This is a genomic window from Nocardioides sp. Z30_9 (assembly GCF_058215735.1).
In genome coordinates, this window is the sequence record NZ_JBZAJF010000001.1 from 1,120,736 (window position 1) to 1,232,703 (window position 111,968).

Below are 111,968 nucleotides of genomic sequence, written 5' to 3' on the forward strand. Positions count from 1 at the left end.
GAGTAGCCGGTCCCCTGCTGTCGCGTCCAGCCCGGGATGAGTAGCCTCCCTGTCATGAAGCAGGCACTCATCGTCGTGGACGTGCAGAACGACTTCTGCGAAGGAGGCTCGCTGCCCGTCTCCGGAGGGGCACGGGTCGCGAGCGACATCGCGGAGCTGCTGCACCACTGGACGCGCAAGGACCCCAAGGCGCCGGCGTACGACGTGGTGGTGGCGACCAAGGACCACCACATCGACCCGGGCGCCCACTGGTCGGAGACTCCTGACTTCGTGGATTCGTGGCCGGTGCACTGCGAGGTCGGCACCGACGGCGAGGCGTTCCACCCCAACCTGGACCCCCAGCCGTTCGACGCGGTGTTCCTCAAGGGCGAGCACGAGGCCGCCTACTCCGGCTTCGAGGGCCGCGACGCCGACGGCGCCTCGCTCGCCGAGTGGCTGCGCAGCCGCGGCGTCGAGCACGTCGACGTGTGCGGCCTGGCCACCGACCACTGCGTCCGCGCCACCGCCCTCGACGCCGTGGCCAACGGCTTCAGCACCCGCGTCCTCCTGGACCTCTCCGCCGGCGTAGCCCCCGCCTCCACCGAGAAGGCCCTGATCGAGATGCGCGCAGCCGGCGTCCGTTTGTCCTGAGGTTGGCGGAGGCGCGACTCGCGGCAGCAACGCGAGCACGCGACCCCAAGGTGGTCGAGCAGCGAGCGAAGCCTTGCGTCGAGCAGCGAGCGTCAGCGAGTGGTCAGTCGAGACGAGTGGATAGTCGAGACCACGCTGGGTGAGCCGGGAGCCAGAGGTACGCCCAGCTGGTGGACCGGGCGTACGCCGCTGCACGCGACCACAAGGTGGTCGAGCAGCGAGCGCCAGCGAGCGGATAGTCGAGACCACGCTGGGTGAGCCGGGAGCCAGAGGTACGCCGGGGGCGGGCCCGGGGTACGCCGGCGCACGCGACCCCAAGGTGGTCGAGCAGCGAGCGGAGCGAGCGGACAGTCGAGACCACATGAGTGGGCCGGGAAGCAGACGTACGCCGGGTGGTGGGCCCGGGGTACGACGGTGCACGCGACCACAAGGTGGTCGAGCAGCGAGCGAAGCCTTGCGTCGAGCAGCGAGCGCCAGCGAGTGGTCAGTCGAGACGAGCGGACAGTCGAGACCACGCTCGGTGAGCCGGGAGCCAGAGGTACGCCCAGGTGGTGGACCGGGCGTACGCCGAGGCACGCGACCCCAAGGTGGTCGAGCAGCGAGCGGAACCCTGCGTCGAGCAGCGAGCGCCAGCGAGCGGATAGTCGAGACGAGCGGACAGCCCAGACCACGTGAGGCAAACCCGGGGAGCTGAAGAACGCCCGATCGTGGGCCCGGGGGTACACCGGCGCACGCGACCCCAAGGTGGTCGAGCAGCGAGCGCCAGCCTTGCGTCGAGCAGCGAGCGCCAGCGAGTGAGCAGTCGAGACGAGCGGACAGTCGAGACCACACCGGGCGAGCCGCGAAGCAGACCCGGACCCCGCAAAGAGTTCGCGCCAACCGCAGGACAGCGAGACGAAAAACTCTCCAACTATTTCCCTGATCCCCCGTGAAATAAGGGGATTCTCGCCCGAAACTGTCAGTGCCCGGTGCTTGGATTGATCCATGACAGCAACCGCGACGGCCAGCATCGAGGAGCTCGACAGCGCCTCGGATGTGTTGTCGTTCGCCCGGCAACGTCGCGCCGATGCGGACCGTGCGGAGGCCGATGTCCTGACCGCTGCTGTCCTCTGGGCCGAGCAGCACCCGCCGGAGTCGATCCACGAAGCAGCCACCTGGATCGGCGGCGGCGAGACCGGCCTACTCCTCGCCGGTGAGGGTGCTCCGCTGGTCGCAGAGTTCGCCATCGCCGAGTTCGCTGCCGCGATCGGGAAGACCACCGACGCAGGCAAAGCACTGATCGCGCACGGCCTGGAGCTGAAGTACCGCCTGCCCAGGCTCTGGGCGCGGATCCAGAACGGAGCACTCCCGGTGTGGCGGGCCCGTCGCGTCGCCGAAGCCACAATCGCCCTCTCACCGGGGGCGGTGAGATTCGTGGACGCCCAGGTGGCGCCGTTCGCGCACAAGATCGGCTTCGCCGCGTTGGAGCGGCTGGCCGCAGAAGCGGTGGACCGGTTCATGCCCGACCTCGCGATCGAGCGGGCCGAGAAGTCGGCCGACGGCCGCCACGTGACCTTCCATCACGACCAGGTCTCGTTCAACGGCACCACGAGGATCGAGGGTGAGCTCGACCTCGGCGACGCCCTCGACTTCGACGCCGCACTCGCTCAGGGTGCGGAACAGCTCGCGCTGTGCGGAGCCACCGAGTCCCTCGACGTACGCCGCGCCATGGCCGCCGGTGAGCTCGCCCGGCGGCAGTTGGCTTTTGAGCTACAGACCGACGACAACGCCACCACAAGGTGGTCGAGCAGCGAGCGAAGCCTTGCGTCGAGCAGCGAGCGTCAGCGAGTGGTCAGTCGAGACGAGCGGATAGTCGAGACCACACAACGCAAGCCGGGCGCGTCACCCAAGCCCCGCCAAGTGATCCTCTACGTGCACCTCTCCGACGCCGCCATCCGCGGCGAGGACGGCCTGCACCTGGCCCGGGTGGAGAACACCCGCACCGGCGTCACCGCCGAGCAGGTCCGCACCTGGTGCGCCAACCCGGACACGGCGATCGTCGTGAAGCCGGTGATCGATCTGAACGACCACATCGGTGTGAACGCCTACGAGGTCCCCGACCGGCTCGCTGAGCAGACCCAGCTGCGCGACCACGCCTGCGTGTTCCCCTGGTGCACCCGTCCGGCGCGCAAGTGCGACTCCGAGCACTGCGTGCCGCACGATCGGGGCGGAACCACCTGCAGTTGCAACATCGCGCCGATGTGCCGGAAGCATCACCGGTTGAAGACGCACTCCACGTGGGGCTACGCGACGTTGGAGCCCGGGACCTTCTTGTGGACCAGCCCGCACGGGCTCCAGTTCCTGCGGGACCACCACGGGACGGTTGATGTCACTGCCGAGCGGCCGCCGCCACAGCCCGGTGCACCACCGCACTTCTACTGACTCCGCCCTCTCTGCGTGGCCTGGGTCTGCCTGCGAGCTCACCTGAGTGGTCTCGACTGTCCGCTCACTGCGTTCGCTGCTCGACCACCTAGTGGTCGCGTGCCCCGGCGTACGGATGGATCGGAGTTCGCTATCGGCGTACGTCTGCCTGCGGGCTCACCTGGAGTGGTCTCTACTGTCCGCTCACTGCGTTCGCTGCTCGACCACCTTGGGGTCGCGTGCCCCGTCGTACGTCCGAGTGCGAGAACTCGCTGCCGTCGTACGTCTGGCTCCCGGGTCGCCTGTGTGGTCTCTACTGTCCGCTCGTCTCGACTGACCACTCGCTGGCGCTCGCTGCTCGACGCAAGGCTGGCGCTCGCTGCTCGACCGCCTGGCCGGCTACTCGCCGCGGAAGGTGGGGCGGCGCTTCTCGTTGAAGGCCTTCATGCCTTCGATGACGTCCTGGCTGCGCAGGAGGAGGGACTGGCCGGTGCGTTCGCGGGCGAAGGCGTCCTCGAGGCCGCCGAGGGTGGCGGCGTTGACGGCCTTCTTGGTCGCGGCGAACGCGAGCGGGGCGCCCGTGGCGAGCCGGCGCACGATCTTGTCCAGGGCGGCGGCGTAGTCGTCGTCGGGGAAGACGTGCGAGACCAGGCCGGCCGCGTAGGCCTCCTGGGCCGAGATCACGTCGGAGAGCAGAGCGAGGCGCATCGCGCGGGCCCGGCCCACCGAGGCGGCCACCGTGTACGTCGCGCCGCCGTCCGGCATCAGCCCGATCTTGGAGAACGCCAGCGTCAGGGCGGCGGACTCCGTGGCGACGACCAGGTCGCACGCGAGCGCCACCGACATGCCCACGCCTGCCGCGATCCCGTTCAGCCCGCACACCACGGGCCGGTCGAGCTCGGTGATCGCACGGATCAGGAGGTTCGCGCCGTCGACCGAGTCGGCGTCGTAGTTGTCCTGCGGGGCATCGCCGCTCAGGTCGGCGCCGGCCGAGAACGCACCGCCCGTCCCGGTGAGCACCACCACCCGCACGTCGTCGCGGGTAGTGACCTCACGCAGCCGGGTGATCGTCTCGATCACCATCTCCCCGGTGAACGCGTTGAACTGCTCGGGCCGGTTCAGCCGCAGCCACAAGGCACCGTCCTCGAGGTGGACCTCCACGTCGCTCATGCCGGAGCCGCCTCGGAGTAGCGGTCGCGCAGCTTCTGCTTGACCAGCTTCCCGGTCGGCGTGCGCGGCAGGTCCTCGGTGACGATGAACTCCGCGGGCACCTTGAACCGCGCGATCCGCTCGCGGGCGTACGCCGTCAGTTCGCCGGCCAGATCGTCCGGAGCGCCCTCGGCGGGCTGCACGAACGCGACCACCCGCTCCCCCATCTCGTCGTCGGGCACGCCGATCACCGCGATGTCCAGCACCGACGGGTGCAGGCTGAACAGGTCCTCGATCTCCTGCGGATAGATGTTCACCCCGCCGCTGATGATCATGAAGGCCTGCCGGTCGGTGAGGAACAGGTAGCCCTCGTCGTCGAGGTAGCCGAGGTCGCCGACCGTGGACCAGCCCGGGTGCTCGGGGTGCTGGGTGGACGCCGTCTTCGCGGGATCGCCGTGGTAGCTGAACGGCATCTCGTCGCGCTCGAAGTAGATCGTGCCGACCTGCCCGGCCTGGACCTCGCGGCCCTCCGCGTCGCAGATCCTCGGCGTGCCGAGCAGCGGCCGGCCCACGGTTCCGGGGTGGGCGAGCCAGTCCTCCGGGCCGACGTACGTCGCACCGTTGGCCTCCGTGCTCGCGTAGTACTCGTGCACGATCGGACCCAGCCACTCGATCATCTGCTGCTTGACCTTCACCGGGCACGGCGCCGCCGCGTGCACCACGGTCTTCAGGGTGCTGGTGTCGTAGGAGCTGCGCACGTCCTCGGGCAGCTTCAGCATCCGCACGAACATCGTCGGGACGCACTGGGTGTCGGTCACGCCGTAGCGCTGGACGGCCTCGAGGAAGTTCTCGGCGTCGAAGCGCTGCATCAGTACGACGGTCCCGCCGAGGGCCTGGACCACGCCCGTGTAGCGCAGCGGTGCCGCGTGGTACACCGGCGCCGGCGAGAGGTAGACGGTCTCGGGGCCGTAGGAGAACAGCGCGCCGAAGATCATCACGTAGGGGTAGCCCGGCTCGTCGACCTGGATCGGCAGCAGCGGGATCTTGATCCCCTTGGGCCGCCCGGTGGTGCCCGAGGAGTAGAGGAAGTCGTCGCCGTGCGGCTGGTCGACCAGCGGCTCGGTGCTCGCCCCCGCCAGCGCCTCGTCGTAGGAGGCGTACCCCGCGACCGGTCCACCGAAGGCCAGCCGGACCGGCACGTCGATCTGGTCGGCCATCGCCTCGACCAGCTCGGAGCGGGCAGCGGAGACCACCAGCGCCTTCGCCCCGCAGTCGTTGACGATGTACGCCGCCTCGGCCGGGGCGAGGTGGTGGTTCACCGCGGTGATGTAGAGCCCCGAGCGCAGCGCGGCCCAGTAGACCTCGTAGGCCTGGGGCGCGTTGTCGCTGACCATCGCGATCACGTCCCCGGTCACCAGCCCGGCGTCCGCGAAGACGTGCGCCAGTCGAAGGCTGCGTTCGTCCAGCTCGGCGTACGTCGTGACCTGCCCGGTCTCGGCGATGATCAGTGCTGGCTTCTCAGGCGTCTCGCGCGCCCAGGTTCCCGGAAACATGGACTCATCCAAGAGGTTGACAGTTTTACTGTCAACGACGGGTGCGGCCCATGTCTCCCCCGGCTAGTGTCGAGGCATGGTCCGCGGCCTGGTGATTGCCGACGAGGAGGCTCCACACCTCCGACCCGAGACGCTGCGCGACCTCGCGCCCGATGTCGTCCTCGCGGCCGGCGACCTGTCCTGGGACTACCTCGAGTACGTCGCCTCCGCGACCGACGTGCCGATGGTGTTCGTGCCCGGCAACCACGACCCCGAGCCGGACCGTCCCAGGCGCGGGCTCAACGGCAGCTACACCGTGGCCGGCCTCCACTGCGACGGACCGCGGCCCCAGGGCGCGACCAACGCCGACCAGCTGGTGCTGCAGGTCGCGGGGCTGCGCATCGCCGGGCTGGGCGGCTGCGTGCGCTACCGGCCCGGGCCCAACCAGTACACCCAGGGCGAGTACGACCGGCGTGCCCGCCGCCTGCTGCGCCGGGCGAGGAGGGCCGGGCCGGTCGACGTGCTGCTCACGCACGCGCCGCCCCTGGGCCTGGGTGACGGCGAGGACAAGCCCCACGAGGGCATCCGCGCACTGCACCACGTGCTCGCCCGGATCGAGCCGACCTGGCACCTGCACGGTCACGTCCACCCCTACGGCCAACCGACGCCCGACCGGCAGGTCGGCCCGACGACGATCCGCAACGTGATCCCCTGGAAGCTGATCGAGATCGAGCCCCGGCCCGGCGCCCGATGAGGAGCACCGGGTCGCCGCGCGCCGACGCCGAGAACGACTTCCTGCGCGCCCGCCGGCACCAGGTGCTGTCCTCGCTGGCGGCGTGGATGCGCTCGGACGCCGCCAAGGACAGCGGCCGGACACTGTCGTTCACCGAGGTCGTGGACGCACTCGGGCGACGCGGTGAGCGTTCGCTCGGCCTCCAGGTGATCCCGGTGGACTCGATCGTCGGGTCGGTGGACAAGGTGCGCGACTTCGACCGCCGCTTCCGGCCCACCTCCGACCGGAGCCGGCAGCGGTGGGAGCGGATGGCGCTCAAGACGCGCCAGGGGCACGCGTTCCCGCCGATCGACGTCTACAAGCTCGGCCACCTCTACTTCGTCCGCGACGGCCACCACCGCGTCTCCATCGCGCGCGCCATGGGAACCCGCGAGATCGAGGCCTACGTGACCGAGATCGACACCGTGATCGACACCGAGGGGATCGGTGGCAGCCGCGACCTCGACGCCAAGAGCTGGGGGCTCCGCTTCCTGCAGCGCGTGCCCCTCGACGCCACCCGCCGCACGGAGATCAACTGCTCCGACCCGGCGACCTACCACCAGCTCGCCGAGATGGTCGAGGCCTGGGCCTGCCGGCTGATGCACTCCGAGGGCGCCTACTTCGACAAGGCGACGATGGCGCGGCGGTGGTTCGACGAGGAGTACAAGCCCGTCCTGGCGATGATCGACGAGGCCGGCGTACGCGGTCCCGACGAGTCCGGGGCCGACGCCTACGTGCGCGTGGCCGGTGAGCGCTACCGGCTGATCCGCGAGCACGAGTGGAACCGCGAGGTGATGCAGCGGCTCGCGGAGAAGGGCCGCTCACGGCGTCGGTGAACCGCCCTCCCCCAGATCCCTCAGATGGTCGAGGTCTCAGCTGTGCGCTGCGTGAGCTCCCACGGGCTGGGCGGTCAGGTTCGCGCCGCTCTCGGCGTCGAAGATCGACATCTTCTCCGTGTCGACCCACAGCGTGGCCTCGGTGCCGGCCCGGACCTTCGCGGCGGCGTCCAGCCGGGCGTTCACCTGGGTGCCCTCGCCGTGCATGTCCTGGCCGGCGTCCGCGGCCAGGTCCTGCAGGTCGCGGGAGGCGGCCTCGCCACGCACGGTGAAGTAGGCGTAGACGTCGGAGCCCATGGACTCGACGAGGTCGACCGGCACGGTCACGGTCGCGCCGGGCGCATCCCCCACCAGGGCTGCGTCCTCGAAGTGCTCCGGACGCAGGCCGAGGATCACCTCACGGCCCTTGCTCTGCTCGCTCGCGCGGCGCACGCGGTCCGACATCGGCAGGGTGCCCAGGCCACAGCGCAGGCTGTCCCCCTCGATCGTGGCCGGCAGGAAGTTCATCGCAGGGCTGCCGATGAAGCCGGCGACGAAGAGGTTCGTCGGGTTCTGGTAGAGGTCGGTCGGGGAGCCGACCTGCTGCATCACGCCACCGCGCAGCACCACCACCCGGTCACCCAGCGTCATCGCCTCGGTCTGGTCGTGGGTGACGTAGAGCGTCGTGGTGCCCAGGGTCTTCTGGATCCGCGCGACCTGCGTGCGCATCTGCACCCGCAGCTTGGCATCGAGGTTGGACAGCGGCTCGTCCATCAGGAACGCCTTGGGGTTGCGGACGATCGCGCGCCCCATGGCGACGCGCTGCCGCTGGCCGCCGGAGAGGTTGGCGGGCTTGCGGTCCAGGTGCGCGGTCAGCTCCAGCATCTCCGCGGCCTCGTCGACCTTGGCCTTGATCGTCGCCTTGTCGACCCCTGCCAGGGTGAGCGGGAACGCCATGTTCTCCCCCACCGTCATGTGCGGGTAGAGCGCGTAGGACTGGAAGACCATCGCGATGTCGCGGTCCTTGGGGGCCTTGTCGTTGACCACGACGCCGTCGATGCTCAGCGTCCCCTGGGTGATGTCCTCGAGGCCGGCCACCATGTTGAGCAGCGTCGACTTGCCGCAGCCCGAGGGCCCCACCAGGATGATGAACTCGCCGTCGGCGATGCTCAGGCTGAAGTCATCGACCGCCAGAGCCCCGTCCGGGTAGCGCTTGACGACGTGGTCCAAAACGATTTCTGCCACGAGGTGCTCCTTTGCTCGAGGTCGCGGGCCTCAGCCCTTGACCGCGCCCGACGTGAGGCCAGCGACGATGCGACGCTGGAAGAACAGGACGAAGAGAACGATCGGGATCGTGATGATCACGCCCGCGGCGGCGATCGCCGCGGTGGGCTTCTCGAACGTCGTGGCGCCGGTGAAGTAGGACATCGCCGCCGGCACCGTGCGCGCGTTGTTGGTCGAGGTCAGCGAGATCGCGAACAGGAAGTCGTTCCAGCAGGCGATGAACACCAGGATCGCGGTGGTGAAGACACCCGGCATGGCCAGCGGCGCGATCACCTTGCGGAACGCCTGGTACGGCGTCGCGCCGTCCATCTTCGCTGCCTTCTCCAGCTCCCAGGGGATCTCCCGGAAGAACGCCGAGAGTGTGTAGATGCCCAGCGGCAACGCGAAGGTGATGTAGGGCAGGATCAGGCCGGGCCAGGTGTCGAAGATCCCCACGGCCGTCTCGATCTTGAACAGCGGGGTCACCAGGGCGATCTGCGGGAACATCGAGATCAGCAGCGACATCGCCACGATCGCCTGCTTGCCCGGGAAGTCCAGCCGCGCGATGGCGTACGCCGCCATGGTGCCCAGGATGAGCGCGACGAACGTCGAGATCAGGCAGATGCCGATCGAGTTGATCAGCGCTCGCAGGAACGTGTCGTTGCTGAAGATCTCGGAGTAGGCCTCGGTGGTGGGCTTGGTGGCGATGAAGTTGCCGTCGTTGATGGTGTCGCCGCCCTTGAGGGACAGCGAGATGATCCACACGATCGGGATGAAGGCGTAGAGCAGGACGATGGTGTTGATCGCTGCCCAGCCGTACTTCTTGCCGGTGGTCTCGGTCTGCGCACTCATCGGGTCTCCCCCTGCCCGGGCGCCGCGGCCCCGAAGAGCTTGATGAACAGGAACGCGATGATCGCGATCGTGATGAAGATGAGCACCGACATCGTGGATCCGATGCCGAGGTTGAGACCTCTGATCAGGTTGTTGTAGGCGACGATGGAGACCGACGAGGTGTCATTGGCGCCGTTGGTGAGCACGAAGATGTTGTCGAATATTCGGAACGCGTCCAGGGTGCGGAACAGCAGCGCCACCAGGATGGAGGGCTTGATCAGCGGGATGGTGATCTTCCAGAACCGCTGCCACGGCGTGGCCCCGTCCATCGAGGCTGCCTTGAGGAGGTCCTCGGGCACGAGGGCCAGGCCGGCCATCAGCAGCAGCGCCATGAACGGCACCGTCTTCCAGACCTCGGCGAGCAGGATGATCCACAAGGAGGGCCATCGCTCGGTCAGCGGCGCGGAGTCACCGGCGAGCCAGCCGAGCCCCTGGGTCCACGCGAACCGCCAGGAGAACGCCGCCACCACGGTCACGATCGCGTAGGGCACCAGCGCCGAGGTGCGCACCAGCCCGCGGCCCACGATGGTGCGGTGCATCACCACCGCGAGGGCCATGCCGAGGATGAGCTCGAGGGTGGCACCCAGCACGGTCAGGAACATGGTGACGCCGAAGGCGGTCCACCAGATCGAGCTGCTCAGCACGGTGACGTAGTTGTCGAACCCGATGAACTCGTTGGCGTCCGGGGTGCGCAGGTCGGCGCGGAAGAACGAGAGGTAGATCGCGTAGAGGATCGGGTAGGCGGTCACCAGGAGCATCACGAACACGGCGGGCGCGCACAGCAGCATCCCCAGCCGCTGCTCGGCCCGCTTGCCCTCGCTGGCGCGGGTCCTGGCGATCTCGACGCCCTCGTCGTCCTGGTCGGTGCGGGTGATGGTCGCGCTCACGGCAGGATCCCCTTTCCGTCGATCGCCTGCTGGATCTTGTCCTCGAGCTCCGCGGCCGTCTTCTTGGGATCGATGGCGCTCGGCGGGGACAACGTGGTCGACACGATCGTCGAGACGTTCTGGTAGAGCGGGGTGATCGGCCGCGGGACGGCGGTCTTCAGGGACTCCAGGAGGACGTCGCCCATCGGGTAGGCCTCCTTGAACTCCGGCATCTCGTAGACGCTCGGCGCCACCGGAGGCTCACCCGCGTCAAGAGACGTGCGCAGCTGGTTCTCCGGCGAACGCAGGCACATCGCCGCGTCGAACGCCTCCTTCGGGTGCTTGGAGAACTCGCTGACCGCGAAGTTCATCCCGCCCAGCGTGGCCTTGGCCGGCGTACCGGGCTTGAACTCCGGGAGCGGCGCGAACCCGAGGTCGTCGGCGACCTTCTCGTTGGCGCCCTTCATCGCGGAGAGCACGTAGGGCCAGTTCACGATGAACGCCGCCTCGCCGTTCTGCAGCTGGGCGAACAGCTCGGGCTCCTGGCTGTTGGACAGGGACTTGCTGGCCAGCCCGTCGCGCGCCAGGTCGCGGATGATCTTGAGCGCGTCGACCGTCTCCTCGTTGACGGTCACCTTGGTGCTGTCCTCGTTGACCAGCGTGCCGCCCATCGAGGACAGCACGGTGTTGAACGCCACCACGAAGCCTTCGTACTGCGCTGCGGTGATCCCGATGACGTAGGGCTTGCCCTCCGACTTCAGCTTCTTCGCCGCCGCGATCACGTCGTCCCAGGTCTTGGGGGCCTCGGGCACCAGCGACTTGCGGTACCAGAGCAGCTGGACGTTGGTGTGCTTCGGGATGCCGTAGAGCTTGTCCTTCCACATGGCGGTGTCGATCGTCGCCTCGAGCGTGTCCTTGGTGGCCTCGGCCTTCTGCGCCGCGGTGAGCTCGCGGATCCAGCCGGCCTCGGCGAACTCCGCCGTCCAGGTCACGTCCATGCCCAGCAGGTCGAGGCTGTCGTCCTTGGCGGCGAGCCGCCGGACGAACTGCTCGCGCTGGCCGTCGGCGTCGCTGGGCAGCAGGTTGCCGACGATCTTGTACTTGCCCTCGGCCTTGGTGTTGCAGTCGTCGAGGATCTTCTCGAAGCCCGCGGCGGACGCGCCGCCGTACAGGTTGATCACGGGCACCCCGCTGTCGGAGCTGCCGCACGCCCCCAGCAACGCGCTGGCGGTGACACCCGCGCAGACCGACGCCGCCAACTTCTGGAACCTGGGTCGCGCACTCATCAGCTTGCTCCCTCCGACCCCCGACAGTCGTGTGACCTGGGTCACATACGGCACTGAACCTAGTGCTCGGGGATCGGAGGCGCAAGGACCGCCGGGATTCAGTTACCGATCAGCAACCAGACCGCGGTGTCGGTCGGGACACCCTGCGAGGAGTCGAGGTCATCACTGGCCACGAGCACCTCGGCGCCGTCGGGCAGGGGCACGCTCGCCTCACCCAGGTTGGCGATCACGCGCAGGGTCGCGTCCGCCGTGCTGACGTCGAAGGCGAGGGCGTCGGGCCCTGCATCGACCCAGCTGAGCTCTCCCCGGCCGGGCCGGTGCTCACGACGCAGCCGGAGCAGGGTGCGGTAGAGCTCCAGCGTGGATCCCGCGACCCCGGCCTGCCGGTCGACGGCGAGCTCGCCGTACGCCTTGGGCTGCGGTAGCCACGAGCGGCCCGAGGGACCGAAGCCGTACGCCGGGGCGTCACCCTCCCAGGGGATCGGGACGCGGCACCCGTCGCGACCACGCGAGGTGTGGCCGGACTTCTCCCAGGTCGGGTCCTGGCGGACCTCGTCGGGCAGCTCGGTTGCCTCGGGAAGGCCCAGCTCCTCGCCCTGGTAGAGGTAGGAGCAGCCCGGCAGCGCCAGCATCACCGTGGTGGCGGCCCGGGCGCGACGCAACCCGAGCACGGCGTCCGGCTGCGGGTCGTCGGCGCCGATGCCGGCCATCCGGACTCGGCCCGGCACCGCCTCGTAGCCCAGCCTGCTGGCGTGCCGCACCACGTCGTGGTTGGACAGCACCCAGGTCTGCGGGGAGCCGCTGTCCGCGACGGCCTCCAGCGAGGCCTGGATCTCCTGCTTGAGGGCACCGGCGATCCACGGGCTCATCAGGAAGGCGAAGTTGAAGGACTGGTGCAGCTCTCCGGGGCGGACGTACGCCGCCAGCGCGTCCGCCGGCACCACCCACGCCTCCGCGCACAGGATGCGATCGGAGTCCGCACCCTCGACGGCGTAGGAGTCGGTGACCTTGCGCCAGCGACGGTAGATGTCGTGCACACCGGGCTGGTCCCACATCGGCAGGTCGGAGGTGCGGTCGGTTCCCTCGATCTCGTGACCGGGAGGAGCGTCGGGCAGCCCCTGGGCCTTGACCAGGCCGTGGGCCACGTCGATCCGGAAGCCGTCCGCCCCGCGGTCGAGCCAGAACCGCAGCACCGACTCCATCTCGTCGCCCACCTCGGGGTTGTCCCAGTCGAAGTCGGGCTGGGTGACGTCGAAGAGGTGGAGGTACCACTGCCCCGGGGAGCCGTCGGGCTCGGTCACCCGCTCCCACGCGGGACCACCGAAGTTGCTGACCCAGTTGTTCGGGGCTTCGTCCCCGTCGGTGCCCCTGCCGTCGCGGAACACGTAGCGCGCCCGGGCCGCGCTGCCGGGCGGGGAGGCGAGCGCCTCCTGGAACCACGGGTGCTCGCTGGAGGAGTGGTTCGGGACGATGTCGACCATCACCCGCAGGCCGAGCTCGTGGGCACGCTCGATCAGGGCGTCGGCGTCGGCGAGCGTGCCGAACCGGGGATCGACGTCGCGGTAGTCGGCGACGTCGTAGCCCGCGTCGTGCTGGGGCGAGGTGTAGAACGGCGAGAGCCACACCGCGTCCACACCGAGCTCGACCAGGTAGGGCAGCCGGGCCGTGATACCGGGCAGGTCACCGAGTCCGTCGCCGTCGGAGTCCGCCCACGAGCGCGGGTAGATCTGGTAGATGACGGCGTCACGCCACCACTGCTGCTTGGTCATTGGCCCCACTTCTCGGTCAGCTTGGCTATCACCGTCAGGCTACGGGTGGTGGCGACGCCGAGACGACGCTCCAGCGCGGCGTTGCTGGACGACGCCACCTCGTTGTAGGGCTTGGCGATCAGCAGGTGCACCGCCCGCCGGCCGACCCGCAGCTGCGCGCCCGGGAGCGACTGCGCCTCCACCTCGGCGGCGAGACCCGCGTCCGGTGGAGTCGCGAGCAGGGTCAGGTGGTGCCCGGTGAGATCGCCGTGCGTGTCGTCGTACTCCGCACGGAACGCGAGTGCCTCCGCGTGCGTCTCGGCCAGCTCGGCCGGTGTCATCAGCACCACCGGAACGGCGAACCCGCGGTCCTCGAGCATCGTCTTCTCCACGGCGGCGGTCACCTTGGCCGGGGACCGCATCCCCGTGCGCAGCAGCACGTTGCCCGTCTGGATGTGGGTCTGTACGTCCTCGAAGCCCGCAGCCGTCAGGGCACTGCGCAGCTCGGCCATTCGGTACTGTCGCTTGCCCACGTTGATGGCACGCAGGAACGCGATGAAGGTCGGCACGGCGTCAGTCCCGCGCCCAGGTCCAGGCGTACGCCGGGTCCTCGACCGCCAGCCCGGCCTCACCCAGCTCGAGGGGCCGGAAGGTGTCCACCATGACGGCCAGCTCGTCGAAGTACTCCACCCCGATGGAGGCCTCGATCGCGCTCGGCTGCGGACCGTGCGCAAGACCGCCCGGGTGCAGCGAGACCGAGCCGATCCCGATGCCGGATCCCTTGCGGGCCTCGTAGTCGCCGTCGACGTAGAACATCACCTCGTCCGAGTCGACGTTGGAGTGGTAGTACGGCACCGGGATCGACTGCTCGTGGTAGTCGACCTTGCGGGGACAGAAGTTGCAGATCACGAAGTTGTGGCCCTCGAAGACCTGGTGCACCGGTGGCGGCTGGTGGATCTTGCCGGTGATCGGCATGAAGTCCTCGACGTTGAAGGTCCACGGGTAGAGGCAGCCGTCCCATCCGACCACGTCGAAGGGATGCGTCGCACAGGTGATCCGCGAGCCGACCAGCCCGGCCCCGCCTGCCGACCTGCCACGGTGCTTGACGAGCACCTCGACGTCCGTGCCCTCCACGAGCAGCGGGTCGATGGGGCCGTACAGGTCGCGCTCGCAGTACGGCGCGTGCTCGAGGAGCTGGCCGTACTTGGAGAGGTAGCGCTTCGGCGGCGCGATGTGGCTCTCCGCCTCGATGGCGTAGAGCCGGCTCTGCTCGGCCGGGACCCACCGGTGCGTGGTCGCCCGAGGGATCACGACGTAGTCACCGGTGCGGTAGGCCACCACCCCGAAGACGGTCTCGACGGTGCCGCTCCCGTGCTCCACGAAGACGCACTCGTCACCTACCGCGTTGCGGTAGAGCGGCGAGGGCTCGTCGGTGACGACGTAGCTGATCCGCACGTCGGCGTTGCCCAACACCAGCCTGCGCCCGGTCACGGCGTCCACCCCCGCGGCGTCACCGCCCGCGGCCAGGTCATGCAGCTTCAGGTGCCGCGGCTTGAGTGGATGGTTGGGCGTGGTGGCCTGGTCGGGCAGCTCCCACACCTGGCTGTCCACGATGGCCGACGGGACACCACGGTGGTAGAGCAGCGAGGAGTCCGAGGAGAACCCCTCCTCCCCCATCAGCTCCTCGTGGCGGAGCGCGCCGCGGTCGTCTCGGAAGGCGGTGTGCCGGGTGCGGGGAACCTCGCCCACGGATCGGTAGTAAGCCACACCCGCAGCCTGTCCCCTCGTCCTCTAGCGTGGCAACCGTGAGCACCACCGACGCCACCTTCGCTGCCTTCGTCGACGACGCGAGCGCGCTGCTCCCCGACGAGCCCGTCTCCCTGGCAGAGGCGATGTCCGCCTACGGCACCCGGACCGAGGACTCCCGCCAGGGCAGCTTCGTGGTCCGCGACACCGACCTGCCGCACCTGCGTGGGTTCCAGGGCCCGGTGACGGTCGTGACCACCGGTGGTGCGGGACACCTCGCCGGCCCCGCGGGGCTGTGCAAGCGACTGGGCCTGCGCCTCACCCGGCTGCACGTCACGCTGCGCGACCCCGGCGACCTGCGGGGCAACGCGAGACGGGTGCTCGCCGCGGTCGACGATGCCCTGGCCGCTGGCGACCTCGACGACAGCACCGAGGTCTGCATCGAGGTCCCGCCCTCCGGTTCGGAGTCGGGCTGGCTCGCGGCCGCGGACGAGGTCGCGGCGGCCGAGCACCTGCTCGCGCTGCGCCTCGCCACCGGGGGCACCCCCGTGCCCGCGGACACGCTCGTGTCGTGGATCGACGCGTCCCTGGACCGCGAGACGCCCTTCACCGTCCTCGGGCTGGCCCGCGCCCTTCCCGCCGGCGCGGGCCCGTCGACGCCGGGCTTCCTGAACGTGCTCGTGGCGACCCAGCTCCTCTTCGACGGCGGCAGCGACCCGGTCGGGGCCCTGGTCGAGACCGACGCGACGGCGCTGCTCGCGCGGGCAACGCCGGAGGACCTCGCGCGTGCCCGGCGGTGGTTCACCACGTTCGCCTCCGACGACGTGGAGGCCTCGCTGCACGACCTCACCGGCCTGCCCGACGAGTGGGCCGGCCGGTGACCTCCTGGGTCGCAGGTGCGGCCGGGTCGGCGTACGACGTGGACAACCTGCCGTACGGCGTGTTCTCCACCCCCGGGACCGCGGCCCGGGTCGGGGTCCGCATCGGTGACCACGTCCTCGACGTGGCCGCGGCCGGCGGGGACCCCGTCCTGGCCGAGGGGTCCCTGGACGCGTTCCTGGCCGCCGGGCGGGAGGTCTGGACGGCCACGCGCGAGTGGCTGGTCGGCGTGCTCGGCGACGAGCAGCACCGCGCCCGGGTGGAGCCGGCGCTGGTCCCGCTGGACGAGGCCACGATGCACCCGCCGTTCACCGTCGCGGACTACGTCGACTTCTACTGCTCCGTGCAGCACGCGACCAACGTGGGCCGGATCTTCCGTCCGGACGCGGAGCCGCTGAGCCCGCAGTGGCGGCACCTGCCGATCGGCTACCACGGGCGTGCGGGCACCGTCGTCATCTCCGGCACCGACGTACGCCGCCCCCGGGGCCAGCGTCCCTCCCGCAGCGGCTCACCCGCCTTCGGCCCGACCCGCCGCCTCGACATCGAGGCCGAGCTCGGCTTCGTCGTGGGCACCCCCTCCCGGATGGGAGAGCAGGTGCCCACGGACGCGTTCGCCGACCACGTCTTCGGCGTCACGCTGCTCAACGACTGGTCGGCGCGCGACATCCAGGCCTGGGAGTCGGTGCCGCTGGGGCCGTTCCTCGGCAAGTCGTTCGCCACCTCGATCAGCCCGTGGATCACTCCGCTCGCCGCCCTGGAGTCCGCACGGGTGCCGCTGCCGGGGCAGGACCCCGAGCCGCTGGAGTACCTCCGGGTGCAGGAGCCGGCCGGCTACGACATCGACATCGAGATCGACCTCGGCGGCGAGGTGGTCAGCCGGCCGCCGTACGCCTCGATGTACTGGTCGCCCGCGCAGATGCTCGCCCACCTCACCGTCAACGGGGCGTCGCTGCGCACCGGCGACGTCTACGGCAGCGGCACGGTGTCAGGTGACGAGCCGGGCCAGCGGGGCTCGTTCCTCGAGCTCAGCTGGGGCGGCCGGGAGCCGTTCGCCGGTGGGCACACCTTCCTCGAGGACGGGGAGACCGTGACCCTGCGCGCCACCGCACCCGGTGCCCTCGGTGGCCGGATCGCGCTGGGCGAGGTGACCGGCACCGTCGTCAGCTGAGCCCGCGCCGCAGGGTCTGCTCCGGTGAGTTCACCGTGACGCAGAAGGCCTGCCCGGCCGGGTCCCGCAGCACGTGCCACCCACCGTGCCCCCTACCGAGGTCGGCAGCGCCGAGGGCGACCAGCCGGCGTACCTCCGCCTCGAGGTCGTCGGTGCCGTGGTCGAGGTGCGCGCGCACCTCGCCGCCCGGCTCGTCCAGGCGCTGGAACAGCAGCTGCAGCGGCGATCCGGCGTCGTCGTGCCACTTGCCGGCGAACTCCTCCGCCGAGGACCCGAACCAGTGGCCGCCGAGCAGCGCTCGCCAGAACCCGACCTCGGCGTCGTGCTTCGCGACCGGCGAGTCGATGCACACCTGCACCAGCCGGGAGCGGTGCCCATCGGGCCAGGTCACCGGTTCCGGCGCGGTGCGGCCGGGCTGGCCGAGGACGCAGAACGGCAGGCCCCCGGGCGAGCGCAGCGTCTGCCACTCCCCGTTCGCACCCAGCGCCTCCGCACCCAGCGCGATCGCTGTCGCCACGGTCGCATCGGGGTGCGCGGACTCGACGTCGAGATGGACCCGCGGCGGCCCGTCCACCTGCTGGAGATGGACGTAGGCCTCGCCCTGCGGGGGCTCGAAGCTGCGCAGCTCGGGATGCCCCGGCCACGACTTCCCGGCCGGCCAGCCGAGCACCTCACCCCAGAACCCCGCTGTCGCCGCGTGCGAACCGGCCGGGACGTCGATCACCGTGTGCAGCCACGCCATCGGGCCACCCTAGGACGCGGCAGAGCCCCGGGGAATGCCGTCATCCCGCCCCGGTCACCCCAGGAGCAGCGACCCGCGCCAGACCTTCTCCTGGTGTCCGGGCAGCAGCCGGTTCTGCTTGAGGAACGCCAGCGGCTTCTCCCCCATCCACTGCATCGTCGCGCGGTAGTGCGGGTTGCCCAGGGCTGCCCGGCGGCCGACCCGCGGTTCGATCCCGACGCTGCGGTAGATCTCGGGGTTGACCAGCGAACGGGCCACCATGAAGCAGGTCTGCGCGGTGAGCACCTGCTGGCGCAGCAGCCCGGCTCCGGACTGGCCCGCCATCTGCTTGCGGACCTCGTCGCGGGCGAACGTCATGTGCCGGGCCTCCTCGAGGACGTGGATCCGCGCCACCATCCGCGTCACCGGCTGCACCCGCTCGTCGTTCATCAGGTCGCGCTGCCAGGTGTCGAGGATCTCCTCGGCCACCAGGATCGAGGCGTAGGCGCTCGGCCCGCGCACGACGGCGTTGAAGAGCCGCCCGAGGCGGTGCACCGACGCAGGCGGGCCGTACGCCGGGACGCCGAAGTGCGCGATCGACTTGCCGAACATCGTGGAGTGCCGGCACTCGTCGGCCACCTCGGTCAGGGCGTAGTGCATGTGCGCGGAGGTGGGGTCGTCGTCGTACGCGTCCCGGAGCATCATCTGCATCAGCAGGAGCTCGAACCACAGCCCCACGCTGGCGATGGAGGCGACCTCGTGCCGCGACAGCTCGAGTCGCTGCTCGTGGGTCAGCCTGTCCCACAGCTCGGTGCCGAACAGCGACATCCGCTCCGGCTGCATCCCCCACAGGTCGGGGTCGATGGGCGCCTCCCAGTCGATGTCGACGTCGGGGTCGTAGGAGTGCCGGGCCGAGGACCTCAGCAGCCGCTCGGGGACGGACGTGGCGGACATTGACGCCTCCTGAATCGCAGTAACCGTTACTTCCAGTAACAGATATCGGCTACTGTCGGTCACATGGCCCGCCACGTCAAGGACTCTGCCGACACCGGCCCGGCGCACGACGACCGCCGCAGCACCCGGTGGGACGACCACCGCGAGACCCGGCGCGCCGACCTCGTCGAGGCGGCGGTGGCCGCGATCGACGAGCACGGTCCCGGCGCCAGCATCGCGGAGATCGCCGCGTCGGCCGGGGTGAGCAAGCCGGTGCTCTACCGCTACTTCTCCGACAAGGACGACCTCTACCGCGCCGTCGGGGCGTGGGGCGCCCAGCAGGTGATCGACGGGCTGCTACCCGTGCTGCTCAGCGACACCCCCGTCCGCTCGCGCGTGGAGAAGGCCTGCTCGGCGTACCTCACCCTGATCGCCGCGCACCCGCACGTGTTCTTCCTGCTGGTCGAGCACCCGACCAGCGACGACCCCCTCGCGGACGGCAGGGAGATGGTCGCGGCCACGATCAGCCGCACCCTCGGGGACGCCCTGCGGGACCTCGGCGTCGACGCTGCCGGGGCCGAGCCGTGGGCGCACGGCCTGGTCGGGCTCGGGCTCTCCACCGGCGAGTGGTGGCTGCGACGCAGGACGATGAGCCGGGCGGCGGTCTCGCGGTACCTGAGCTCGTTCGTGTGGCACGCCTTCGAGGGCATCGCCGCCGAGCACGGCGTCAAGGTCGACAGCCGGGGCCGGCTGCGACTCGTGGGCGAGGCGACGCCGTGAGCAGCCACGAGCCCCGCGAGTCCTACGACGGGCCGGCGACCCTCGACGACCTGGAGGTGGAGGTGCGCCTGCGCGGCTGCTTCCAGCCGATCGACGGGCGGTTCCACTGGTGGGGCCGCGTCGACCGGGAGGCAGTCCTGCCGCACGCCTCGGGCGCCACGGTCACGGTCGCCACCCCCCACGGCCGGGCCGAGGGCCGGCTCTCCGACGTCGACCCATGGGGACGCTTCCGGATCACCGGGACCGGCCGACCACCCTTCTGAGGGCGCTCCCGTGGAGCGCCCGTCGCGTCCGCGGCGTACTCCTTCGTGCGGTTCTGCGGCGGCGCCGTCGGCCGTACGTCGCGCTGAAGCTCTTCGGGACCGAGGAGACGACCGAGGACGGCGCCGATGCGGTCCTGGTCGGCGACCTGGACTGACCGGAAGGCGGCCGGACTCAGAGGTTGCCGCGCGCGTCCTGCTCGCGCTCGATCGCCTCGAAGAGCGCCTTGAAGTTGCCCTTGCCGAAGCCGAGCGAGCCGTGTCGCTCGATCAGCTCGAAGAACACCGTGGGCCGGTCCCCCAGCGGCTTGGTGAAGATCTGCAGCAGGTAGCCGTCCTCGTCGCGGTCCACCAGGATCCCGTGGCGCTGCAGCTCCTCGATCGGCACGCGCACGTGGCCGATCCGGGCACGCAGCTCGGGGTCCTCGTAGTAGGAGGCAGGCGTGCTGAGGAACTCCACGCCGTTGGCACGCAGCGCGTCGACCGAGCCGAGGATGTCGTTGGTCGCGAGGGCGAGGTGCTGGGCACCGGCACCGCGGTAGAACTCGAGGTACTCGTCGATCTGCGAGCGCTTCCGGGCGACGGCCGGCTCGTTGAGCGGGAACTTCACCCGGTGGTTGCCGCTCGCGACGACCTTGCTCATCAGCGCGGAGTAGTCGGTGGCGATGTCGTCCCCGATGAACTCGGCCAGGTTGGTGAAGCCCATCACCCGGTTGTAGAACCCCACCCACTCGTCCATCCGCCCCAGCTCGACGTTGCCGACGATGTGGTCCAGCGCCTGGAAGAGTCGCTTCGGCTCGCCGTCGCGCTTCACCCAGGTGGACTCGGCGGCGACGTAGCCGGGGAGGTAGGGCCCGTCGTACCCGGAACGGTCGACGAGGGTGTGCCGCGTCTCGCCGTACGTCGCGATGGCGGCCGTCCGGATGGTGCCGTGCTCGTCGGTGACGTCCTCCGGCTCGCGGACGACCCGGGCGCCGGCCCGGCGCGCCTGGGCGATGCAGCGGTCGACGTCGGGCACCTCGAGGGCGATGTCGACCACGCCGTCCCCGTGGCGGCGGTGGTGGTCGGCCAGCTCGCTGGCGGGGTCCACCGCCCCGTTGAGCACGAACCGGATCGACCCGGAGCGCAGCACGAACGACTTGTGGTCCCGGTTGCCGTGCTCGGGACCGGAGTAGGCGACCAGCTCCATCCCCCACGCGGACTGGTAGTAGTGCGCGGCCTGGGTCGCGTTGCCCACCACGAACACGATCGCGTCCCACCCGGTCACGGGAAACACGTCACGCTCCTCGTCGTACTCCACGAGGCCGACCAGCTGCTTGAGCTGGTCGAGGGTCAGGTCGGCGCGGATCTCTTCGGGCGTCAGCGAGCTCATGCACCCAAGCGTCGCCACGGACGACAACTTGTGCAACGCTCACCCGACACACTGCACAACCTGTACAGCAAGGAGCCCCCTCGTGGACCTTCTCGACCGCACCCTGATCGAGCTGTTCGCCGCTGAGCCCCGGGTCGGGGTCCTGGAGGCCTCCCGGCGCCTCGGGGTCGCGCGGGGCACCGTCCAGGCCCGGCTCGACCGGCTGCAGCGCGACGGGATCGTGTCCGGCTGGGGGCCGCAGCTCGAGCCGGCCGCGCTGGAGCACCCGGTGACGGCGTTCCTGACCCTGGAGCTGCGGCAGGCGGGCGCCGGTGGGCACGACGCGGTCGGGCGACACCTCGCCACCATCCCCGAGCTGCTCGAGGCCTGCACCATCACCGGTCCCGGGGACATGTGGTGCCGGGTGGTGGCGCGGTCCAACACCGACCTGCAGCGGGTGATCGACCAGGTGCTGGCCCACGAGGCGATCGTGCGCTGCTCGACGGTGATCGCACTGGCCACCCAGGTGCCGCACCGGGTGCTGCCGCTGCTGAGCACCGTGGTGGGCGACTGAGGGGCGAGCCTCAGCCCTTGGTCGCCCACTCCCGCAGCAGGTCGATCCTCTTCGTCAGCTCATCGGCGCTCGCGGCAGCAGCAGCCGGTCCCCCGCACGCCTTGCGCAGTGCCGTGTGGGTGACCCCGTGCGGCTGGCCGGTGCGGTGGAACCATGCGGCGACGAGCCCGTTGAGCTCGCGCCGGAGCACGGCGAGGCGCTCGTGGGTGGCCACCTCCCGCGCCGCGGGCCGGTCCGCCTCGACCACCGGCGTACGCCGGCGCGCGCTCTGCCGGGTGCGGAGCAGGTCGCGCACCTGGTCGGCCTCGAGCAGCCCCGGGATGCCGAGGAAGTCCATCTCCTCCTCGGAGCCGACGTGCACCTCGCCCTCGTGGCCGAACTCGGCGCCGTCGTAGAGCACCCGGTCGAACGTGGCCTGGGAGCCAAGCGCTTCGAACGGCACCAGGGCCTCGTCGCCGGACGCGCTCTCGGCCTGCTGTGCCGCCTGCATCAACGCGTCCTCGGCCGCGAAGATGTCACCCTCCTCGGTGATCTTGCGCTGGAGCACGTGGTCGCGCTCGACCTCCATCGCCGAGGCGTGCGAGAGCAGCATCGGCACCGACGGCACGAAGATCGACGCGGTCTCCCCGCGCTTGCGGGCGCGCACGAAGCGCCCGATGGCCTGGGCGAAGAACAGCGGGGTCGAGGTGGTCGTCGCATAGACGCCCACCGCCAGGCGCGGGACGTCCACGCCCTCGGAGACCATCCGGACCGCCACCATCCAGCGCGCCCCGTCCTCGGTGAACTTCGCGATCTTCTTCGACGCGGCCTTCTCGTCGGAGAGCACGACCGTCGGCTTCTCGCCGGTCACCGACGCCAGCACCGCGGCGTAGGCGCGGGCGGAGTCCTGGTCGGTCGCGATCACCAGTCCCCCGGCGTCCGGCACGTGGCGGCGCACCTCGGAGAGGCGCCGGTCCGCGGCCTCGAGCACGGAAGGGATCCAGGAACCCTTGGGATCGAGCGCAGTCCGCAGCGCCTGCGCCGTCAGGTCCTTGGTGAGCGGCTCCCCCAGGCGGGCCGCGATCTCGTCGCCGGCGCGGGTGCGCCACTGCAGCGTGCCGCTGTAGGCCATGAAGAGCACCGGGCGGACCACGTGGTCGGCGAGGGCCTGCGCGTACCCGTAGGTGTAGTCCGAGACCGACCTCGCCACCCCGTCCTCGTCCGGGGCGTAGGTCACGAACGGGATCGGGTTGATGTCGGAGCGGAACGGGGTTCCGGTCAGGGCGAGCCGGCGCCGGGCCGGCTCGAAGGCCTCGCGGATCGCGTCACCCCAGGCCTTGGCGTCACCCGCGTGGTGCACCTCGTCGAGGATCACCAGGGTGTTGAACCGCTCGGTGCGGATCCGGTGGGCCAGCGGGTTGGCCGCCACGCCGGCGTACGTCACCGCGATCCCTACGTAGTCGCTGCTGGCCTTGCCCTTGCGCCCGGCGTACGCCGGATCGAGCGCGATCCCGACCTTGGCAGCCGCCTCGGCCCACTGGGTCTTCAGGTGCTCGGTCGGCGCGACCACCGTGACCCGCTCCACGATGCGTCGCGAGAGCAGCTCGGCAGCGACCGTGAGCGCGAAGGTGGTCTTGCCGGCACCCGGGGTCGCGACCGCGAGGAAGTCGCGCGGGGCCTTCTCGAAGTACGCCGTCAGCGCAGCCGTCTGCCAGGCTCGCAGCCTCGTCGCCGTCCCCCAGGCAGCGCGTGCCGGGTAGGCGGGTGGGAGATCGAGCGGGGCTGGCGGTGCGGGTTCGGTCGGAGGGTGTCCGTCAGTCACAGGGCGTCAGTACCGGTACTTCGCGAACGCAGCGTCCATCCGTAGCACTTGGCCGCGGGTGAACATGTTCATGCAGGAGTCGAGCGAGAAGTCCATGAAGTTGCGGACCGGATCGAGCCCCGGCGCCGGACAGGTGTCCCGGGTGGTCGGGCAGTAGTAGCTGGGCTCGGCCTCGGCCGGGGTGTCGGCCACCGAGTCCCCGCTGCCCTCGCAGCCGCCCTGGAAGGTGTGGAACAGACCGAGCCAGTGACCGGTCTCGTGGATCAGGGTGTCGCCGAGGTTGTAGCCCCTGGCACCTCCACCGGGGATGGCCTTCAGGCTCACGGCGAGGCCGTCCTGCTTGGGGGCGTAGGCGGCCTGCCACGGGAAGCGGGCCCAACCGAGGAGCGGGTTGTTCTTCGCCCCGGTCCCGCCGAAGTAGATGTTCAGGGTGCGGGCGTTGCCGCGGTGCAGCTTGCGGCGCATCTTGCGCTCCACGGCGCTGTTGGGGGCCGCGTGGAACCAGCGGTCGTTGCGGGTGGTGGTGACCTTCTTGAGCACGAACCGGTAGCGGCTCCACGCGCTGTGGGAGCTCTGCTTCCTGGCCATGGCGTTGTTCATGATCTGGAGCATGTTGCGGATGCGCTTGGGGCGCAGCTTCGGGCGCTCACCGCGGTGCTTGCCCTTGATCACGTGGGCGTGGACCGGGATCACCACGTAGTTCGGCAGGCGGGGCTCCACCTGGCGGGCCACGATGCCCGCGCGGGTCTCCCGGGCCGGCAGCGCCTGCACGTCCTGACGGGTCACCTGGCGGGTGTCGGCGCCCTTGCGCCACTGGGGCACTCCGGAACCGCCGGCCTGACGGGTCGCGGAGGCCTCGGTCTCGCACGGGTCCGCGTGCCCCCGGTGTGAGTCGGTGTGTGAGTCGGTGTGTGCCCCCGAGTGTGACCCCGAGTGTGACCCCGGACGCGACTCAGGCTGTGACCCGGCATACGAGCCGGTGTGCGCTCGGGTGGCGGCCGAGGAGGGAGCGCTGACCAGGAGTGGCAGCACGGCCACGGCGGCGGCGACGAACACGGGGACGACGGTCCTGCTGAGGACCCTCACTCCGGCTTGTCCCCGTCCCGCATTCCGTCCCAGATCTCCTTGCAGTCAGGGCAGACCGGGAACTTCTGCGGGTCACGGCTGGGGATCCACACCTTGCCGCACAACGCGACCACCGGCGTCCCGTTGATCATCGCGTCCATCAACTTGTCCTTGGGGACGTAGTGGGACAGCCGCTCGTGGTCGCCGTTGTCGGTCGTCTGGGTGCGTTCGTCGAGACGTGTGTCCTCGAGGACATCGGTCCCGACGCCCGGTGTCTGGGTGCTCACCACAGCATCGTACGCCGGACCGGCGAGACACGGCGAAACCCCAGGCCGGGGGGGACCGGGTGGCGCGGAGGGAGGGCCGCGCACCGGGGGGCCTGGGGTTTCGCCAGTTCAGGGGGCCGGGCAGCTGGGCGGATCAGGCGGCGAGGACCGCCTTGATCCGGTCGACGAGCGAGCTGCCGGGCGCGGTCCCGGCGGCGCCGGAGGCCGTGGGGGGCTCCCCCACGCGGGCGTTCGAGCTCAGCTGGAGGCGGGCCTGGTCCTCGACGCGCCGGCCGACCGGGACCGCCGCGGCGTCGGGCCTGCTGGCGAGTCCGGCGGCGGTCGCCAGCCGGGCCTGCTCACGTTCCCGGGCCCGGTTCATCGCCGTGGCCATCTCGGGGCTCTGGGGGGAATCGGTGTACCGGTCGATGATCATCCGGACACCGGGCAGCTCCTCGGCGGTCGCCTGCCAGGCCGTGGCCACGCCGGACTCGAGGTCCAGCGGCTCCAGCATCAGGGCCCGCTCGATGTTGCCGGAAAGCCGGGCGTGCCACTTGAGCAGCAGCGCGCCGATCAGGTCCAGCTCGTCGCGGAAGTGCTCGGCAACGCCGACCACGTCCATCGGGAGCACTCCGTCGCAACGCTCGTTCGCCGTGCTGACCACGGTGCGCAGGGTGTCCCCGCGGTTGTGGAAGGTGTTCCAACCCATCGTGTCTTCCCTTCATGGAGCATTCACATACCGGAAGTACGTACTCAAGGTATGTGAGTGCTCCTCGCAGCACCAGTCACGACGCGCGTGACCTCACCCACACCGATGCCGTGGCGCGGCCCGCCCACCGACCTAGACTGCCCGGATGACCCGTTCGCCTGCCGAAAGACTTCTCACCGGTCTCCCCAAGGTCACCGGTGGCTCACGGCGCGCCCAGTACTCCGCGTCCACGAAGCGGGCGCTGATCGACGTGGCCACCGTCCAGTTCGGCGAGCACGGGTACGGCGGGACCAGCCTCGACGCCATCGTCGCCGGCGCACGCGTGACCAAGGGCGCGCTCTACCACCACTTCAGCGGCAAGCAGGGCGTCTTCGAGGCGGTCTTCGCCAAGGTCGAGGAGGACGCCACCAAGAGCATCAAGTCCGCCCTGCGCGGCACCAACGACCCGTGGGAGAAGGCCCGCGCCGGACTCCGCGCCTTCCTCGCCGTCGTCCAGGAGCCGGTCTACCAGCGCGTGGTGATCCAGGACGGCCCCGCGATCCTGGGCTACGAGCGCTTCCGCGAGCAGGAGGAGCGGTCCAGCTACGGGATCGTCCAGGACATCGTCAGCTCGGTGCTCGAGGCCTCCACCTACGAGCTCGACGAGCCGATGAAGCAGACCTTCAGCCGGATCTTCTTCGGCGCCATGTCGGCGGCCGGTGAGAGCGTGATCACCGCCGAGGACCCCCGGCAGGCGGTGCTGCGCCTCGAGGCGGCCATCCTGTTCATCCTCGAGGGACTCAGGTCGCTGGCCGACCAGGGCATCGTGCTCACCGACCCGGCGCTCGAGCAGGAGTGACCGGGCAGGAGTGACCGGCAGCAGTGACCGAGCAGCAGTGACCGGGCAGGCTCAGGGGGCGTAGGCCACCCGGCCACCGGCACGGTCGTTCGGCACCAGCTCCACCCACACGTGCCCGGCCGGGACCTTCACCGGGCCGGCCTCGGTGCTGAGCTGGATCGGAGTCTGCCGCGACCTCTTGGTCCAGGTGCCGCGGACGACCTCACCCTTGTGGAACAGCATCATCTCGCCCTTGCCCACATAGATCGTCTCGGGCACAGGGTTCCCGGCGGGGTCCCGGTAGCCGGCGTCGCCCTGACGCACCCGCACCACCAGGACGCTGTCGGGCACGAAGCGCTGGCCCGGCTCGGCGTGGCTGTTCTGGTTGCGGTACTTGCCGCCCTGGTACTTCCACGAGGTGGTGTGCGACTTGCTGAAGACGGCCTGGATGCTCTTGGCGGGCTGGCCGCCTGCGAAGTCGGCCTCCTTGCCCCACGGCAGGTAGCTGGCGGGGACGATGGCCTTCTTCCGCACGGTCTTGGCCAGCTTGGGCAGGTCCACCATCAGGTTGTACGGCGCCCGCCGCCCGCTGTCGCGGAAGTAGCCGGGCCCGCCCTCGCTGAAGAAGGTGATCTTGGCCTTCCTCATCCGCGCGTTCGTGGGCGGGGCTGCCCCGCTGGCCACGAGGACGCCGTGGGCGGGTTGGACGATCCCGATGTCGGAGGCGCGCATCGAGCGCACCGGACCGACCGTCTTGGGGAGTTTCGAGTAGAAGAAGACCGCCAGCCTGGTGCTGCCACCCTCGACCAGCTGCTCGGTGACGAAGTCCGCCTTGTTCAGCCCCACCTGCGGCTGGGAGTTGCCGGTGTTGTCGATCTTGGTGACCAGCACCGGGTGGTCGGGGGTGGCCCCGGTGACCGGCTCGCCGGTGAGGGGCCACAGGGCCGCCAGCTCCGCGCCTCCCTGGATGGGCTGCGAGCTGGGCTTCTTCGCCTCGTCGTCCTGCCCACCGCAGGCCGCCATCGTCAGGCTCAGGGCGACTGCCGTGAACGCGGCGACGAGACGAGCGGGGCCGCGGACCGGTCCGCGGCTGGCGCTGGCACGTGAAGTCATGTCTTCAGCATGACAAAGCGGGCCCTGCTTTGCCGCAGGGCCCGCCCGTGTTGTAGCAGATTTAACTCGGCTCAGATCTTGGCGCCGCCGTCGACGTAGAGGGTCTGGCCGGTGATGTAGGACGCCTCGTCGCTGCACAGGAACGCGGCGGCGGCGGCGATGTCCTCGGGCTGCCCCACCCGCTTGACCGGGTTGGCCTCCGCGTTCAGCTTGCGGAACTCCTCCACGTCGAGCTTGAGCCGGCGAGCCGTGTCGTCGGTCATCTCGGTCGCGATGAAGCCCGGAGCGATCGCGTTGACGTTGACGCCGAAGGGGCCGAGCTCGAGCGCCAGGGTGCGGGTGAAGCCCTGCACGCCGGCCTTGGCCGCCGAGTAGTTGGCCTGGCCACGGTTGCCGTTCGCCGAGACGCTGGAGAGGTTCAGGATCTTGCCGTACTTCTGCGCGACGAAGGTCTTCTGGGCCGCCTTGCTCATCAGGAACGCACCCTTGAGGTGGACGTTCATGACCGCGTCCCAGTCGTCCTCGGTGAGCTTGAAGAGGAGGTTGTCGCGGGTGATCCCGGCGTTGTTCACCAGCACGTGCAGGCCACCGAGCTCGCTCAGCACCTGCTCGACGGCTGCGTCGACCGAGGCGGCGTCGGTGACGTTGCACGCCACGCCGATCGCCTTGGCGGTCCCGCCGAGGCCTTCAGCGGTGGCCTGGGCCTGCTCGAGGTCGAGGTCGAGTACGGCGACCGAGGCACCTTCCTCGGCGAAACGCCTGGCGGTGCCCGCTCCGATGCCCCGTGCGGACCCGGTGACGATTGCTACCCGTCCGTCGTACCTACCCATGTGTCCTCGTCCTCTCGTCGTGACTGCTGGGCCCTCTCTGGGGCCGCGGTCACTCTAGGGCAGCCGAGATCCGGGCCGCCCAGGCGTCCCTGTCCGCGGTGCTCTCGTACTTCGTGCGCGGCCAGAAGAACCCGCGCAGCCCGTCCCCCTTGGTGCGGGGCACCACGTGGCAGTGCAGGTGCGGCACCGACTGCGAGACGACGTTGTTCATCGCCACGAACGACCCCTGCGCCCCCAGGCCGTCGACCATGGCGGCGGCCAGCCGTTGCGCGGCCGCCAGGAACGGGTCCCGCAGGGAGGCGGGCAGGTCGGGCAGGGTCACCACGTGCTCGCGCGGCACGAGCAGGACGTGCCCCTTGAACAGCGGCCGGATGTCGAGGAACGCGGCGAAGTCGTCGTCACCCCACACCAGCGAAGCGTCCGTGTCGCCGGCGGCGATCGAGCAGAACAGGCAGGCGGCGGAAGGCTCGGCAGGACCGGCAGATCGGGACATTCGCACTGCCTACCCCACCGCTGGGGCGCGTTCAAGATGACGATCGGCCCTTTCCAACAGAGAAGGCAGCGGAAACGATGGGGTATGAGCCGAAACGAACCCACGAAGAGCACCGTCCAGGGACGCCCCCTCGGCAAGTCCGAGCTCGGGCGGATCGACGCCTGGTGGCGAGCGGCCAACTACCTCTCCGTCGGGCAGATCTACCTGATGGACAACCCGCTGCTGCGCGAGCCGCTGCGGCCCGAGCACGTGAAGCCGCGCCTGCTGGGGCACTGGGGCACGACCCCGGGGCTGAACTTCATGTACGCCCACCTGAACCGGGCGATCATGGCCCGCGACACGGACATGATCTACATCATCGGGCCCGGTCACGGCGGGCCCGGCCTGGTCGCCTCCGCCTGGCTGGAGGGGACCTACACCGAGGTCTACCCCGGCATCACCCGCGACGCCGAGGGGATGCGGGCGCTGTTCCGGCAGTTCTCGTTCCCGGGCGGGATCCCCAGCCACGTGGCCCCGGAGACCCCCGGGTCGATCCATGAGGGCGGCGAGCTCGGCTACTCCCTCTCGCACGCCTACGGGGCCGCCTTCGACAACCCCGACCTGGTCGTCGCGGCGATCGTCGGCGACGGCGAGGCCGAGACCGGTCCGCTCGCCACCAGCTGGCACTCCAACAAGTTCATCGACCCCGCCAACGACGGGGCCGTGCTGCCGATCCTGCACCTGAACGGCTACAAGATCGCCAACCCCACCCTGCTCGCGCGCATCCCCGAGGAGGAGCTGGTCGCGCTGATGCGGGGCTACGGGCACACGCCGTACATCGTCTCCGGCTCGGACCCCGAGGAGATGCACCAGGCGTTCGCAGCCACGCTGGACCACTGCCTCGACGAGATCGCCGACATCCAGGAGGAGGCCCGCTCCACCCGCAAGCGCAAGCAGCCCGTACGCCGACCCTGGCCGATGATCGTGCTGCGCTCCCCCAAGGGCTGGACCGGCCCCAAGGAGGTCGAGGGCAAGCGGGTCGAGGGGTTCTGGCGCTCGCACCAGGTGCCGTTCGCGGCAGCCCGCGAGGACGACGCGCACCGCGAGGTGCTCGAGGAGTGGATGCGCAGCTACCGCCCCGACCAGCTCTTCGACACCGAGGGAGCACCGGTCCCGGAGATCGCCGACCTGCACCCGGCCGGCACGCGCCGGATGAGCGACAATCCCCACGCCAACGGCGGCATCCTGCTCAAGGACCTGAGGATGCCCGACTTCCGCGACTACGCCGTCGAGGTCGAGGCCCCCGGCACGGGTGCGGTGGAGTCGACCCGCGTCCTCGGCACGTTCCTGCGCGACGTGATGGCCAAGAACATGGAGAACTTCCGGATGTTCTCCCCCGACGAGAACAACTCCAACCGGATGCAGGACGTGCTGGAGGTGACGAACCGGGCCTGGAACGCGGAGACCCTCCCCTACGACGACCACCTGGCCGTCGACGGCCGGGTGATGGAGATCCTCTCCGAGCACACCTGTGAGGGGTGGCTGGAGGGCTACCTGCTCACCGGCCGGCACGGCCTGTTCTCCTGCTACGAGGCCTTCATCCACGTCGTCGACTCGATGTTCAACCAGCACGCCAAGTGGCTCAAGGTCACCGACGAGATCGCGTGGCGACGCCCGATCGCCTCGCTGAACTACCTGCTCACCTCGCACGTGTGGCGCCAGGACCACAACGGGTTCTCCCACCAGGACCCCGGGTTCATCGACCACGCGATGAACAAGAAGGCCTCGGTGGTGCGCGTCTACCTGCCGCCGGACGCCAACACCCTGCTCTCGGTGGGTGACCACTGCCTGCGGAGCAAGCAGTACGTCAACGTCATCGTCGCCGGCAAGCAGCCCGCGCCGCAGTACCTCACGATGGACCAGGCGATCGTCCACTGCACCAAGGGCATCGGCATCTGGGACTGGGCGAGCAGCGACATCGGCACCGAGCCGGACGTGGTGATCGGCTGCGCGGGCGACGTGCCGACGATGGAGGCACTGGGCGCCGTGATGCTGCTGCGGGAGTTCTTCCCCGACCTGCGGATCAGGTTCGTCAACGTGGTCGACCTGATGCGCCTCCAGCACGAGGACGAGCACCCGCACGGGCTCTCCGAGGCCGACTTCGACTCGCTGTTCACCCGCGACAAGCCGGTGATCTTCGCCTACCACGGCTATCCCTGGCTGATCCACCGGTTGACCTACAAGCGCCACAACCACGGCAACTTCCACGTCCGTGGCTACAAGGAGGAAGGGACCACGACCACCCCCTTCGACATGACGGTGATGAACCAGCTCGACCGGTTCAACCTCGCGATGGACGTCATCGACCGGGTCCCGCGGCTCCAGGCGACGTCGGGCTCGGCCCGCGAGACCCTGAAGAACAAGCTGATCGAGCACAAGATCTACGTGCGCACCCACGGCGTGGACCTGCCCGAGATCCGGGACTGGCGGTGGTCCTCCGATCCCGGGCCGGAGTTCACCACCGAGTCCCCCGAGCTGAACACCCCCGAGGCCTGAGGGACGTGCGCGTCCTCGTGGTCAACGCCGGTTCGAGCAGCCTCAAGGTGGCGCTGTTCGAGGGCGACAGCCAGGTCGCTGCCACCACGGTGGAGCGCTGGGAGGGCGAGGCGCACCTCGAGCCGATCAGGGAGTTCATCGAGGCCACGCACGGCATGGACGCCGTGGAGGCCGTCGGGCACCGGGTGGTGCACGGTGGCCCGGAGATGAGCGAGCCGACGCTCGTCGACGACGACGTACTTGCCTACCTGGACTCCATCGAGGACCTCGCCCCGCTGCACAACCCGCGCGCGATCGCCGGCATCCGCGCGGTCCGCGAGCTGCTCCCGCGCGCGCCCGAGGTGGTGTGCTTCGACACCGCCTTCCACGCCCGGATGCCGCTGCCCGCGCAGACCTACGCGCTGCCCCGGGAGTGGAACCAGCGGCTGCGGCTACGGCGCTACGGCTTCCACGGGCTCAGCCACGCCTACGCCGTACGACGGGGCGCCGAGCTGATCGATGCCGACCTGCACGACCTGCGCGTGGTGTCCTGCCACCTCGGCGCGGGCGCATCGCTGGCCGCCGTCCGCGACGGGACCTCGGTCGACACCACGATGGGCTTCACCCCGACCGAGGGCCTGGTGATGGCCACCCGCTCCGGCTCGGTCGACCCCGGCCTGCTGATGTGGCTGCTGGTGCACGGCGAGCAGACCCCCGAGGGCCTGACCGACGTGATCGAGCACGGAGCCGGCCTCAAGGGGCTCTCCGGCACGAGCGGCGACATCCGCGAGGTACTGGCGGCCCGGGAGCGCGGCGACGCGGACGCCACCTTGGCCTTCGAGGTGTTCGTCCACCGGCTGCGCCGCGAGATCGGCGCGATGGCCGCCAGCGCCGGAGGGATGGACCTCCTCGTGATGACCGGCGGGATCGGTGAGCACTCCCCCGAGGTCAGGGCCGCCGCGGCACGTGGCCTCGAGCACCTCGGTGTCGCCCTCAACGAGCAGGCCAACCTGGCCGTCACCGGCGACGGCGAGATCAGCGCGCTCACCGCCACCGCGCGCACCGTCGTGGTCGCCGCGTCAGAGGGCACCGAGATCGCCCGGGAGACCCGTCGCGTCGTGGCCGCCGGGGCCGGTCCCGCGCCCCGGTGATCCTGCTCACAACCAGCTGAGGACCTTGGTCCCACACCTCGGGGCCGAGCGCCACCTGTGCCGTCGGGGGTCGCGTTTCTAGTCTCGGGTGAACCTTCGACCAGGAGCGTCTGTGGACACCGTTGACATTGCCCGATGGCAGTTCGCCATCACCACCGTTTACCACTTCCTGTTCGTACCGATCACGATCGGGCTCTCCGCGATCGTGGCCGGTTACGAGACAGCCTGGCTGCGGACCGGCAACGAGAAGTGGTTACGGCTCACCAAGTTCTTCGGCAAGCTCTTCCTGATCAACTTCGCCATCGGCGTGGTGACCGGAATCGTGCAGGAGTTCCAGTTCGGGATGAACTGGAGCGACTACTCGCGCTTCGTGGGCGACATCTTCGGCGCCCCGCTCGCGATCGAGGGCCTGCTCGCCTTCTTCCTCGAGTCCACGTTCCTGGGCCTGTGGATCTTCGGGTGGGACCGGCTCTCCCCGAGGCTGCACGCCGCCTGCATGTGGATCGTGCACATCGGCACGGTGCTGTCGGCGTACTTCATCCTGGCGGCCAACTCGTTCATGCAGCACCCGGTGGGCTACCGGTTCAACCCGGACACCGGACGTGCCGAGCTCACCGACTTCGTCGCCGTGATGCTGAACAAGGTGCAGCTGGTGACGTTCCCGCACACGATCCTCGCGGCGTACATGACCGGAGCGGCGTTCGTCGTGGGGGTCTCGTTCTGGCAGATGCGCCGCCGGGCCGCGAAGCCCGCCGACGCCCCGATGTACCGCAGCGCGCTGCGCACCTCGGCCGCCATCGTGCTGGTCGCGGGACTGGGCGTGGCGATCTCGGGTGACGTGCAGGGCAAGATCATGACCGACGTGCAGCCGATGAAGATGGCTGCCGCGGAGGCGCTCTACGAGACCGAGCAGCCGGCTTCTTTCTCGATCTTCACCCTCGGCACCCTCGACGGTGAGTCGGAGCTGTTCTCGGTCACGATCCCGAAGGTGCTGTCGTTCCTGGCGACCGGTGACCCGAACGGCAAGGTCGAGGGGATCAACGAGCTGCGCGAGAAGTACGAGAAGAAGTACGGCGAGGACCCCGGCGCGAGCTACTACTCGGCGAACTACGTCCCCAACATCCCGATCGCGTACTGGACCTTCCGGCTGATGATGGGCCTGGGCATCGCTGCCGCGGCGTTCGCCGGATGGATCCTGTGGGCGACCAGGCGCGGGCGCACCCCGACCGGGCGACCGATCCTGTGGGCCGCGATCTCGCTGCCGCTCCTGCCGCTGTTCGCGAACTCGTTCGGCTGGATCTTCACCGAGATGGGCCGCCAGCCGTGGTCCGTGTTCGGTCTGCTCACCACGGCGCAGTCGGCCTCGCCGAGCGTCAGCCCGACCGAGGCGATGATCTCGCTGGTCACCCTGACCCTGCTGTACGGCGTGCTCGCCGTGATCGAGGTCAAGCTGATGCTCACCTACATCGACCGCGGCGCGGACGAGCTGCCCCCGCCCCCGGACCCGGCCGACAAGGACGACGAAGACCGTCCTCTCGCCTTCGCCTACTGAACGCCCCAGGAGACCTCCGATCATGGAACTGACGACCATCTGGTTCGCCCTCATCGCCGTGCTGTGGATGGGCTACTTCGCTCTCGAGGGCTTCGACTTCGGCGTCGGCATGCTGCTCCCCGTGCTGGGCAAGAGCGAGAAGGAACGACGGGTGCTGATCAACACGATCGGCCCCGTGTGGGACGGCAACGAGGTCTGGGTGCTGGTGGCCGGCGGCGCCACGTTCGCCGCCTTCCCGGAGTGGTACGCCACCCTGTTCAGCGGGTTCTACCTGCCGCTGCTGCTGATCCTCGCCGCACTGATCATCCGCGGGCTCGCCTTCGAGTACCGCGCCAAGCGCGACGACGCCGGCTGGCGGCGTCGCTGGGACCTGGCCGCGACGGTGGGCTCCTTCGTGCCGGCGGTGCTGTGGGGCGTGGCGTTCGCCAACATCCTGCGCGGTGTGCCGATCGACGGTGACGGGGAGTACGTCGGCGGCTTCTTCAACCTGCTCAACCCCTACGCGCTGCTCGGTGGCGCGATGACGCTGCTGCTGTTCCTCACCCACGGGGCGATGTTCATCGCGCTCAAGACCGAGGGCCCCATCCGCGTGGCCGCCCGGGCGCTCGCGGTCAAGGTGGGCCTGGCGGCGGCCGTGGTGGCCGTGGCCTTCCTGGGCTGGACCCAGGCGCAGACCGGCTCCGTGGCCTCGGCGGTCGCCTTCGTGGTCGCGGCCGTGGCCCTCCTCGCGGGCCTCGGGGCGATCCGGGCGATGCGCGAGGGCTGGGCCTTCACCGGCACCTTCATCGCGATCACCGCCGGTGTCGCCGGGCTGTTCCTCGCCCTGTTCCCCAACGTGATGCCCACCAGCCTGGCGTCGGGGATCGACCTGACGACGACGAACGCCGCCGCGACGACGTACACACTGAAGATCATGACCGTGGTCGCGGTGATCTTCACCCCGATCGTGCTGCTGTACCAGAGCTGGACCTACTGGGTCTTCCGCAAGCGGATCTCGGTGCACCACATCCCCGAGTCGGTCACCGTGCCCGCCGCGGACCCCGCAGCCTCGCAGTGAAGCCGAACGACCCGAGGATCCGCCGGCAGCTCTCGCCCGCGCGGAGACCGCTGGCGGGGGTGCTCGTCGCCGGAGTCGGGACCAGCGTCCTGGTCATCGCCCAGGCCTGGGTGGTCGCAGGCCTGGTGGTCGCGGCGCTCAGGGGCGGGGACGTCGTCGCCTGGGGCCTCGCCGTGGCGGCGGTCTTCGCCTGCCGCGGCGCGCTGGGATGGGTCAGCGACATCTGGTCGGCACGCTCGGCGGTGCTGGTCGGGACAGCCCTGCGGCAGCGGATCCTGTCCGTGGTGCTGCAGCGGATCGCGGAGGGGAAGCCCTCCCCGGCGTCGGGCGAGACCGCGGCGCTGGCCACCCGCGGAGTCGCCTCGGCCGAGCCCTACCTGACCCGCTACGTCCCGGCCTTCGCGCTGGCCGGTGTGCTCCCGGTGCTGACGGTGGTGGCCATCGCCACCCAGGACCTGCTCAGCGCGGTGATCGTGGTGTGCACCCTCCCCCTCGTCCCCGTCTTCGGGGCCCTGGTCGGGCTGGCCACACGTGACCGCGCCGAGGAGCAGTGGCGGTCGATGGCCTCGCTGTCGAGCCACTTCCTCGACGTCGTCCGCGGCCTGCCCACGCTGGTGGTGCACCGCCGCGCACGCGCGCAGTCACAGACCATCGTCACCATCACCGACCGCTACCGGCAGGCCACCCTGCGGACGCTCCGGCTGGCCTTCGCGTCCTCCGCCGTGCTCGAGCTGGTCGCCACCCTCTCGGTGGCGCTGGTCGCCGTGAGCGTCGGCCTGCGCCTCGCCTCCGGCGGGCTCGAGCTGCAGACCGCGCTCGTCGTACTGCTGCTGGCGCCGGAGGCCTACTGGCCGCTGCGCCGGGTGGGCGCGGAGTTCCACGCCGCCGCCGAGGGCGTCGCCACGTTCGAGGCCGTCGACGAGCTGGACGACTCCGGCGAGGCGACCCCTGAGGAGCAGGCCACGACCGCAGGATCCCCGGAGCGGCCGCTGGTCGTGAGCGGCCTCACCGTGCGCTACCCCGGACGACCCACCCCCGCCGTGGACGACCTCGACCTGAGCATCCCGCCGCGCGGCGTCACGGTGATCACCGGACCCTCCGGTTGCGGCAAGACCACGCTGCTCTCCGCGATCGCCGGCCTGGTGCCCGCCGAGCGCGGCGCCGTCAGCGTCCCCGGCCCGATCGCGTGGCTCCCCCAGCGCCCGGTCTTCGTGGCCGGCAGCGTCGCGGACAACCTCCGCCTGGCCGACCCCGGCGCCGAGGACTCCCGGCTCTGGGCGGCGCTGCGCCGGGTCGCGCTCGAGGAGCGCGTCCGCGACCTCCCCCACGGTCTGGAGACCGGCGTGAGCGAGGACGGCGCCAACTTCTCCGCCGGCGAGCGTGCCCGCCTCGCCCTGGCCCGCGTCGTACTGGCCGAGCGCCCCTGGGTGCTCCTCGACGAGCCCACCGCCCACCTCGACGACCTCACCGAGCAGGTCATCCTCGACACCGTCACCGAGCTCGGCCGGACCAGCGCAGTCGTCGTCGTGGCCCACCGCCCCGCGATCCTCTCGATCACCGACACCCTGGTGGAGCTCTCCGCCCCCGAGCCCGCCCCCAACCCGATAGTCCGAGACGCAACCGTCGCGGATGACCGGTTTGTACGACGGGAACGTCTCGGACTACCCGGAACTCCCGCTCCACCCCGCACGACGAGCATGTGGCCGGGCACGCTGCTCGGTGCGCTCGCCTCGGCGTCGGGGGTGGCGCTGACCGCCACCGCGGGGTGGCTGATCGTGCAGGCGTCGACCCACCCCCCGGTGCTGACGCTGATGGTCGCGATCGTCGGGGTGCGCACGTTCGGGCTCGCGCGTCCGGCGCTGCGCTACGTCGAGCGGCTGAAGTCCCACGACGTGGCACTGCGCCTGCTGGCCAAGCGCCGCGTCGAGGTGTACGACGCCCTGGTGCCGCTCACGCCCGGACGGCTCGGGAACCGTCGCGGGGACGTGCTGGCAGCGATCGTCGACGACGTGGACAGCGTGGTCGACCGCGAGCTGCGGGTGCGGATGCCGGTGCGGGTCTTCCTGCTCGTCGGTGCCCTCGCCGTCGCGGTGGCCTGGGTACTGGCGCCGCCCGCGGCGCTGGTGGTCGGCCTCACCACTGCCATGGCCGGGGCCCTCGCCTACGGCGTTGCCCGGATCGGCGCGGGCCGGGCCGAGGCCGCCGGCATCGAGCGCCGGGCCGCTCTCTCCACCGAGGTGGTGGAGGTCCTCCAGACGTCGACCGAGCTGGTGATGTGGCAGGCCGGTGACCGGGCGCTGGACCGGGTGGCCACCGCCAGCGACCGGACCGGGGCGGCGCTCGTCTCCGCCGCCCGCTGGACCGGTGCCGCGCGAGGGCTGGCGCTGCTCGCCTCCGGCGCGGGAGTCGCGGCGATGGCCCTGCTCACCGAGCCGCTGGTCTCCTCGGGCGAGCTGTCCGGGCCGATGATGGCCCTGCTGGTGCTGCTGCCGCTGGCCCTCGCGGACCTCGCCGTACCGCTGGCGGACGCAGCCGCACTGGCCGCTCGCACCGCCTCCGCCGCCGACCGGCTCTCCGCGCTCGAGCACACCGCTCCACTCGTGGAGGACACCCCGCGACGCCCCCTCCCCGACTCCAGCAACGTCGTCCTCACCGACGTCTCCGCAGGGTGGGGGGACGCCGACACCCTGCAGCACCTCTCGCTCCCGGTGCCGCTCGGCGCACGAGTCGGGGTGGTCGGGCCCTCGGGCAGCGGCAAGACCACCCTGGCCGGGCTGATGCTCCGCTTCCTGGACCCCTCCGCGGGCGAGATCACCCTGGGGGGTACGCCGATCCACCTGCTCGGCCTCGACGACCTGCGCAGCGTGGTGGGGCTCGTCGACGACGACCCGCACGTGTTCGGCACCAACCTGGCGGAGAACGTCCGGCTCGCTCGGCCCGACGCCACCGACGAGGAGGTGGCGCAGGCGCTGCGGCAGGCACGGCTGGGCGACTGGCTGGCCACCCTGCCCGACGGCCTGGACACCTGGCTCGGGGACGGGCACGCCCAGGTCTCCGGGGGTGAGCGGGCACGGCTCGGCATCGCCCGCGCGCTCCTGTCCTCGCAGCGCGTGCTGGTGCTCGACGAGCCGATCGCCCACCTCGACCACGCGACGGCGACGCAGCTGGCCACCGAGGTCCTCACCGGGCCCCGTGATCGCAGCATCGTCTGGATCACGCACGCTCCCGTGGGCCTCGACCTCGTGGACCGCGTGGTCGACCTGGGGCGCGATCAGCCGGGAACGCGCTCGGGCCGGGCCTCGGCCAGCAGCGCCTTCTGATCCTCGGCGAGCACGAACCCGGCCGCCACGGCCTGCTCGACCGCGTCGCGGTAGCGCTCGAGGTAGGTCTCGGGAGACCCGTACACCCGCGCGAGCACGTCCGGCTCCAGCGGCAGCGAGCGCCCGAACAGCTGGCACAGGTGGGAGGCGCCGGGCGCGGCCAGCCCGGAGTGCACCTCCACGGGCACGTCCACGGCAGGAGTCCGTACGCCGCCCCGGACGTTGCCGAGCTCGTCGAGGACGAACGACTCGGGGACCGTCCCCTGGTCCACCTCGAGCCGGTCGGCGCGGGGAGCCGGCGGGCCTCCGCGCGCCCAGGTGTCGAGGTGCCTGAGCGCGGCCCGGACCACGAAGCCCTGCTGTCCCCGGTTGATCGGCTCGGGGCAGCCGAGGAACGGCTCGGCCTCGCCGATCACGAACCGGTCCGCGTGCGCGGCCCCCGCCACCTCCCACAGCCGGAGGTGCTCGGAGTCGGGCTGGCGCGCGGCCAGGTAGCCCAGGGAGCCCAGCACATCGGTCTCGGTCTGCACCATCACGACGGGCACGCCGAGGTCCTCCCTGAGCCGCACCGGCTCGGCCACCAGCCGGCGCACGTCGAGCGGGCGACCGGGCTCGCCGAGCGGGGCGGCGTACCTGGCCCGGCTGTGCACCAGGAACCCGTCGAAGGCACCAGTCACCGGCTGCACCCCGTTGACGTAGGTGGTCAGCGCGAACGCGGACTGGGACTCCCCGACCGCCAGCATGGCGGTGACCTCCAGCCCGTCGAGCGGGTCCTCGGGCCGCGCGGCGACCAGCCCGAGGGCGACCTGGGTGAAGATGTCGTAGCAGTAGGCGTCCCCGGGGTGGTGGAGGTCGCCGTACCTGTCCGGGTCGAGGTGGCGCAGCCCGTTGCGGGGCGTCTCGGACCCCTGCGGCAGGTCCACCGCGGCGCGACCGCCCTCGACCCCGGTGAGCTGCGCCGAGACCCCGGCCCAGGCGTAGCCGCGGCGGAGCAGCTCGGCCGCGAGGTAGGTGTAGTCGGGCGCCGCGTCCTCACCGCTGCTGACGTTGAGCCACTCGACGACGAGCGTGCCGTTGAAAGCGGCGGGGTCCAGGGGCCGCCGTACGAGCACCCGGGTCGCGAACTCCGCACGGTCCCGCTCCCGCAGCACGAACCTTCCCTCGGGCCCCCACTCGAGCGCCTCGAAGGAGGCGGCCTCCCCACGGGCCAGGAGCTCCTGCTCGCCGTACCCGGCCGGAGCCAACGGCGGTCCCGGCACGGCGGCGAGCAGCCGCACCCCCTGACCCGCGTCCAGGAGCTCGAAGCTGGCGGTGGGCCGGTCGGGGGTCGACATGGCCGAACGCTAACCGGGTGCTCCGCCGGGCCGCAGCCGATCACTGCCACCCGGCAGTCCGCGGCGGGGACCTTCGACTCTGGGGCGGACAAACCTCGCGGACCACGCTGGGCACATGGACAGACTCACCCCGCTCGCAGCAAGCTTCCTCGAGGCCGAGGACGTCGACGGGACCGCCTCCCTGGCCATCGGCTCGGTGGCGATCTTCGAGGGTCCCCCGCCCGACATCGACGACTTCGTGGCCACCATCGCCGGTCGGCTGCCGCTGGTCCCCCGCTACCGCCAGAAGGTACGCCGGGTGGCGCTGGGCCTGACCGCCCCCGTCTGGGTGGAGGACCCCGACTTCGACCTGGGCTGGCACATCCGCAGCACCGCGCTGCCGGCCCCGGGGGGTCGACCCGAGCTGGCGCGGCTGCTCAGCCGGGTGATGTCGCGCCGGATGGACCGCAGCCGGCCGCTGTGGGAGTACTGGGTCTGCGAGGGGCTCGAGGGCGGTCGCTGGGCGCTGCTGTCCAAGGTGCACCACTGCATGGTCGACGGGGTCTCCGGCACCGACCTCTACCGGCTGCTGCTGGACCCGACGCCGGTCCCGCGCGAGCCGGAGGCAGACACCTGGCAGCCGCCCCGTCCGGAGAGCGAGTGGGCCTTCACGGGCCGGGCGGTTCTCGACCTGGCCTCCTCCCCCGCCCGCACCGTGAGCGCCGCGGTCGGCGCGCTGTCGGCGCCCCGGCTGCTGCTCGCTCGCACCGTCGCCTCCACTGCCGGCCTACTCAGGCTCGCCGAGGCGGCCCGCCCGGTGCACCCGACCTCGTTGAACGGCTCTCTCGACGGGAGCCGGCGCTACGCCTGGGCGCAGGCCACGCTCAGCGACATCCGCACGGTCCGGGCGGCCCACTCGGTGACCGTCAACGACGTGGCGCTGGCCGCCATCACCGGTGGCTTCCGTCGCCTGCTCCTCTCCCGCGGGGAGACGCCGGACGCCCGTGCACTGCGCTCGCTGGTGCCGGTCTCCATGCGGGCACCGGGCGAGGAGTCGATCCCGGACAACCGGGTCTCGATGATGCTCCCCTACCTGCCGGTGGACCTCGAGGACCCCGTGGAGGTGCTGGCCGCCGTGCACGCACGCGTCGCCGCGCTCAAGACGGGCCACGAACCGGAGGGCGGCGCGAGCGTCACCACCCTGGCGGAGTACGGCCCGTTCGCGGCGGTGAGCTGGGCGATCCGGGCCGGCATGCGGTTCCCGCAACGCCAGGTGTCCACCGTGACCACCAACGTGCCCGGGCCGCGGGACACGCTGTACGCCCTGGGGCGCGAGCTGCAGGAGCTGCTGCCCTACGTCCCGATCGCGGACCGGGTGCGGATCGGGGTGGCGATGTTGTCCTACCGCGACGCCTTGACCTTCGGGATCACCGGCGACTACGGGTCCGCCGGGGACCTGGACGTGCTCGCCGAGGGGATCACTGAGACACTCGGGGAGCTGGTGCGCCGGTCCGGGACCGCCACTGAACTCACCCTCAGCACCTGAACAAAGGAGCCACTGCGTGCCCACCCTCGACGAGAAGCTGCACGACGTCTACGACGAGGTGCTGCGCCGCAACCCCGGCGAGAACGAGTTCCACCAGGCCGTGCACGAGGTCCTGGACAGTCTCGGTCCCGTGGTAACCAAGCACCCGGAGTACCTCGACACCGCCGTCATCCGGCGGATGTGCGAGCCGGAGCGACAGATCATCTTCCGCGTCCCGTGGGTCGACGACCAGGGTTCGGTGCACATCAACCGCGGTTTCAGGGTGGAGTTCAGCTCCGCGCTCGGCCCCTACAAGGGCGGCCTGCGCTTCCACCCCTCGGTCTACCTCGGCATCGTGAAGTTCCTCGGCTTCGAGCAGATCTTCAAGAACTCCCTGACCGGCATGCCGATCGGCGGCGGCAAGGGCGGCTCTGACTTCGACCCCAAGGGACGCTCGGACGCCGAGGTGATGCGGTTCTGCCAGGGCTTCATGACCGAGCTCTACCGCCACATCGGCGAGTACACCGACGTCCCGGCCGGAGACATCGGCGTCGGCGGCCGCGAGATCGGCTTCCTCTTCGGCCAGTACAAGCGGATCACCAACCGCTACGAGTCCGGCGTACTCACCGGCAAGGGACTGACCTGGGGCGGGTCCCAGGTCCGCACCGAGGCCACGGGCTACGGCACCGTCTACTTCGTCGACGAGATCCTCAAGGCGACCGGTGACTCCTTCGAGGGCAAGTCGGTCGTCGTCTCCGGATCCGGCAACGTCGCGATCTACGCGATCGAGAAGGTGCACCAGCTCGGCGGCAAGGTGGTCGCGTGCTCCGACTCCGGCGGCTACGTCGTCGACGAGGACGGCATCGACCTCGACCTCCTCCGCGAGATCAAGGAAGGGCGCCGGGGACGGATCTCGGAGTACGCCGACGCGAAGTCCGGGTCCGTGCGCCACATCACCGACGGCTCGGTGTGGGACGTGCCGTGCGACGTCGCGCTGCCGTGCGCCACCCAGAACGAGCTCGACGAGGACGGCGCGGCAGCCCTGATCAAGGGCGGCTGCACGGTGGTGGCCGAGGGCGCGAACATGCCCTGCACCCCCGACGCCGTACGTGCCTTCGTCGAGGCCGGGGTGAAGTTCGCACCGGCCAAGGCCGCCAACGCGGGCGGGGTGGCGACGAGCGCGCTGGAGATGCAGCAGAACGCCTCACGCGACTCCTGGACCTTCGAGCACACCGAGGAGCGTCTCGCCGAGATCATGCGGGGGATCCACCAGCGGTGCCTGGAGACCGCCGACGAGTACGGCAGCCCCGGGAACTACGTCGCGGGCGCGAACATCGCGGGCTTCATGCGCGTCGCCGACGCGATGCTGGCGCAGGGCATCATCTAGGGACCAGTGCGGTCGGGCGTCCGGACAATTGTCCATTTTGCTCCGCCGGCACCGCGGCGGCCACTACCTTGTGCCGACCGCACCGCCGGGTGTGGATCTCCCCAGCACCTAAGGAACCCCATGACTGTCCTCCGTCGTACCGCAGCGACCGCCGTCGCCAGCTTCGCCATCGTCCTCGCCGTGCCTGCCGTCCACGCGGAGGCCGCCAAGCCGCTGCGCTTCGAGACCCTGGCGAGCATCAACGGCGCCAAGATGCAGGCGTGCCGGATCCCGACCAAGGCCACGCAGCCGGTCAAGATCAAGGTCCGGATCAACGCCACCAAGGCGAAGTCGCGGGTCAACGGCATCGCGCAGCCGACCCGCAAGGACATCTCGGTGGGCAAGAACTGGAAGTCGGGCTGGGTGAAGAAGGGCAAGGTCAGCAAGGTCGGGACGGTCAAGATCCCCCGGGGTGCGGGCTACGCACTGAGCGCCGGTCTCGGCACCGGCGCCATGGGCAACGGCACCACGGCCACGGCGGCCTCCATCCGCACCTGCCGCTGAGTCACGCAGCGACGCCCGGGGCACGAGGTCCGACCTCGTTTCCCGGGCGTCCGCGCGCCCGGGGTGAGCAAGCGCGGCTCAGCCGCGGGTGGCTGCTGCGAGCTCGGCGAGCGAGGCGAAGTGGTGGTCGGGCTCGGTGACCATCCGCTGGTAGATCGGCTCCAGCATCTGGGTGAACGGCAGCTCGGGGGTCAGCTGCTGCTGGTCCCCGGTTGTGCGCTCAAGCGTTGATCTCCGGGTCGGCGGAGTCCGGCATCTGCCCGGGCTGGGCGTCCGGGTCCGGCTCGCTCTCGGGGTCCGTGGCCGGGAACTCGGACGGCTCCGCCGGGGAGGCGGGGTCACCGGAGGGCACGACGGTCGGGTCCTGCTCGGGTTCGTTCGGTGTGGTCGTCATGGCTGGCCCATACCCGTTCAGCCGCCGGCGTACGCCCTCCGGGACGGCGGTCAGGCTCGCCGGCCCGGGACCCGTCCGGACCGGCTCAGCGTGGTTTCCTGCGCGGTGCGGGCAGTGAGTTCACCTACACCACCGAGCTGATGGGCGCCGAGTTCGTCGACGACGAGCACTGGGTCGCCGTCAACCGGCTCGAGGGCGACTTCCCCGGTGGCGACGTCGGGTCAGTCGGTCGCCGACTCGTGTCGCAGCGAGATGTCGTCGACGGTGGGCCAGGTGGTGGGCCAGGCCGGCTCGGCCGCGTCGTCCGGGGCGAGGGCGGCGGCGGGGGTGAGGGAGACGCTGCTGAGCCGTCCTTGCTGGATGTCGAGCTCCACCTCGAAGGTCGCGCCGGCGTGCTGGAACTCCGCACGGACCGGGAAGGCGAACGAGTGCGGCACCGCCCGGGCCACGTCGTGGGCACCGGCGACCGCGAGCCCCACGAAACCGGGCAGCTCGTCGTCCGGGCCTTCCTCGGGGTCCCACACCTCTGCCTGTGTCAGCGTCAGCTGCTCCCGCAGCACCGGGGCGCTGAAGTCGTCGGTCGCGGCGAGGATCGCGGCGACGAGGGCGCGCAGCCGCGGGTCGAGGTCCACCAGCTCGGGAGCGGTGTCCCGGTCCCCTTCCTCGTTCTCCTCCTCGTCCTCCATCGCGGATCCCACGAGGCCCGAGACCAGGGAGGTCACCGCCGTACCGGCCGCGATCACCAGGCGTGGGTGCTTCACCCCGCGGGCGACCAGCCACCGGTGCGCCGCACTGTCACACCGCTCCCACAGGCCCATCGTCCCGAACATCGCACCGGTCATTCCGACGGCGAGCGCGAACCGAGCGGCGGGCTGGTCACCGAAGGTGTCCTCCTTGCGGAGCGTGTCGTAGGTGTAGACGCCGGACAGACCGGCGCTGACCGCCCGGTAGGCCAGCAACGCACGCGGCGGCAGGGCCGCGGGGCTGATCAGTCCCAACGCGCCAGTGGCACCCGCGATCACGAGCTCTCGACGGACATTGGCTGGCAGCAACGACATGCAGCTCCTCGGTAGGGGTGTGGGTGGCCGGGCGGCCGCGTTCGCCCATCATGGTGGGCCGCGCCAAGTCCGTTCGCGGTGGGTGGATGCCCACCGACCGGATCACTACGCTCTCTCTCCATGACTGCTGACCGGATCACGTCGTACTCCCGGGACGGGCTCACCTTCGAGGTCCGTGACGAGGGGCCGCTCGAGGGGGACGTGGTGGTGCTGCTGCACGGCTTCCCCCAGCTGAACACCTGCTGGGACCAGGTGGTGCCGCTGTTGCACGCCCAGGGGCTGCGGACCCTTGCACCCAACCAGCGCGGCTACTCCCCCGGTGCTCGCCCCGACGGGCGCCGGTCCTACCGGACCTCGGAGCTGGTCAAGGACGTGCTCGCACTCGCCGACCTCACCGGCGGGCCGGTGCACCTGGTCGGCCACGACTGGGGTGCCGCGGTCGCCTGGGGGACGGTACTTCTCGCACCGGAGAAGGTGCGCACACTGACAGCAGTCTCGGTCCCGCACCCGGGCGCCTTCATGGCAGCGATGCCGCGCGGCCAGGCGCTGCACTCCTGGTACATGGCGTTCTTCAACCTTCCCTGGCTGCCCGAGCGGGTGCTCTCGGACCGGCGTGCCGCCGCCCGGTTCCTGGGCGGCAGCGGGATGACGGAGGCGATGCTGGCCGCCTACCAACGCGACATCGTGGGGAGCGGGGCGCTGCCCGGCGCCCTGGGCTGGTACCGCGCCCTGGCCCTGTCCAGCCCCGGCACGTTCAACAAGCACGTGCAGGTGCCCACCACCTACGTCTGGAGCGATGGCGACGCGGCCCTGGGCCGCGTGGGCGCCGAGCTGTGCGAGAAGTACGTCGACGGCCCCTACCGGTTCGAGGTGATCGAGGGCGCCTCGCACTGGCTTCCCGACGAGCGGCCCGAGGAGCTTGCCGCGGCGATCCTGGATCGGGTCGGCTCACTCACCTGACACCGGGGCCTTGACTTGATCTCGCCCCATTCATACATTCATACATCTTCTGCATAAACGTATGAATGGGGTCTGCGCGTGAAGGTTGGAACCACTGCCGTCGTGCTGGGTGGAAGCGCTGCTGGACTGTGCGCGGCCGGCGCCGTGGCGCCGTACTTCGAGCGGGTGCTGATCCTGGAGCGCGACGAGCTTCCCGCCGAGGCCGAGCACCGGCGGGGCGTCCCTCAGAGCAAGCACCCCCACTTCCTGCTCAACTCGGGCCGCCGTGCCATCGGCGAGCTGTTCCCGGGCTTCGAGGAGGAGCTGATGGCGGCCGGCGGGTTGCACCTGATGCCCTCCATGGACGCCGGTTACCTCCAGGGCGACGGCTGGTCGGCCAGGAAGCGCAGCTCGATGACCATGGTCTACAGCTCCCGGATCCTGATCGAGCGGGTCCTGCGAGACCAGGTCCGTCGCCTGGAGAACGTCACCATCCGGGAGGGGGTCACCGTCCAGGGACTGGCCACCCGGGCGGGCGGCACCGCGAGCGGCGAGGTCACCGGGGTGCGCTTCGCAACGGCGCAGGGCGATGACGAGGTGCAAGCAGACCTCGTCGTCGACGCGCTCGGTCGGGGTTCCTCCGTGGGCGACTGGCTCGTGGCCGCAGGCTGGCCCGAGGTGCCCGTGCAGACGCTGGACGCCAAGGTGACCTACACCTCGCGCTGGTACGACCTGCCGGATGCCGCGGACCGGCCAGCCTCCTGGTGGTGGCAGCACCTGGTGATCATGCCGACCGACGACAAGGGTGAGCACCCCGCCGAGCACGAGTACCTGGTGAACTTCTTCCCCATCGAAGGCAACCGTGCGATCGCGTGCATGGGTTCCTGGGGACACGACATGCCCCGCACCCCCGAGACCTTCGTGGAGTCGGCACGTCGCGTGCGTGCTCCGTTGTTCGCGGCGGCAATGGAGAAGAGCACCCCGACCTCCGAGGTCCACCTCACCCGGTCCACCGGCAACAAGTGGCGCCGCTACGACCGCTGGGAGCACGCACCGGGTGGCCTCGTCTTCGTGGGCGACTCGATCTGCGCCTTCAACCCCTTCTACGCGCAAGGCATCAGCTCGGCGTCCAGCTCCGCGGTGCTCCTCAAGGAGACGCTCGCCTCGGCAGCACGGGAGAGCAGAGCCCCGGACTCTGCCTTCCATGCCGAGTTCCTGGCGGCCCAGCGCAAGCGTCTCGAGGTGCCGTGGGGACTGGCGATGGCGCGCGACCAGGGCTACGCGTGCGCGGTCGGCACCGAGCGGCTGCCTGAATGGCGACGACGCATCATCGCCGCAGTGAGCGAGCCCGCCTTCCGCTTCATCGTCGGCGCTGCTCGCGAGGACGCCGTGGTCGATGAGCACTTCAGCAAGGTCTTCAACCTCGATGAGCCACTGGGCGAGATGTTGAAGAGCCCTCGGGTCATCGCGGGCCTGGTCCGCTACCGCGTGCGCTCGGCTCTCGGCCTTCACCGAGTCCCCTTCGGCTTCGACTCGCAGGCCGATCCCCCGGCAACGGACTACTCCGAGCTCGATGACGGCGCCGTCCACGAGGCAGCGAGCACACGATGAGCGCGACCTGCGAGGCAGCAGCAGAACAGGTCACCCGCGGGCTCGGGTTCGACTGCCACGACGTGTCGACCGTGGCCTCGGTGCGGGCTCCGTGGGACCTGGCGCACTGGTCGATGCCGTTCCTCGAGCTGCTCATCGTGGGAGGAGCCGTCTTCGCCCTCGTGCACGCCTGGAGGCGCTACCAGCAGGGCGACCCGGTGAACCTCGCGCTGTGGTGCACGTCCCTGGTGTACCTGTTCGTCATCGAGCCACCGTTGTACTTCCCGGAGTGGTTCGGCCTCGACGGGCAGTACGGGTTCATCTTCGCCCACAACCAGTTCACGGTTCAGTTCATGTGGGACCGGCTGCCGCTGTACATCGTCGCGTTCTACCCGGTGATCAGCCAGCTGGCCTACGAGCTGGTCCGCACGCTGGGGATCTTCAGGTCGCGCGGTGCCGCTACCGGAGCGGTCGCGGTGGCCTTCGTGTGCCAGGTGTTCTACGAGGTCTTCGACCAGATCGGCCCCCAGCTGAAGTGGTGGGCGTGGAACCCGGACAACATGCTCGTGAACCATCCGATGATGGCGTCGGTCCCGATGAACAGCGTGCTGCTGTTCGCGTCGGTCTCGATGGGAGCGATGACGTTCCTGGTCGTGAAGCTCACGGGGGGATCCCACGGCGACGGCGGGCCACGACGGGGCGCCTCGCTTGCCCTTCGCATCCTGGTGGCGGGGGTGCTGACGCCGCCCAGCATGGCGATCGCCGGCATTCCGTCGGGCTTCTTCGGCGGCGAGACTCCCAACGTGACGGCTCAGGCGTGGGTCCTCGGCGCGGAGCTGGCCATCGTGTGGATGGCAGGAGCGTTCATCATCGTGCGCGAGTGGCGTGCCGGGATTCCCGCGCTGGAGCCACTGTCGCCTTTCACGCGCTACTACCCGGCTCTGTACCTGGGCGCGATGGCCCTGTTCTGGCTCACCGCGCTCCCGGCGTACGTCGGGGCGACCGACGGGGTCACTGCTGGTGGGACCCCGACCGGGAGCGGCGCCTACGCCCTCGTCTGCTTCGCGGGTGCCGGCCTTCTGCTGGCGGCGATGTACCGGGCACACAGTCGCACCCCGGCCCTGCGCTGAGGCAGCGCGGACCCGATCGGTCACCATTGCGCCATGGGACATCACGGTTGGCAGGGGAACCCTCCCGGCACGGAAGAGGCTGCGCGTCGGCGGATCGTCGAGGCGGCGACCGCCTGCATCGATCGGACCGGCCTGGCCAAGACCACTCTCTCCGACGTCGCCCATGAGCTCGGCGTCACCCGGCAGACGGTGTACCGCTACTACCCGAGCCTGAACGAGATCCTGGGCGCGGTCGCGCAGGCCGGTGTCGAGGACTTCGCCGCGCGCATGCAGGAGCATCTGGCCACGTGCACGACCGCGCAGGAGGTGGCCGTCGAGTCGGTCGTCTTCGCGGTCCGCTCCATCCCGGACGAGAAGTACCTCAGCCTGCTGGTCCAGGCGAGCGAGACGGAGTTCTTCACCGCTGGCGCGACCTCGTCTGCCGCGTTCCTGGTCGGTGCGAACATCCTGCGAAGCGTGCCCGCTGACTGGGACGAGGTGGGCATCCGCAGCGACGCGGACTTCGCGGGTCTCGCAGAGATCCTGATGCGCCTGTTCATCTCGTTGCTCCAGTTCCCGACGGCACCGCCGCGCACCGAGGACGAGCTGCGCGATCTGGTTCGCCGTTGGATCGGGCCTGCACTCGTCAGCAGCTCCCCCGCCTGAAGGTCCACCACCGAGCGGTCGAGGTGGAAACGAGGCCCGGAAACGAGGACGATGGACCAAGACCGTGCCCTCCGCCCACGCGGCCGCCCCGGTCAGCACCCCGGTCAGCCACCCAGCCGGCTCCCGGCCCGGAAGGAGCCCTCGTGACCTCCCTGGACATCGCCCGCCGCACCCGCCGACGCCTCGTCGCTGTGACCGCAGCCGCACTCGTAGCCGGATCCGCCGCAGCGGTGGCTACGGCGATGGCGCCGGACGGGCCGGCCGACCCGCCGCAGGCAGCGTTGGCCGCGGCGAGCGCGGACGACCACATCAACCACGTCGTCGCCATCTCCGTCGACGGGCTGAACCCCGATGCGATTCGCAGGCTGGGCCCATCGCGAGCGCCGTACCTGCACCGGATGATCAACGGTGGCGCGACCACCCTGAACGCGCGAACCGCAGTGGAGTCGACGAGCACGCTGCCGAACCACACCTCGATGCTCACCAGCCGCAAGGTCGCACGCAGCGCTGCGGGGCACGGGGTGCTGTTCAACGACAACCGCAAGAAGGTGACCGTGCACAAGGCCGCGGGTCGTTACGTACCGTCGGTCTTCGACGTCGTCCACGACGCGGGCGGCGCCACCGCGCTCTACACCTCCAAGGACAAGTTCGCACTGTTCAACCGGACCTGGAACCGCAAGAACGGCGCGGTGGACCGGACCGGCGCCAACAACGGTCGCGACAAGATCGGCGCCTTCGTCTACCGCAAGAACGAGAACCGCCTGGTCTCCGCGGTGCGCAAGGACCTGCTCTCCTCCCCCAACGCGTTCACGTTCGTGCACCTCTCCCAGACCGACAAGGTCGGGCACGCGTCCGGCTACATGTCAGCGAAGTACCTGGCTGCGGTCCGTGCGGTGGATGCGCGGATCGGGGTCATCATGAACACGATCTCGCGCAAGGCGCAGCTCAGGGCGCACACGGCGATCGTGCTCACCTCGGACCACGGCGGGTACGGCAGGTCGCACTCGCTGATCACCTCGCGGGTCAACTACCGGGTGCCGTTCATGGTGTGGGGCAAGGGCATCGCGAGGTCGAACCTCTACGCGGTGAACCGCGGCTACCGCAACCCCGGCAAGGCCCGCGTCGGGTACGCCGGCGCCCAACCGATCCGCAACGGCGCACTCGGCAACCTGGTCACCGACCTGCTCGACCTGCGCGCGATCCCCGGCTCCCAGGTGAACGCCAGCCGGAACCTGAACCCGTTCCGCTGACGCGCGGCCCGGTGGCACGCGCCCGGTGGCCCGGTGGTCTCCTCGGACAGACGAAGGGCGCGCACCGATGACTCGGTGCGCGCCCCACGGTCGATCGGCTACTTGGCCCAGACGTACTTCATCCGGAGCACGTCCACCGTCTGCTCTCCGCGACTGCCGGGGAAGCCGGCCACCGCGTCGCCGGCGATCCACCCGCCGACCTGCTGGACCAGTGGCACGCTCGGCATCCAGTCGGCCAGCTCCTGCTGGGCCCGGTCGTAGAGGTCGCCGCGCTCGGCCACCGGCGTCTGCGACATCTCGTCGAGCAACGTGTCCAGCTCTGGGTTGCCGGCGTGAGCGATGGTCCCGGAGGCGCCGGTCTTCAACCTGTTGCGCAGGTCGTTGGCGGCCAGGAGGGTGAACCCGATGTAGCGGTAGATCGCCTGGTAGTTGCCCTGTGCACCGTTCAGGATCGAGGTCGGCTGGTCCAGGGGCGCCACCGTGACCTTGATGCCGACGTCGGAGAGCATCTGCTGGATGATCTCGACCGCCCGGGTGCTCTCCGGGCTGGGAGTCACCTGCACCTCCAGGGTCACCGGGCTGCCCTTCGCCTGGTACTCCTTGACGGCCGACTTGGCCGCGTCGGGATCGAAGGCGGGGTAGTCGACCTCGCTGTAGTCGGGGTGGTTGGGGGTGAACCAGCCCTTCATCGGCGTCGCCCGGTTGGCGAAGACGACCTTGGAGAGGGCCTTGGTGTCGATCGCCTGGATGACGGCCTTGCGCATCGCGGCGTCATCGAACGGCGGCTTGGACAGGTTCAGGGCCAGGTAGTAGTAGGTGAAGAGCGGCTGCTCGAGCACCTTCAGCCCCGCCGCCTCGGCCTTTTCCATGTCAGCCGGCGATGTCGTGGTGGCGAGGTCCAGGCTCCCCGACTCCAGCGCAGCCAGCCCCGCCTGAGGGTCGGAGGCTGTCACCATGGTGACCTTGTCGAGGTAGGGGTACTTCTCGTCGAAGTAGTCCGGGTTGCGCTCCAGCACCAGGTCGCCGCCCGGCTGGAAGGACGCGACCTTGAACGGCCCGGCCCCGACCGGCTTCAGACCGAAGCGCTTGGGGTCCTTCTGCACCGCCGTCGGGGAAGGCACCATGCCGAGGCTTCCGGAGAGCATCAGGGGGAAGTCCAGGTTGGACGCGGCCAGCACGAACTCGACGGTGAGATCGTCCACCTTGTCGGTACTGGTGATCTGCTTGGTGCTCCCGGCGTCGCGGGCGGTGGCGCCGGGCGACTGGTAGCGCTTGACGTGGGCGACGACGGCGTCGGCGTTGTACGGCGTGCCGTCTGTGAACGTGATCCCCTCGCGCAGCTTCAAGGTCCAGCGCTTGCCGTCCTCGGACTCGAGCGACCGGGCGAGCTCAGGCACCACCACTCCGGTGGGCTCCACCCGCATCAGCGGCTCGTAGATGTTGAGCGCCGCCGAGTTGGCCGAGGTCGAGAGGCCCGCCGTCGGGTCGAGGGTGTTGATCGGTGCGACGATCCCGACCTTCAGCTCCCCACCCCGCTTCGGCTTCCCCAGCGCGAGCTGGGCACCGCCGTACTCGTTCCGGGTGACGCCCTCACCCTTGATCTGGACCTCACCGGGCTTGCCGGCCCCGGCCGCATCGGTGTTCGTCTCGGTGCCGCCGCAGGCGCTGGCCAGCGCGAGCACGGCGACCAGGCTGGTCGCCAGTCGCGCGCGTCGGGGGATGGTCGTCACGGTGTCTCCTCTTCGGTGAATCGCGGTGTGAGGTACCTCACCCCCAGAGTGTGGAGAGCAGGTGAGCCCGCGGCGCGACCACCTATCACTTAGTGGAAAACCACGTTCTCACCCGCGGCGAGCATCCACCGAGGGGGTTCAGGCGAGCTCAGCGGCAGCTTTCGACTGGTCGGGCGCACTGAGCGGGTGGTGGCATGCCACGACGTGCTGCGGTGCGAGCTCGGTCAGCGGCGGCATCGTCGAGCGGCACAGGTCCGTCGCGGCCGGGCACCTCGGGGCGAACGGGCATCCCGTCTCGGGAGCACGCCTGGACACCTCGCTCATCACCGTCTGCCGGCGGCGCCCGCCCTTCGGGTTCGGGACCGAGTCGAGCAACAGGTTGGTGTAGTGGTGCAGGGGCCGTTCGTACAGCTCGGTCGCCGGCGCGATCTCGCAGATCTTGCCGAGGTACATCACTGCGATCCGGTCGCTGATGTTCTTCACCACCGCCAAGTCGTGGGAGATGAACACCATGGAGAGCTGGTGCTCGGCCTTCATCTTCTCGAGCAGGTTCAGCACGGCCGCCTGGACGGACACGTCCAGGGCGGAGACCGGCTCGTCACAGATGAGCACCTCCGGCCTCTGCACGATGGCGCGAGCGATCGAGACCCGCTGGCACTGACCACCGGAAAGCTCATGGGGCCGTCGGTCCGCCATCCGCTCGTCGACCCCGACCTCCTCGAGCGCTGCGAGCGCGGTCTCCCGGGGGTCAGGGTGCTTGGCCAGGCGGAGCGGATCAGCCACGATCTCAAGCGCGGTACGACGGGGATTCAGCGAGGAGATCGGGTCCTGGAAGACCAGCTGGATGCGGCGCCGCAGTGGGCGCAGCTGCCGTTGGCTCAGGCCGGTGAGGCGGGTCTCCCCCAGGTGGATCTCACCCGAGGTGGGCGGCGGCAGCTGCACCAGCGAGCGTCCCAGCGATGACTTGCCGCACCCGGACTCCCCCACGAAACCGAGCGTCTCGCCCCGGAGCAGGTCGATGCTGAGTCCGCGAACCGCCTGCAGCGACGGTCGGCCGGGGACGCGGTACTCCACCACGATGTCGCGCGCCGACAGGGCGCTCTGCACACCGGACTCAGGTGGCCCCGTCTGCGTGATGGACTGGATCGGCTGGGTGGTCATGCGCGGGTCCCTTCGACGACAGGAGCCTCGCCGGCCTCGGTGCTGCCGAAGGCCGGCTCCTCGGGGTTGTGACAGGCAGCGGAGACCGGGCCCATCGGTACCAGGCTCGGATGGACGGTGGCGCAGATGTCGAGGGCCCGCGGGCACCGGGCCCGGAACGCGCAGCCGTCCGGTCGGTCGAGCAGGTTGGGCGGCCGGCCGGAGATCGTGTGCAGCCGGGTGTGCGGGGGCTCCTCGAGCCGGGGGCGGGCCATCTCGAGGAGGCGGGTGTAGGGGTGCCGAGGGTTGGCGAACACGTCGGCCGAGGCGCCGTGCTCGATCACCTCGCCGGCGTACATCACCGAGACCTTGTCGCACCGTTCGGTGAGCAGACCGAGATCGTGGGAGACGAGCAGGATCGCCAGCCCCCGCTGCTCGCGCAGCTCGTCGAAGAGATCGAGCACCTGAGCCTGCACCGTGACATCCAGCGCCGTGGTCGGCTCATCCGCGATCAGCAGCTGCGGGTCGCAGGCGAGGGCCATGGCGATCATCACCCGCTGCCTCTGCCCACCGGAGAGCTCGTGGGGGAAGGCGGAGAGCCGATGAGTGGGATCGGGGATCCCCACCTGGCCGAGCAGGTCGGCCGCCTTGGCGCGCGCCTGCTTCTTGCTCAGCCCCTGATGGAGCCGGATGGGCATCGCGAGCTGCTGCCCGATGCGCATGACGGGATTGAGCGCGGTCATGGGGTCCTGGAAGATCATGGCGATCTGCTGACCCCGGATCGAGGTGCGCATCTCCTTCTCCGAGAGCGTTGTGAGCTCTCGGCCGCGGTAGCGGATCGAGCCACCCAGGTGCGCGACGCTGCGGCGCGGCAGGATGCCGAGGATCGAGCGGGCGGTCACCGACTTCCCCGAGCCGCTCTCGCCGACCAGCCCGTGGACCTTCCCGGCCTCGATCCGCAGGTCGACGCCGTTGATGACGTTGGCGATGCCGCGAGCCGTGTGGAAGCGCAGGTGGAGATCCTCGATCTCGAGCAGCGCCGGCTCCCCTGGTCCTCCCGGGCCGGCAGCTCCCTGCTGGATGGCGCTCACAGCGCAGCCTCCTTCACGTCGAACTTGCGGTTGAGCGCCTCGGCCAGGAAGTAGATCGAGAGCAGCGTGACGAACATGGCGGCGGCGGGGAGCAGCGCGATGTGCGGGGTCTCCTCGATCTCCGAGCGCCCAGCGGCGATCATCGTGCCCCAGCTCGAGGTCGGCGGCGGCACGCCGAGCCCGAGGAAGGAGAGCGAGCCCTCGGCGACGATCGCCACGGCGACCATCACGGTCGCGAAGGCGATCACCGGACCTACGACGTTCGGCACGATCTCCCGCCTCAGGATCCGCAGGCTCCCGGCCCCCATGCCCCGGGCTGCGGTGACGAACTCACGCTGGGCGAACCCGAGAGTCGCAGCCCGCGTCACGCGAGCGATGCCGGGCGAGCTGACCAGGCCGATGCCGATGATGAGCGTCCACAGCCCGCTGCCCATGAAGACGCTCAGTGCGATCAGCGCCACCAGGGAGGGGAACGCCAGCAGGATGTCCATCAACGCGTTGATGGGACGTGCCACGAACCCGCCGTAGAACCCGGCGAGCAGACCGAGCACGGAGCCGATCAGCAACGCGATCAAGGTGCCGCCGATGCCGACTGCCAGGCTGACCCGCGCTCCGATGACAAGTCGGCTGAACATGTCGCGGCCCACCATGTCGGTGCCCAGGATGTGGCCAGGGCTCCCTGGCTCCACGGCGATGGCGAGGTAGTCGCTCCTCGTGGGGTCGGGCAGCGGCAGCAGCGGGAAGGCGACAGCGCCGACCACGAGGAGGGTCAGCCACAGGGCGGCGAGCGCCGTGCCCACGCGCATCGTGCGCTTGCCCATCCAGTGACGCTTCCGGCCGCGGGCGGTGGGCGCTCCCGTGGGCGGCGACACCAGAGCGGTGGTCGTGCTGGTCTCGATACTCATGCGCGCACCCTCGGGTCAAGCATCGTGTGGAACATGTCGACGAGGAAGTTGACGACGACGTACGTCGTGGCAACGAGGAGGATGATCCCCTGGACCATCACGTAGTCCCGGGCGTTGATGCTGCTGTAGAGCAGCGTGCCGATCCCCGGCAGACCGGAGATCAGCTCGATCACGATGGAGCCGCCGACGAGGTGGCCGACATTGACGCCCACGACGGTGATCAGCGTCGGCATGGAGGGCTTGAGGGCGTACCGCACCAGGATGTTGGGGCGGCTGATGCCGACCGACCGAGCCAACAGGATGTAGTCCTCCTGGAGGGTGCGGACCATCTCGCTGCGCAGGATGCGCAGGTAGACCGGGATCAACCCCGAGGCGAGCGCCAGCGTCGGGATGGTCAGCGACTTCACGCTCGCCCACACTCCCTCGGACAGAGGGACGTACCCGATGGCCGGCAGCAGCTTGAGCTGGACCGCGAAGAGGAAGACCAAGAGAATCGCGACCATGAAGTTCGGCACCGACTGGCTGCCGAAGGTGAACACGGCGACCGTCTTGTCGAGCACCGAATCGCGGCGGCTGGCCGCGATCGTGGCCAGCGGGATCGCGACGGCGAGAGAGACGATCTCGGCCATCACCAGGAGCTGGAGGGTGACCGGCGTCCGCTCGACGATCGCCGCGAGCACCGTCTGCCCGGTGCGGTAGGACTCTCCGAGGTCGCCTTGGAAAAGTCCACCGAGCCAGGAGAAGTAGCGCTGGATGAGCGGCTGGTCGAGGCCGAGCTGCTGGCGAATCGCCTCCACCGCACCTGCCGAGGGCGAGTCCGTGGCAGCCACGATGACCTCGGCGGTGTCACCGGGCATCAGGTCCATCAGGACGTAGACGAAGAAGGTCACGCCCAGCAGCACACCGATCAGGTGGACCAGCCGAATGGTCAGGATCCGCATCACTTGCCTCCAGGTGTGCGGCAGGGCCCGGCGTACGGGCCGATGGACGCGCGCAGGACACTCAACGGGCTTGCCACTGCGGCTCCCGGCGCTCGAGGAAGGCGCGTGCGCCCTCGATCTGGTCCTCCGAGGCGTACACGTCCGGACCGGCGTCGAGCCGGATCGCGGTGTGCGGCGCCATGCCGGCGGTCTTGCGATAGGTCAGCTTCAGGCGCTGCAGCGACAACGGCGCCGAGGACACGACATCGTCGAGCCACTCCATCGCCTCCGCCACCAGGTCCTCGCCGGGAAGGATGGCGTTGACGAGCCCCCACCGCTCCGCCTCGGTCACCGGGATCCGCCGACCGGTGTAGAGCCACTCCATGGCGATGCCCGGTGGCACGGTCACGGGCAGCATCACCGAGGCGAAGTGCGCGCCGCGGCCGCGCTTGGCCTCCGGGAGACCGAAGAAGGCAGTGGGCGCGACCAGCCGCAGGTCGCAGGAGAGCGCGAGCTCGCAGCCGCCGGCCATCGCAGGTCCGTTGACCACAGCGATGGTCGGCTTGCGCGTCTCGATCATGACCTCCATCAGGCTGCGCCGGCCGTTGTGCAGCGGCCCCCGGAACGGGAGGCCCTTGGCCGCGAGGTCGCGGGCATCCTTGAGGTCGGCGCCGGCGCAGAACGCCGTACCGCTCCCGGTGATCGCCACGGCATAGACGCCCGGGTCGTGGTCGGCCTCGACCAGGGCAGCCATCAGCGCCTCGTTGAGCTCGTGGTTCAACGCATTGCGGACGGTGGGCCGGTTGAGCGTCATCAGCCGCACGTGTCCGTGGTCCACGACGTCGAGCACCGGTTCGGTCATGTTCTCCTCCATCGTCTGCCAGGTGGGCTGGGGTGCCCGGGAATGTGTTCGGGGAATGTGGTTCCGAAGTTCAGCTGGGTGGGTCGGCGCGGACCGTCACCCACTGGGTGTCGGTGAAGGCCGCCAGGTTCGTGCGGTGGCCGCCGTGCCGGGCGCCGTTCCCCGAGTCCCGGACACCACCGAAGGGCACCGTCGGTTCGTCGTTGATCGTCTGGTCGTTGATGTGCACCAATCCGCTCGGCACCCGCTCCGCCAGAGCGAGGCCTTTCATCACGTCACGCGTGAGGATTCCGAGCGACAGCCCGTACGGTGAATCGGCCGCGAGCCTAGCGGCTTCGTCGAGGTCGCCGAACGCGAGCACGGGCGCCACCGGCCCGAAGACCTCCTGGACGTAAGCGGGCGTGGTCGGCGTGACGTCGGTGAGCACCGTGGGCCGGTAGAAGAGCCCCTCGAAGCTCCCGCCGGTCGCGACCGTGGCACCGTCGGCGACGCTCGCGGTCACCAGGGCGTGGATGCGGTCGCGTTGACCTTCGTCGATGATCGGACCGATCATCACGGTGGGATCGGTGGGATCGCCGACGGGCAGTCGGGCGGCGTGCTCGGCCAGCCGTGCGGCGTACTCGTCCGCGATCCGCTCGTGCACCAGATGGCGCCCGGTGGCCATGCAGATCTGGCCCTGGTGACGGAAGGCGCCTCGGGCCGCAGTGGCCACCGCAAGGTCGAGGTCGACGTCGTCGAGGACGACCAGGGCGGAGTTGCCACCGAGCTCGAGGTGCACCCGCTTGAGCTGCTGCGCGGCCAGAGTCGCGATCGCCCGCCCGGCCCCGGTCGAACCGGTGAAGGCGATGACGGGCACGTCGCGGTGACGCACCAGCGCCTCACCGACGTCGGCCCCGCCCGGCAGCACGTGCAGCAGGCCCTCGGGCAGCCCGGCCTCCTCGAAGACACGGGCGAGGACGGCACCGCCGACCACCGAGGTGCGCGGGTCGGGCTTCAGGACCACGGCGTTGCCCAGGGCGAGTGCCGGCGCCACCGAGCGGATCGCCAGCGCGATCGGGGCGTTGTACGGCGCGATCACGCCCACCACACCGACCGGCCGCTGCTGGGTGAAGGAGAGCCGCGGCTGGGTGGAGCGGAGCAGCTCGCCGTAGGGGGCTGCGGACAGGGAGGCAGCCTCGTGGCACTCCTCCGCGGCGCTCGGCCCCTGCATCATCGCGCCGGGACGGTTCCAGCCCGCCTCGCGGACGGCCCACCCGCCGATCTCCTCGGCGTGCTCGACGAAGAGCTCAGCGGCCCGGCGCAGCACCTGCGCCCGGACCTGGTGGCCGGCCCTCGCCCAGTCCCCCTGCGCGCGTACGGCGGCGGCAACGGCGCGATCGACGTCCACGGGCGTGGCCTGACCGATCTCCCCCAGCTTGTCGCCGGTCGCGGGCTCGATCACCGCGAGTGCCTGCGGGACTGCACGCCAGCCCGAGGAGTAGATCGCCCGCTCCCAGACGCGGGGCTCCAGGAGACTCATCACGCGACCGGCCCGGGGACGCCGGCCTCGGTCTCGCCCACGACGCCGTCGCTGACCAGGGCCTGCACGGCGGACTCGTCGTACCCCAGGGAGCCGAGGATGGCGGCCGTGTCGGCGCCGAGCATCGGCGGGGCGGTGGGTGCCGGGAGGTGGGCGCCGTCCACCTGGATCGGCAGCGCGACCACCCTCAGGTCAGGGACCTGCGGATGCGGGAGCTCACGGATCCCGCCGATGGCCTGCACCTGCGGGTCGTCCGGCAGCTCGTCGGCCGCACGGATCGGTGCGTGCGGCACCTTCGCCGCGGACAGCAGCTCGCACAGCTCGCTGCGGTTGAAACCCCGGGTCACCCCGGAGAGGGTGGTCTCCACCTCGGCCCGGTTCGTGGAACGGTCACCGTTGCTGCCGAAGCCCGGCTGCTCGTCGAGCTCGGGCACGCCCAGGGCCGCGATCAGCTGGAGCCACAGCTTCTGGTTGCCGGCGGCGATGAACACGAGTCCGTCGCTGGCCGGGAACGCACCGTAGGGGACCATCCCGGGGAACCCGGACCCGAGGTTCTCGCGCTTGTTGCCGGCGTTCGCGTTCATGATCGTGCCGCCGACCCAGTCGAGCGCGGTGCTCAGCAGGGACACGTCGACCACGCTGCCGACGCCGGTCGCCTCGCGCCGGCGCAACGCGTCCAGCACCCCGATCGCGGCCCACATGCCGGTCCCCTTGTCGAGGACCGAGAGCGGGACCCGCGCCGGGCCGGCCGCCGTGTGGGGCATCATCGCGACGATGCCGGAGTAGGCCTGCAGGACGGGGTCGTACGCCGGCTCCGCGGCCTTGGGCCCGACCGCGCCGTAGCCCGTCATCTCCACGTAGACCAGGCGGGGGTTCAGCTCACGCAGGCGGGACCAGGAGAACCCGGCGGCGGCGAGCGCGCCCGGGCGGAGGTTCTGGACCAGCACGTCGGCAGAGCGGACCAGGTCCTCCAGGATCGCCCGGCCGCGCGGGTCCTTGTAGTTCAGCTCGAGACTGCGCTTGCCCCGGTTCAGCCCGAGGAAGGCGGTGCTGACCCCGTTCCAAGCCGGCGGGTTCCACGCGCGGGTGTCGTCACCGTGGCCCACGCGTTCGACCTTGATCACCTCGGCGCCGAGGTCGCCGAGGATCATCGCGGCCATCGGCCCGGCGACACTCGTGCTGATCTCGATCACGCGCAGCCCGTGCAGGGACCCCGGGTGCTCGGACGTCGGTATCTGGCTCATCGCCGGCTCGCCTTCTCGATGGTGCGGATTCGCTCGACCGCGTCGCGATCAGCAGAGCTGATCGGCTGCTTCCAGGGGCTCGGGCAGCCCTCGTAGGCGACGGGACCGAGCCTGAAGTGCTGGGCCTGCTCCACCGTCTCCACGAACGGCATGTCCATCGGGTACAGCGAGTCGGGTCCGGGCCGCGGGCCCGCTTTGCTCACCCGCCCGTACAGCTCGTGGCCGACGACCTTCTCCGCGAGGAGTGCCGCCTCGACGAGGGCGGGCAGGTCCACGCCGGTCTCGACGCCCTCGGCCTCGAGGAGGTGCACGAGGTCCTCCGTCGGGATCATCCTGGTTGCGCGGCCGTTGCCGCCGTACGGGCAACCGCCCATGCCGCCGACACTGGAGTCGATCACCAGGGTGTGCTCGGGCCCGAGCGCCCGGTAGGCCTGGTAGGCGGAGAGCAGGGCCGTCCCCCGGCCGTCGTGCAGGTGGAGGTGGTAGGTCGTGATGTCGGGGAACTCCGCAACCATCGCCTCGATGGTCTCCTCGACCGCCGCCGGCGTGTTCCAGCTCATCGGGTCGCCGATCCAGGCGTGCGTGACCGGTATCCCCGCGGCCTCCCAGGCCCGGACCTGTCGTCGCAGGTCGTCCAGCCGTTGCTCGGTGGTGAACCCGCCCAGCCAGTTGGAGCCCCAGGCCGCGTTGATCCTGACCGAGGCCCGGGCGAGGCCTTGTTCCCGGGCCGCAGCCACCCGGTCGGGGATCCGCGCCAGCTCGTCGGCGCGGGTCTTTCCGGTGTTGCGCTGCACGAACACGTCGCACAGGTGGACGCTGGTCGCGCCCATCGGCTCGTACTCCGGGACGAGCTTGGTCCCGAGGTACGGCGCACGCCGGTCGATGCCCCGCTGGTTGAGGGCCAGCGCGAAGTACTGCACGCCGGGGACAGGCTCGAAGCGTTCCACCAGCTCGTCGATGTGTGCCATCTGCGGCACCCACCTGGGGCTCACGAACGACCCCACGTTGATGGTGCGGAGCCCGGTGCGCCCCAGCGCGTCGAGCAACCGCAGCTTGTCATCGACCGAGATCTCGGCGCTCTCGATCTGCATGCCCTCGCGCATGCCCTCCTCACGGATCTCCACGCTCGCGGCGCTCATGCCCGCCACCTCAGGGCGTGCTGGACCCAGCCCAGCGAGGTCTCGTCCGGTGCCGATGTCAACCGGCCGATGAGCTCCGCGCTCTCGCGCGGCGTCCACCCGCCTGCGGCGAACGCGCCCGTGGCCTTGGCAACCAGCTCCTCGTCCGACAGCGGATCGCGCGCGTCACCGTGGGTCAGGTCCACGCCCTGGCGCAGCTCTCCCCCGCCGGCGAGCCCCACTGCCACCGAGGTGTGGTGACCGTCCGGTCCGCGCTGATCAGCGGGTCGCCGCACGATCCGGCACAGCCGCGTCAGGCGGCGTACGTCGGCGTCGAGGACTCGCTCGTCGGTGAAGTCGGCCAGCTCGACATGACCCGAGGAGAGCGCCTGCGCCACGCAGTACTCGAGGCTGAACTTCCCCTCCAGCCCGGTGGTCGGCAGCCGGTCGATCAGCGGGCTCCCCTCGCTGTCGGGCGCGGAGACCTCGATCGCGGCAACCCGGTCGGCATCGCCGAGCTGCTGGTGCAGGTCGATGGCGGCGTCGATCGCGCGGTGGGTCGCGTAGCAGGACGGGTACTGCTTGAGAACCCAGTCCTGCACCCAGTCGCGCTCCCACACGTCCAGCCGCTCGGCCAGGCTCTCGATGCCGGCGGGGGTGCCCGCGCCGTACATCGCGAAGAACCCGCGGCGGTCCTCCAGGACGGCGGCGTTGGCGGTGAAGTCCCTCTCCGCCAGGGCCACTGCCATCAGCGAGTCCCGGGCCGCGAGGCCCGCGTGCAACGGCTTGGTCATCGTGCCGAAGTTTGCGAGGCTGCCCGCCGCGGTCGAGGCCGCGATCCCCAGGGCGTGGCTCGTCCGGTCCGGGTCGAGACCGACCAGGTGCGCGAGCGCGGCCGTGGCGGCGAGCCGGCCCGTCGTGGCGGTGTTGTGAAACCCCCGCGCCGAGTGGTGCCCGACCGGGAGGACCTCCGAGATCGCACGCGCCACCGCGGAGCCGACGTCGTACGCCGCCACCAGCCGGGCGCCGCTGGCCTCGGTGTGCGCGAGCCTCGCCAGCAAGGCCGGGACCAGCACCGTCCCGGGATGGAACGGCATGCTCGGGACCGCGTCGTCCCAGTCCAGCGCGTGCGCGAAGGTGCCGTTGAGCAGGGCGGCCTGCGAAGGGGCCAGGGACAGGTCGGTCCCCCAGACGGTGGCCGGCCCTTCGGCCGGTTCCGAGGTCACCCAGTCAAGGGCCCGCGCAGCCACCTCGGTGCGGGCGCCGGCCACCGCGACCGCGACCGTGTCCACGAGGACGCGGCCGACGGCCTGCGCGTGCGGGGCCTCGGGCCGGACCCCGCTCGCGAACTCCGCGACGGCCCGGGTGGCCCCCGGTGTACTGCTGCTCACTGCGATGGCTGCTCTCTGGGGACTGATCAGTAGGAACGCGGCATGCCCAGGTCACGCTGGGCGATGCCGGCGAGGATGAGGTTGCGGCTGATCGGGGCGATCAACGAGCCGCGAGCTCCCTGGAACTTGCGCGCGATGCCGAACTCCTCGGTCAGGCCCATGCCCCCGAAGGTGTCCATGGCCGCGTTGGCCGCCTCCCACTGGGCATCGGCGGCGAGGAACTTCGAGGTGTTGGCGTACATCCCGTCGCGGCTGCCGTTGGCGAACTGCCGCGCGGCCTCCCATCGCGTCACGCTGGCAGCCTTGAGGTGGGCGTACGCGCTGGCGAGCGGGAACTGGATGCCCTGGTTCGCACCGATGGGCTTGCCGAAGACGACGCGCTCCTTGGAGTACTGAACGGCCCGGTCGATGAAGTACAGGCCGGCCCCGATGTACTCCGAGGCCACGCTGATCCGCTCGGAGTTCATCCCCGACATGATCACCTTGAAGCCCTTGTTCTCCTCGCCGATCAGGTTCTCCACCGGCACCTCGAGGTCGGTGAAGGTCAGCTGGTTCGTGTGGTGACCACTCATCACCTTGATCGGCTGTGCGTCGATCTGGCCGGTGTGCCGGGCCTCGCGGGTGTCGACGAGGAGCACCGAGATGCCGTCCGTCTTCACCGCGACGTCCTCGTACCGCTTGGTGCGCACCAGCAGCAGCATCAGGTCGGTCTGCATGAACCGCGAGGTGAAGATCTTGCCGCCGTTGACGATGTACTTGTCGCCCCGGCGCTCGGCGAAGGTCCGGATCCGGGTGGTGTCGGTGCCGGCGTCGGCCTCGGTCACGCCGAAGGACTGCAGGCGCAGGCCCTCGTTCGCGATCTTCGGCAGCCACTTCTGCTTCTGCTCCTCGCTGCCGTGTCGCAGGAGGGCGCCCATCTGGTACATCTGCCCGTGGATCGACCCGGCGGGGTTGCCCCAGCGGTTGAGCGTCTCGAGGACGACGCACGAGTCGGTGATGGTGGCGCCACCGCCGCCGTACTCCTCGGGGATGAGCATCGAGAGCCAGCCCGCGTCGGCGAGCGCCTTGACCCACTCGTCGGGGTAGACGCCGGCGTCGGCGATCTCGTTCCAGTACTCCACCGGGTACTTCAGGGCGAAGTCGGATACCGAGTCGCGGATGGCCTCCTGCTCCTCGGTGAGCAGATCATCGGCCAGCCAGTCCTTAGCCATGGGGTGTTCCTTCCTCGTTCACGGGAGAGGCGCCTTGACGTGTACGTCGAGGAGCAGGGGCTCGGTGCGCTCACCGAGAGTCGGTATGACCTGGTCGAGAACCGTCACCAGCTCGTGGTGGTCGGTGATGCGAAGCGACGGGCAGCCGAAGCCGAGCGCCAGGGTGGCGGGGTCGATCTCCTCGAGGCTCGGCCACGGACCCCGGCCGCCCCGGGCAGCCGCCAATCGGTCCATCACGGCGTAGTGACCGTTGTTGAGGATCACGAAGAGAGCGCCGACCCGGTAGTGGACCGCGCTCCAGAGCGCCTGGATGCCGTAGAGGCTGGCGCCGTCGCCGACCATCGCCACGACGGGACGGTCGGGCCGCGCCATCCTGATGCCCGTCGCGGCGGGGATCGCGAAGCCGAGACCGCCCTGGGCCACGGTCACGAACCCGAACGGAGCTCGCGCCGGCATCAGGTCCAGGAGCCGGGCGCGGGTCGAGGGGCTCTCCTCGAGGACGGTCGAGGCCGCCGGGAGGCGGGCCGCGACCTCGGCGTACACGTGCTCGGCGCGGAGCGGGTCGGTCGCCACGGGCACGAGACCGGACACGTCGCGGATGGGGACGGGCACGGCACGTCGCGGCAGCTCCGGGACGCGGGCGACGACGTCGGTGACCACGGCCCGGACGTCCCCGACCACGGCGATGTCGGCGGCGCTGTAACCGGCCTCGTCGGGATCGCCGGTGATCACGAGGACCGACGTGCCCGGCTCCACGAACGGACCGGGACGGTAGCCGCCCTGCCGGAAGGCGGGCGCACCGACGACGACCACGGTGTCGTGGGCTGCCAGCGTGGCCCGCAGCTCGTCCCTGAACTGGGTCAGGTGTCCCTGGAAGCGCGGGTGGTCTCCCGGGAAGCCGGCCTGCGAGGCGGCCGAGGACTGCCAGACGGGTGCATCGAGGCGGTTGGCGAGGGTGGTCAGCGCAGCCCAGGTCTCCGGGTCGTCGGCCCCGGGGCCGACCACGATCGCGGGTGAGGCCGCGGCGCTGAGCGCGTCCGCCAGCTGCTGCCCGACGACAGGGTCCGCAGCGGCACTGCGCACCAGTGTGCGTGGGGCCGCGGGCAGCGCCTCCGCATCCGCAGGCTCGAGCCAGTCGCTCATCGGCACGATCACCACGGCGGGCCCACGGTGCAGGCAGGCGTCGTGGTGGGCGCGCATCACGGCACCGGGGACCGCCTGCGGGTGCTCCGGTGAGTGCACGGCCACGGGGTAGTCACCTGCCAGGCCCGCGAGGTGGCCTGCGAGGAAGGGCTCCGACGCCAGGTGCCGGCGGTCCTGCTGCCCGACCAGCACCACCATCGGGGCCCGGTTGGTCCGCGCGGTCGCGATCGCGCCGACGCCGTTGCCCAGGCCGGCAGTCGTGTGCAGCAGCACCAGCGCGGGGCTGCCCGACGCCAGCGCGTGACCGGCTGCCATCGCGACGACGGAGTTCTCGTGCAGTGCCAGGACGAAGTCGATGTCCTCGGGCAGGTCGGTGAGCAGCGCCACCTCGGTGGACCCCGGATTGGCGAAGACCTTCGTCAGGCCGAGATGGCGCAGCACCTCGAAGAGCTGATCGCGGACCGTTGCCATGTCACTACTCTCAGCGAGTGCGGAGAGGACCGCAGTGGACCTCGCATCCAGTGGAACTCGACTCGAACCGCCCGCGGCCGGCGCCCATAGTGAGGCCATGGACATCCAGGTCAACTCCGAACGCAACCGCATCCACCAGGTCACGGACCTGGAGCCCGAGACCATCCACGGCGTCGCCGACCGCACCGCGGTCGCGACCACCTTCGAGGACCTCATCTACCGGGAGTCCGAGGTGGACGCGATGTGGTCACTGGTCGACATCCAGGTCCGGCAGGCCGAGCTCAACGGCTCGCCCGAGCTGGACAAGTGGGTCCGGCTCCGCGAGCGCCTGTGGGAGGCGCACGACCTGATCCCCGAGGGCAAGGTCGTCGAGTCCTCGGAGATCCTCCGCAGCCTGACCACGATGCTCTGACGGGCTGCCCGCGGGTCGCCCGTCCATCGGACGGCGGCCCGCGGCAGCCGGTCCGGTCCTACAGGTCCAGCACCAGCTTCTTGGTGCAGGCGCGGCTGACGCAGATCATCATCGTCTGGCCGGCGGCCCGTTCGATCGGGTCCAGCACCTCGTCGCGGTGGTCGGGGACTCCCTCGATCACCGGGGTCTCGCAGGCGCCGCAGAACCCCTCCTCACACGAGGAGATGGTCTGCGGCAGGTGCTCCCTGACCGTCTCCAGGACGGTGCGGTCGGACTCGACCGTCAAGGTGATGCCCGTCCTCTTCAGCTCGACCTGGAACGGCCCGTCGGGGGTGTGGTCCCCGCCGTCCTCGCCCGCGCCCCCCTCGACCGAGGCAGCCGCGGGCACCGGCGACACCGGTGCCTGAGTCGAGCCGGGCACCGCTCGGGACGCGGGAGTGGCCTTCGGCCCGGCCGCGAACCGCTCCACGTGAACCGGGATCTTGAGATCGGCCCCCGTCTGCTCCACCGCCCGCAGGAGTCCCTCGGGACCACAGCAGTAGATGGCGGCGTCCATCGCGCCCTGCTCGAAGAAGGCACGCAGGTCGGGAAGGCCGTGCTCGTCCTCGGGAACGACTGTCACCGAGCTGCCGTAGGCCTCGAGCTCCTCGAGGAACGCCATCGTCCGGCGGGAGCGTCCGCCGTACAGGAGCCGCCACGGCAGGCCCTCGCTGTCGAGGTGGCGCACCATGGTGAGGATCGGCGTGATGCCGATGCCGCCCGCGACGAGGAGGTACTCCCCCGCCTCGCGTACCTTGAAGTGGTTGCGCGGGCCGCGCACGGCGATCGTCTTCCCCACCAGCTGGGTGTCGTGCAGCTCCTTCGAACCGCCCCGGCCGTGGATGTCGCGCAGCACCGCCACGCGCAGCTCCCTGCGGTCCTGGGTCCGGCCGCACAACGAGTACTGCCGCACCAGGCCTGAGGGCAGCACCAGGTCCACGTGGGAGCCGGGCGTCCAGTCGGGGACGTCCTCACCCTCGGGATGGGCCAGGGCGATCGAGATGATGCCCTCGGCCTCCCAGCGCACCTGCTTGACGAGCATGTCACGCAGCGCGAAGCGCCCGGTGTCCTCAGTCATGAGTACCTCTCGTGTCCACCGTCAGACGGTGCGGAAGCCGTAGATGTCCAGCGTCAACTCACCGGCCCGGATGCGCTCCATGAAGGCGGTCTCCTTCTCGATGCGCTCCTGCGACGCGGCCAGGGTGGCCTCGACCTTGTCCGGGGACAGCACGACGACACCGTCGGCGTCGGCGATCACGGCGTCCCCGGGGTTGACGAGCACCCCGCCCACGGTGACCGGCTCGTTGACGATGCCGGGGAAGTTCTTGCCGGTACGCCGTACGCACACTCCGCGGGAGAAGGCCGGGAAGCCCATCTGCTCCTGCTCGACGATGTCGCGCACGCCGCCGTCCATCACCAGGCCCACGACCCCACGGGTCTGCGCGGCCACCGCGAGCACCTCGCCCCAGTAGCCGCACAGCTCCTCGCGGCCGTCCACGACGAGCACGTCACCGGGCCGGGCCTGCACGAGTGCGAGGTGCAGCGGCAGGTTGTCGGCCGGGTGCGTGCGCACGGGCAGGGCCCGGCCGGCGATCCTGGCGCCCTTGTAGATCGGCCGGATGGCCGGGTCGAGCGCTGCGTCGACACCAGAGGCCTCGTAGACCGTCGCGGCGCCGAAGTCCGCCAGCGCCTTGATCTGCGCGTCGGTGACCCCCATGTCAGGACTCCTGCCGCTGGAGCACGTGGTAGCCGAACTCGGCACGAGCACCGGCGATAGTGGCGCCGCCCTCGACCGCGCTCATGATCTCGTCCTCGGTCCTGCCCACCTCGTCGGCGAGCCGGAAGACCTCTTCGGCGCGGTGGGACGGGATCACCACGACCCCGTCGTCGTCGCCGACGACGATGTCGCCGGGACGCACCTGCACGTCACCGAGCGCGACGGGCACCTGCACGTCGGCCACCTCGACACGGTCCTTGCCGGTGCGCATGAAGCGTCCGGCGCTGAACATCGGGTAGCCCAGGCCCAACGGCACCCGGGTGTCTCGGCACACGCCCCAGATGGCGGTGCCGGCGAGCTTGTGGAGGTTCGCGTACGTCGTGAGGATGTCGCCCCACACCGTGCAGTCGGTGCGGCCCTGGTTGTCGAGCACCGCGACACCGCCCTCGGGGATGTCGTCGATGAAGTCGCCGACGGTGCCGACCGGGTCACCCGCCGGCACGTACCGCACCGTGTACGCGGGTCCGGCCATCCGGGTCCCGTTCTGCAGCGGCGCGACGCCGTGCACGCTGCCGGGGAGGCCGAGGCGGTCGAGTGCGTCGGAGATGGTCGCGGTCCCCAGGTCCTTGAGTCGTTCCACGTCGAGGTTCATCGTGGTTTGCCCTTCTCTCGTTGGGGATTGTCGTCATCCGCGGCGTTGGTCCACCGCGGTGCGACCGAGGCTATTGAGGAGTGGCGACCGTCCGGAGCGCTCCGATCACCGCGCGGAATACCTGTTCGCGAACCCGGTGGTTCCCGGGTGGATGAGGCTGTCGAAACCACGCCGTCCCGCCCTGGTCGGCGGACGAGAGCCCTCAGCCCTGGGCGTCCGGCTTCAACGCGTTCTCGTAGGTGCCGTCGAGCACTTCCACGGCAGCCACCCCGGCCTGCAGCGCCTGCAGCATCCTGCGCTCCCGGGCGACGAGCTGCTCGGCCTTGGCCAGCACGGCCTCTGCGTCTTCGGGGGCGAACACGACGATCCCGCTGCCGTCGGCGACCACGAAGTCGCCGGGGTCGACGCGCACACCGGCCAGGCTCACCGGCTCGTTGGTGCTGACCTCGTGCACCCGTGCACGCGCCGTACGCACGGCGCCGCCGCGTGCGAACACGGGGAACCGCATCTCACGTGCCTCGTCCACGTCCCGGCAGGCGCCGTCGGCGACGACCCCCGCGACTCCCTGGGCGACGGCCGCGGCGCTGAGCAGTCCGCCCCACGAGCCCATCGTGTCGCGACCGTCGTTGTCGACGACGATGACCCGGCCAGGCCCCGCCAGCCCGACTGCCCTCGCTCCGAGATGGACCGGAGCCGCGTCGGCGGGTGCGGGCCCCTCCGCCAGCTTCATCGTGACCGCGCGACCCGCGACCTTGGCCCCCTCCCAGAGTGGGTGCAGCCCGTCGACGACGCCGACGAGGCCGAGCGCGTCCATGGCATCGGAGAGGGTGCAGACGTCAAGCGCCGCGATCCGGGCGTCGACGGTGTCGTGGGTGTCCAGTGGCGCGTTCATCGGCCGCCTTTGCCTGTGGTGGTTGGGGATGAGTGCTCACCGGGTCCCGCGGAGACCGCGGGACCCGGTGAGGAAGGCTGGAGCTAGCCGCGGACGCCGGCCTCGAGGCTCTCGCTCGCCTGTACGCCGTTGAACAGGTCCGCCCACGTCTCCTCAGGGGTGCCGACCCCGGCGAACGAGCGCTGCCGGAAGGCCTTCGAGTGCTGCGCCTGGGTGGGCTCGGTGCCGTCGCGCAGCGCCTTGGCCGTGCGCAGCATCAGGCGCCGCGCCGCGACGATCGCCCGGTCCGTCGTACCGAGGTGCTCGCTCTCCCGCTGGCAGATCGGACCGTCCTGGTCCTCCTGCACCGGCATGTCCTGGCTGCGGATGCCGGTGATGCCGGTGAAGTTGTCGTTCGCCATCACCTCGAAGTCGCGCAGGTAGTCGTTGTCCATGTTGGCGATCGGGACGAAGTTGGCATCGGTGTGGACGTGCAGCCGGGTACCCGACATGTCGGCCTCCAGCTGCTCCTCGTTCATCGGTGCGTTGGCCGTCCACGACACGGTGAAGCCCCACATGCTCTCGTCGTCGATCGGGACCGCCGCTGTGAAGGTGTACTTGCCGTCACGGTTGGTGGGGACGATCGTCGAGGAAGGCATCAGGAACGGCGTGATCCGGAAGTAGTTGCTGGCATCGCTCCGGGGCCGAGCGGCGATCGCGAGCAGTCCGACCGGGGTCTCGGCGATGGTGTACTCCGGGTTGCCCGCGGTCTCGAACATCTTCTGTGCCACGAACCCGTGCTCGGACTTGAGCTCCTTGTGCAGGAACTGCACGTGCGCGGTGTCGAGCTCACCCTCGATGCTCTGGAAGAAGTTGTTGCGCTGGTGCCGCTTGGAGACGAAGTAGTGGTCCTCGGGGAGCAGGGTCCAGTCGTGCTCCGGGAACTCCGGCTGCAGGTCCGCCGGTCCCATGTAGGTCCAGATGATGCCCCCGGCCTCGTGGGTGGGGTAGGCAACCGCCTTCACCCGTGACCGGTAGTCCGAGTCGTCCGGCTCGGCCGGCATCTCCATGCACTGACCGTCGAAGCCGAACTTCCAGCCGTGGTAGACGCAGCGCAGGCCGTCCTCCTCGTTGCGACCCCAGTAGAGGTTCGCGTGCCGGTGCGGGCACCGCGACTCCAGCAGGCCGACCTTGCCGTCCTTTCCGCGGAAGGCGATCAGCTTCTCGCCCAGCAGGGCCACCTTGACCGCGGGGCCGCCCTGCTTCGGCAGCTCGGTGGAGAGCATCGCCGGGATCCAGAAGCGACGGAAGACCTCGCCCATGGGCGTGCCTCTCCCCGTCTTGGTGAGAAGTTCGTTGTCTTCGACACTGAGCATGGTCTTTCCCTTTCCTCTGCTGTTCGTTTCAGTTGGTCGCAGCGAGCGCCGGCTGGGCGATCCGGCCGCTGCGAGCGAAGCCAGGAACAACCCGGAGCGGGTTGTCGTGGAAGATCGCTCGACGGTCCTCGTCGGTGAGGAAGTCGAGGGAGTCGAGCACCGGCACCAGGTCGTCCGAGGTGCGGCCGGTATCGGCCCGCACGGCCCCACCGGACCCCGGAGCCTCGGTGCCGAAGACCATCCGGTTCACGCCGCGCTGCTTGATCGCCGCCTCGAGGAAGTTCAGGTCGTAGCCGCAGCTGTCGTAGAACAGGTTGTTCGACAGGTCCTTCTGCGCCAGGTGCTTGTCGGTGTCGATGAAGCGGTCGAGGGCACCGCCGCAGTGGCAGATGATCACCCGCAGCTTGGGGAAGCGGTCGAAGACCGGGCCGTGGCTGAGGAACTGCCCGGCCAGGTACTGCTCGGTGAGGAAGTGCATCTGGTAGTTCATCGGCACGTTGTTGGTGCGGAACCTCGGGTCGAGGGTGTTCGTCCCGTGCACGATCAGCGGGATGTCGTACCCCTCCGCGGCCTCGTAGAGGTCGAAGTACCACTCGTGGTCGAGTCCGTGACCGCTCCGGTTCCCGGTGATGTCGGGCGAGAGGTACGCCGCCACGAAGCCCAGCTGGTTGACGCTGCGGTCCAGCTCCTTCAGGACGTGCTTGGTGTCGGGGTGCGAGGCGTGCAGCGGAAGCTGGGCCGCCCCGACGAACCGGTCGGGGAAGAAGCCGACCTGCTGGGCGATCATGTCGTTGACGTACTCCGTCCACCCCGGCTGGATGTGCGGCTCCATCCAGCCGAACTGGAGGAAGGGACGCGGACCGAGCACCTGCACGTCGATGTTCCGGGCGTCGATGTAGTCGACGTGGGTCTGCGCCGCGGCGCGGAACTCGTCCTCGCTGACGCCCCTCGAGGTGATCGCCTTCTGCCCGATGTTGCTCGGCATCGGCTGGTTGGAGCCGAGCATCGCGACGACTCGGTTGTTGGCGGCCGGCGGGACCGTGACGTGGCCATGCACGTCGAGAACCAGGTAATCGTTGTAGGTCATGTGGTGTTCCTTTGGTTCAGGGGTGGGGGGCTCGGCTGCTACTGCCAGTAGGCGAAGGCCATGCCGGTGCCGGTGCCCGCCGGGCTGCGGTAGCCGGGGACGTAGTCGACGATGGTGGCGGTCTGCTTCTCCAGGACGCCCGCGGCGGCGACCCAGTTGAGGATCTCGGCGCTTCCCGAACGAAGGTGCTTGCGCGGGATGTCGGCGAAGGCCGCCCCGTCGCCCGACACCAGGCCGTCGAGCACCTTCTGGTCGAGCTCCTCGTTGACCACGAAGTGGGAGAGACCACCCGAGGTGATCACGCCGACACGTACGTCGGCCTCCCACGACTCGACCGCCTCCCGGATCGCCTGCCCGAAGGCGAAGGTGCGCGCGGGCTTGGGGGTGTTGGGCGGGAAGTAGCAGTTGATGAACAGCGGCACCATCGGGATCTCGGGGTCGAGACCGAGCCGGTAGCGCGGGAACGTGAACGCGTGACCCAGGGTGCGGTCCTCGCGCTGCTCCTTGAACCAGTGCACGTCGAAGTCGCGGTCCGTGAGCTGCCCGGTGATGTGCGCGGCCAGCTCGCCGTCCGTCTTGTGCCAGGCACGGTCGCCGGCGTGGGCGGCCCACGACGCGGCCTGGATCCCCGCGGGGAGCTTGGAGAGGTCGCGCTGGTTCTCGTCGAAGAGCTTGTCACCGTGGTAGAGCGCGAAGGCGGGGACACCCTCGTCCTTGAACAGCTCCCACTGGTCGTCGCCGATCACGAGCACGACGTCGGGCTTCGCCTCGGCCAGCTTGGCGGAGAGCACCTCGATGCCCTTCTGCGCACGCTCGTACTTGGCCCGGTAGATCTCGGGGTCGAGCTGGTCGAGCACCTCCTGCGGAGCGGTCGGCAGCTCGTCGTAGGTGTGGAACTCGCCGTCCTTGCCCAGCAGCCTCGGGTTCCCGCGGTCACGCTCACCGTGGTTCGCCCACCACTCCACACCTGAACTGAGTTGGGGGGTGTGGGACGCAGCTACGCCCACTACGATCTCGGCCATCGAAGTTCCTCTCCACGCGTCATCGGACGAGTACCACTGTCGAGGTACCTACGCGTCGGAGCCAGAGGTGCTCGCACCTACCGGAACGTCTCCTGGCCGATCACCGAATCTCAGCGCGCGTCGGCGGGGGGCCTGCCCTGGTCGGCGATGAGGAGCTCGGTGATCTCGTTGCTGCACGCGGTCATCGGCTCACGGAAGTCGTCGAGGTCCTGGGGGGTGAGCCGGGTCGAGGGACCGGAGACGGTCATCGCCGCGATGACTCGCCCTCCCGGGCTGCGCACGGTGGTCGCCGCAGCCACCACGCCGTCCGTGCGCTCGCCGTACGACACCTCCCAGTGGGCCTCGCGGAGCCTCTCCAGGTCTGCAGGCGTGGGGACGAAACCGCCCCGGGGGCGCTCCAACTCGGCCAGGACGGCTCCGCGGCGCGGTGCCGGCTCGAAGGCCAGCAGCAACCTGCCGCTCGCCCCCACCCCGAGCTCCGCGTGCCGGCCGAGCGACACGATCGGGCGCAGCGAGTAGCGGGACTCGACCGAGGCGATGCAGACGCGGGCGCCGCTGTCCACGACGTAGAGGTGGACACTCTCGCCGAGGCGATCCCGGAGCCTGCGCATCGGAGCCTCTGCATATGCCCGGAGGTTGAACCCCGCGATGGCGACAGCACCCCAGTAGAGGAGTCGCGAGCCGAGGGAGTAGCCGTCGGCCTCCCGGCGCACGATCCCGAGCGAGATCATCTCCGCGAGCAGGCGGTGAGTGGACGACTTCGGCAACCCGACGGCTGCCGCCACCTCACCCAGACGAGCGGGCGACTCGGCCGCGCACAGGTAGTCGAGCGTCTGGCTCGTCCTCTGCAGCACCGACATGGCGATCCTCACTCTCGACGCGGTCGGGCACCACCCCGGGGGTCAACTACCGACGACGGCCAAGCACTCTAGCTGGATCCGCATGCCGGTGAGCTCGGTCTTCAGTGTGTGCCGGACGGGCCGGCTATCAGCGTCGGGAAACATCTCGATCCACACCGGGTTGACGTGTGCGCGGATGTCGCGGTCGTTGACGAAGACTGTCACTTTCGCGACATCATCAGGGCTCGCACCGGCAGCGTCAAGGATGGATCTCAGGTTGGCGAAGGCCTGGGCGACCTCGGCTGCCGGGTCCTCGGGAAGCTCCCCCGACTTCGGGTCGCGTCCGCTGACGCCACCGGTGAACAGCAGGCCGCCGAGGACCGTTGCAAGCGGGATGGGCTGGTTGCCGTGGCCCAGACCGGCCACCTCGATCGTGCGTCGCATGTTCAGACCTTTCTTTGGCGGATCAGACGGGTGCAGCAGTTCGACCGAAGAAGGAACGGGTGGCCCCGAGCTCCTCGGACACGGCACGGGCCGCCTGCCGGACGGCCTCGCCGTGGGCCCGGGTCAGGCGCTCGGTGGGAACCACCACCGAGAGCGTGGTGCGCATGGCGCCGGCGGCGTCGAAGACGGGAGCGGCGATCCAGGACCTGGTGCCCGCACGGTCCCGCGTGGTGGCCAGCCCGTGGGCACGGATCTCGGCCATGCTGCGCAGCAGGAGGAACTCCTTGCGCAGCAACTCCTGGGGCAGCCGGACGGCGCGCTCGGCGGCCATGCTGCGCAGCTGGGCGATCGGCAGGTGGGCGAGGAAGACCAGGCCCGGGGCGACCGTGCCGAGCGGGAAGCGTCGGGTGGACTGCCAGGTGAGGTCGCACGACCGGCCGGCGATCTGGTCCACCAGCAGCAGGTCGTCCTCGTCCCGGGAGCCGAGCACCACGACCTCACGTGTCGCGGAGTAGAGGTCGACCATGTGCGGACGTGCCACGTCGCGCACCTGCCGGGCTCCCGGCACACCCCAGCCCAGGCGCCACAGCCGCATGCCGAGCTGGTAGCGACCGCGCGTGGTCCGCTCGACCGCTCCCCACTCCACGAGGCTCGCCAGCATCCGGTGCACGGTCGCCGGGGGAAGCCCGGTCTTGTCACAGAGCCGCGAGATCGTCTGCTCGGGTTCGGAGCCCGAGAAGCAGTCGAGGATGTCGAACGCCCGACCAAGCACAGAGCGCTTGGCGTCGAGATCCGCACTGATGGGGGGCATTAACTCTCCTGTTATTCGGAACGCTGCTGGACTGGTGGCCCAACCTACGAGACGCTCCGCTGCGTGTCAACGGTCACATGTGCGCTCAATCACCTACGCTGAGAGCGCAAATCTCCCTCCCGACGCGTCCGTGCCTACCCCACTCAACCGAAGCCACAGCGTTCCGAATAACAGAACACCCACCTCTCCCCCGCCCCCGCCGACACGTCGCAACTGAAACCCCAAACGTCGCCGAGACGCCACAACTGAAACCCCAGACGTCGCCGAGACGTCACAACTGGAAGAACTGGCCGTACGCTCGGAGGCAACCCTGGAGGTCGTCATGCCGGAGCAGGTCGAGAGCGCCCCTCGCCAGAACAAGTACGCCAAGCTGCCCGAACAGGTCAGGTTCGAGGACATGGTCGCCACCCACGAGGTGCGTCAGCAGCCGACCGAGAAGGGCGAGCACGACCGCGACACGGAGTTCATGCTGCGGACCACGGGCCTGTTCATCTAGGGCCGTCGTCCGGCGTTGGCCTTCACAGCCGACGCCGCGCCCGCCGTACGCCGTCGAGCAGGATGCTCTCGATGTCGCGGTCGTTTCCGAAGACGTTCTCCTTGGTCACCGGCTCGATGATCCAGCCTCGTTCCTCGCGCAGCCAGGTACGTCGCTTGAGATCACGCTCGCGCTGCTCCGGTGTACGTCGATGCCACTCCTCCCCGTCGTACTCGGCAGCGAAGCGGAGCTGCTCGACCCCGAGGTCCAGCCAGTAGGAGAACCGGCCCGGGCGAGTGATCTCGATCTGTAGGTCGGGCCGCGGCAGGATGAGGAGGTCGAGCCAACGGAGCCGGAGAATCGACTCACCGGGCGACTCCGCACGTCCGTCGGCCAGCGGGGCGAACCCACGCAGCTGACGCACGCCGCGCATCCCGCGGAACACCTCCACCGCCTCGCACAGCTCCTCCCGGGTGAATGCGCCGAGGCGCAGCATCGCGTCCAGCGCCGCGAACGCCCGATCTCGCGGCAGGAGCCGACCGAGGTCGCAGGCCGTGCGCAGCGGCGTCGTCACCTGCAGGCCGAGAATTTCCACGATGTCCTCGGGCCGGAGGGTTCTCTGGCCGCTCGCGCTGAGGTCGTTGCGCAGGCGAGCACCCGTGCGGTTCACGAAGATCGACACGGCCGGGACGGCCAGGTGGTCGCCGGGCGCGAGCACCATGGGTGCGCCGAGCAGCCAGCCGGCGGTCCGGTCGGTCACCACGGCATCGGGCGGGACCACCAGCCGCAGCGCCGCCGCACGCAGCTCGAGGGAGTCGGGCACCTGCATGGCGACGTACACGCCCTTGACCAGTCGTCGCAGATACCCCTCCGCGCACAGCACGCTCAGCTCGGATGAGCAGATCCCCGCGCTGCGCGCGTCCGCAGCGGTGAACGGTCGCTCTAGCGGCAGCGGGAAGCGCTCGTCGAGAAGCACGGCACCTGGTGCGAGGAACGGTCTCATCATGACCTGAGCCTCGACCGAAACGGCGGAGGCTGGTTCCTGTTGTCCACAGGCCACCCCAGCCGGCTTTCAGATGCGACGTCTCGGCGGGGTTTCGGGTTTCAGATGGGACGTCTCGGCGGGAGGGCGAGGGCGGGGGTCAGGCGGTGCCGTAGCGGCGGTTGCGGGTGGCGTAGGTCTCGATGGCGGACCAGAGGTGGCGGCGGTCGATGTCGGGCCAGAGGACGTCGCTGAAGACCATCTCGGAGTACGCCGCCTGCCACAGCATGAAGTTGGACAGGCGCTGCTCGCCGGAGGTCCGCCAGACCATGTCGGCGTCGGGCAGCTCGGGGACGTAGAGGTACTTGGCGAAGGTGCGCTCGTCGATCCGCTCGGGGTTCAGCCGCCCGGACGCCACGTCACGGCCCATCGCCGCGGCCGCGTCGGCGAGCTCGGCGCGACCGCCGTAGTTGACGCACATCGTCAAGGTGAGCACGTCGTTGTCCCGGGTGAGGTCCTCGGCGACCTGGAGCTCCTTGATCACCGAGCGCCACAGCCGCGGGCGGCGACCGGCCCAACGCACGCGTACGCCGAGCTCGTGCATCTCGTCGCGCCGGCGGCGGATCACGTCGCGGTTGAAGCCCATCAGGAACTTCACCTCATCGGCCGACCTCGACCAGTTCTCGGTCGAGAACGCGTAGGCGGAGATGGCCTTCACGCCGATCTCGATCGCCCCCTCGACCACGTCGAACAGCGAGGACTCCCCCTGCTCGTGGCCGGCCGTGCGCGGCAGCCCACGCTGCTTGGCCCACCGGCCGTTGCCGTCCATGATGATCGCCACGTGGCCGGGGACCTGGTCCAGCGGGATCGCGGGCGCGGTGGCACCGGAGGGGTGGGGTGTCGGTGGGCGCACGGAGCGCCGCGGGGACCTGCGCACGGCTCATCCCTCGCTGACGTAGGGCATCGAGCGCAGGCCACGTTCGAGGTGCCAGGCCACGAACGCCGACACCAGCCCGCGGGCCTCGCGACGGTTGCGCTGCTGGGCCCCGTCGACGACCGCCCAGTCGCCGGCCAGGAGCGCGCCGAGCAGCAGCAGGGTCTCCGGCGCCGGGCTGGCAGAGCCGGGCACCCGGCAGTCCGGGCACAGGGTGCCGCCGGCCGCGGGGCTGAACGCGCGGTGCGGCCCCTCGAGCCCGCAGTTGGCGCAGCCCGCGAACGACGGCGCGTAGCCGGCCACCGAGAGCGACCTCAGCAGGAAGGAGTCGAGCACGTCACCGGAGCGGTGCTCGCCGGCCGTCATCGCCCGCAGCGCCCCGACGAGCAGGAGGTACTGCTGCACCGAGGGCTGGCGCTCCTCCGAGACGAGGCGCTCGGCGGTCTCGACCATCACGCTCGCGGCGGTGTAGCGGTCGTAGTCGGCCGAGATGGCGTTGCCGTACGGCGACCGCGTCTCGGCCTGGGTGATCGTGTCGAGGTTGCGGCCCACGGCGAGCTGCAGGTCGACATGGGTGAACGGCTCGAGCCGCGACCCGAACCGGGAGGAGGTCCGGCGTACTCCCTTGGCGACCGCACGGACGACGCCGTGCTCGCGGGTGAGCAGCGTGATGATCCGGTCGGCCTCTGCGAGCTTGTGCGTGCGCAGCACGATGGCTTCGTCGCTGTACAGGGGCATGGGGCCATTGTCCCCTGCCGCGCGGACAACCGAGAACGACCCGCCGCCCGGCTCGCACAAGGCCCCGGCACTGCCCGTCCAGGGCCGGCAGAGGGCTCAGCCGCGGAGCCTGCGGGCGCTGGCCTGCTCGTCGAAGCACCGCTCCACGAACCCGGCGGCGATCTGGTTCAGCCGCTGGGGCCGCAGCCGCCACTCCAGGATGTTGTGCGCCTCGACGAAGGTGGAGTCGGGGAGCTCCTCGGCCAGCATCGCGGCGTCGGCCGCCGGGTGCACCGGGTCGCGTCGGTGCCCCACCACGAGGGCCGGGGTCTCGATGCTCCTGCGCATCCGTGAGGAGGGCGCGATCCGGCCGAAGAAGATCCCGTGGATGGCCGCGGCCATCGGTGCGGGCCGCTGGTCGAGGGTGTCCAGCACGATCCCGGTCCAGAAGGGTACGACGCCGCGGGGCACGGCCCGGGTGACCAGGCGTACGCCGGCCACGGTCGCCGGCATGAAGCGCGAGAGGAACAGCAGCGGCGCGAAGGTGAGCATGCCGGCCTCGAGGGCGTTGTCGAGCACCGGCATCTCCAGCAGCAGCCCGCGCACGCGCTCGGGGGCGAGCACCGCTGCCTCGAGGGAGGAGTTCGCGCCCAGCGACGTGCCGCCGATGACGGCGCTCTCGATCCCGCGGTCGTCGAGGAGCGCGATGATCTGCTCCCCGAATGCGGTCATGGAGTACTCCAGCGGGTCCTCGGGGCGGTCCGAGCGCCCGTGGCCGAGCAGGTCGACGGTCAGCACGTGCGCCCCCTGCGCCGCCAGGTGGCGGGCGAGCGGCTGGTGCATCCGCCTCGGCATCAGCTGGCCGTGCACCAGGACGACCCAGCGCTCGCCGCTGCCGTACTCGGTGTACTCGAGCCGGTGACCGTCGTGGAAGAACTGCCCGATCCGCTCCGAAACCAAGGTCATGGCGCCACTTTGGCACGCGTGTGCCACACGGCGTACGACCGCACGCAACGAGGGTTCGCAAAACCCATCAAAACGTCTCGCCATGCGGGACAATCGGGCGGTGCGGAGAGGATGGCTGACCTCAGGGGGCCTGCTGGTCGGGTGCCTGGTGGTCGCTGCCTACCTCGCCGGCATCAGCGCCCTCGCACTCGCGGAGCGCTCCGACAGCACTGCGGCCTGGTGGCCCGCCGCCGGGATCGGCGTCGTCGCGATGATGCTGGCCCCTCGGCGGCAGTGGCCGGTCGTCCTCACCGGGCTGTTCCTGGCCTACACCCTGGCCAACCTCACCCTGGGCCGGTCCCTGCTGGTCGCGACGCTGATCGGGGTGGTGGACCTCGCCGAGACCGTGGTGGTGGTGCTGCTGCTGCTCGCCCACGTCGGTCGCCAGATGCGCGACGTGCTGGACGTGTGGAAGCTGTTCCTGATCGCCGGCACCGGCGGGCTCGTCGCCGCCGTGGGCATCGCGGCGGTCCTGACGGCCTTCCTCGACCAGCCGTTCTGGCCGACTGCGAGCCTGATCCTGCCCTCGCACGCCGCGTCGTTGATGCTCATCGCCCCCCTGGCGCTGCTCGGGCGCGGCGGTTCACGGCCGCGGGGGTCCACGTCGTACGTCGAGCTCGCGGCGCAGGTGCTGCTCCTGGTCACGGCCACGCTGATCACCTTCAGCGACGCCCAGCTGACCCTGGGCTTCGCGCCGCTGCCGGTGATCGTGTGGGCCGCGGTGCGGTTCTCCCCGCGCGTGGTGGTGATCGAGCAGGTCTCCTACGCCACGGTCGTGACCCTGTTCACCACGTTCGGGTGGGGACCCTTCTCACCGGAGAACAGCGCCAACGCCAGCAACAGCACCCAGCACGCGCAGCTGTACCTGATCTGCCTCGTCCTGGTCGGGCTGCCCCTGGTCCAGGCGATGCGGCAGCGCGACGAGGCGATGACCCAGGTGCTGGCGAGCGAGCGCACCTTCCGGCGCAACTTCACCGAGTCCCGGGTCCCGGTGGCGATCATCCGCCGGGAGGGCGACGACCTGTTCTTCCGCGAGTGCAACGAGGCCACCAGCGGCCTCCTCGGGCTGTCCTCGGCGGACATCGCCGGCACCCGGCTGACCGACCTGCTCACCGCTCCCGAGCTCGACACCGCGGCTCGCCGGATCGTCGACGGAGAGGCGGCCGGCTGGTCGGGCCCGATCGGGGTGGTGGGGTCGCCGCGCACCCGCCTGGACGCCACCTTGTCCCTGATCGAGCAGCGCGAGGGCGGCTCCCTGTTCTCCCTCAACCTCGTCGACGTCACCGCCCCGCACGAGATGGCCGAACGGCTCGAGGCGGAGCGCAACTACACCCGCGCGGTCATCGACACCGCCAGCAGCATGATCCTGCTGACGCGCATCGACGGCTCGGTGATCGCGGCGAACCCGGCCACCTGCCGGCTCACCGGCTACACCGAGGAGGAGCTCATCGGTCTCCCGATGTGGGAGCTGCTGATGTCAGGCCAGCAGCGCGACGGTGCCGTGGCCCTGTTCGCCCGGCAGCGCCTGCCGATGACGGGCGAGGCACAGCTGCGCACCAAGGACGGCCGCCGGATGGCGGTGATCTTCTCCAGCGCCACGCACCGCGCCAGCGCCGACGCACCGGTGACGATCGTGATCTCCGCGACCGACGTGACCGACGCCAGGCAGAACGCGGGCATGGTGAACCACCTGCTCCGCTCGGCGCGGACCATCGCCTTCGTCGGCACCGACCTCAAGGGCCGGATCACCCTGTTCAACACCGGCGCCGAGCAGATGCTCGGCATCGACGCGGACTCGGCGAACGGACGGGAGCTCGTCGAGTTCCTCTCTCCGGAGGATCTGGCCCCCTACTCCTCGCGGGAGGACGGCACCAGCACCTTCCAGGCCATCGTGGGCCACTCCGCAGGCGACCTCGCCCCCGAGACCCGCGACTGGACGTGGCTGCCGGCCGGGCGGGCTCCGCTGCGGGTCTCGATGACGACGAACCCGGTCACCGACACGTTCGGCGACCTCTTCGGCTACCTGTTCGTGGCCAGCGACATCACCGACACCCGCCGCAGCCAGGACATCCTGGTCCGGGCGCTGCAACGCGAGCGGGACGTGGTCACCCGGCTCAAGGACCTCGACAACGTCAAGGACGACTTCGTGACCACGGTCAGCCACGAGCTGCGCACCCCGATGAGCAGCATCATCGGCAGCGCCGAGATGCTCGCCGACGGGATGGTCGGCGAGCTCAGCCCCGACCAGCTCAGGATGGTCGAGGTGATCACCCGCAACGGGGACCGGCTGCTCTCCCTGGCCGACGACCTGCTGCTGCTCGCCACCTTCGACCAGAGCGCGCCGCCCGACCAGACCGGGGACGTGGACCTGCGCGACGTGGTCCACGAGAGCGCGAGCGCCGTCTCGACCGTGCTCGCCACCCGCAGGCTGGACGTGAGCTTCGTGCTCCCCGAGGAGCAGGTGCTCGTCCGCGGCGACTCCAGCCACCTCGAGCGCGCGCTGACCAACCTGCTCACCAACGCGGTGAAGTTCACCCCCGACGGCGGCAAGATCACCGTCGAGGCCCACGAGAACCTCCGCGCACGCGTCGCCGTGCTGACCGTCACCGACACCGGCCTCGGCATCCCGGCCGCGGACCTCGAGCACGTCTTCGGCCGGTTCTACCGCTCCGCGGACGCCCAGGAGCGGGCGATCCAGGGCTCCGGCCTCGGTCTCGCGATCGTGAAGACGATCGTGGAGAACCACGAGGGCCGCATCGACGTGCAGTCCGAGGCGGGCAGCGGCACCACGTTCACGGTGACACTGCCCCTGGTGCGGTCAACCGGCGCCGCGACCCCCACGGCCTGAACCTCAGGCCGTGTCCCGGCGGTCACTGAGCCGCGGGAACGGCCGGGTCGAGAAGATCACCTCGACCGGCACCCCGAAGAACTCCGCGATGCGCAGGGCGAGGTGCAACGACGGGTTGTACTCGCCCCGCTCCAGGTATCCCACGGTCTGGTAGTGCACCCCGAGTGCGTCGGCCAGGTCGCGCCGGCTCACACCCTGCTCGCTGCGCAGCAGGGCGATCCGGTTGTGGACCCCCTCGTTCGGAGGCGTCACTTGACCCATTGCACGGTGGCGGCGTGTGCTGCCTCGACCTGCGAGCCGGTCTGCTTTCGGGCCATCCTGCGCAGCACGATCGGCGTGACCACAGCCCCGACCACGGCCCAGGCGCCGAGGACGAGCACGGTCTCCAGCGTCCGCCAGGACTCGCCGATCTCGTAGGCAGCCGCCCCGTCCGGGAGGAACGCCGAGCGCATGCCGAGACCCATCCAGTACATCGGGAAGACCTGCGCCACGACCTGCACCCAGCCCCAGAGCTGCTGCACCGGGTAGAAGATCCCCGAGATCCCGGCGAGCGCCATGATCGGCAGCATCCCCCACATGCCCACCTTCTGCACGCCCGGCACCAGGGCACCGATCACCATCCCGATCGGCAGCGCGGCCAGCAGGCCCAGCACGATCACCCAGACCACCGTGAACCAGCCGCTGGGGTGCGCCATCAGGCCGTCGAACAGCAGGAAGCTCGGCACCAGGATCACCACCAGCTGGGGCACCAGGTTGATGCTCTGGAAGAGCATCTGGCCGCTGAAGTAGCCCACGAGCCCGTCGGGGATGGCACGGTGCCGGAGCAGGGTGCCATCCTCCTTCTCCATCGCCAGCGTGTACGCCGGCCCGATGACGACACCGAACGCGATCAGCGCCCCGAGCAGGCTGGGCAGCGCCACGGACGCGAACTCCACTCCGGGCGCGCCGGTCTCGGCGTTGCGACGCAGCCAGAGGTAGCCGACGGTGAGGCTCGCGGTGAACAGGTAGAACCACTGGTCCTGGGTGCTGCGGATGCTCTGCACGAACTCCATCAGCCCCCGGCGCAGGCCCAGCTTCACCGCGTGGGTCTTGCGTGAGGTGAAGGTGCTCGATCGGTTCATCGGGTCACCTCCACGAAGGCGTCCACGGCCGTCTCGGCGCTGCCGGACTCGTGCTGCTGGACCAGCGCCAGGTAGGCGTCCTCGAGGCTGGCCCGGCGCACCTCGAGGTCCTTGATGTCGTCGCCGTACTGGGCGAACAGCTCACGGACGAAGCGCGTGGGGTCCACGGCCGAGTGGACGAAGCGCTCGCCGTGCGTGGTCCACTTGATCTCGGCCTCTCCGGCCACCCTGAGCGCGAGTCCCTCGGCACTGTCGTCGGCGACGATGCGTCCACCCGCGAGGATCACCACACGGTCGGCCAGCTTCTCGGCCTCGTCGAGATCGTGCGTGGTCAGCAGGACGGTGGTGCTCTCGAGGTCGGTGAGGCGGTGCACCAGGTGATGGAAGTCGCGTCGGGCCTGGGGGTCGAAGCCGGCCGTGGGCTCGTCGAGGAAGAGCAGCTCCGGACGACCGATGATGCCCATCGCGACATCCAGCCTGCGACGCTGCCCGCCGGAGAGCGCACCGATCTTGCGGTCGGCGATCTCGGTCAGCCCGACGAGGTCGAGCAGCTCCTCGATCCCCCACGGCCGCTGCTGCTCCGGTGTCGAGAACGGCGCGTAGTACCCGCCGAGCTGAGTCAGCAGCCGACGTGGGGTCCAGCGGGGATGGTCGCGCCAGGACTGCAGCACCACTCCCGTGCGGGCCCGCCACGACTCCCCGGCGGTCGCCGGGTCCTCACCGAGCACCAGGACCTCGCCCGCGGAGCGGATCCGGAACCCCTCGAGGATCTCGATGGTGGTGGTCTTCCCGGCACCGTTGGGACCGAGCAGGCAGACCACCTCACCGGCGTGGACCTCGAAGTCCACGCCCGTCAGCACGTCGGTCTGCCCGTAGCGCATCTGCAGGCCACGCACCGACACCGCCGGAGCCTGCGTGTCGCGCATCACAACCATCGAATAAATGTAGTACTCCTACTACATCTGCAGCAAGGGTGTTACGCGAACGTCTCCTCAGGCGCGGTTGACCGCGGAGATCACGGCCTTCAGCGAGGCGGTGACGATGTTCGCGTCCACCCCGACACCCCAGAGCAGCTGGTCGCCGACGGCGCACTCGACGTACGCCGCCGCGAGGGCGTCGCCCCCCGAGGACAGCGCGTGCTCGGCGTAGTCGAGCACCCGCACGTCGAAGTTGTCGGGCAGCCCGTTGATCGCGTCCACGAACGCCGCGATCGGCCCGTTGCCCGACCCGTGCAGCTCCCGGATCTGGCCGTCGACGTAGACGTTGACGTCGAGCTGGTCCTTCTCACCCGCGGCCGAGGAGGTGTGCACCGAGTTCAGCTTCAGGGGCGTCTCCCGGTCGAGGTACTCGCTGCGGAACGCGTCCCAGATCGCGGCCGAGGTCATCTCGCCGCCCTCGCCGTCCGTCTGCTCCTGCACGACGCGGCTGAACTCGATCTGCAGGCGTCGCGGCAGGTCGAGCTTGTGCTCGGACTTCATCACGTAGGCGACACCGCCCTTGCCCGACTGGCTGTTCACCCGGATCACGGCCTCGTAGCTGCGGCCGACGTCCTTGGGGTCGATCGGCAGGTACGGCGCCTCCCAGGGGTGCTCGCCCACGGGGTGGCCGGCCTCCTCGGCCTCCTTCTCCAGCGCCTCGAGGCCCTTCTTGATGGCGTCCTGGTGGGAGCCGGAGAAGGCGGTGTAGACGAGGTCGCCCGCGTAGGGGTGGCGCGGGTGGACCGGCAGCTGGGTGCAGTACTCCACCGTGCGACGGATCTCGTCGATGTCGGAGAAGTCGATCTGGGGCTCGATGCCCTGGCTGAACAGGTTCATCCCCAGGGTCACCAGGCACACGTTGCCGGTGCGCTCGCCGTGGCCGAACAGGCAGCCCTCGACGCGGTCCGCGCCCGCCATCATGGCCAGCTCGGTCGCCGCGACCGCGGTACCGCGGTCGTTGTGCGGGTGCAGGCTGATCGTCGTGTGCTCGCGGCGGGTCAGCTGCCGGGAGAACCACTCGATCTGGTCGGCGTAGACGTTCGGGGTCGCGACCTCGATCGTGGCCGGCAGGTTCAGGATGATCTCGCGACCGTCCTCGGGCTGCCACACGTCGGAGACGGCCTCGCACACCTCGAGGGAGAACGGCAGCTCGGTGCTGGTGAAGATCTCCGGGGAGTACTCGTAGCCGATCACGGTCTTGGACAGGTTCTGCTCGGCGTACTTCATGAACAGCTCGGTGCCGCGCACCGCGATGTCCTTGACCTCGTCGGTGCTGGCGCGGAAGACCACGCGCCGGAACATCGGCGCCAGGGCGTTGTAGAGGTGGATGTTGGCGTGGTGCACACCCACCAGGGACTCGGTGGTGCGCTCGATCAGGTCCTCGCGGGCCTGGGTCAGCACCGAGATGGTGACGTCCTCGGGGACCTTGTCGCGCTCGATCAGCTGGCGCACGAAGGCGAAGTCGGTCTCGCTGGCCGAGGGGAAGCCGACCTCGATCTCCTTGTAGCCCATCTTGACCAGGAGGTCGAACATCTTGTGCTTGCGCTCAGGGGACATCGGGTCGATCAGGGCCTGGTTGCCGTCGCGCAGGTCGGTGGAGAGCCACCGGGGTGCCTGGGTGATCTGGGCCGAGGGCCAGGTCCGGTCGGGCAGGTCGATCGGGGGGAACGGCCGGTAGCGCTCGACGGGCATGCCACTGGCACGCTGGGTGTTGACGAATCCGGATTTCTGCAGGGTCATGAGTCTTCTCGCTTGCTGAAGTGACGGGCGCCGGGGACACACACACTCCGCCGCGAGGGGTCCGGCTCCGCTAGATGTGCGGGGTGACCTCGCGGCGGCACCGAAGAAGGCCGCCGAGTGGGCTGAGGAGTGCTGGAAGGCGCGTCATGACCTGTCCACCCTAGCAGCGGACCCGCGCCCCCGCTGCCGGCCCGGCACTTGGGAGACTCGGGCCCATGAGCCGCCTGCTGATCGTCCACCACTCCCCCACCGCGTCACTGCGCTCGCTCACCGAGGCCGTGGTCGCCGGCGCCCACGACGACGCGATCGAGGGCGTGGAGGTGGTGGTCACCGAGGCGCTGGACTTCGCCCGCGGCGCCGCGGGTGCCCGGGACCTCCTCGAGGCCGACGGCTACCTGCTCGGCACGACCGCGAACTTCGGCTACATGTCCGGCGCGCTCAAGCACGTCTTCGACTCGACCTTCCTGCAGATCGGTGGCGCCCTCTCCGAGGACGGCAGCGGTCAGGAGTCGGCCGGGACGACGGCCGGGCGGCCGTTCGGGCTCTACGTGCACGGCCGCTACGACACCACGGGCGCGGTGCGCTCGGTGCTCTCGATCACCGGGGCACTGGGCTGGCGGCGCGGGTACGACGTGCTCGAGGTGATGGGTGAGACGACCGGCGCGGACACCGCCTCGGCGTACGAGCTGGGCGGTACCATCGCGGCACTGCTCGCCCAGTGACTCTCGTCACGTGCTGGCCGAGGACCCGGAAGCCTGGAGGAACCGCACGTGCCTGGCCGTACCGCGTGGACCCGCGTCGCCGCCGGACTGCTGGCGCTGCTCCTCGCGGGCTCGCTCGCCGCCTGCTCGGCACCGTTGCGGCCCCAGACGGTCGCGGACCGGACCACGACCCCGAAGCTCGGGGCCTGCTACGTGCTCACCCCCGCCGACACCGAGAAGCCGAGCAACACCTCGGAGGAGGTCCCGTGCACCGAGCCGCACACCTCCCAGACCTTCGCCGTCGGCACGCTGCCGGAGTCGACCGGCAAGGCGTACGACGCGCCGGGGCACGGCACCTGGATCTACCCCACGTGTGAGCGTGCCTTCGAGCGCTTCCTCGGCGTCGACGAGAGCCTCGCGATGAGGATCCAGCTGAGCTGGGCCTGGTTCCGGCCCTCCGAACGCGGCTGGGACAAGGGCGCCCGCTGGTACCGCTGCGACCTGGTCGGCGGCCCGGCCGACGCCGAGAAGTACGCCGCCCTGCCCACCACGGCCAAGGGACTGTTCCGCGCGAAGCCCCCCGAGCAGTGGCTCCGCTGCGCGCTCGGAGACACGCTGGCGGGCTCGAAGAAGGTCAGCTGCAGCGAGAAGCACAACTGGCGCGCGGTCACCACGATCAAGCTGGGTCAGCCCCAGGACCCCTACCCCGGCGACCGGCTGGCCGAGGTGCGCTCACGCGACTTCTGCTCCGACTCGGTCGGCGCCTGGATGAACTACCCGGTCGAGTACGACTTCGGCTACACCCGGTTCCACGAGGCGGAGTGGAAGGCCGGGAACCGGCGCAGCATCTGCTGGGCCAAGACCGACCGCTGAACGGCCCCTGCGTCGGGTCAGCGGACCGGGTGCCCGGCCCGTTCCAGGGTCTGCTTCACCTCGGCGATCCGCAGGGTGCCGAAGTGGAACACCGTCGCCGCCAGCACGGCGTCCGCGCCCGCGTCCACCGCCGGGGGGAAGTGCTCGAGGGAACCCGCTCCCCCGCTCGCGATCACGGGGATCGACACCTCCCTGCGGATCAGGCGGAGCAGCTCGAGGTCGAAGCCGTCGCGGGTGCCGTCGGCGTCCATCGAGTTGAGCAGGATCTCGCCCGCGCCCAGCTCGGCCGCCCGGGCAGCCCACTCGATCGCGTCGAGACCGGCCGACTTCCGCCCGCCGTGGGTGGTCACCTCGAACCCCGAGTCGGTGCCGTCCGGCGACCCCGTGGGGACCCGTCGCGCGTCCACCGAGAGCACCAGAACCTGGTTGCCGAACCGGTCGGCGATCTCGGCGACCAGCTCGGGTCGCCGGATCGCCGCGGTGTTCACGGCGATCTTGTCCGCACCTGCTCGCAGCAGTCGGTCGACGTCCTCGACCGACCCGACTCCTCCGCCGACGGTCAGCGGGATGAACACCTGCTCGGCCGTGCGCGAGACGATCTCCATCGTGGTCGCGCGACCTTCGTGGGAGGCCGAGATGTCGAGGAACGTGAGCTCGTCGGCCCCCTCGGCGTCGTACACCTTGGCGAGCTCGACCGGGTCGCCGGCATCGCGGAGGTTCTGGAAGTTGATCCCCTTGACCACCCGTCCGCCGTCGACGTCCAGGCACGGGATCACGCGTACGGCGAGGCTCATGCCTGTCCGGACCCCGTCGTGCCCCGGGTGAGGTCGAGCGCCTCGGTCAGGGTGAACCGGCCCTCGTAGAGCGCGGTGCCGATGATCGCTCCCTCCACGCCGCCGGGCTGGTCCGCCGGCGTGACCAGGGCCATCAGGGCCTCGAGGTCGGCCAGCTCGGTGATGCCACCGGAGGCGACCACGGGACGGTCGGTGCGGGCACACACGCTGCGCAGCAGCTCGAGGTTCGGGCCCTGGAGCATCCCGTCCTTGTTCACGTCGGTGACCACGTAGCGCGCACAGCCCTGCTCGTCGAGGCGCTCGAGCACCTCGTAGAGGTTGCCGCCCTCACGGGTCCAGCCCCGGGCAGCGAGCGTCTCCCCGCGCACGTCGAGCCCGATCGCGATCCGGTCGCCGTACTTCTCGATGACGCGCGCGCACCAGTCGGGCGACTCCAGCGCAGCGGTGCCGATGTTCACGCGGCGGCAGCCCGCGGTCATGGCGGCCTCGAGGGAGTCGTCGTCGCGGATCCCGCCGCTCATCTCCACGTCGATGTCCAGGGTGCCGACGATCCTGGCGAGGAGCTCACGGTTGTGGCCCCGGCCGAAGGCGGCGTCGAGGTCGACGAGGTGGATCCACTCCGCCCCGGCGTCCTGCCAGCGCAGGGCGGCCTCGACGGGGTCGCCGAACCGCTTCTCGGAGCCGGCGACCCCCTGGACGAGCTGTACGGCGTTCCCGCCGGCGATGTCGACGGCTGGGAGCAGCTCGAGGTGGGTTCCCTGGCCGGTGGGGATGGGGGCGGCGGTCATTGGATGGTCTCCGGTTCTCAACGTCGGCGGAACAGCATGGTGTGCAGGACAGGGGCCGCGAGCAGGCTCACGATCAGGGCCATCGCCCGTGCGGGCCAGCCGGGGAAGAGCACCCAGACGACCACGTTCAGGACGAGCAGGAGGGCAATCGTGGCACCGGTCTCCCGGCGACGGCGGGCGGCCAGGATCCCGGTCGGACGCGAACGACGCCGGGGCAGCCGCGACGCGAAGGCGCGCTGACGAGCGGCACGGCGCTCACGGCGCTCGGCCTCGGAGGCGCGCGCGGCGGTCACGATCGCGGCCTCCTTCTCCCGGGCCTCGCGTCGCCGGGCGCGTTCCTTGCTCATCGGGGGCTCATCGCGGGCTCATCGGCGGCTCATCGTGCGGGCATCAGGACGTGCCGGGGCGGCGCAGGCTCCGCACCCAGTTCGCCAGGAGACGCGCACCGGCGTCGCCGGACTTCTCGGGGTGGAACTGGGTCGCGGTGAGCGGACCGTTCTCGACCGCGGCCACGAACCGGTCGCCACCGTGGGAGGCCCAGGTGACCAGCGGCGCCCGGGTGCGGCCGTTCGTGACCAGCGACCAGTCGCGGACACCGTAGGAGTGCACGAAGTAGAACCGCTCGTCCTCGATCCCGGCGAACAGCGTGGACCCGGCGGGCGGCTCCACGGTGTTCCACCCCATGTGGGGTACGACGGGCGCCTGCAGCCGCTCCACGACGCCGGGCCACTCGTCGCAGCCGGCGGTCTCGACGCCGTGCTCGACCCCGCGCTCGAAGAGGATCTGCATCCCGACGCAGATGCCGAGGACCGGTCGCCCGCCGGCCAGGCGGCGCCCGATGATCTCGTGGCCGAAGACGGCACGCAGCCCCTCCATGCACGCGGCGAAGGCGCCCACCCCCGGCACCACCAGTCCGTCGGCGGCCATCGCGGCGTCACGGTCCGCGGTCAGCGTGACCTCGGCACCGGCCCGCTCCAGGGCGCGCACGACCGAGCGCAGGTTGCCGGAGCCGTAGTCGAGGACCACCACCTTCGGGGCGGTGCCTGCGGTGTCCTCGGGGGTGGGGGCGTCGGTGCTCAGAGCGTTCCCTTCGTGGAGGGGACCCCGGTCTCGCGGGGGTCGTAGGCCACGGCGTCGCGCAGGGCGCGGGCGACCGCCTTGAACTGCGACTCGACGAGGTGGTGCGGGTCGCGTCCCGAGAGCACCCGCACGTGCAGGGCGATCTGGGCGTGGTGCGCGAGGGTCTCGAAGACGTGCCGGGTCAGCGAGCCGAGGTAGGCGTTGCCGATCGTGACGAACTGCTGGCCCTCGGGCTCGCCGAGGTGCACGCAGTATGGCCGGCCCGAGACGTCCACGGCGCACTGCACCAGGGCCTCGTCGAGCGGCACCAGCGAGTCGCCGAAGCGGCGGATGCCGGACTTGGGCCCGAGCGCGAGCAGCAGCGCGTCGCCGAGCGCGATCGCGGTGTCCTCGACGGTGTGGTGCGCGTCGATGTGGGTGTCGCCCTCGGTCTGGACGGTGAGGTCGAACAGGGCGTGACGCCCGAAGGCGGTGAGCATGTGGTCGTAGAACCCGACGCCGGTGGAGACGTCCGTGCGGCCGGACCCGTCGAGGTCGAGCTCGACGAGCACCTTCGACTCCTTGGTCTCCCGCTCGATGCGTGCGATCCGGTTCGTGCTCGGAGTCATGCTGTCACCTCTCTCATGGCGTCCTTGAACGCCTTCATCTCTGCTGGAGTGCCGATCGAGACCCGCAGCCAGCCCTCCGGTCCGGTCACCCGGATCAGCACGCCGCGGTCGAGCAGCTGCTGCCACACTGCCGCACGATCCGCGAACCGACCGAACAATACGAAGTTCGCGTCGCTCGGCGCGACCTCGTAGCCCTCGGCCAGCAGCCACTCCACGGTCCGGTCGCGCTCCTCGCGCAGCTCCGCGACCTTCCCGAGCAGCTCGTCGGCGTGGCGCAGGGCCGCGTTCGCCACCGCCTGGGTGACCGCCGAGAGGTGGTAGGGCAACCGCACCACCCGGAGCGCGTCGCACAGCTCCGGGGCGGCCGCGAGGTAGCCGAGCCGGGCCCCGGCCAGCGCGAAGGCCTTGCTCATCGTGCGGCTCACCATCAGGTTGCGGTGCTCGGGCAGCAGCTCCAGCGCCGAGGGGGTGCCGGCGCGCCGGAACTCGGCGTAGGCCTCGTCGATCACCACGACGCCGGGCACCGGCTGGTCCTCGGCCAGCTCGCAGAGCTCGCTGATCACCTCGTGCGGCAGCGCCGTCCCGGTCGGGTTGTTCGGGGACGGCAGCAGGATCACGCTGGGCTGGTGCTCGTCGATGAGCCGGCGGGCCTCGTCGAGGTCGAAGCTGAAGTCCTCGTGCCGGCGGCCGGCCACCCAGTTGGTCATCGCGTCGCGGGCGTACTCGGGATACATCGAGTACGTCGGCGCGAACGAGATCGCCGTACGCCCGGGGCCGCCGAAGGCCTGCAGGATCTGCAGCATCACCTCGTTGGAGCCGTTCGCGGCCCAGACCTGGGAGGGGGCGATCGTGGTCCCGGCCTCGAGGCTGAGGTACGCCGCCAGCCCGCTGCGCAGCTCGGTGAACTCGCGGTCGGGGTAGCGGTTGAGCGTGGCGGCGGCCAGGGTCACTGCCTCGGTGACGTCGTCGACGACAGCTTGGGAGGGACCGTAGGGGTTCTCGTTGACGTTGAGCTGCACCGGCACGTCGAGCTGGGGTGCGCCGTACGGCTCCACGCCCTGGAGCTCCTCACGCAGGGGCGGCCAGCTGGACGCTCCGACCGCTGCGTCCGGGGCGGGCCTCACCGGCGCCCGAAGCGCACGTTGACCGCGGCTCCGTGACCGGGGAGGTCCTCGGCGTCGGCGAGGGTGACGACGTGGTCGGCGACCTCGGCGAGCGCGTCGCGGGAGTACTCCACGACGTGCACCGCCCGCAGGAACGAGCGCACCGAGAGACCCGAGGAGTGGCAGGCGCAGCCGGCCGTGGGCAGCACGTGGTTGGAGCCGGCGCAGTAGTCGCCCAGCGACACCGGCGCCCACGGGCCCACGAAGACGGCGCCCGCGTTGCGCACCCGCGCGGCGACCGCCTCCGCGTCGGCGGTGTGGATCTCGGTGTGCTCGGCGGCGTAGGCGTTGATCACCTCGAGGCCCTGGGTGACGTCGTCGACCAGGACGATTCCCGACTGCACGCCGGACAGGGCGGTGCGCACGCGGTCGGTGTGGCGGGTCGCGGCCACCTGCTTGTCCAGCTCGACCTCGACCTCGTCGGCGAGCCGGGTCGAGTCGGTGACCAGCACCGAGGCGGCCATCGGGTCGTGCTCGGCCTGGCTGAGCAGGTCGGCGGCCACGAACGCCGCGTCGGCGGTGTCGTCGGCCAGGATGGCGATCTCGGTCGGCCCGGCCTCGGAGTCGATCCCCACGACGCCCTTGAGCAGCCGCTTGGCGCTGACGGTGTAGATGTTCCCCGGCCCGGTGACCAGGTCGACGCGGCGGCACGGGCCGGCGCCGTGGGCGAACATCGCGATCGCCTGGGCGCCGCCGACGGCGTACACCTCGTCGATGCCGAGGAGCTCGCAGGCGGCCATGATCGTCGGGTGCGGGAGCCCGGGGCCGTAGCTCTTGAACGGCGTCTTCTGCGGCGAGCTGCTCAGCGCGATGGAGCCGACCTCCGCGACCTGCGCGGGTACGACGTTCATCACCACGCTGGAGACCAGCGGGGCGACGCCGCCCGGCACGTAGAGGCCCACCCGGTCGACCGGGATCAGCCGCTGGATCACGCGGGCGCCCGGGCCGAGGTCGGTGACCACCTCGGTGCCGAGCTCGGCCAGGCAGGTGATCCTCAGACGACGCACGGACTCCTCGAGACCGGCGCGCACCTGGGGGTCGAGGTCGGCCAGTGCCTCGCGGAGCGCCTCACGCGGCACCCGGATGTCGGTCTGCGTGACGCCGTCGAACTGTGCGGCGTACTCCAGGATCGCCTCCACGCCCCGGTCGCGGACACCGTCGCAGATCGGGCGCACCACGTGCTGCGCGGCCTCGACGTCGAAGTCGGCGCGCGGCACCAGGGTGCGGTAGTCGGGAGCAGCGCCAGCGCTGCCGTCCCGGAGGTCGATCCGGCGTATCATGCCGCCCATTCTAGGTGGGCAGCCGAGGCGGCTCCGACCACGGCCCCGGAGCCGGACCGGGCGTGGCCCCACCGCTCCGGAGAGGCGGCGTCAGCGCCGCAGCAGCCCCAGCATCTCGGGGAGGTCGAAGAAGGTCGCGATGGCCACGGCCGACTTCGGGCCGAGGTCGGGGTCGGCACCGGCGTCGAGCAGATCGGTGACGATCTCGGCGCTCTGCCGGAACGCGGCCGCGGCGAGCGCGGTCTGCCCCATGTCGTTGACCCGGCTGTGGTCGGCGCCGCGAGCGATCAGCGCACGCACGACGTCGGGCTGCACGTGGTAGGCCGCGAGGATGAGCAGCGTGTCCCCCTTGCTGTTGGTCAGGTTGACCGGCACGCCCGCATCGAGGACCTCGGTGAGGCCGACCAGGTCACCGTTGCGGGCGTGGTCGAAGGCGGAGGTGACGAACGCCAGCTCCTCGGGGGTCAGTTCGTGGGACACGTCCGAAAACGTACCCCTCGGTGGCGGGAACCCCCGACGACGGGGGCTTGCCCCTAGATTGGCCTCGTGCCCATGGTCCCGCTCTTCCCCCTCAACGCGGTGGTCTTCCCCGGTGTCGCCACCCCGCTGCACATCTTCGAGGAGCGCTACCGCGTGCTGGTGCGCGAGCTGATCGAGGTCGAGGACGCCGCCGACCAGGTCTTCGGCATCCTCGCGATCCGCGAGGGCTACGAGGTGGGCGAGCACGGGATGCAGTCGGCCCACCGGGTCGGCACCCTGGTCCAGCTCACCGAGGTCGAGGCCTACGACGACGGCCGCTACGACATCGAGGTCGTCGGCCGGCAGCGGCTGCGGGTGCTCAACTCCGACAGCTCGGGACCGTTCCTGCGGGGCGAGATCGAGCTGATGCCGGACCAGGACGAGCCGGAGGCCGTCGTCGAGGCAGAGGCGGCGCGCTCGGCGTTCGAGTCCTACCGGCACCAGCTCTCGGACCTGCGCGGCGGCCCGGTGCTCACCGGCGAGCTCCCCACCGACCCGGCGTACCTCTCCTACGCGCTCGCGAGCACCTGCCTGCTCACCCTTCCGCAGCGGCAGGCGCTGCTGGAGGCCGACAGCGCCCAGGTGCGCCTGGGGATGATCCGGCGCACCCTGCACGAGGAGATGCGGGCGATGCGCGCCCTGCCCTCCCTGCCGGCCACCGAGGTCGCCCGGACCCGGTGGTCCCCCAACTGATGGCCCGGCGGTCCCCCGCCTCACGATCCGGCGGTACGCCGGCCACGGTGGCGCTCGAACGTGCCGGGGTGCCCTTCACGCTGCACCCCTACACCCACGACCGCGCGGCCACCTCCTACGGCCTGGAGGCCGCCGAGCAGCTGGGGCTGGACCCGGAGGCGGTGCTCAAGACGCTGGTGACCGAGGTCGACGGGCAGCTGACCGTCGCCGTGGTCCCGGTCTCGGGCCAGCTCGACCTCAAGGCGCTCGCAGCCGCGGTCGGCGGCAAGAAGGCCGCCCTGGCCGACCCCGCCGCCGCGGAGCGGACGACCGGCTACGTGGTCGGCGGGATCTCCCCCCTCGGCCAGCGCCGGCAGCTGCCCACCGTCGTGGACCGCTCCGCGCTCGACCGGCCGACCGTCTACGTCAGCGCAGGCAGGCGCGGCCTCGACCTCGGCCTGGCTCCCGCGGACCTGGTCGCCCTGCTGGACGCGACGGTGGCCGACATCGGGCGCCGCTGAGCCGTCGTACCCCCGCGTCACAAGGGACTGTTCAGCCGAGGAGCTCGAGGGTCCGGGGGTCCGGGGTGCCGTCGAAGAACCGCTCCAGCACCGCCGTGAAGACGGGCTCGTCGGGCTGCGCGCGGTCGAAGAGGGTCATCGAGGAGCGCAGCTTCATCGCGTCGGTGGACCCGAGCACGTCCTCGGCGCGGGTCTCCCCGGACTCCAGGAGTGCGGCGGCTGCCTCGCGGAGCCGGGGGCCGAGCAGCGGGTGCGCCAGGTAGGCGCGCGCCTCGGCCAGTCCCGAGACGGCGTACTGCTGCGCCGTGGCGCTGCGCCCCAGGCCGGCCACCTGCGGGAAGACGAACCACATCCAGTGGCTGGTCTTGCGCCCGCGGCGCAGCTCGGCCAGCGCCTGCTCGTAGGTGTTGCCGGAGTCCTGCGCCGTGACGAAACGCTCTAGGTCGAAGTCCATGCCTGCCGTCGTACCCAGCGAGGGGGTCACCCCAACCGAGGCCGGCCCTGTTCAGGCTCGTGCTAGTCGTACCCGTTCTGGCCGGCCCCGTTCTGGCCGGGGCTGTTCTGCTCGGGGGCGGGCTGCGGCCGGTCGGGGCGACGCAGCACCCACAGGTAGACCAGCGCACCCAGCGCCGTGGCGATCGGCCACGTCCAGGCCACTCCGGGGGCGTGCAGCTTGAGCTGCATCCTCACCTCGGCGCCGTCGGGGAGCCCCTTGAGCGCGGACAGCTCCCGTTCCGGGCCCAGGGCGAGGCCCACCTTGATCATCAGCCACGACGCCAGGCCTGCACCCAGGGTGACCAGCAGCACCATCAGCAGCGGGTCGCGCCGCCGCCAGGCGAGCAGCACCGCGCCGCTGACCACGCCGGCGACCGCCGCGATCACGAAGAACCACCCGTCGATGCCGGCCTGCTTGACCAGCTCCTCGGGCGCCAGGGTCGCTCCCGTCCCGGTCTTCACCACGGTCGGCAACGGGGTCACCTGCCACCACACGACCGCACCGAGAAGGCCGAGGACCGCGAACCACACCGCCACCACCAGCACGTCGGCGGCCACGCCCCGCCGGGTCGACGGCCTCCCGGCCGGGCCCGAGGTGAGCACCGGCTCCGAGTCGGGCGGCGAGGGATGGGTCATCCCAGGCACCCAGGTCCGAGCAGGTGCTTGAGGTCTCCGTAGAGCGCCGGCGAGGCGAAGACCCGCAGCCGGTCGTCGAGCTTGAGCACCCGGGTGCCGCTGCGCGAGACGAGCTTGAGACGTACCTCGGTCGTGCCCGGGTGCGTGTGCAGCACCTCCTTGAGCTGCTCCACCACCGGCGGGGTGCAGCGGGTGGAGGGCAGCGTGATCACCACCGGCCCGCCGCTCCCCCGGTCGTCCATCACCGGGGCGGAGACGGTCTTGCCGCGGAGCTCGGCCTGGTCCTTGCTGCGGTCCAGGCGGCCCTGCACGGTGACCACGGTGTCCTCGACGAGCAGGGTGCTTGCCAACTGGTAGTCGCTGGGGAACAGCAGCACGTCGATGGCACCCTCGAGGTCCTCGACGGTCACGATGGCCCAGGCGTTGCCGGTCTTGGTCATCTTGCGGGTCACCGAGGTGATCAGGCCGCAGATGGTCGCGAAGGACCCGTCGGGGCGGTCCTCGTCGGTGACGAGCTGGCCGATGGTGCAGTCGGCCGCCGCGGAGAGGACGTGCTCGAGCCCGGTCAGCGGGTGGTCGGAGACGTAGAGGCCGAGCATCTCCCGCTCGTGGCCGAGCAGGGTGCTCTTGTCCCACTCGTCCATGTGGTCGGGCACGACGACCTCGGTGCTCGCACCTCCGACCTCCTCGACGCCGAGCATCTCCATCAGCGAGCCCTGCCCGCCCTCGTCGTTGCGCTTCGCGTCGATGTACTTGTCGACCGCCTCCTCGTGGATCGCCACGATGGCGCGACGCTTGTGCTTCATGTCGTCGAACGCGCCGGCCCGGGCGAGCGAGTCGATCAGCCGCTTGTTGCACACCAGCACGGGGACCTTGGCCATGAAGTCGTTGAAGTCGACGTAGCGGCCCTTCTCCCGCCGCGCCTCGACGATCTGCTCGACGACGTTCCAGCCGACGTTGCGGATCGCGGTCAGGCCGAAGCGGATGTCGGTGCCGACCGGGGTGAAGTTGGCCTCCGACTCGTTCACGTCGGGCGGCAGCACCTTGATCTTCATCCGGCGGCACTCGTTGAGGTAGATCGCCATCTTGTCCTTGTCGTCCTTCACCGAGGTGAGGAGCGCGGACATGTACTCGGCCGGGTAGTTGGCCTTGAGGAACGCGGTCCAGTACGACACCAGGCCGTACGCCGCGGAGTGCGCCTTGTTGAACGCGTAGTCGGAGAACGGCAGCAGCGTGTCCCACAGCGCCTTGATCGCGGCGAAGGAGAACCCCCGCTCGGTCATGCCGGCGGAGAAGGTCGCGAACTGCTTGTCCAGCTCCTCCTTCTTCTTCTTGCCCATCGCCCGGCGCAGCAGGTCCGCCTGGCCGAGCGTGTAGCCCGCCAGCTGCTGGGCGATCGCCATCACCTGCTCCTGGTAGACGATCAGGCCGTAGGTCTCGCCCAGCACCTCCTCGAGTGCCTCGGCCAGCTCCGGGTGCAGCGGCTCGACCGGCTCGCGGCCGGTCTTGCGGCGGGCGTACTTGTTGTGCGAGTCCGCGCCCATCGGCCCGGGACGGTAGAGCGCGCCGACCGCGGAGATGTCCTCGAAGGTGTCGGGCTGCATGCTGCGCAGCAGCGCGCGCATCGGGCCGCCGTCGAGCTGGAAGACACCGAGGGTGTCGCCCTTCTGCATCAGCGCGTACGTCGCCGGGTCGGTGAGCTCGAGCTCCTCGAGCACGATCTTCTCGCCGCGGTTGGACTCGATGCTGATCAGGGCGTCGTCGAGGACCGTCAGGTTGCGCAACCCGAGGAAGTCCATCTTGATCAGGCCGAGCTTCTCGCAGGTCGGGTAGTCGAACTGCGTGATCTTGGCGCCGTCGGCGGGACGCCGCATCACGGGGATCACGTCGAGGAGCGGCTCGCTGGACATGATCACGCCTGCGGCGTGCACGCCCCACTGGCGCTTGAGGCCCTCGAGGCCGATCGCGGTGTCGACCACGGTCTTGACGTCCTGGTCGCCCTCGTAGAGCGCCCGGAACTCACCACCCTCGCCGAAGCGCTTGTGGGCCGGGTCGAAGATCTCCTTGAGCGGCACGTCCTTGCCCATCACCGAGGCGGGCATCGCCTTGGTGATCCGGTCGCCCATCGCGAAGGGGTAGCCCAGGATCCGCGAGGAGTCCTTGACCGCCTGCTTGGCCTTGATGGTGCCGTAGGTGACGATCATCGAGACCCGGTCGTCGCCGTACTTGTCGGAGACGTAGCGGATGACCTCGCCGCGGCGACGCTCGTCGAAGTCGATGTCGAAGTCGGGCATGGAGACGCGGTCGGGGTTGAGGAACCGCTCGAAGATCAGGCCGTGCACGATCGGGTCGAGGTCGGTGATCCGCATCGCGTAGGCCACCATCGACCCCGCGCCGGAGCCGCGGCCCGGCCCCACCCGGATGCCGTTGTCCTTGGCCCAGTTGATGAAGTCGGCGACGACGAGGAAGTAGCCCGGGAAGCCCATCGCGATGATCACGCCGACCTCGAAGTCGGCACGCTTGCGGACGTCGTCGGGGATGCCCTGGGGGTAGCGGAACCGGAGTCCCTTCTCCACCTCCTTGACCAGCCAGGAGTTCTCGTCCTCGCCCTCGGGGACCGGGAACCGGGGCATGTAGGTGCCGTTGCCCTCGGTGAACTCCACGTCGCAGCGCTCGGCGATCAGCAGCGTGTTGTCGCACGCCTCGGGCAGGCCGTTGCGCACCGCCCACAGGTCGCGCATCTCGGCCGGTGACTTGATGTAGTAGCCGTCGCCGTTGAACCGGAACCGCTTCGGGTCGCTCATCACGCTGCCCGAGGAGACGCAGAGCAGGTGCTCGTGGGAGGGCGCGTCGCGCTGGTGCACGTAGTGGGAGTCGTTGGTGGCGACCGGCGGGATCCCGAGGTCCTTGCTCAGCCGCAGGAGCCCGTCACGGACCCGGGTCTCGATGTCGAGACCGTGGTCCATCAGCTCGAGGAAGTAGTTGTCCTTGCCCAGGATGTCCTGGAAGTCCCCGGCGGCCTGGCGGGCCTTCTCGTAGTCCCCGATCCGCAGCCAGGTCTGCACCTCGCCCGAGGGGCACCCGGTCGTGGCGATCAGGCCGTCGGCGTACTCGGTGAGCAGCTCGCGGTCCGCGCGCGGCTGGTAGAAGAACCCCTCCATCGAGGCCCTGGAGGAGAGCCGGAACAGGTTGTGCATCCCCGCGGTGGTCTCGGCGAGGAGCGTCATGTGGGTGTAGGCGCCCGAGCCGGAGACGTCGTCGTTGCCGCCGTCGTTCCACCGCACCCGCTTCTTGTCGAAGCGCGAGGTGTTCGGGGTGAAGTAGGCCTCCATCCCGATGATGGGCTTGACCCCCGCCGAGCGCGCCTTGGACCAGAAGTCGTAGGCCCCGAACACGTTGCCGTGGTCGGTCATCGCGATGGCGTCCATGCCGAGCTCGGCCGTGCGCGCGAACATGTCGCCGAGCCGGGCGGCCCCGTCGAGCATGGAGTACTCGGTGTGGACGTGCAGGTGGACGAATCCATCTTTGCTCGACATGGAGCGCGATCAGCCCTTCCCGGAGCTCAGTCGTTCGATACCCGTCTTCAGCACGGGCGCGGCCAGTGGTCGGCGCCCGGTCGTGCGGGGAAGAAGGTCAGCGTACGTCAGCCTGACAGGCCCCCCTGACAGGACACGGGCGTCGGCTCATGGGGGTCCGGAGGCCTCCGGGGACCCGTCGTGAGACCCGTCACGGGACCCCTCGCCGGGCCGGTCACCGGGTCGGTCACCGGGTCGGTCACCGGGTCGGTCGGCGGCCTCCCAGGCGGCCAGGCTCTCCTCGATGATCGTGTGCATCACCCGGGCGATCCGGTCGGCCCCCAGCCCGGGCACGTGCCGGGCCATCCGGGCCACGATCTCGGCCTCGCGGCCGGCGTCACGGCCCTGCTCCCCCGCGGCCGCGCCACTGCTCAGCTTGTGGTCCTGCACCGCGGCCGTGAGCGCCGTACGCCGGGCCAGGAGCACGGCGAGCTCGTCGTCGACCAGGTCGATGCGGCCGCGCAGGTAGGCCAGCGGCTCCTCGCCCGGCCAGGCCATGGCCACGTCGGGAGTGCCGTCGGGGTAGCTGCTGCCGTCGGTGTGCTCGAGCTCGACCAGCCCGCGCCTGGCGTAGAAGGCCCGGGCGCGGGTGTTGGCCCGGTGCACCCTGAGCCCGAAGCCGCGCGGTCGCAGGCCCTTGACCAGGTCCAGGAGGGCGGCGCCCACGCCGGCCGCCGGGCGCTCGGGATGGACGTAGAGCAGGTCGATCCACTCGTCCTCGATCAGCACGAACCCGAGGAGGACCTCCTCACGTGCGGCGACCCACAGCTCCCGGCCGGGCAGGTCGAGCAGGGCCAGGAGCCAGGCACGGACCTCCTCCGCGGAGCGCACGTCCTCCGGCAGGCCGGGTCCGCCTGCGGAGGCCCGGTAGACCTCGCAGAGCTCGTCCAGGTCCTCGAGGTGTCCCGGACGCAGCGCGAAGTCCTCGAAGTCCTCGAGGTCGGCGTCGACGGCCTCCCCGGCCGGCTGCGCCGGCCGGTCCTCAGCGCTCATCGCGCAGGATGTCCAGGGCTTGCGCCAGGTCGTCGGGGTACGGCGAGGAGTAGTGCACCTGCTCCCCCGTGCCGGGGTGCTCGAAGCCGAGCCCGACCGCGTGCAGCCACTGCCGCTCCAGGCCGACCCGCTGGGCGAGCGTGGGGTCGGCGCCGTAGGTCAGGTCGGCGACGCACGGGTGCTTCAGGGCGGCCATGTGCACCCGGATCTGGTGGGTGCGGCCGGTCTCGAGGTGGACCTCCAGCAGGCTGGCGAACCGGTGCGCCTCGAGCGTGGAGTAGTGGGTGACGCTGTGCTTGCCGTCCTCGCGTACCGCGAACTTCCAGTCCGACTTGGTGTGCCGCCCGATGGGCGCGTCGATGGTGCCCTCGAGCGGGTCAGGGTGCCCCTGCACCAGGGCGTGGTAGGTCTTGTCGACCTGCCGGTGACGGAAGGCGTTCTTCAGCACCGAGTAGGCGCGCTCGCTCTTCGCGATCACCATCACCCCCGAGGTGCCGACGTCGAGGCGCTGCACGATCCCCTGCCGCTCGGGGGCACCGCTGGTGGCGATCTGGTAGCCGGCACCGCGCAGGTGCCCCACGACGGTCGGCCCGGTCCACCCCATCGAGGGGTGTACGGCGACCCCGACCGGCTTGTCGATGACCACGATCTCGTCGTCGTCGTGGATGATCCGGATCCCCTCGACCACCTCGGCGACCACGTCGAGGGGGTCCTCCTCGCGGGGGAAGGTCACCTCGAGCATCGTGCCGGGCACGAGCCGGTCGGACTTGGCGGCAGGGTGCCCGTCGAGCTGCACGAGGGCCTGGGCGACCAGCTCGGCCGCCTTGCTCCGGGAGATGCCGAACATGCGGGCGAGGGCCACGTCGACGCGCTCGCCGCCGAGCCCCTCGGGGACGTGGACGGTGCGATGCTCTCCACTCCGGGCGGTCATCGCTTCTTCTTCCGTGGTTCGTGGGGGATGCGGTTGCCGTCGAGGTCGATGCCGCGGACGAGCAGGATCACGAGCAGGACCCCGGCGGCGTTGATGCAGATGTCGGCGATGTTGAACACCGGCCAGTTGGGCAGCGCGAAGAAGTCGACCACGTGTCCGTGGAACGGGCCCGGGGCCCGGAACATCCGGTCGATGAGGTTGCCGACGACCCCTGCGAACAGGAGCCCGAGCGCGATCGCCCAGGGCCGGTACCTGACCCGCAGGAGGTAGTAGCCCACCACCACCGTCGCCACGATGGCCACACCCGTGATCACGGGCGTGAACGAGGCGCCGGCGCTGAAGGCGGCCCCCGGGTTGCGCACCAGTCGCAGCTGCAGGAACGAGCCCAGCACCTCCACCGGTGCCCGACCGGTCAGCTCCCGCACCGCGAGCTGCTTGGTGAGCAGGTCGGCGGCCAGGGCGATCACCGCGACGGCCAGGGCGAGACCGGTGGCCGAGCGGCCCGGACGGCCCGAGCCGCTGGGTGCATCGGACCCGTCAGAGCCGGTGGGTCCGGTGGGCATGGTGGGCGTGCGGGGGTCCTCCTCGGTGCTCAGCGACGCTCCTCGCGCTGCTTGCAGCTCAGGCACAGGGTGGCGCGCGGGAAGGCCATCAACCGGTTCTTGCCGATCGCGTTCCCGCAGTCCTCGCACTGTCCGTAGCTGCCGTCGGTGATCCGGTGCAGGGCGTGCTGGGACTGCTCGAGCATGTCGCGGGCGTTGTTGACGATGACCATCTCCTGATCACGCTCGAAGGAGGCCGAGCCGACGTCTGCCTGGTCGTTGCCGGCGCCCTCGCCGGAGTTCGCGATCATGCCGGCGAGGTCTTCCTCGACCTCGGCGAGCTCGCTGGTGAGCCGCTTCACGTCGTCGTCGAGCTGGACGCGGACCTCCTTGAGCTCGGTCTTGGTCCAGGGGTCCTCCTGCTCGAGGACCACCAGGTCGGTCGGCATCGCCGATCCTGTGGTCGCCGGCGCCGTCGTACGCGCTGCGCTCTTAGGGGTCACGGCCTTCTCCACTTTCGTCTTCGCCGACAGCTTCTTCGCCGGCATCTTCTTGGCCGGGGCCTTCTTCGTCGGGCTCTTGCTCACGGTGCTCTTCTTGACTGGCCGCTTCTCGACCGGGCTCTTCTTCGCGGGGGCCTTCTTGGCGACGGCCTTCTTGGCCGTGCCGTTCGTCGCCGCGCTGGTCTTCGTGGGGGACTTCTTCGTCGTGCCGTTCTTCTTGGCGGCCTTCTTCGCCGTGCCGTTCTTCGCCGTCGAGACCGCCGGTGCCGCGGCCTCCGCTGCCGCGGCTCCACGACCCACCACCTTGCGCGCTGCGGCGCCCGCGAGCCGGGTCAGGGACTTCCTGCTCGCTGGTGCCATGGCTCGACCTGCCCCCTACCGGGTGATGGATATGAGCTGCGTCATACGTGCTGGCAGAGGATATGTTGCTGGTTCAAGCCCTTCAACCTGGTCGTCCGGCAGCGCCGGCCACCAGGGTCGTAGAACTCTCCCACAGTTCTGGCACACTGGACCCACCGCAAGGCGTGGAAGGGACCAAGGACCCGGTTGCACGGCCACGAGCGAGCCGGGGATGGTGTGAGCCCGGTGGCACGGCAGCCGGTGACATCACCCCGGAGCCGCTGGAAGAAACGCGGACGGCTGCTCGGGTCGTCCCGGACTAGAACCAGCTGCGGTGAGACCCAGCCGGGTCGCCCATGAAGTGGGTCGGCGAGCAGGTGGCGCCGGCCAAGGAGGGTGGTACCGCGGGGCACGGCGTACGCCGCTCCTCGTCCCTTCGGTTCGATACGAGAGCACCGACCCGAAGACGAAGGACAGCCGTGAGCGCGTACCGCCCCGTCCCCCCGCAGGTCGACCTGCCTGAGCTCGAGTCCGGCGTGCTGGACTTCTGGAACCAGGAACAGGTCTTCGAGAAGTCCGTGGCGCGCAACGCCGGCGCGGAGACCTGGACCTTCTACGAGGGCCCGCCCACGGCCAACGGCCGCCCCGGCACCCACCACATCGAGTCCCGCACGTTCAAGGACGTCTTCCCCCGCTTCAAGACGATGCAGGGCTACCAGGTGAACCGCAAGGGCGGCTGGGACTGCCACGGCCTGCCCGTCGAGCTCGCCGTGGAGAAGGAGCTCGGCTTCTCCGGCAAGGCCGACATCGAGGCGTTCGGCATCGCGGAGTTCAACGAACGCTGCCGCGAGTCGGTGCAGCGCCATGTCGACCTCTGGGAGCAGATGACCGACCGGATGGGCTGCTGGCTCGACATGCGCCAGCCCTACCGGACGATGGACTCCGAGTACGTCCAGTCGGTGTGGTGGGCCCTGAAGCAGATCCACGGCAAGGGGCTGCTGGTCGAGGACTACCGCGTGGCGCCGTACTGCCCGCGCGACGAGACCGGCCTCTCCGACCACGAGGTCGCCCAGGGCTACGAGACCGTCACCGACCCCAGCGTCTACGTCCGGTTCCCCCTGACCTCCGGCCCGTGGGCCGAGCGCGGCGCCGCCCTGCTGGTGTGGACCACCACCCCCTGGACCCTGGTGTCGAACACCGCCGTGGCGGTGCGGCCCGACGTCACCTACGTCCTGGCCACCGACGGCACCGAGCGTCTCGTGGTGGCCGAGCCCCTCGTCGGGGCCGCCCTGGGCGAGGGCTGGACCGTGGAGGCCACGGTGACCGGTGCGGAGATGGAACGCTGGACCTACCAGCGGCCCTTCGAGCTGGTCGAGTTCCCGGCGGTCGAGGAGGGCGCCACCGCGCCCCACCTGGTCGTGCTCGCCGACTACGTCACCACCGAGGACGGCACCGGGCTGGTGCACCAGTCCCCCGCCTTCGGCGCCGACGACATGGAGGTGTGCCGCTCCTACGGGCTGCCGATCGTCGTACCCGTCGGCTCCGACGGCCACTTCGCCCAGGACATCCCCCTGGTCGGCGGCCAGTTCTTCAAGCACGCGGACGCCGACCTGGTGCGCGACCTCGAGTCGCGTGGCCTGATGTTCCGGCACGTGCCGTACGAGCACAGCTATCCGCACTGCTGGCGCTGCCACACCGCGCTGATGTACTACGCCCAGCCCTCCTGGTACGTCCGCACCACCCAGATCAAGGACGCCCTGCTCCGGGAGAACGAGAAGACCAGCTGGTACCCCTCGACGATCAAGCACGGCCGCTACGGCGACTGGCTGGAGAACAACATCGACTGGGCGCTCTCGCGCAGCCGCTACTGGGGTACGCCGCTGCCGATCTGGCGCTGCGAGGAGGGGCACCAGACCTGCATCGGCTCGCTCGAGGAGCTCTCCGGCCTGACCGGCACCGACCAGTCCGGGCTCGACCCGCACCGGCCGTTCATCGACGAGGTCGTCTTCGCGTGCCCGACCTGCGGCCAGCAGGCCCGACGGGTGCCCGAGGTGATCGACGCGTGGTTCGACTCCGGGTCGATGCCGTTCGCCCAGTGGGGCTACCCCCACGTCGAGGGCTCGGAGCAGATGCTCGAGCAGGCCTACCCCGCCGACTTCATCTGCGAGGCGATCGACCAGACCCGCGGCTGGTTCTACACCCTGATGGCCGTCGGGACGCTGGTCTTCGACGAGTCGTCGTACCGCAACGTGCTCTGCCTGGGCCACATCCTGGCCGAGGACGGGCGCAAGATGTCCAAGCACCTCGGCAACATCCTCGAGCCGATCCCGCTGATGGAGGAGCACGGAGCAGACGCGGTCCGCTGGTTCATGGCGGCCGGGGGCTCCCCGTGGGCGGCGCGTCGCGTCGGGCACACCACGATCCAGGAGACGGTCCGCAAGGTGCTGCTGACCTACTGGAACACTGTGGCCTTCCACGTGCTCTACGCCAACCTCGCCGACTGGACGCCCGGCGGGACGGTGCCCCCGCCCGCGGAGCGGCCCGTGCTGGACCGGTGGGCGCTCTCGGAGGCCCACCGCCTGGTGGGCGAGGTGACCACCGCGATGGAGAACTTCGACACCCAGCGCGCCGGGTCGCTGCTCTCGGCGTACGTCGACGACCTGTCGAACTGGTACGTACGGCGCTCCCGCCGTCGGTTCTGGAACGGCGACCCCGCAGCCTTCGCGACGCTGCACGAGTGCCTGCGGATCACCACCCAGCTGATGTCGCCGATGGCGCCGTTCATCACCGAGCGGGTGTGGGGCGACATGTTCGCAACGACCGAGTCGGACCTGCCGGTCTCGGTGCACCTCTCCCAGTGGCCCACCCAGGACCCCGCACTCGTGGACGCCGAGCTGACCGGCTCGATGAAGCTGGTGCGGCGACTGGTCGAGCTCGGTCGGGCCGCACGCGCGGAGGCCAAGATGAAGACCCGGCAGCCGCTGCGGCGCGCCCTGGTCGCATCAGCCGCCTACGACCGGCTCAGCCCCGAGCTGCGCGCCGAGGTGGCCGAGGAGCTGAACATCGGCGGCCTGGAGCCGCTCTCGGCCGCCGGCGCCGACCTGGTCGACCACACGGCGAAGGGCAACTTCCGCGCCCTGGGCAAGCGGTTCGCCAAGGACACCCCGCGGGTGGCGGCCGCGATCGCGGCCGCCGACGCCGAGGCGCTGGCTGCAGCGCTCGCCGCCGACGGCGTGGCCACCGTCGACCTCGACGGTGCACCGGTGGAGGTGACCAGCGACGAGGTGATCGTCTCCGAACGCCCCCGCGAGGGCTGGTCGGTGGTCAACGAGCAGGGCGAGACCGTGGCCCTCGACCTCGAGATCACCGCGGAGCTGCGCCGGGCCGGACTGGCCCGTGAGGTGGTGCGGATGATCCAGGAGGCCCGCAAGGGGACCGGGTTCGAGGTCTCCGACCGGATCACCGTCTCCTGGGCGGCGCTCGACTCCGGGGACGCGGAGCTCGCCGCGGCCATGGCCGAGCACGGCGACCTGATCGCCGAGGAGGTGCTGGCCTCGGGGATCCTGGAGAGCTCGGAGCCCGAGGCCCTCGAGCACCGCGACGCCGAGCTCGGACTGGCCTTCAGCGTCCAGCGCGTCTGAGGACGCGACGAGGGGCGTCGCAGGCGCGACGCCCCTCGTACGGACTTGCTCGGCTGCAGCTGCGGCCGTGGTGCAGGTGGGGCCGATTCAGCCCTGGTCGCCCTTGGGCCCCGGGCCGCCCGCGACGGGGTCTCCGTCGAGGTCGGCGTCGACCTTCGTCGTGGACCCGTCCTTGTCCTTGTCCAGCAGCGAGCTCAGCCGGCGCGGCGGGGCCGCGCCACCACCGAGGTCGTCGCTGCCACTCGCGTCGAGGGCCTGGAGCTGCTCGGTGAAGTAGCTCTTCAGCCGGCTGCGGTACTCGCGCTCGAAGGCGCGCAGGGTGTCGACCTCCTCGTCGAGGTGCACCTTCTCCTGCTCGAGCTCCCCGAGCAGGGTCACCCGGCGGGTCTCGGTCTCGGAGTCGAGGTTCTGGGCCCGGGCACGGGCCTCCTGCTCGAGCTGGTCGGCCTGGCCCCGGGCGGCGACCAGGATCTGGGAGGCCTCCTCCTTGGCCTCGGCCACCACCTCGTCGGCGTTGCGGGTGGCGAGCTCGAGGAGGCGAAGCGCGGCCGAGGACGCCTCGGCGGCGGTGACGACCTTGATCGTCTCGGCGGGGGGCTCCTCCGCGGCCGCGACGGCGGGCTCGGGGGTCTCGGGGGTCTCGGGCACCGCGGCGATCGCCGGCTTCTCGGCCGCTGCGTCGTCGGCCGGGGCGGCCTCGACCGGGTCCGTGACCTCGACTCCTGCGGCGACGAGCTGGGACCGGAGGTCGGCGCTCTCCTTGAGCAGACGCTCCAGCTCGGCCTCGACCTCGTCGAGGAACTGGTCGACCTCGCTCATGTCGTAACCCTCGCGGAGCCGCACGGGGGTAAAACGCTTGTTGCTCACGTCCTCGGGCGTCAACGGCATGAACTCACCTGATCCTCGTTCGTCGGGCCATCGGTTGTTGCGCCTGAACCATAACTTGTCCGGCACCGATCCGAGTCCGAGCACCTGTTCCGGTGGTCACCGCCGAGGCAGCCGGGGACCGGGTGCGACCTCGCTGGGCCCACTTTCCGGTGCCCTTGCAGTGCCTGCTCAGCTCAGCAGGATGGCGCTGTTCAGGGCCTTGAGGATGTAGCAGATCAGCAGCACGGCGAGGAAGCTCAGGTCGATCGCCACGCCGCCGAGGCGCAGCGGCGGGAGCACCTTGCGCAGTGCCTTCACGGGCGGGTCCGTGACCGAGTAGACGCCCTCGAGCGCCACCAGGACCGGGCCGTGCGGAGTCCATGAGCGCGCGAACATCTGGATCCAGTCCACGATGAGACGCACGAAGAGCAGAGCGATGAACACGAACAGGATCGTGTCGATGACCGTGCCGATGATGACCACGTGAGGAGCCTAGGTCAGCTCTGGTTGAAGAATCCGCCTTCGGCGATGCGCTGCTTGTCCTCCGCCGTCACCGAGACGTTGGGCGGGGAGAGCAGGAACACCTTGTTGGTGACGCGCTCGATCGTGCCGCGGACCGAGAAGACCAGGCCGGCGGCGAAGTCCACGAGCCGCTTGGCGTCGGTGTCGTCCATCTCGGAGAGGTTCATGATCACCGGGACACCGTCGCGGAAGTTCTCGCCGATCACGCGCGCCTCGTTGTAGGTGCGCGGGTGCAGCGTGGTGATCCGGGACAGCGGCGACACCGTGCTCGTCGGCTGCGCGACCTCGGCCTCGCGCACCGGGCGGCGACGCTCGGAGAGGTTGGCGACCGGACGTGCCGGCTCACGCTCGGGGCGGGACTCGGCACGGGGCTCGGTGCGACGCGCGGGCTCGTCGTACTCGCTGTCGGCGTCGGCGTAGGTGCCGTCCGCGTCCTCGAGGAGTCCGAGGTAGACGCCCATCTTCCGCATCGCGCTCATTCGTTTGGTTTCCTCTGCTTCTCGTGGAGCTGTGTGCCGTCGTCACTGTTCTGACGGCACTTCGGACACTACTTGACCGTGGGGCGCGGACCGAGCACCGCAGAGCCGATCCGCAGGTGTGTCGCACCCTCCGCGATCGCCTGCTCGAAGTCGCCGCTCATCCCCGCGGAGATCCACGTCGCCTCCGGCGCTTCCCGGCGTACGACGTCGGCGGTCTCCCGCAGCCTGGCGAACGCCTCGCGGGGGTCGCCGTCCAGCGGTGCGACCCCCATCACACCGCGCAGCCGGAGGCCCTCGGTGCCCAGGATCCGCTCCACCAGCGCGGGAACCTCGGCGACGGGAGCACCGGCACGCCCCTGCGCCTCGGGGGGATCCAGGCTGACCTGGACCAGGCAGTCGAGGTCGGAGCCGCGTTCGCGGGCACCCCTGCCGAGGCCGCTGACCAGCTTGGCGCGATCCACCGACTCGACGACGTCGGCGTAGCCGGCCACCGCGGCTGCCTTGTTGCTCTGCAGCCCGCCGATGAAGTGCCAGCGCACGTCGATCCCGGCACACTGCGCCGCCTTCTCGACGGCCTCCTGGTGACGATTCTCACCGACGTGCCGCACCCCGAGGTCGGCCAGCAGGGCGACGTCGGAGGCGGGGAAGAACTTGGTCACCACCACCAGGGTGGTCTCCGCAGGCCTGCGCCCGGCGTCGGCGCACGCCTGCTCGATCCGCTCCCGGACCACGCCCAGACGTTGCGCGAGCTCCTCGCGGCGCTGCTCGTTGCCTTCGTTGCTCATGCTCTCCTCCGGATCAGGCCGGCCATCCGGCCCGAGCTCCTGCCGTCGCGACGGTAGGAGTAGAGGTCCGGTGACTCCAGGGTGCACCGGGCGAGGTCGCGGACCGTTACCTCGAGCCGTTCCAGCTGGGCCCGCACCCCCGCCCCGAGGTCGAGCGCGGGCGTGCCCCACGACGTCGTGGAGGCGGTGGCCGGCTCGATGGCCGCGACCTCGGCCTGCAGGTCGGCCGGCACTTCGTAGCAGCGGCCGCAGATGTGCGGCCCCACCCACGCCTGCACCTCGCGGGCGCCGAGCACCCACATCTGCTCCACGCAGGCGGCCACCACGCCCGCCGCCACGCCCTGGCGACCGGCGTGCGCGGCCCCGATCACGCCCGCTTCCGGGTCGGCGAGCAGCACCGGCACGCAGTCGGCGACGCGCACCATCAGGACGGTGTCGGCCCGGTCGGTGACCAGGGCGTCGCACTGGGGTCGCGCCTGGGGCTGCGACTGGGCTGGCGACTGGGGACCGGCGGCCTCCACCACGGTGTTGCCGTGCACCTGGTCCATGTCGGCGAGCTCGGCCCCGGGGGCGAAGTCGCCGACGAGCAGGTCGGTGTTGCGCTGCCTGGCCTGCGGGTCGTCGTCGCCGGTGATGGCGAGGTTGAGGCTGTCGAAGGGCACAGCACTGACCCCGTCGTACCTGTCGGTGAACGCCAGGTCGACGGGGCCGGTGCTGCTGCGGTGGAAGTACATCCGAGCGGGCTGTTCCCTACTTCAAGAAGTCGGGGACGTCGAGCTCGTCGTCGTCGAAGGTGGGACGCGACGACTGTGCGGGCCGCTGCGGCGCGGACCCGGCAGCCGACTCGGGGGCACGCTGGCCGCCGAACTGGCTTCCCTGCTGGCTCCCGCTCCCCGACGGGCTCGCCGACTGGCCGGAGGGTGCCCCCACCGTGACCGGCTCCCGGCGGGGGGCCGCCGGCTCGCTGGTCCGGCGCTGCTCGGCGATGGCCCGGGCGGCTGCCCGGGTCTCCTCCTGGCTCTGCGGCTTCGGGGTCTGGGCCGGACGCGGCCGCAGGGACTGCCCCTCGTCGCGGCGCTTGGGCCGGCCACCCTCGAACCCGGCAGCGATCACGGTCACCCGCACCTCGTCACCGAGCGCGTCGTCGATCGTCGCGCCGAAGATGATGTTGGCGTCGACGTGCACCGCGTCGGCGACCATGGCGGCCGCCTCGTTGATCTCGAACAGACCGAGGTCGGAGCCACCGGCGATCGAGAGCAGGACACCCTGGGCGCCGTCGATCGACTCCTCGAGCAGCGGGCTGGACACGGCCAGCTCCGCGGCCTCCACCGCGCGGTTCTCACCACGCGCGGAGCCGATGCCCATCAGCGCCGAGCCGGCGTTGGACATCACCGACTTGACGTCGGCGAAGTCGAGGTTGATCAGGCCGGGGGTGGTGATCAGGTCGGTGATGCCGGAGACACCCTGCAGCAGGACCTGGTCGGCCTGCTTGAAGGCGTCCAGCATGCTCACGTTGCGGTCCGAGATCATCAACAGCTTGTCGTTGGGGATCACGATCAGGGTGTCGACCTCCTCGCGGAGCGAGGCGATCCCCTCCTCCGCGGAGGTGGCGCGACGGCGGCCCTCGAAGGCGAACGGCCGGGTCACGACACCGATCGTCAGCGCTCCCAGCGACCTGGCGATCTTGGCCACGACCGGGGCACCACCGGTGCCCGTGCCGCCGCCCTCGCCAGCGGTCACGAAGACCATGTCGGCGCCCTTGAGCACCTCTTCGATCTCCTCACCGTGGTCCTCGGCGGCCTGCGCACCCACGTCGGGGTTCGCGCCGGCACCGAGCCCACGGGTCAGCTCTCGACCGATGTCGAGCTTGACATCGGCGTCGCTCATCAACAGGGCCTGTGCATCTGTGTTGATGGCGATGAACTCGACGCCCTTCAGCCCGACCTCGATCATCCGGTTGACGGCGTTGACTCCACCTCCACCAATACCCACGACCTTGATGACGGCCAGGTAGTTCTGGGGTGCTGCCACGGCGTTGCCTCTCATGTGCTTGCCACCCTGCCCGACTGCAGAGCGGCGACGGATGTATCTGGGGAAGTGCTCTGGCCTGAAAAACCCTAACCCTGAAGTAGAGGGTTAATGTTATGTCAACCTGAGGTAGTTAGAACAAGGTAGGTGGACGGGTCCCGCGGACCCGCGCAACACGCGGACGCGCCACCAGAAAAAAGAATTCCGGTGTCGTCGGTCAGCGGGTGGTGGGCCGCCCGGGGACCGAGACGTCGATCTGGCGACTGGGTCGCTCCAGGAGCACGGCGAGCACCTCGGCCTTCTGCTCCGACTGCTCGGCACTCCCCCACACCACGCGGCGACCGTTGCCCAGCACCAGCCCGATCTCGTCCACGGAGGACACCTCGACGACGTCGACGCGCTGGGCGACCGAGGCCGGCAGCGCCTCGATCACCAGGCCCGCCTCGGCGAGGGCCTCGCCCTCGGTGTCAGGCTCGGTACGGACCAGCGGCAGGTCGGCCGGGCGCCGGGTGTGCGCGCCGAAGACCACGCCCTCGGCGTCCATGGACCTCAGTCCGCTGCCGCGGTCGATCACCGCGACCGGGGTCCGCTCGGTGACCTCGATGTGCACGGCGTCGGGCCAGCTGCGGGACACCTCGGCGCGGCGTACGGCGGCCAGCGACTCCACCCGGGCGCGGACCGCGTCGAGGTCCACGCGCGCGAGCGGCGTCCCGATCGGCACCTCGGCGCTGCGCTCGATCCGGGCGTCGCCCAGGGTCCTGGTGCCGCTGACCTCGACGGTGCGAGCCGTGAGATGGCTGGAGAAGAACACCACCCAGACGGCTCCCGAGACGAGACCGACCACGACCAGCGCGATCAGGACCATCCGCACCCGGCGCCACAGGCCGGCACGCCGGCGCCTGCGGAAGTCCTTGCTGGCGATCCGCACCGTCTCCTCGTCGGGACCCGACGACGGCGGGGGTGCGGTGTGACCGCGGCGCTTGAGCCGGCTGGACCGGTCAGACATCGTCGTCCTGTGCGCCCCGCTCCGTGAGGAGCCCCAGCACCTCGGGACCGAGCAGGGTGACGTCGCCGGCGCCGAGGGTGAGCACCACGTCGCCCGGGCGGGAGCGGGCGACCAGGTGGCCGGCCGTGGCCGACCAGGAGGGCTCGAAGACGACGTGCTCCGGGGCGAGGGGTACGGCGGCCGCCACCAGGGCGCCGCTCACCCCCGGCTCGGGCTCCTCGCGCGCGACGTAGACGTCCATCACCACGACCTCGTCCGCGGCGCCGAGCGCCACCCCCATGTCGTGGCCGAAGATGCGGGTCCGCGAGACCATGTGCGGCTGGAAGGCCACCACCACGCGGCCCTCCCCCGCCAGCGAGCGAGCCGCCTGGAGGTCGCCGCGGATCTCGTTGGGGTGGTGGGCATAGCTGTCGTAGACGCGTACGCCGCCGGCCTCGCCCTTGAGCTCCATCCGCCGCCGGGTGCCGCTGAACGCGGCCAGCCCGCGGGCCAGGTCGGCGAAGTCGAACCCGAGGCGCAGGCCGCAGGCCAGGGCGGCGAGTGCGTCCAGCACGTAGTGGCGACCGGGGATCTGCAGGGTGATCTCG

At 70.5% G+C, this 111,968-nt stretch carries 107 protein-coding genes (2 of these 107 running past the window's edge); 32 read left to right on the forward strand and 75 right to left on the reverse strand.

Annotated elements, in window-relative coordinates; all coding sequences use genetic code 11:
* From AC4BGB_RS05580 to AC4BGB_RS05590, 3 genes are all read left to right on the forward strand, one after another.
* Positions 1 to 6 carry the 3' end of a nicotinate phosphoribosyltransferase gene (locus AC4BGB_RS05580; RefSeq protein WP_490545503.1) on the forward strand. Its footprint begins 1,305 nt before the window's first position, so only the last 6 of its 1,311 coding nucleotides appear in the window; its start codon lies off the left edge, out of view; its stop codon occupies positions 4 to 6.
* A 48-nt stretch (positions 7 to 54) separates the two neighbouring features.
* Positions 55 to 630 (forward strand): nicotinamidase, encoded by a 576-nt coding sequence (locus AC4BGB_RS05585; RefSeq protein WP_490545505.1) that lies wholly within the window; start codon positions 55 to 57, stop codon positions 628 to 630.
* A 984-nt stretch (positions 631 to 1,614) separates the two neighbouring features.
* Positions 1,615 to 3,051: an HNH endonuclease signature motif containing protein gene (locus AC4BGB_RS05590; RefSeq protein ID WP_490545507.1), complete on the forward strand. Its 1,437-nt coding sequence runs from the start codon at positions 1,615 to 1,617 to the stop codon at positions 3,049 to 3,051.
* A gap of 378 nt (positions 3,052 to 3,429) precedes the next feature.
* On the opposite strand, the gene AC4BGB_RS05595 is transcribed toward AC4BGB_RS05590, so the two are convergent.
* Together AC4BGB_RS05595 and AC4BGB_RS05600 are read right to left on the reverse strand one after the other, a co-directional pair.
* Complete coding sequence (locus AC4BGB_RS05595; RefSeq protein ID WP_490545509.1) at positions 3,430 to 4,200, reverse strand: enoyl-CoA hydratase; 771 nt, start codon at positions 4,198 to 4,200, stop codon at positions 3,430 to 3,432.
* Entirely contained in the window at positions 4,197 to 5,732 is a 1,536-nt protein-coding gene (locus AC4BGB_RS05600) for an acyl-CoA synthetase (RefSeq protein WP_490545511.1), read from the reverse strand. Before AC4BGB_RS05600 ends, AC4BGB_RS05595 begins: the two co-directional genes overlap by 4 nt.
* A gap of 76 nt (positions 5,733 to 5,808) precedes the next feature.
* On the opposite strand from AC4BGB_RS05600, the gene AC4BGB_RS05605 reads away from it, so the two are divergent.
* On the forward strand, positions 5,809 to 6,465 hold the full coding sequence (locus AC4BGB_RS05605; protein ID WP_490545513.1) for a metallophosphoesterase family protein: 657 nt from the start codon (positions 5,809 to 5,811) through the stop codon (positions 6,463 to 6,465).
* On the forward strand, positions 6,462 to 7,319 hold the full coding sequence (locus AC4BGB_RS05610; RefSeq protein WP_490545515.1) for a hypothetical protein: 858 nt from the start codon (positions 6,462 to 6,464) through the stop codon (positions 7,317 to 7,319). The genes AC4BGB_RS05605 and AC4BGB_RS05610 overlap by 4 nt, the downstream gene beginning before the upstream one ends.
* A 36-nt stretch (positions 7,320 to 7,355) precedes the next feature.
* Here AC4BGB_RS05610 and AC4BGB_RS05615 read toward each other — a convergent pair whose 3' ends face one another.
* The 7 genes from AC4BGB_RS05615 to AC4BGB_RS05645 all read right to left on the reverse strand — a co-directional run bounded on the left by AC4BGB_RS05615 (position 7,356) and on the right by AC4BGB_RS05645 (position 15,119).
* Positions 7,356 to 8,543 carry an ABC transporter ATP-binding protein gene (locus tag AC4BGB_RS05615; protein WP_490545516.1) on the reverse strand — a complete coding sequence of 396 codons (1,188 nt, stop codon included), beginning with the start codon at positions 8,541 to 8,543 and terminating at the stop codon, positions 7,356 to 7,358.
* Positions 8,544 to 8,573: 30 nt separating this feature from the next.
* On the reverse strand, positions 8,574 to 9,413 hold the full coding sequence (locus AC4BGB_RS05620; RefSeq protein ID WP_490545518.1) for a carbohydrate ABC transporter permease: 840 nt from the start codon (positions 9,411 to 9,413) through the stop codon (positions 8,574 to 8,576).
* On the reverse strand, positions 9,410 to 10,339 hold the full coding sequence (locus tag AC4BGB_RS05625) for a carbohydrate ABC transporter permease (RefSeq protein WP_490545520.1): 930 nt from the start codon (positions 10,337 to 10,339) through the stop codon (positions 9,410 to 9,412). Before AC4BGB_RS05625 ends, AC4BGB_RS05620 begins: the two co-directional genes overlap by 4 nt.
* On the reverse strand, positions 10,336 to 11,604 hold the full coding sequence (locus tag AC4BGB_RS05630; protein WP_490545522.1) for an ABC transporter substrate-binding protein: 1,269 nt from the start codon (positions 11,602 to 11,604) through the stop codon (positions 10,336 to 10,338). Before AC4BGB_RS05630 ends, AC4BGB_RS05625 begins: the two co-directional genes overlap by 4 nt.
* Before the next feature lie 98 nt (positions 11,605 to 11,702).
* Positions 11,703 to 13,373, reverse strand: a complete 1,671-nt coding sequence (locus AC4BGB_RS05635) for a glycoside hydrolase family 13 protein (protein WP_490545524.1) — start codon at positions 13,371 to 13,373, stop codon at positions 11,703 to 11,705.
* A complete protein-coding gene (locus tag AC4BGB_RS05640; protein ID WP_490545526.1) occupies positions 13,370 to 13,921 on the reverse strand; it encodes a DUF1697 domain-containing protein in 552 nt (183 codons plus the stop codon). Before AC4BGB_RS05640 ends, AC4BGB_RS05635 begins: the two co-directional genes overlap by 4 nt.
* Positions 13,922 to 13,925: 4 nt before the next feature.
* Positions 13,926 to 15,119, reverse strand: coding sequence for a homogentisate 1,2-dioxygenase (locus tag AC4BGB_RS05645; RefSeq protein ID WP_490545528.1), 1,194 nt, complete (start codon positions 15,117 to 15,119; stop codon positions 13,926 to 13,928).
* A 38-nt stretch (positions 15,120 to 15,157) separates the two neighbouring features.
* Here AC4BGB_RS05645 and AC4BGB_RS05650 point away from each other — a divergent pair, with 38 nt between their 5' ends.
* Positions 15,158 to 15,979, forward strand: a complete 822-nt coding sequence (locus tag AC4BGB_RS05650) for a hypothetical protein (RefSeq protein ID WP_490545530.1) — start codon at positions 15,158 to 15,160, stop codon at positions 15,977 to 15,979.
* A complete protein-coding gene (fahA, locus tag AC4BGB_RS05655) occupies positions 15,976 to 17,145 on the forward strand; it encodes a fumarylacetoacetase (protein WP_490545531.1) in 1,170 nt (389 codons plus the stop codon). The genes AC4BGB_RS05650 and fahA overlap by 4 nt, the downstream gene beginning before the upstream one ends.
* Here fahA and AC4BGB_RS05660 read toward each other — a convergent pair.
* Together AC4BGB_RS05660 and AC4BGB_RS05665 are read right to left on the reverse strand one after the other, a co-directional pair.
* Positions 17,138 to 17,887 carry a VOC family protein gene (locus AC4BGB_RS05660; protein ID WP_490545533.1) on the reverse strand — a complete coding sequence of 250 codons (750 nt, stop codon included), beginning with the start codon at positions 17,885 to 17,887 and terminating at the stop codon, positions 17,138 to 17,140. The genes fahA and AC4BGB_RS05660 overlap by 8 nt on opposite strands.
* 54 nt (positions 17,888 to 17,941) lie before the next feature.
* Complete coding sequence (locus AC4BGB_RS05665) at positions 17,942 to 18,820, reverse strand: AurF N-oxygenase family protein (protein ID WP_490545534.1); 879 nt, start codon at positions 18,818 to 18,820, stop codon at positions 17,942 to 17,944.
* Positions 18,821 to 18,883: 63 nt separating this feature from the next.
* Between AC4BGB_RS05665 and AC4BGB_RS05670 the strand changes: the two genes are divergently transcribed.
* Positions 18,884 to 19,579 carry a TetR/AcrR family transcriptional regulator gene (locus AC4BGB_RS05670; protein WP_490545535.1) on the forward strand — a complete coding sequence of 232 codons (696 nt, stop codon included), beginning with the start codon at positions 18,884 to 18,886 and terminating at the stop codon, positions 19,577 to 19,579.
* Entirely contained in the window at positions 19,576 to 19,842 is a 267-nt protein-coding gene (locus AC4BGB_RS05675) for a DUF4873 domain-containing protein (RefSeq protein ID WP_490545537.1), read from the forward strand. The genes AC4BGB_RS05670 and AC4BGB_RS05675 overlap by 4 nt, the downstream gene beginning before the upstream one ends.
* A 172-nt stretch (positions 19,843 to 20,014) precedes the next feature.
* Here AC4BGB_RS05675 and hppD read toward each other — a convergent pair whose 3' ends face one another.
* Positions 20,015 to 21,211, reverse strand: coding sequence for a 4-hydroxyphenylpyruvate dioxygenase (hppD, locus tag AC4BGB_RS05680; RefSeq protein ID WP_490545539.1), 1,197 nt, complete (start codon positions 21,209 to 21,211; stop codon positions 20,015 to 20,017).
* An 82-nt stretch (positions 21,212 to 21,293) separates the two neighbouring features.
* Here hppD and AC4BGB_RS05685 point away from each other — a divergent pair, with 82 nt between their 5' ends.
* Complete coding sequence (locus AC4BGB_RS05685; protein ID WP_490545541.1) at positions 21,294 to 21,764, forward strand: Lrp/AsnC family transcriptional regulator; 471 nt, start codon at positions 21,294 to 21,296, stop codon at positions 21,762 to 21,764.
* 10 nt (positions 21,765 to 21,774) lie between these two features.
* On the opposite strand, the gene AC4BGB_RS05690 is transcribed toward AC4BGB_RS05685, so the two are convergent.
* From AC4BGB_RS05690 to AC4BGB_RS05705, 4 genes are all read right to left on the reverse strand, one after another.
* Positions 21,775 to 23,565, reverse strand: a complete 1,791-nt coding sequence (locus AC4BGB_RS05690; protein ID WP_490545543.1) for a DEAD/DEAH box helicase — start codon at positions 23,563 to 23,565, stop codon at positions 21,775 to 21,777.
* A gap of 6 nt (positions 23,566 to 23,571) precedes the next feature.
* Positions 23,572 to 24,387 (reverse strand): zinc metalloprotease, encoded by an 816-nt coding sequence (locus AC4BGB_RS05695; RefSeq protein WP_490545544.1) that lies wholly within the window; start codon positions 24,385 to 24,387, stop codon positions 23,572 to 23,574.
* 260 nt (positions 24,388 to 24,647) lie between these two features.
* Positions 24,648 to 24,917 (reverse strand): DUF3039 domain-containing protein, encoded by a 270-nt coding sequence (locus tag AC4BGB_RS05700; RefSeq protein WP_490545546.1) that lies wholly within the window; start codon positions 24,915 to 24,917, stop codon positions 24,648 to 24,650.
* A 133-nt stretch (positions 24,918 to 25,050) separates the two neighbouring features.
* Complete coding sequence (locus AC4BGB_RS05705; RefSeq protein WP_490545548.1) at positions 25,051 to 25,605, reverse strand: hypothetical protein; 555 nt, start codon at positions 25,603 to 25,605, stop codon at positions 25,051 to 25,053.
* A 145-nt stretch (positions 25,606 to 25,750) separates the two neighbouring features.
* Between AC4BGB_RS05705 and AC4BGB_RS05710 the strand changes: the two genes are divergently transcribed.
* On the forward strand, positions 25,751 to 26,443 hold the full coding sequence (locus AC4BGB_RS05710) for a TetR/AcrR family transcriptional regulator (protein ID WP_490545549.1): 693 nt from the start codon (positions 25,751 to 25,753) through the stop codon (positions 26,441 to 26,443).
* Between the two features lie 51 nt (positions 26,444 to 26,494).
* On the opposite strand, the gene AC4BGB_RS05715 is transcribed toward AC4BGB_RS05710, so the two are convergent.
* The 3 genes from AC4BGB_RS05715 to AC4BGB_RS05725 form a co-directional block, all read right to left on the reverse strand.
* Positions 26,495 to 27,535, reverse strand: coding sequence for a DUF3048 domain-containing protein (locus AC4BGB_RS05715; protein ID WP_490545551.1), 1,041 nt, complete (start codon positions 27,533 to 27,535; stop codon positions 26,495 to 26,497).
* A gap of 71 nt (positions 27,536 to 27,606) precedes the next feature.
* Positions 27,607 to 28,365 (reverse strand): SDR family NAD(P)-dependent oxidoreductase, encoded by a 759-nt coding sequence (locus tag AC4BGB_RS05720; protein WP_490545552.1) that lies wholly within the window; start codon positions 28,363 to 28,365, stop codon positions 27,607 to 27,609.
* A 49-nt stretch (positions 28,366 to 28,414) separates the two neighbouring features.
* Complete coding sequence (locus AC4BGB_RS05725; protein WP_490545554.1) at positions 28,415 to 28,858, reverse strand: HIT family protein; 444 nt, start codon at positions 28,856 to 28,858, stop codon at positions 28,415 to 28,417.
* A gap of 84 nt (positions 28,859 to 28,942) precedes the next feature.
* Here AC4BGB_RS05725 and AC4BGB_RS05730 point away from each other — a divergent pair, with 84 nt between their 5' ends.
* The 5 genes from AC4BGB_RS05730 (at position 28,943) to cydD (ending at position 38,452) form a co-directional block, all read left to right on the forward strand.
* The gene (locus AC4BGB_RS05730) at positions 28,943 to 31,393 is read left to right on the forward strand and encodes a phosphoketolase family protein (RefSeq protein WP_490545555.1); all 2,451 of its coding nucleotides are present in this window, start codon (positions 28,943 to 28,945) and stop codon (positions 31,391 to 31,393) included.
* 5 nt (positions 31,394 to 31,398) lie between these two features.
* Positions 31,399 to 32,523 (forward strand): acetate/propionate family kinase, encoded by a 1,125-nt coding sequence (locus AC4BGB_RS05735; RefSeq protein WP_490545556.1) that lies wholly within the window; start codon positions 31,399 to 31,401, stop codon positions 32,521 to 32,523.
* Between the two features lie 112 nt (positions 32,524 to 32,635).
* On the forward strand, positions 32,636 to 34,075 hold the full coding sequence (locus AC4BGB_RS05740; protein ID WP_490545557.1) for a cytochrome ubiquinol oxidase subunit I: 1,440 nt from the start codon (positions 32,636 to 32,638) through the stop codon (positions 34,073 to 34,075).
* Positions 34,076 to 34,097: 22 nt separating this feature from the next.
* The gene (cydB, locus tag AC4BGB_RS05745; RefSeq protein ID WP_490545558.1) at positions 34,098 to 35,132 is read left to right on the forward strand and encodes a cytochrome d ubiquinol oxidase subunit II; all 1,035 of its coding nucleotides are present in this window, start codon (positions 34,098 to 34,100) and stop codon (positions 35,130 to 35,132) included.
* Positions 35,129 to 38,452 carry a thiol reductant ABC exporter subunit CydD gene (gene cydD / locus AC4BGB_RS05750; protein ID WP_490545559.1) on the forward strand — a complete coding sequence of 1,108 codons (3,324 nt, stop codon included), beginning with the start codon at positions 35,129 to 35,131 and terminating at the stop codon, positions 38,450 to 38,452. The genes cydB and cydD overlap by 4 nt, the downstream gene beginning before the upstream one ends.
* Here the strand turns inward: cydD and AC4BGB_RS05755 are convergent.
* Positions 38,404 to 39,786 carry an alpha/beta hydrolase domain-containing protein gene (locus tag AC4BGB_RS05755; protein WP_490545561.1) on the reverse strand — a complete coding sequence of 461 codons (1,383 nt, stop codon included), beginning with the start codon at positions 39,784 to 39,786 and terminating at the stop codon, positions 38,404 to 38,406. The genes cydD and AC4BGB_RS05755 overlap by 49 nt on opposite strands.
* Before the next feature lie 115 nt (positions 39,787 to 39,901).
* On the opposite strand from AC4BGB_RS05755, the gene AC4BGB_RS05760 reads away from it, so the two are divergent.
* The 3 genes from AC4BGB_RS05760 to AC4BGB_RS05770 all read left to right on the forward strand — a co-directional run bounded on the left by AC4BGB_RS05760 (position 39,902) and on the right by AC4BGB_RS05770 (position 43,220).
* Positions 39,902 to 41,311 (forward strand): WS/DGAT/MGAT family O-acyltransferase, encoded by a 1,410-nt coding sequence (locus AC4BGB_RS05760; RefSeq protein ID WP_490545563.1) that lies wholly within the window; start codon positions 39,902 to 39,904, stop codon positions 41,309 to 41,311.
* Between the two features lie 16 nt (positions 41,312 to 41,327).
* Positions 41,328 to 42,677 (forward strand): NADP-specific glutamate dehydrogenase, encoded by a 1,350-nt coding sequence (gdhA, locus tag AC4BGB_RS05765; RefSeq protein ID WP_490545564.1) that lies wholly within the window; start codon positions 41,328 to 41,330, stop codon positions 42,675 to 42,677.
* 120 nt (positions 42,678 to 42,797) lie between these two features.
* Positions 42,798 to 43,220: a hypothetical protein gene (locus AC4BGB_RS05770; RefSeq protein ID WP_490545566.1), complete on the forward strand. Its 423-nt coding sequence runs from the start codon at positions 42,798 to 42,800 to the stop codon at positions 43,218 to 43,220.
* 220 nt (positions 43,221 to 43,440) lie between these two features.
* On the opposite strand, the gene AC4BGB_RS05775 is transcribed toward AC4BGB_RS05770, so the two are convergent.
* Both AC4BGB_RS05775 and AC4BGB_RS05780 read right to left on the reverse strand, forming a co-directional pair.
* A complete protein-coding gene (locus tag AC4BGB_RS05775) occupies positions 43,441 to 43,614 on the reverse strand; it encodes a hypothetical protein (protein ID WP_490545568.1) in 174 nt (57 codons plus the stop codon).
* A gap of 221 nt (positions 43,615 to 43,835) precedes the next feature.
* On the reverse strand, positions 43,836 to 44,672 hold the full coding sequence (locus AC4BGB_RS05780) for a hypothetical protein (RefSeq protein WP_490545570.1): 837 nt from the start codon (positions 44,670 to 44,672) through the stop codon (positions 43,836 to 43,838).
* A gap of 120 nt (positions 44,673 to 44,792) precedes the next feature.
* Here AC4BGB_RS05780 and AC4BGB_RS05785 point away from each other — a divergent pair, with 120 nt between their 5' ends.
* The 5 genes from AC4BGB_RS05785 (at position 44,793) to AC4BGB_RS05805 (ending at position 50,226) form a co-directional block, all read left to right on the forward strand.
* The gene (locus tag AC4BGB_RS05785) at positions 44,793 to 45,632 is read left to right on the forward strand and encodes an alpha/beta fold hydrolase (protein ID WP_490545572.1); all 840 of its coding nucleotides are present in this window, start codon (positions 44,793 to 44,795) and stop codon (positions 45,630 to 45,632) included.
* Positions 45,633 to 45,710: 78 nt separating this feature from the next.
* A complete protein-coding gene (locus tag AC4BGB_RS05790) occupies positions 45,711 to 47,222 on the forward strand; it encodes an FAD-dependent monooxygenase (protein ID WP_490545573.1) in 1,512 nt (503 codons plus the stop codon).
* Positions 47,219 to 48,331 (forward strand): hypothetical protein, encoded by a 1,113-nt coding sequence (locus AC4BGB_RS05795; protein WP_490545574.1) that lies wholly within the window; start codon positions 47,219 to 47,221, stop codon positions 48,329 to 48,331. Before AC4BGB_RS05790 ends, AC4BGB_RS05795 begins: the two co-directional genes overlap by 4 nt.
* A 33-nt stretch (positions 48,332 to 48,364) precedes the next feature.
* On the forward strand, positions 48,365 to 48,976 hold the full coding sequence (locus AC4BGB_RS05800) for a TetR/AcrR family transcriptional regulator (RefSeq protein ID WP_490545576.1): 612 nt from the start codon (positions 48,365 to 48,367) through the stop codon (positions 48,974 to 48,976).
* A 143-nt stretch (positions 48,977 to 49,119) separates the two neighbouring features.
* Positions 49,120 to 50,226, forward strand: a complete 1,107-nt coding sequence (locus AC4BGB_RS05805; protein ID WP_490545578.1) for an alkaline phosphatase family protein — start codon at positions 49,120 to 49,122, stop codon at positions 50,224 to 50,226.
* Positions 50,227 to 50,324: 98 nt separating this feature from the next.
* Here AC4BGB_RS05805 and AC4BGB_RS05810 read toward each other — a convergent pair whose 3' ends face one another.
* The 12 genes from AC4BGB_RS05810 to AC4BGB_RS05865 form a co-directional block, all read right to left on the reverse strand.
* Positions 50,325 to 51,956, reverse strand: a complete 1,632-nt coding sequence (locus AC4BGB_RS05810; protein WP_490545580.1) for an ABC transporter substrate-binding protein — start codon at positions 51,954 to 51,956, stop codon at positions 50,325 to 50,327.
* A gap of 138 nt (positions 51,957 to 52,094) precedes the next feature.
* A complete protein-coding gene (locus AC4BGB_RS05815) occupies positions 52,095 to 53,117 on the reverse strand; it encodes an oligopeptide/dipeptide ABC transporter ATP-binding protein (RefSeq protein WP_490545581.1) in 1,023 nt (340 codons plus the stop codon).
* Entirely contained in the window at positions 53,114 to 54,187 is a 1,074-nt protein-coding gene (locus AC4BGB_RS05820) for an ABC transporter ATP-binding protein (protein WP_490545583.1), read from the reverse strand. The genes AC4BGB_RS05815 and AC4BGB_RS05820 overlap by 4 nt, the downstream gene beginning before the upstream one ends.
* Complete coding sequence (locus AC4BGB_RS05825; RefSeq protein ID WP_490545584.1) at positions 54,184 to 55,092, reverse strand: ABC transporter permease; 909 nt, start codon at positions 55,090 to 55,092, stop codon at positions 54,184 to 54,186. Before AC4BGB_RS05825 ends, AC4BGB_RS05820 begins: the two co-directional genes overlap by 4 nt.
* Positions 55,089 to 56,033 (reverse strand): ABC transporter permease, encoded by a 945-nt coding sequence (locus AC4BGB_RS05830; protein ID WP_490545586.1) that lies wholly within the window; start codon positions 56,031 to 56,033, stop codon positions 55,089 to 55,091. Before AC4BGB_RS05830 ends, AC4BGB_RS05825 begins: the two co-directional genes overlap by 4 nt.
* Positions 56,034 to 56,094: 61 nt before the next feature.
* A complete protein-coding gene (locus tag AC4BGB_RS05835; protein ID WP_490545587.1) occupies positions 56,095 to 56,874 on the reverse strand; it encodes an enoyl-CoA hydratase/isomerase family protein in 780 nt (259 codons plus the stop codon).
* Positions 56,875 to 56,944: 70 nt separating this feature from the next.
* Positions 56,945 to 58,393, reverse strand: coding sequence for an aldehyde dehydrogenase family protein (locus AC4BGB_RS05840; protein WP_490545589.1), 1,449 nt, complete (start codon positions 58,391 to 58,393; stop codon positions 56,945 to 56,947).
* The gene (locus AC4BGB_RS05845; protein WP_490545591.1) at positions 58,393 to 59,637 is read right to left on the reverse strand and encodes a CaiB/BaiF CoA transferase family protein; all 1,245 of its coding nucleotides are present in this window, start codon (positions 59,635 to 59,637) and stop codon (positions 58,393 to 58,395) included. Before AC4BGB_RS05845 ends, AC4BGB_RS05840 begins: the two co-directional genes overlap by 1 nt.
* Entirely contained in the window at positions 59,634 to 60,776 is a 1,143-nt protein-coding gene (locus AC4BGB_RS05850; protein ID WP_490545593.1) for a hydroxymethylglutaryl-CoA lyase-like TIM-barrel protein, read from the reverse strand. The genes AC4BGB_RS05845 and AC4BGB_RS05850 overlap by 4 nt, the downstream gene beginning before the upstream one ends.
* Positions 60,773 to 62,146, reverse strand: a complete 1,374-nt coding sequence (locus AC4BGB_RS05855; RefSeq protein WP_490545595.1) for an MmgE/PrpD family protein — start codon at positions 62,144 to 62,146, stop codon at positions 60,773 to 60,775. Before AC4BGB_RS05855 ends, AC4BGB_RS05850 begins: the two co-directional genes overlap by 4 nt.
* A 26-nt stretch (positions 62,147 to 62,172) precedes the next feature.
* Positions 62,173 to 63,357 carry an acyl-CoA dehydrogenase family protein gene (locus AC4BGB_RS05860; protein ID WP_490545597.1) on the reverse strand — a complete coding sequence of 395 codons (1,185 nt, stop codon included), beginning with the start codon at positions 63,355 to 63,357 and terminating at the stop codon, positions 62,173 to 62,175.
* Between the two features lie 18 nt (positions 63,358 to 63,375).
* Positions 63,376 to 64,971, reverse strand: a complete 1,596-nt coding sequence (locus AC4BGB_RS05865; protein ID WP_490545599.1) for a thiamine pyrophosphate-dependent enzyme — start codon at positions 64,969 to 64,971, stop codon at positions 63,376 to 63,378.
* A 97-nt stretch (positions 64,972 to 65,068) separates the two neighbouring features.
* On the opposite strand from AC4BGB_RS05865, the gene AC4BGB_RS05870 reads away from it, so the two are divergent.
* Positions 65,069 to 65,383, forward strand: a complete 315-nt coding sequence (locus tag AC4BGB_RS05870) for a hypothetical protein (RefSeq protein WP_490545601.1) — start codon at positions 65,069 to 65,071, stop codon at positions 65,381 to 65,383.
* 58 nt (positions 65,384 to 65,441) lie between these two features.
* On the opposite strand, the gene AC4BGB_RS05875 is transcribed toward AC4BGB_RS05870, so the two are convergent.
* The 10 genes from AC4BGB_RS05875 to AC4BGB_RS05920 form a co-directional block, all read right to left on the reverse strand.
* The gene (locus AC4BGB_RS05875; RefSeq protein WP_490545603.1) at positions 65,442 to 66,500 is read right to left on the reverse strand and encodes a PDR/VanB family oxidoreductase; all 1,059 of its coding nucleotides are present in this window, start codon (positions 66,498 to 66,500) and stop codon (positions 65,442 to 65,444) included.
* 21 nt (positions 66,501 to 66,521) lie between these two features.
* Positions 66,522 to 67,139, reverse strand: coding sequence for a 4-carboxy-4-hydroxy-2-oxoadipate aldolase/oxaloacetate decarboxylase (locus AC4BGB_RS05880; protein ID WP_490545605.1), 618 nt, complete (start codon positions 67,137 to 67,139; stop codon positions 66,522 to 66,524).
* Between the two features lies 1 nt (position 67,140).
* Positions 67,141 to 67,791, reverse strand: a complete 651-nt coding sequence (locus tag AC4BGB_RS05885; protein WP_490545607.1) for an RraA family protein — start codon at positions 67,789 to 67,791, stop codon at positions 67,141 to 67,143.
* A gap of 202 nt (positions 67,792 to 67,993) precedes the next feature.
* Positions 67,994 to 68,683 carry an RraA family protein gene (locus AC4BGB_RS05890; RefSeq protein ID WP_490545609.1) on the reverse strand — a complete coding sequence of 230 codons (690 nt, stop codon included), beginning with the start codon at positions 68,681 to 68,683 and terminating at the stop codon, positions 67,994 to 67,996.
* 83 nt (positions 68,684 to 68,766) lie between these two features.
* On the reverse strand, positions 68,767 to 69,984 hold the full coding sequence (locus AC4BGB_RS05895) for a Rieske 2Fe-2S domain-containing protein (RefSeq protein ID WP_490545611.1): 1,218 nt from the start codon (positions 69,982 to 69,984) through the stop codon (positions 68,767 to 68,769).
* Between the two features lie 82 nt (positions 69,985 to 70,066).
* Positions 70,067 to 71,125: an amidohydrolase family protein gene (locus AC4BGB_RS05900; RefSeq protein WP_490545613.1), complete on the reverse strand. Its 1,059-nt coding sequence runs from the start codon at positions 71,123 to 71,125 to the stop codon at positions 70,067 to 70,069.
* Positions 71,126 to 71,163: 38 nt separating this feature from the next.
* Positions 71,164 to 72,147 (reverse strand): DODA-type extradiol aromatic ring-opening family dioxygenase, encoded by a 984-nt coding sequence (locus AC4BGB_RS05905; RefSeq protein WP_490545614.1) that lies wholly within the window; start codon positions 72,145 to 72,147, stop codon positions 71,164 to 71,166.
* A 110-nt stretch (positions 72,148 to 72,257) separates the two neighbouring features.
* Complete coding sequence (locus tag AC4BGB_RS05910) at positions 72,258 to 73,007, reverse strand: IclR family transcriptional regulator (RefSeq protein WP_490545616.1); 750 nt, start codon at positions 73,005 to 73,007, stop codon at positions 72,258 to 72,260.
* A gap of 42 nt (positions 73,008 to 73,049) precedes the next feature.
* Positions 73,050 to 73,430 (reverse strand): RidA family protein, encoded by a 381-nt coding sequence (locus AC4BGB_RS05915; RefSeq protein WP_490545618.1) that lies wholly within the window; start codon positions 73,428 to 73,430, stop codon positions 73,050 to 73,052.
* Positions 73,431 to 73,452: 22 nt separating this feature from the next.
* Positions 73,453 to 74,241, reverse strand: a complete 789-nt coding sequence (locus tag AC4BGB_RS05920; RefSeq protein WP_490545620.1) for an IclR family transcriptional regulator — start codon at positions 74,239 to 74,241, stop codon at positions 73,453 to 73,455.
* A 322-nt stretch (positions 74,242 to 74,563) separates the two neighbouring features.
* On the opposite strand from AC4BGB_RS05920, the gene AC4BGB_RS05925 reads away from it, so the two are divergent.
* A complete protein-coding gene (locus AC4BGB_RS05925) occupies positions 74,564 to 74,737 on the forward strand; it encodes a hypothetical protein (protein ID WP_490545622.1) in 174 nt (57 codons plus the stop codon).
* 22 nt (positions 74,738 to 74,759) lie between these two features.
* On the opposite strand, the gene AC4BGB_RS05930 is transcribed toward AC4BGB_RS05925, so the two are convergent.
* The 4 genes from AC4BGB_RS05930 to AC4BGB_RS05945 form a co-directional block, all read right to left on the reverse strand.
* Entirely contained in the window at positions 74,760 to 75,722 is a 963-nt protein-coding gene (locus tag AC4BGB_RS05930; RefSeq protein WP_490545624.1) for a type IV toxin-antitoxin system AbiEi family antitoxin, read from the reverse strand.
* Between the two features lie 136 nt (positions 75,723 to 75,858).
* Complete coding sequence (locus tag AC4BGB_RS05935; protein WP_490545625.1) at positions 75,859 to 76,635, reverse strand: isoprenyl transferase; 777 nt, start codon at positions 76,633 to 76,635, stop codon at positions 75,859 to 75,861.
* A 3-nt stretch (positions 76,636 to 76,638) separates the two neighbouring features.
* Positions 76,639 to 77,370, reverse strand: coding sequence for a DNA repair protein RecO (gene recO, locus AC4BGB_RS05940; RefSeq protein WP_490545627.1), 732 nt, complete (start codon positions 77,368 to 77,370; stop codon positions 76,639 to 76,641).
* 96 nt (positions 77,371 to 77,466) lie between these two features.
* A complete protein-coding gene (locus AC4BGB_RS05945; RefSeq protein ID WP_490545629.1) occupies positions 77,467 to 78,315 on the reverse strand; it encodes an alpha/beta fold hydrolase in 849 nt (282 codons plus the stop codon).
* An 82-nt stretch (positions 78,316 to 78,397) separates the two neighbouring features.
* Here AC4BGB_RS05945 and AC4BGB_RS05950 point away from each other — a divergent pair, with 82 nt between their 5' ends.
* On the forward strand, positions 78,398 to 81,202 hold the full coding sequence (locus AC4BGB_RS05950; protein WP_490545631.1) for an ATP-binding protein: 2,805 nt from the start codon (positions 78,398 to 78,400) through the stop codon (positions 81,200 to 81,202).
* Between the two features lie 3 nt (positions 81,203 to 81,205).
* On the opposite strand, the gene AC4BGB_RS05955 is transcribed toward AC4BGB_RS05950, so the two are convergent.
* The 4 genes from AC4BGB_RS05955 to leuA form a co-directional block, all read right to left on the reverse strand.
* A complete protein-coding gene (locus tag AC4BGB_RS05955; protein ID WP_490545633.1) occupies positions 81,206 to 81,454 on the reverse strand; it encodes a helix-turn-helix transcriptional regulator in 249 nt (82 codons plus the stop codon).
* On the reverse strand, positions 81,451 to 82,323 hold the full coding sequence (locus tag AC4BGB_RS05960; protein ID WP_490545635.1) for an ABC transporter permease: 873 nt from the start codon (positions 82,321 to 82,323) through the stop codon (positions 81,451 to 81,453). The genes AC4BGB_RS05955 and AC4BGB_RS05960 overlap by 4 nt, the downstream gene beginning before the upstream one ends.
* The gene (locus AC4BGB_RS05965) at positions 82,320 to 83,249 is read right to left on the reverse strand and encodes an ABC transporter ATP-binding protein (RefSeq protein WP_490545637.1); all 930 of its coding nucleotides are present in this window, start codon (positions 83,247 to 83,249) and stop codon (positions 82,320 to 82,322) included. The genes AC4BGB_RS05960 and AC4BGB_RS05965 overlap by 4 nt, the downstream gene beginning before the upstream one ends.
* A gap of 66 nt (positions 83,250 to 83,315) precedes the next feature.
* Positions 83,316 to 85,040, reverse strand: coding sequence for a 2-isopropylmalate synthase (leuA, locus tag AC4BGB_RS05970; protein ID WP_490545639.1), 1,725 nt, complete (start codon positions 85,038 to 85,040; stop codon positions 83,316 to 83,318).
* Positions 85,041 to 85,255: 215 nt separating this feature from the next.
* On the opposite strand from leuA, the gene AC4BGB_RS05975 reads away from it, so the two are divergent.
* Together AC4BGB_RS05975 and AC4BGB_RS05980 are read left to right on the forward strand one after the other, a co-directional pair.
* Positions 85,256 to 85,762 (forward strand): flavodoxin family protein, encoded by a 507-nt coding sequence (locus AC4BGB_RS05975; protein WP_490545641.1) that lies wholly within the window; start codon positions 85,256 to 85,258, stop codon positions 85,760 to 85,762.
* 48 nt (positions 85,763 to 85,810) lie between these two features.
* Positions 85,811 to 86,614: a septum formation family protein gene (locus AC4BGB_RS05980; RefSeq protein WP_490545643.1), complete on the forward strand. Its 804-nt coding sequence runs from the start codon at positions 85,811 to 85,813 to the stop codon at positions 86,612 to 86,614.
* Between the two features lie 17 nt (positions 86,615 to 86,631).
* Here the strand turns inward: AC4BGB_RS05980 and hisF are convergent, their stop codons facing one another.
* From hisF to AC4BGB_RS06020, 8 genes are all read right to left on the reverse strand, one after another.
* Positions 86,632 to 87,408 carry an imidazole glycerol phosphate synthase subunit HisF gene (gene hisF / locus AC4BGB_RS05985; protein ID WP_490545645.1) on the reverse strand — a complete coding sequence of 259 codons (777 nt, stop codon included), beginning with the start codon at positions 87,406 to 87,408 and terminating at the stop codon, positions 86,632 to 86,634.
* Positions 87,405 to 88,196, reverse strand: a complete 792-nt coding sequence (gene priA, locus AC4BGB_RS05990; RefSeq protein ID WP_490545647.1) for a bifunctional 1-(5-phosphoribosyl)-5-((5-phosphoribosylamino)methylideneamino)imidazole-4-carboxamide isomerase/phosphoribosylanthranilate isomerase PriA — start codon at positions 88,194 to 88,196, stop codon at positions 87,405 to 87,407. Before priA ends, hisF begins: the two co-directional genes overlap by 4 nt.
* A gap of 17 nt (positions 88,197 to 88,213) precedes the next feature.
* Complete coding sequence (locus AC4BGB_RS05995) at positions 88,214 to 88,543, reverse strand: hypothetical protein (protein WP_490545649.1); 330 nt, start codon at positions 88,541 to 88,543, stop codon at positions 88,214 to 88,216.
* Positions 88,544 to 88,586: 43 nt separating this feature from the next.
* Positions 88,587 to 89,225 carry an imidazole glycerol phosphate synthase subunit HisH gene (gene hisH, locus AC4BGB_RS06000; protein ID WP_490545651.1) on the reverse strand — a complete coding sequence of 213 codons (639 nt, stop codon included), beginning with the start codon at positions 89,223 to 89,225 and terminating at the stop codon, positions 88,587 to 88,589.
* 47 nt (positions 89,226 to 89,272) lie between these two features.
* A complete protein-coding gene (gene hisB, locus AC4BGB_RS06005) occupies positions 89,273 to 89,884 on the reverse strand; it encodes an imidazoleglycerol-phosphate dehydratase HisB (protein ID WP_490545652.1) in 612 nt (203 codons plus the stop codon).
* Positions 89,881 to 91,008 carry a histidinol-phosphate transaminase gene (locus AC4BGB_RS06010; protein WP_490545654.1) on the reverse strand — a complete coding sequence of 376 codons (1,128 nt, stop codon included), beginning with the start codon at positions 91,006 to 91,008 and terminating at the stop codon, positions 89,881 to 89,883. The genes hisB and AC4BGB_RS06010 overlap by 4 nt, the downstream gene beginning before the upstream one ends.
* Positions 91,005 to 92,327 carry a histidinol dehydrogenase gene (gene hisD, locus AC4BGB_RS06015; RefSeq protein WP_490545656.1) on the reverse strand — a complete coding sequence of 441 codons (1,323 nt, stop codon included), beginning with the start codon at positions 92,325 to 92,327 and terminating at the stop codon, positions 91,005 to 91,007. The genes AC4BGB_RS06010 and hisD overlap by 4 nt, the downstream gene beginning before the upstream one ends.
* A 90-nt stretch (positions 92,328 to 92,417) precedes the next feature.
* Positions 92,418 to 92,807: an ankyrin repeat domain-containing protein gene (locus tag AC4BGB_RS06020; RefSeq protein ID WP_490545657.1), complete on the reverse strand. Its 390-nt coding sequence runs from the start codon at positions 92,805 to 92,807 to the stop codon at positions 92,418 to 92,420.
* A 72-nt stretch (positions 92,808 to 92,879) separates the two neighbouring features.
* Here AC4BGB_RS06020 and AC4BGB_RS06025 point away from each other — a divergent pair, with 72 nt between their 5' ends.
* Together AC4BGB_RS06025 and ybaK are read left to right on the forward strand one after the other, a co-directional pair.
* Positions 92,880 to 93,539, forward strand: a complete 660-nt coding sequence (locus AC4BGB_RS06025) for an LON peptidase substrate-binding domain-containing protein (RefSeq protein ID WP_490546789.1) — start codon at positions 92,880 to 92,882, stop codon at positions 93,537 to 93,539.
* On the forward strand, positions 93,539 to 94,039 hold the full coding sequence (gene ybaK / locus AC4BGB_RS06030; RefSeq protein ID WP_490546790.1) for a Cys-tRNA(Pro) deacylase: 501 nt from the start codon (positions 93,539 to 93,541) through the stop codon (positions 94,037 to 94,039). Before AC4BGB_RS06025 ends, ybaK begins: the two co-directional genes overlap by 1 nt.
* A 31-nt stretch (positions 94,040 to 94,070) precedes the next feature.
* On the opposite strand, the gene AC4BGB_RS06035 is transcribed toward ybaK, so the two are convergent.
* From AC4BGB_RS06035 to AC4BGB_RS06065, 7 genes are all read right to left on the reverse strand, one after another.
* Positions 94,071 to 94,493 carry a DUF1810 domain-containing protein gene (locus AC4BGB_RS06035; RefSeq protein ID WP_490545659.1) on the reverse strand — a complete coding sequence of 141 codons (423 nt, stop codon included), beginning with the start codon at positions 94,491 to 94,493 and terminating at the stop codon, positions 94,071 to 94,073.
* Positions 94,494 to 94,555: 62 nt separating this feature from the next.
* Positions 94,556 to 95,170: a hypothetical protein gene (locus AC4BGB_RS06040; protein WP_490545661.1), complete on the reverse strand. Its 615-nt coding sequence runs from the start codon at positions 95,168 to 95,170 to the stop codon at positions 94,556 to 94,558.
* Positions 95,167 to 98,706 (reverse strand): DNA polymerase III subunit alpha, encoded by a 3,540-nt coding sequence (gene dnaE / locus AC4BGB_RS06045; protein WP_490545663.1) that lies wholly within the window; start codon positions 98,704 to 98,706, stop codon positions 95,167 to 95,169. Before dnaE ends, AC4BGB_RS06040 begins: the two co-directional genes overlap by 4 nt.
* A 147-nt stretch (positions 98,707 to 98,853) precedes the next feature.
* Positions 98,854 to 99,738 carry a GNAT family N-acetyltransferase gene (locus AC4BGB_RS06050; RefSeq protein WP_490545664.1) on the reverse strand — a complete coding sequence of 295 codons (885 nt, stop codon included), beginning with the start codon at positions 99,736 to 99,738 and terminating at the stop codon, positions 98,854 to 98,856.
* Positions 99,728 to 100,669: an RluA family pseudouridine synthase gene (locus tag AC4BGB_RS06055; RefSeq protein WP_490545666.1), complete on the reverse strand. Its 942-nt coding sequence runs from the start codon at positions 100,667 to 100,669 to the stop codon at positions 99,728 to 99,730. The genes AC4BGB_RS06050 and AC4BGB_RS06055 overlap by 11 nt, the downstream gene beginning before the upstream one ends.
* Positions 100,666 to 101,232, reverse strand: a complete 567-nt coding sequence (gene lspA, locus AC4BGB_RS06060) for a signal peptidase II (RefSeq protein WP_490545668.1) — start codon at positions 101,230 to 101,232, stop codon at positions 100,666 to 100,668. Before lspA ends, AC4BGB_RS06055 begins: the two co-directional genes overlap by 4 nt.
* 29 nt (positions 101,233 to 101,261) lie before the next feature.
* A complete protein-coding gene (locus AC4BGB_RS06065; RefSeq protein ID WP_490545670.1) occupies positions 101,262 to 102,074 on the reverse strand; it encodes a TraR/DksA family transcriptional regulator in 813 nt (270 codons plus the stop codon).
* 458 nt (positions 102,075 to 102,532) lie between these two features.
* Between AC4BGB_RS06065 and ileS the strand changes: the two genes are divergently transcribed.
* Complete coding sequence (ileS, locus tag AC4BGB_RS06070) at positions 102,533 to 105,694, forward strand: isoleucine--tRNA ligase (protein WP_490545672.1); 3,162 nt, start codon at positions 102,533 to 102,535, stop codon at positions 105,692 to 105,694.
* A gap of 87 nt (positions 105,695 to 105,781) precedes the next feature.
* Here ileS and AC4BGB_RS06075 read toward each other — a convergent pair whose 3' ends face one another.
* The 8 genes from AC4BGB_RS06075 to murC form a co-directional block, all read right to left on the reverse strand.
* Positions 105,782 to 106,582, reverse strand: coding sequence for a DivIVA domain-containing protein (locus AC4BGB_RS06075; RefSeq protein WP_490545674.1), 801 nt, complete (start codon positions 106,580 to 106,582; stop codon positions 105,782 to 105,784).
* 168 nt (positions 106,583 to 106,750) lie between these two features.
* Positions 106,751 to 107,044, reverse strand: a complete 294-nt coding sequence (locus AC4BGB_RS06080) for a YggT family protein (protein WP_490545675.1) — start codon at positions 107,042 to 107,044, stop codon at positions 106,751 to 106,753.
* 14 nt (positions 107,045 to 107,058) lie between these two features.
* Positions 107,059 to 107,553: a cell division protein SepF gene (locus AC4BGB_RS06085; protein WP_490546791.1), complete on the reverse strand. Its 495-nt coding sequence runs from the start codon at positions 107,551 to 107,553 to the stop codon at positions 107,059 to 107,061.
* A 77-nt stretch (positions 107,554 to 107,630) separates the two neighbouring features.
* On the reverse strand, positions 107,631 to 108,347 hold the full coding sequence (locus AC4BGB_RS06090; protein WP_490545677.1) for a YggS family pyridoxal phosphate-dependent enzyme: 717 nt from the start codon (positions 108,345 to 108,347) through the stop codon (positions 107,631 to 107,633).
* Entirely contained in the window at positions 108,344 to 109,081 is a 738-nt protein-coding gene (gene pgeF / locus AC4BGB_RS06095) for a peptidoglycan editing factor PgeF (RefSeq protein WP_490545679.1), read from the reverse strand. Before pgeF ends, AC4BGB_RS06090 begins: the two co-directional genes overlap by 4 nt.
* Positions 109,082 to 109,097: 16 nt before the next feature.
* Positions 109,098 to 110,378, reverse strand: a complete 1,281-nt coding sequence (ftsZ, locus tag AC4BGB_RS06100; RefSeq protein WP_490545680.1) for a cell division protein FtsZ — start codon at positions 110,376 to 110,378, stop codon at positions 109,098 to 109,100.
* Positions 110,379 to 110,592: 214 nt separating this feature from the next.
* Positions 110,593 to 111,381 (reverse strand): cell division protein FtsQ/DivIB, encoded by a 789-nt coding sequence (locus AC4BGB_RS06105; protein ID WP_490545682.1) that lies wholly within the window; start codon positions 111,379 to 111,381, stop codon positions 110,593 to 110,595.
* Positions 111,374 to 111,968: the final stretch of a UDP-N-acetylmuramate--L-alanine ligase gene (gene murC / locus AC4BGB_RS06110; RefSeq protein WP_490545684.1), read on the reverse strand. It continues 839 nt past the right edge of the window; the window shows 595 of its 1,434 coding nt (coding positions 840-1,434); its start codon lies beyond the right edge, outside the window; it ends in the stop codon at positions 111,374 to 111,376. The genes AC4BGB_RS06105 and murC overlap by 8 nt, the downstream gene beginning before the upstream one ends.

Bases quoted from the DNA above. Each gene is read 5' to 3' on its own strand.
- AC4BGB_RS05585 (WP_490545505.1), top strand. From the start codon at position 55: ATGAAGCAGGCACTCATCGTCGTGGACGTGCAGAACGACTTCTGCGAA.
- AC4BGB_RS05590 (WP_490545507.1), top strand. From the start codon at position 1,615: ATGACAGCAACCGCGACGGCCAGCATCGAGGAGCTCGACAGCGCCTCG.
- AC4BGB_RS05595 (WP_490545509.1), bottom strand. From the start codon at position 4,200: ATGAGCGACGTGGAGGTCCACCTCGAGGACGGTGCCTTGTGGCTGCGG.
- AC4BGB_RS05600 (WP_490545511.1), bottom strand. From the start codon at position 5,732: ATGTTTCCGGGAACCTGGGCGCGCGAGACGCCTGAGAAGCCAGCACTG.
- AC4BGB_RS05605 (WP_490545513.1), top strand. From the start codon at position 5,809: ATGGTCCGCGGCCTGGTGATTGCCGACGAGGAGGCTCCACACCTCCGA.
- AC4BGB_RS05610 (WP_490545515.1), top strand. From the start codon at position 6,462: ATGAGGAGCACCGGGTCGCCGCGCGCCGACGCCGAGAACGACTTCCTG.
- AC4BGB_RS05620 (WP_490545518.1), bottom strand. From the start codon at position 9,413: ATGAGTGCGCAGACCGAGACCACCGGCAAGAAGTACGGCTGGGCAGCG.
- AC4BGB_RS05630 (WP_490545522.1), bottom strand. From the start codon at position 11,604: ATGAGTGCGCGACCCAGGTTCCAGAAGTTGGCGGCGTCGGTCTGCGCG.
- AC4BGB_RS05635 (WP_490545524.1), bottom strand. From the start codon at position 13,373: ATGACCAAGCAGCAGTGGTGGCGTGACGCCGTCATCTACCAGATCTAC.
- AC4BGB_RS05660 (WP_490545533.1), bottom strand. From the start codon at position 17,887: ATGGCGTGGCTGCACACGGTGATCGACGTCCCGGCCGGTTCGCACGCG.
- AC4BGB_RS05665 (WP_490545534.1), bottom strand. From the start codon at position 18,820: ATGTCCGCCACGTCCGTCCCCGAGCGGCTGCTGAGGTCCTCGGCCCGG.
- AC4BGB_RS05670 (WP_490545535.1), top strand. From the start codon at position 18,884: ATGGCCCGCCACGTCAAGGACTCTGCCGACACCGGCCCGGCGCACGAC.
- hppD (WP_490545539.1), bottom strand. From the start codon at position 21,211: ATGAGCTCGCTGACGCCCGAAGAGATCCGCGCCGACCTGACCCTCGAC.
- AC4BGB_RS05705 (WP_490545548.1), bottom strand. From the start codon at position 25,605: ATGGGTTGGAACACCTTCCACAACCGCGGGGACACCCTGCGCACCGTG.
- AC4BGB_RS05710 (WP_490545549.1), top strand. From the start codon at position 25,751: ATGACCCGTTCGCCTGCCGAAAGACTTCTCACCGGTCTCCCCAAGGTC.
- AC4BGB_RS05715 (WP_490545551.1), bottom strand. From the start codon at position 27,535: ATGACTTCACGTGCCAGCGCCAGCCGCGGACCGGTCCGCGGCCCCGCT.
- AC4BGB_RS05720 (WP_490545552.1), bottom strand. From the start codon at position 28,365: ATGGGTAGGTACGACGGACGGGTAGCAATCGTCACCGGGTCCGCACGG.
- AC4BGB_RS05725 (WP_490545554.1), bottom strand. From the start codon at position 28,858: ATGTCCCGATCTGCCGGTCCTGCCGAGCCTTCCGCCGCCTGCCTGTTC.
- AC4BGB_RS05730 (WP_490545555.1), top strand. From the start codon at position 28,943: ATGAGCCGAAACGAACCCACGAAGAGCACCGTCCAGGGACGCCCCCTC.
- cydB (WP_490545558.1), top strand. From the start codon at position 34,098: ATGGAACTGACGACCATCTGGTTCGCCCTCATCGCCGTGCTGTGGATG.
- AC4BGB_RS05755 (WP_490545561.1), bottom strand. From the start codon at position 39,786: ATGTCGACCCCCGACCGGCCCACCGCCAGCTTCGAGCTCCTGGACGCG.
- AC4BGB_RS05760 (WP_490545563.1), top strand. From the start codon at position 39,902: ATGGACAGACTCACCCCGCTCGCAGCAAGCTTCCTCGAGGCCGAGGAC.
- AC4BGB_RS05770 (WP_490545566.1), top strand. From the start codon at position 42,798: ATGACTGTCCTCCGTCGTACCGCAGCGACCGCCGTCGCCAGCTTCGCC.
- AC4BGB_RS05775 (WP_490545568.1), bottom strand. From the start codon at position 43,614: ATGACGACCACACCGAACGAACCCGAGCAGGACCCGACCGTCGTGCCC.
- AC4BGB_RS05780 (WP_490545570.1), bottom strand. From the start codon at position 44,672: ATGTCGTTGCTGCCAGCCAATGTCCGTCGAGAGCTCGTGATCGCGGGT.
- AC4BGB_RS05785 (WP_490545572.1), top strand. From the start codon at position 44,793: ATGACTGCTGACCGGATCACGTCGTACTCCCGGGACGGGCTCACCTTC.
- AC4BGB_RS05795 (WP_490545574.1), top strand. From the start codon at position 47,219: ATGAGCGCGACCTGCGAGGCAGCAGCAGAACAGGTCACCCGCGGGCTC.
- AC4BGB_RS05800 (WP_490545576.1), top strand. From the start codon at position 48,365: ATGGGACATCACGGTTGGCAGGGGAACCCTCCCGGCACGGAAGAGGCT.
- AC4BGB_RS05815 (WP_490545581.1), bottom strand. From the start codon at position 53,117: ATGACCACCCAGCCGATCCAGTCCATCACGCAGACGGGGCCACCTGAG.
- AC4BGB_RS05825 (WP_490545584.1), bottom strand. From the start codon at position 55,092: ATGAGTATCGAGACCAGCACGACCACCGCTCTGGTGTCGCCGCCCACG.
- AC4BGB_RS05830 (WP_490545586.1), bottom strand. From the start codon at position 56,033: ATGCGGATCCTGACCATTCGGCTGGTCCACCTGATCGGTGTGCTGCTG.
- AC4BGB_RS05835 (WP_490545587.1), bottom strand. From the start codon at position 56,874: ATGACCGAACCGGTGCTCGACGTCGTGGACCACGGACACGTGCGGCTG.
- AC4BGB_RS05840 (WP_490545589.1), bottom strand. From the start codon at position 58,393: ATGAGTCTCCTGGAGCCCCGCGTCTGGGAGCGGGCGATCTACTCCTCG.
- AC4BGB_RS05845 (WP_490545591.1), bottom strand. From the start codon at position 59,637: ATGAGCCAGATACCGACGTCCGAGCACCCGGGGTCCCTGCACGGGCTG.
- AC4BGB_RS05850 (WP_490545593.1), bottom strand. From the start codon at position 60,776: ATGAGCGCCGCGAGCGTGGAGATCCGTGAGGAGGGCATGCGCGAGGGC.
- AC4BGB_RS05860 (WP_490545597.1), bottom strand. From the start codon at position 63,357: ATGGCTAAGGACTGGCTGGCCGATGATCTGCTCACCGAGGAGCAGGAG.
- AC4BGB_RS05865 (WP_490545599.1), bottom strand. From the start codon at position 64,971: ATGGCAACGGTCCGCGATCAGCTCTTCGAGGTGCTGCGCCATCTCGGC.
- AC4BGB_RS05870 (WP_490545601.1), top strand. From the start codon at position 65,069: ATGGACATCCAGGTCAACTCCGAACGCAACCGCATCCACCAGGTCACG.
- AC4BGB_RS05875 (WP_490545603.1), bottom strand. From the start codon at position 66,500: ATGACTGAGGACACCGGGCGCTTCGCGCTGCGTGACATGCTCGTCAAG.
- AC4BGB_RS05880 (WP_490545605.1), bottom strand. From the start codon at position 67,139: ATGGGGGTCACCGACGCGCAGATCAAGGCGCTGGCGGACTTCGGCGCC.
- AC4BGB_RS05885 (WP_490545607.1), bottom strand. From the start codon at position 67,791: ATGAACCTCGACGTGGAACGACTCAAGGACCTGGGGACCGCGACCATC.
- AC4BGB_RS05890 (WP_490545609.1), bottom strand. From the start codon at position 68,683: ATGAACGCGCCACTGGACACCCACGACACCGTCGACGCCCGGATCGCG.
- AC4BGB_RS05895 (WP_490545611.1), bottom strand. From the start codon at position 69,984: ATGGGCGAGGTCTTCCGTCGCTTCTGGATCCCGGCGATGCTCTCCACC.
- AC4BGB_RS05900 (WP_490545613.1), bottom strand. From the start codon at position 71,125: ATGACCTACAACGATTACCTGGTTCTCGACGTGCATGGCCACGTCACG.
- AC4BGB_RS05905 (WP_490545614.1), bottom strand. From the start codon at position 72,147: ATGGCCGAGATCGTAGTGGGCGTAGCTGCGTCCCACACCCCCCAACTC.
- AC4BGB_RS05910 (WP_490545616.1), bottom strand. From the start codon at position 73,007: ATGTCGGTGCTGCAGAGGACGAGCCAGACGCTCGACTACCTGTGCGCG.
- AC4BGB_RS05915 (WP_490545618.1), bottom strand. From the start codon at position 73,430: ATGCGACGCACGATCGAGGTGGCCGGTCTGGGCCACGGCAACCAGCCC.
- AC4BGB_RS05920 (WP_490545620.1), bottom strand. From the start codon at position 74,241: ATGCCCCCCATCAGTGCGGATCTCGACGCCAAGCGCTCTGTGCTTGGT.
- AC4BGB_RS05925 (WP_490545622.1), top strand. From the start codon at position 74,564: ATGCCGGAGCAGGTCGAGAGCGCCCCTCGCCAGAACAAGTACGCCAAG.
- AC4BGB_RS05930 (WP_490545624.1), bottom strand. From the start codon at position 75,722: ATGATGAGACCGTTCCTCGCACCAGGTGCCGTGCTTCTCGACGAGCGC.
- recO (WP_490545627.1), bottom strand. From the start codon at position 77,370: ATGCCCCTGTACAGCGACGAAGCCATCGTGCTGCGCACGCACAAGCTC.
- AC4BGB_RS05945 (WP_490545629.1), bottom strand. From the start codon at position 78,315: ATGACCTTGGTTTCGGAGCGGATCGGGCAGTTCTTCCACGACGGTCAC.
- AC4BGB_RS05950 (WP_490545631.1), top strand. From the start codon at position 78,398: ATGCGGGACAATCGGGCGGTGCGGAGAGGATGGCTGACCTCAGGGGGC.
- AC4BGB_RS05960 (WP_490545635.1), bottom strand. From the start codon at position 82,323: ATGAACCGATCGAGCACCTTCACCTCACGCAAGACCCACGCGGTGAAG.
- AC4BGB_RS05965 (WP_490545637.1), bottom strand. From the start codon at position 83,249: ATGCGCGACACGCAGGCTCCGGCGGTGTCGGTGCGTGGCCTGCAGATG.
- leuA (WP_490545639.1), bottom strand. From the start codon at position 85,040: ATGACCCTGCAGAAATCCGGATTCGTCAACACCCAGCGTGCCAGTGGC.
- AC4BGB_RS05975 (WP_490545641.1), top strand. From the start codon at position 85,256: ATGAGCCGCCTGCTGATCGTCCACCACTCCCCCACCGCGTCACTGCGC.
- hisF (WP_490545645.1), bottom strand. From the start codon at position 87,408: ATGAGCCTCGCCGTACGCGTGATCCCGTGCCTGGACGTCGACGGCGGA.
- priA (WP_490545647.1), bottom strand. From the start codon at position 88,196: ATGACCGCCGCCCCCATCCCCACCGGCCAGGGAACCCACCTCGAGCTG.
- AC4BGB_RS05995 (WP_490545649.1), bottom strand. From the start codon at position 88,543: ATGAGCAAGGAACGCGCCCGGCGACGCGAGGCCCGGGAGAAGGAGGCC.
- hisB (WP_490545652.1), bottom strand. From the start codon at position 89,884: ATGACTCCGAGCACGAACCGGATCGCACGCATCGAGCGGGAGACCAAG.
- hisD (WP_490545656.1), bottom strand. From the start codon at position 92,327: ATGATACGCCGGATCGACCTCCGGGACGGCAGCGCTGGCGCTGCTCCC.
- AC4BGB_RS06025 (WP_490546789.1), top strand. From the start codon at position 92,880: ATGGTCCCGCTCTTCCCCCTCAACGCGGTGGTCTTCCCCGGTGTCGCC.
- ybaK (WP_490546790.1), top strand. From the start codon at position 93,539: ATGGCCCGGCGGTCCCCCGCCTCACGATCCGGCGGTACGCCGGCCACG.
- AC4BGB_RS06035 (WP_490545659.1), bottom strand. From the start codon at position 94,493: ATGGACTTCGACCTAGAGCGTTTCGTCACGGCGCAGGACTCCGGCAAC.
- AC4BGB_RS06040 (WP_490545661.1), bottom strand. From the start codon at position 95,170: ATGACCCATCCCTCGCCGCCCGACTCGGAGCCGGTGCTCACCTCGGGC.
- dnaE (WP_490545663.1), bottom strand. From the start codon at position 98,706: ATGTCGAGCAAAGATGGATTCGTCCACCTGCACGTCCACACCGAGTAC.
- AC4BGB_RS06050 (WP_490545664.1), bottom strand. From the start codon at position 99,738: ATGAGCGCTGAGGACCGGCCGGCGCAGCCGGCCGGGGAGGCCGTCGAC.
- AC4BGB_RS06055 (WP_490545666.1), bottom strand. From the start codon at position 100,669: ATGACCGCCCGGAGTGGAGAGCATCGCACCGTCCACGTCCCCGAGGGG.
- lspA (WP_490545668.1), bottom strand. From the start codon at position 101,232: ATGCCCACCGGACCCACCGGCTCTGACGGGTCCGATGCACCCAGCGGC.
- AC4BGB_RS06065 (WP_490545670.1), bottom strand. From the start codon at position 102,074: ATGGCACCAGCGAGCAGGAAGTCCCTGACCCGGCTCGCGGGCGCCGCA.
- AC4BGB_RS06075 (WP_490545674.1), bottom strand. From the start codon at position 106,582: ATGCCGTTGACGCCCGAGGACGTGAGCAACAAGCGTTTTACCCCCGTG.
- AC4BGB_RS06085 (WP_490546791.1), bottom strand. From the start codon at position 107,553: ATGCGGAAGATGGGCGTCTACCTCGGACTCCTCGAGGACGCGGACGGC.
- AC4BGB_RS06090 (WP_490545677.1), bottom strand. From the start codon at position 108,347: ATGAGCAACGAAGGCAACGAGCAGCGCCGCGAGGAGCTCGCGCAACGT.
- pgeF (WP_490545679.1), bottom strand. From the start codon at position 109,081: ATGTACTTCCACCGCAGCAGCACCGGCCCCGTCGACCTGGCGTTCACC.
- AC4BGB_RS06105 (WP_490545682.1), bottom strand. From the start codon at position 111,381: ATGTCTGACCGGTCCAGCCGGCTCAAGCGCCGCGGTCACACCGCACCC.